The organism is Acutalibacter intestini (genome assembly GCF_034334985.1).
Classification (GTDB): domain Bacteria; phylum Bacillota; class Clostridia; order Oscillospirales; family Acutalibacteraceae; genus Acutalibacter; species Acutalibacter intestini.
Genome location: NZ_JAWXXL010000010.1, coordinates 1 through 104,668 on the forward strand (window position 1 = coordinate 1; position 104,668 = coordinate 104,668).

Annotated in this window: 87 protein-coding genes, 1 tRNA gene and 1 pseudogene; 55 read left to right on the plus strand and 34 right to left on the minus strand. The window is 55.0% G+C overall.

The features are described 5' to 3' along the window. Positions 1–129: 129 nt before the first annotated feature. The 15 genes and pseudogenes from U8U68_RS09505 to U8U68_RS09575 form a co-directional block, all read left to right on the plus strand. Positions 130–495 (plus strand): annotated as a pseudogene (locus tag U8U68_RS09505) (apiosidase-like domain-containing protein); the annotation flags it as partial. After that, on the plus strand, positions 481–792 hold the full coding sequence (locus U8U68_RS09510; RefSeq protein ID WP_322200653.1) for a putative collagen-binding domain-containing protein: 312 nt from the start codon (positions 481–483) through the stop codon (positions 790–792). The pseudogene U8U68_RS09505 and the gene U8U68_RS09510, both read left to right, overlap by 15 nt. Positions 793–1,016: 224 nt before the next feature. Continuing rightward, entirely contained in the window at positions 1,017–2,447 is a 1,431-nt protein-coding gene (locus tag U8U68_RS09515; RefSeq protein WP_322200578.1) for an L-fucose/L-arabinose isomerase family protein, read from the plus strand. 12 nt (positions 2,448–2,459) lie between these two features. After that, positions 2,460–3,908, plus strand: coding sequence for an FGGY-family carbohydrate kinase (locus tag U8U68_RS09520; protein ID WP_322200579.1), 1,449 nt, complete (start codon positions 2,460–2,462; stop codon positions 3,906–3,908). A gap of 11 nt (positions 3,909–3,919) precedes the next feature. Next, the gene (locus tag U8U68_RS09525; RefSeq protein ID WP_322200580.1) at positions 3,920–4,534 is read left to right on the plus strand and encodes a KpsF/GutQ family sugar-phosphate isomerase; all 615 of its coding nucleotides are present in this window, start codon (positions 3,920–3,922) and stop codon (positions 4,532–4,534) included. A gap of 1 nt (position 4,535) precedes the next feature. Next, positions 4,536–5,576 carry an alcohol dehydrogenase catalytic domain-containing protein gene (locus U8U68_RS09530; protein WP_322200581.1) on the plus strand — a complete coding sequence of 347 codons (1,041 nt, stop codon included), beginning with the start codon at positions 4,536–4,538 and terminating at the stop codon, positions 5,574–5,576. A gap of 138 nt (positions 5,577–5,714) precedes the next feature. Continuing rightward, the gene (locus U8U68_RS09535) at positions 5,715–6,596 is read left to right on the plus strand and encodes a MurR/RpiR family transcriptional regulator (RefSeq protein ID WP_322200654.1); all 882 of its coding nucleotides are present in this window, start codon (positions 5,715–5,717) and stop codon (positions 6,594–6,596) included. Positions 6,597–7,012: 416 nt separating this feature from the next. Continuing rightward, positions 7,013–7,399, plus strand: coding sequence for a GntR family transcriptional regulator (locus U8U68_RS09540; RefSeq protein ID WP_322200582.1), 387 nt, complete (start codon positions 7,013–7,015; stop codon positions 7,397–7,399). 4 nt (positions 7,400–7,403) lie between these two features. Then, entirely contained in the window at positions 7,404–8,255 is an 852-nt protein-coding gene (locus tag U8U68_RS09545) for an ATP-binding cassette domain-containing protein (RefSeq protein ID WP_322200583.1), read from the plus strand. Between the two features lie 24 nt (positions 8,256–8,279). Then, entirely contained in the window at positions 8,280–9,014 is a 735-nt protein-coding gene (locus U8U68_RS09550; protein ID WP_322200584.1) for a hypothetical protein, read from the plus strand. A gap of 431 nt (positions 9,015–9,445) precedes the next feature. After that, the gene (locus U8U68_RS09555) at positions 9,446–10,447 is read left to right on the plus strand and encodes an ATP-binding protein (protein ID WP_322200585.1); all 1,002 of its coding nucleotides are present in this window, start codon (positions 9,446–9,448) and stop codon (positions 10,445–10,447) included. Further along, entirely contained in the window at positions 10,444–12,567 is a 2,124-nt protein-coding gene (locus U8U68_RS09560) for a DegV family protein (protein WP_322200655.1), read from the plus strand. Before U8U68_RS09555 ends, U8U68_RS09560 begins: the two co-directional genes overlap by 4 nt. 391 nt (positions 12,568–12,958) lie before the next feature. Next, positions 12,959–13,324, plus strand: a complete 366-nt coding sequence (locus U8U68_RS09565; protein WP_322200656.1) for a BlaI/MecI/CopY family transcriptional regulator — start codon at positions 12,959–12,961, stop codon at positions 13,322–13,324. Then, the gene (locus U8U68_RS09570) at positions 13,321–15,618 is read left to right on the plus strand and encodes a M56 family metallopeptidase (protein ID WP_322200586.1); all 2,298 of its coding nucleotides are present in this window, start codon (positions 13,321–13,323) and stop codon (positions 15,616–15,618) included. The genes U8U68_RS09565 and U8U68_RS09570 overlap by 4 nt, the downstream gene beginning before the upstream one ends. Before the next feature lie 159 nt (positions 15,619–15,777). Further along, positions 15,778–16,209 carry a transcriptional regulator gene (locus tag U8U68_RS09575; protein ID WP_322200587.1) on the plus strand — a complete coding sequence of 144 codons (432 nt, stop codon included), beginning with the start codon at positions 15,778–15,780 and terminating at the stop codon, positions 16,207–16,209. 405 nt (positions 16,210–16,614) lie between these two features. Here U8U68_RS09575 and U8U68_RS09580 read toward each other — a convergent pair whose 3' ends face one another. From U8U68_RS09580 to U8U68_RS09645, 15 genes are all read right to left on the minus strand, one after another. After that, positions 16,615–17,628 carry a restriction endonuclease gene (locus U8U68_RS09580; protein ID WP_322200588.1) on the minus strand — a complete coding sequence of 338 codons (1,014 nt, stop codon included), beginning with the start codon at positions 17,626–17,628 and terminating at the stop codon, positions 16,615–16,617. A 19-nt stretch (positions 17,629–17,647) separates the two neighbouring features. Then, positions 17,648–18,373, minus strand: a complete 726-nt coding sequence (locus U8U68_RS09585; RefSeq protein WP_322200589.1) for a M48 family metallopeptidase — start codon at positions 18,371–18,373, stop codon at positions 17,648–17,650. A 5-nt stretch (positions 18,374–18,378) separates the two neighbouring features. Then, entirely contained in the window at positions 18,379–21,468 is a 3,090-nt protein-coding gene (locus U8U68_RS09590) for a type I restriction endonuclease subunit R (RefSeq protein ID WP_322200590.1), read from the minus strand. A gap of 79 nt (positions 21,469–21,547) precedes the next feature. Beyond that, on the minus strand, positions 21,548–21,721 hold the full coding sequence (locus U8U68_RS09595) for a hypothetical protein (protein ID WP_322200591.1): 174 nt from the start codon (positions 21,719–21,721) through the stop codon (positions 21,548–21,550). After that, positions 21,721–22,239, minus strand: a complete 519-nt coding sequence (locus U8U68_RS09600; protein ID WP_322200592.1) for a protein-tyrosine phosphatase family protein — start codon at positions 22,237–22,239, stop codon at positions 21,721–21,723. Before U8U68_RS09600 ends, U8U68_RS09595 begins: the two co-directional genes overlap by 1 nt. Next, a complete protein-coding gene (locus U8U68_RS09605) occupies positions 22,236–23,510 on the minus strand; it encodes a restriction endonuclease subunit S (protein WP_322200593.1) in 1,275 nt (424 codons plus the stop codon). Before U8U68_RS09605 ends, U8U68_RS09600 begins: the two co-directional genes overlap by 4 nt. After that, a complete protein-coding gene (locus U8U68_RS22780; RefSeq protein WP_496196377.1) occupies positions 23,494–24,078 on the minus strand; it encodes a KwaA family protein in 585 nt (194 codons plus the stop codon). The genes U8U68_RS09605 and U8U68_RS22780 overlap by 17 nt, the downstream gene beginning before the upstream one ends. Positions 24,079–24,080: 2 nt before the next feature. Further along, positions 24,081–24,995 (minus strand): Kiwa anti-phage protein KwaB-like domain-containing protein, encoded by a 915-nt coding sequence (locus tag U8U68_RS09610; protein ID WP_322200594.1) that lies wholly within the window; start codon positions 24,993–24,995, stop codon positions 24,081–24,083. 10 nt (positions 24,996–25,005) lie between these two features. Next, the gene (locus U8U68_RS09615) at positions 25,006–26,535 is read right to left on the minus strand and encodes a type I restriction-modification system subunit M (protein WP_322200595.1); all 1,530 of its coding nucleotides are present in this window, start codon (positions 26,533–26,535) and stop codon (positions 25,006–25,008) included. 2 nt (positions 26,536–26,537) lie between these two features. Beyond that, the gene (locus U8U68_RS09620; protein WP_322200596.1) at positions 26,538–27,122 is read right to left on the minus strand and encodes a restriction endonuclease subunit S; all 585 of its coding nucleotides are present in this window, start codon (positions 27,120–27,122) and stop codon (positions 26,538–26,540) included. Between the two features lie 147 nt (positions 27,123–27,269). Further along, a complete protein-coding gene (locus U8U68_RS09625) occupies positions 27,270–27,515 on the minus strand; it encodes a DUF6061 family protein (RefSeq protein ID WP_322200597.1) in 246 nt (81 codons plus the stop codon). Between the two features lie 456 nt (positions 27,516–27,971). Continuing rightward, a complete protein-coding gene (locus U8U68_RS09630; RefSeq protein WP_367575806.1) occupies positions 27,972–29,099 on the minus strand; it encodes an AAA family ATPase in 1,128 nt (375 codons plus the stop codon). A 41-nt stretch (positions 29,100–29,140) separates the two neighbouring features. After that, a complete protein-coding gene (locus tag U8U68_RS09635; RefSeq protein WP_322200598.1) occupies positions 29,141–29,476 on the minus strand; it encodes a plasmid mobilization protein in 336 nt (111 codons plus the stop codon). Positions 29,477–29,478: 2 nt separating this feature from the next. Beyond that, complete coding sequence (locus tag U8U68_RS09640; RefSeq protein WP_322200599.1) at positions 29,479–30,552, minus strand: site-specific integrase; 1,074 nt, start codon at positions 30,550–30,552, stop codon at positions 29,479–29,481. 2 nt (positions 30,553–30,554) lie between these two features. Further along, entirely contained in the window at positions 30,555–30,749 is a 195-nt protein-coding gene (locus tag U8U68_RS09645; protein WP_322200600.1) for a helix-turn-helix transcriptional regulator, read from the minus strand. Between the two features lie 301 nt (positions 30,750–31,050). Between U8U68_RS09645 and U8U68_RS09650 the strand changes: the two genes are divergently transcribed. Then, the gene (locus U8U68_RS09650) at positions 31,051–31,539 is read left to right on the plus strand and encodes a helix-turn-helix domain-containing protein (RefSeq protein ID WP_322200601.1); all 489 of its coding nucleotides are present in this window, start codon (positions 31,051–31,053) and stop codon (positions 31,537–31,539) included. A 197-nt stretch (positions 31,540–31,736) separates the two neighbouring features. On the opposite strand, the gene guaA is transcribed toward U8U68_RS09650, so the two are convergent. Beyond that, the gene (guaA, locus tag U8U68_RS09655; RefSeq protein ID WP_322200602.1) at positions 31,737–33,275 is read right to left on the minus strand and encodes a glutamine-hydrolyzing GMP synthase; all 1,539 of its coding nucleotides are present in this window, start codon (positions 33,273–33,275) and stop codon (positions 31,737–31,739) included. Between the two features lie 783 nt (positions 33,276–34,058). Between guaA and U8U68_RS09660 the strand changes: the two genes are divergently transcribed. The 9 genes from U8U68_RS09660 (at position 34,059) to ileS (ending at position 51,998) form a co-directional block, all read left to right on the plus strand. Then, the gene (locus U8U68_RS09660; protein ID WP_322200603.1) at positions 34,059–34,469 is read left to right on the plus strand and encodes a hypothetical protein; all 411 of its coding nucleotides are present in this window, start codon (positions 34,059–34,061) and stop codon (positions 34,467–34,469) included. Positions 34,470–34,791: 322 nt separating this feature from the next. Further along, on the plus strand, positions 34,792–38,520 hold the full coding sequence (gene rpoB / locus U8U68_RS09665; RefSeq protein WP_322200604.1) for a DNA-directed RNA polymerase subunit beta: 3,729 nt from the start codon (positions 34,792–34,794) through the stop codon (positions 38,518–38,520). Between the two features lie 59 nt (positions 38,521–38,579). Continuing rightward, positions 38,580–42,242 carry a DNA-directed RNA polymerase subunit beta' gene (rpoC, locus tag U8U68_RS09670; RefSeq protein WP_322200605.1) on the plus strand — a complete coding sequence of 1,221 codons (3,663 nt, stop codon included), beginning with the start codon at positions 38,580–38,582 and terminating at the stop codon, positions 42,240–42,242. A gap of 515 nt (positions 42,243–42,757) precedes the next feature. Beyond that, positions 42,758–43,180, plus strand: a complete 423-nt coding sequence (gene rpsL / locus U8U68_RS09675; protein ID WP_322200606.1) for a 30S ribosomal protein S12 — start codon at positions 42,758–42,760, stop codon at positions 43,178–43,180. 183 nt (positions 43,181–43,363) lie between these two features. Beyond that, entirely contained in the window at positions 43,364–43,834 is a 471-nt protein-coding gene (gene rpsG, locus U8U68_RS09680; RefSeq protein ID WP_322200607.1) for a 30S ribosomal protein S7, read from the plus strand. A 158-nt stretch (positions 43,835–43,992) separates the two neighbouring features. Then, positions 43,993–46,089, plus strand: a complete 2,097-nt coding sequence (fusA, locus tag U8U68_RS09685; protein WP_322200608.1) for an elongation factor G — start codon at positions 43,993–43,995, stop codon at positions 46,087–46,089. Positions 46,090–46,184: 95 nt separating this feature from the next. Then, entirely contained in the window at positions 46,185–47,387 is a 1,203-nt protein-coding gene (gene tuf / locus U8U68_RS09690; RefSeq protein ID WP_322200609.1) for an elongation factor Tu, read from the plus strand. 299 nt (positions 47,388–47,686) lie between these two features. Continuing rightward, on the plus strand, positions 47,687–48,247 hold the full coding sequence (locus U8U68_RS09695; protein WP_322200610.1) for a hypothetical protein: 561 nt from the start codon (positions 47,687–47,689) through the stop codon (positions 48,245–48,247). Positions 48,248–48,863: 616 nt separating this feature from the next. After that, positions 48,864–51,998, plus strand: a complete 3,135-nt coding sequence (ileS, locus tag U8U68_RS09700; RefSeq protein WP_322200611.1) for an isoleucine--tRNA ligase — start codon at positions 48,864–48,866, stop codon at positions 51,996–51,998. 402 nt (positions 51,999–52,400) lie between these two features. Here ileS and U8U68_RS09705 read toward each other — a convergent pair whose 3' ends face one another. The 5 genes from U8U68_RS09705 to U8U68_RS09725 all read right to left on the minus strand — a co-directional run bounded on the left by U8U68_RS09705 (position 52,401) and on the right by U8U68_RS09725 (position 56,298). Next, the gene (locus U8U68_RS09705) at positions 52,401–52,877 is read right to left on the minus strand and encodes a diacylglycerol kinase family protein (protein WP_322200612.1); all 477 of its coding nucleotides are present in this window, start codon (positions 52,875–52,877) and stop codon (positions 52,401–52,403) included. Then, complete coding sequence (gene ybeY, locus U8U68_RS09710) at positions 52,861–53,361, minus strand: rRNA maturation RNase YbeY (RefSeq protein WP_322200613.1); 501 nt, start codon at positions 53,359–53,361, stop codon at positions 52,861–52,863. The genes U8U68_RS09705 and ybeY overlap by 17 nt, the downstream gene beginning before the upstream one ends. Positions 53,362–53,603: 242 nt before the next feature. Further along, entirely contained in the window at positions 53,604–54,554 is a 951-nt protein-coding gene (locus U8U68_RS09715; protein WP_331679122.1) for a PhoH family protein, read from the minus strand. A 306-nt stretch (positions 54,555–54,860) separates the two neighbouring features. Further along, positions 54,861–56,063 (minus strand): sporulation protein YqfD, encoded by a 1,203-nt coding sequence (locus U8U68_RS09720; protein ID WP_322200615.1) that lies wholly within the window; start codon positions 56,061–56,063, stop codon positions 54,861–54,863. Positions 56,064–56,073: 10 nt separating this feature from the next. Further along, positions 56,074–56,298, minus strand: coding sequence for a YabP/YqfC family sporulation protein (locus U8U68_RS09725; RefSeq protein WP_322200616.1), 225 nt, complete (start codon positions 56,296–56,298; stop codon positions 56,074–56,076). A 338-nt stretch (positions 56,299–56,636) separates the two neighbouring features. Here U8U68_RS09725 and U8U68_RS09730 point away from each other — a divergent pair, with 338 nt between their 5' ends. The 4 genes from U8U68_RS09730 (at position 56,637) to U8U68_RS09745 (ending at position 59,064) form a co-directional block, all read left to right on the plus strand. Then, complete coding sequence (locus tag U8U68_RS09730) at positions 56,637–57,758, plus strand: sporulation protein (RefSeq protein ID WP_322200617.1); 1,122 nt, start codon at positions 56,637–56,639, stop codon at positions 57,756–57,758. Between the two features lie 143 nt (positions 57,759–57,901). Beyond that, complete coding sequence (locus U8U68_RS09735) at positions 57,902–58,138, plus strand: helix-turn-helix transcriptional regulator (RefSeq protein ID WP_322200657.1); 237 nt, start codon at positions 57,902–57,904, stop codon at positions 58,136–58,138. Positions 58,139–58,175: 37 nt separating this feature from the next. After that, on the plus strand, positions 58,176–58,631 hold the full coding sequence (locus U8U68_RS09740) for a hypothetical protein (protein WP_322200618.1): 456 nt from the start codon (positions 58,176–58,178) through the stop codon (positions 58,629–58,631). 208 nt (positions 58,632–58,839) lie between these two features. Continuing rightward, entirely contained in the window at positions 58,840–59,064 is a 225-nt protein-coding gene (locus U8U68_RS09745) for a hypothetical protein (RefSeq protein ID WP_322200619.1), read from the plus strand. 242 nt (positions 59,065–59,306) lie between these two features. Here U8U68_RS09745 and U8U68_RS09750 read toward each other — a convergent pair whose 3' ends face one another. Together U8U68_RS09750 and U8U68_RS09755 are read right to left on the minus strand one after the other, a co-directional pair. Further along, positions 59,307–59,837 (minus strand): DUF1836 domain-containing protein, encoded by a 531-nt coding sequence (locus U8U68_RS09750; protein WP_322200620.1) that lies wholly within the window; start codon positions 59,835–59,837, stop codon positions 59,307–59,309. A gap of 14 nt (positions 59,838–59,851) precedes the next feature. Beyond that, on the minus strand, positions 59,852–60,550 hold the full coding sequence (locus U8U68_RS09755; protein WP_322200621.1) for an HAD family hydrolase: 699 nt from the start codon (positions 60,548–60,550) through the stop codon (positions 59,852–59,854). 287 nt (positions 60,551–60,837) lie between these two features. Between U8U68_RS09755 and U8U68_RS09760 the strand changes: the two genes are divergently transcribed. The 9 genes from U8U68_RS09760 (at position 60,838) to U8U68_RS09800 (ending at position 71,418) form a co-directional block, all read left to right on the plus strand. Beyond that, complete coding sequence (locus U8U68_RS09760) at positions 60,838–63,243, plus strand: ATP-dependent helicase (protein ID WP_322200622.1); 2,406 nt, start codon at positions 60,838–60,840, stop codon at positions 63,241–63,243. Positions 63,244–63,247: 4 nt separating this feature from the next. Next, a complete protein-coding gene (locus U8U68_RS09765) occupies positions 63,248–63,943 on the plus strand; it encodes a carbon-nitrogen hydrolase family protein (protein ID WP_322200623.1) in 696 nt (231 codons plus the stop codon). Positions 63,944–64,068: 125 nt separating this feature from the next. Further along, positions 64,069–64,404: a GNAT family N-acetyltransferase gene (locus U8U68_RS09770; RefSeq protein WP_322200658.1), complete on the plus strand. Its 336-nt coding sequence runs from the start codon at positions 64,069–64,071 to the stop codon at positions 64,402–64,404. Position 64,405: 1 nt separating this feature from the next. Then, positions 64,406–66,130 (plus strand): ABC transporter ATP-binding protein, encoded by a 1,725-nt coding sequence (locus U8U68_RS09775; protein ID WP_322200624.1) that lies wholly within the window; start codon positions 64,406–64,408, stop codon positions 66,128–66,130. Further along, complete coding sequence (locus U8U68_RS09780; RefSeq protein ID WP_322200625.1) at positions 66,127–67,875, plus strand: ABC transporter ATP-binding protein; 1,749 nt, start codon at positions 66,127–66,129, stop codon at positions 67,873–67,875. The genes U8U68_RS09775 and U8U68_RS09780 overlap by 4 nt, the downstream gene beginning before the upstream one ends. Before the next feature lie 489 nt (positions 67,876–68,364). Continuing rightward, positions 68,365–69,216 (plus strand): dipicolinate synthase subunit DpsA, encoded by an 852-nt coding sequence (locus U8U68_RS09785; RefSeq protein ID WP_322200626.1) that lies wholly within the window; start codon positions 68,365–68,367, stop codon positions 69,214–69,216. A gap of 27 nt (positions 69,217–69,243) precedes the next feature. After that, on the plus strand, positions 69,244–69,807 hold the full coding sequence (locus U8U68_RS09790) for a dipicolinate synthase subunit B (RefSeq protein ID WP_322200627.1): 564 nt from the start codon (positions 69,244–69,246) through the stop codon (positions 69,805–69,807). A 254-nt stretch (positions 69,808–70,061) separates the two neighbouring features. Continuing rightward, entirely contained in the window at positions 70,062–70,790 is a 729-nt protein-coding gene (locus U8U68_RS09795) for an MBL fold metallo-hydrolase (RefSeq protein ID WP_322200628.1), read from the plus strand. A 28-nt stretch (positions 70,791–70,818) separates the two neighbouring features. Continuing rightward, complete coding sequence (locus U8U68_RS09800; protein WP_322200629.1) at positions 70,819–71,418, plus strand: GNAT family N-acetyltransferase; 600 nt, start codon at positions 70,819–70,821, stop codon at positions 71,416–71,418. Positions 71,419–71,745: 327 nt separating this feature from the next. On the opposite strand, the gene U8U68_RS09805 is transcribed toward U8U68_RS09800, so the two are convergent. Beyond that, positions 71,746–73,095, minus strand: a complete 1,350-nt coding sequence (locus tag U8U68_RS09805; RefSeq protein ID WP_322200630.1) for an MATE family efflux transporter — start codon at positions 73,093–73,095, stop codon at positions 71,746–71,748. Between the two features lie 192 nt (positions 73,096–73,287). Between U8U68_RS09805 and U8U68_RS09810 the strand changes: the two genes are divergently transcribed. The 7 genes from U8U68_RS09810 to U8U68_RS09840 all read left to right on the plus strand — a co-directional run bounded on the left by U8U68_RS09810 (position 73,288) and on the right by U8U68_RS09840 (position 82,342). Next, entirely contained in the window at positions 73,288–74,937 is a 1,650-nt protein-coding gene (locus U8U68_RS09810; RefSeq protein ID WP_322200631.1) for a methyl-accepting chemotaxis protein, read from the plus strand. Positions 74,938–75,042: 105 nt separating this feature from the next. Continuing rightward, complete coding sequence (tdh, locus tag U8U68_RS09815) at positions 75,043–76,080, plus strand: L-threonine 3-dehydrogenase (protein ID WP_322200632.1); 1,038 nt, start codon at positions 75,043–75,045, stop codon at positions 76,078–76,080. Between the two features lie 294 nt (positions 76,081–76,374). Beyond that, on the plus strand, positions 76,375–77,562 hold the full coding sequence (locus tag U8U68_RS09820; RefSeq protein ID WP_322200633.1) for a glycine C-acetyltransferase: 1,188 nt from the start codon (positions 76,375–76,377) through the stop codon (positions 77,560–77,562). A gap of 510 nt (positions 77,563–78,072) precedes the next feature. After that, the gene (locus tag U8U68_RS09825) at positions 78,073–78,879 is read left to right on the plus strand and encodes a hypothetical protein (RefSeq protein ID WP_322200634.1); all 807 of its coding nucleotides are present in this window, start codon (positions 78,073–78,075) and stop codon (positions 78,877–78,879) included. 46 nt (positions 78,880–78,925) lie between these two features. Then, a complete protein-coding gene (locus U8U68_RS09830; RefSeq protein WP_322200635.1) occupies positions 78,926–81,238 on the plus strand; it encodes an AMP-binding protein in 2,313 nt (770 codons plus the stop codon). After that, entirely contained in the window at positions 81,238–81,795 is a 558-nt protein-coding gene (locus U8U68_RS09835) for a GNAT family N-acetyltransferase (protein WP_322200636.1), read from the plus strand. Before U8U68_RS09830 ends, U8U68_RS09835 begins: the two co-directional genes overlap by 1 nt. A gap of 13 nt (positions 81,796–81,808) precedes the next feature. Then, complete coding sequence (locus U8U68_RS09840) at positions 81,809–82,342, plus strand: HdeD family acid-resistance protein (RefSeq protein ID WP_322200637.1); 534 nt, start codon at positions 81,809–81,811, stop codon at positions 82,340–82,342. Between the two features lie 35 nt (positions 82,343–82,377). On the opposite strand, the gene U8U68_RS09845 is transcribed toward U8U68_RS09840, so the two are convergent. After that, on the minus strand, positions 82,378–82,737 hold the full coding sequence (locus tag U8U68_RS09845) for a TSUP family transporter (RefSeq protein ID WP_322200638.1): 360 nt from the start codon (positions 82,735–82,737) through the stop codon (positions 82,378–82,380). Continuing rightward, complete coding sequence (locus tag U8U68_RS09850) at positions 82,734–83,099, minus strand: TSUP family transporter (protein ID WP_322200639.1); 366 nt, start codon at positions 83,097–83,099, stop codon at positions 82,734–82,736. Before U8U68_RS09850 ends, U8U68_RS09845 begins: the two co-directional genes overlap by 4 nt. A gap of 157 nt (positions 83,100–83,256) precedes the next feature. Here U8U68_RS09850 and U8U68_RS09855 point away from each other — a divergent pair, with 157 nt between their 5' ends. Then, positions 83,257–84,951: a peptidoglycan D,D-transpeptidase FtsI family protein gene (locus tag U8U68_RS09855; protein ID WP_322200640.1), complete on the plus strand. Its 1,695-nt coding sequence runs from the start codon at positions 83,257–83,259 to the stop codon at positions 84,949–84,951. 38 nt (positions 84,952–84,989) lie between these two features. On the opposite strand, the gene U8U68_RS09860 is transcribed toward U8U68_RS09855, so the two are convergent. From U8U68_RS09860 to U8U68_RS09895, 8 genes are all read right to left on the minus strand, one after another. Next, positions 84,990–86,954, minus strand: coding sequence for a hypothetical protein (locus U8U68_RS09860; protein WP_322200641.1), 1,965 nt, complete (start codon positions 86,952–86,954; stop codon positions 84,990–84,992). Next, positions 86,951–87,607, minus strand: coding sequence for an RNA polymerase sigma factor (locus U8U68_RS09865; protein WP_322200659.1), 657 nt, complete (start codon positions 87,605–87,607; stop codon positions 86,951–86,953). Before U8U68_RS09865 ends, U8U68_RS09860 begins: the two co-directional genes overlap by 4 nt. 238 nt (positions 87,608–87,845) lie before the next feature. Beyond that, on the minus strand, positions 87,846–89,045 hold the full coding sequence (locus tag U8U68_RS09870; protein WP_322200642.1) for an L-serine ammonia-lyase: 1,200 nt from the start codon (positions 89,043–89,045) through the stop codon (positions 87,846–87,848). Between the two features lie 394 nt (positions 89,046–89,439). Beyond that, the gene (gene trpS, locus U8U68_RS09875) at positions 89,440–90,444 is read right to left on the minus strand and encodes a tryptophan--tRNA ligase (RefSeq protein ID WP_322200643.1); all 1,005 of its coding nucleotides are present in this window, start codon (positions 90,442–90,444) and stop codon (positions 89,440–89,442) included. An 83-nt stretch (positions 90,445–90,527) separates the two neighbouring features. Next, a complete protein-coding gene (locus U8U68_RS09880) occupies positions 90,528–91,718 on the minus strand; it encodes an aminotransferase-like domain-containing protein (RefSeq protein ID WP_322200644.1) in 1,191 nt (396 codons plus the stop codon). A 77-nt stretch (positions 91,719–91,795) separates the two neighbouring features. Continuing rightward, a complete protein-coding gene (ychF, locus tag U8U68_RS09885) occupies positions 91,796–92,890 on the minus strand; it encodes a redox-regulated ATPase YchF (RefSeq protein ID WP_322200645.1) in 1,095 nt (364 codons plus the stop codon). 153 nt (positions 92,891–93,043) lie between these two features. After that, the gene (locus U8U68_RS09890; protein WP_322200646.1) at positions 93,044–93,250 is read right to left on the minus strand and encodes a hypothetical protein; all 207 of its coding nucleotides are present in this window, start codon (positions 93,248–93,250) and stop codon (positions 93,044–93,046) included. A 326-nt stretch (positions 93,251–93,576) separates the two neighbouring features. After that, on the minus strand, positions 93,577–94,548 hold the full coding sequence (locus U8U68_RS09895; protein ID WP_322200647.1) for a sugar phosphate isomerase/epimerase family protein: 972 nt from the start codon (positions 94,546–94,548) through the stop codon (positions 93,577–93,579). Positions 94,549–94,785: 237 nt separating this feature from the next. On the opposite strand from U8U68_RS09895, the gene U8U68_RS09900 reads away from it, so the two are divergent. The 9 genes from U8U68_RS09900 to U8U68_RS09940 all read left to right on the plus strand — a co-directional run bounded on the left by U8U68_RS09900 (position 94,786) and on the right by U8U68_RS09940 (position 104,555). After that, entirely contained in the window at positions 94,786–95,985 is a 1,200-nt protein-coding gene (locus U8U68_RS09900; RefSeq protein ID WP_322200648.1) for an MFS transporter, read from the plus strand. Between the two features lie 728 nt (positions 95,986–96,713). Further along, positions 96,714–96,807: transfer RNA gene (locus U8U68_RS09905), tRNA-Ser, on the plus strand. Between the two features lie 250 nt (positions 96,808–97,057). Continuing rightward, positions 97,058–97,405, plus strand: a complete 348-nt coding sequence (locus tag U8U68_RS09910) for a recombinase family protein (protein ID WP_322200649.1) — start codon at positions 97,058–97,060, stop codon at positions 97,403–97,405. A 68-nt stretch (positions 97,406–97,473) separates the two neighbouring features. Continuing rightward, positions 97,474–97,785 carry a hypothetical protein gene (locus U8U68_RS09915; protein ID WP_322200650.1) on the plus strand — a complete coding sequence of 104 codons (312 nt, stop codon included), beginning with the start codon at positions 97,474–97,476 and terminating at the stop codon, positions 97,783–97,785. Between the two features lie 53 nt (positions 97,786–97,838). Next, a complete protein-coding gene (locus U8U68_RS09920; protein WP_322200651.1) occupies positions 97,839–99,149 on the plus strand; it encodes an NACHT domain-containing protein in 1,311 nt (436 codons plus the stop codon). Positions 99,150–99,290: 141 nt separating this feature from the next. Further along, positions 99,291–99,470 carry a hypothetical protein gene (locus U8U68_RS09925; protein ID WP_247230802.1) on the plus strand — a complete coding sequence of 60 codons (180 nt, stop codon included), beginning with the start codon at positions 99,291–99,293 and terminating at the stop codon, positions 99,468–99,470. Positions 99,471–99,605: 135 nt separating this feature from the next. Further along, positions 99,606–100,433 (plus strand): ParA family protein, encoded by an 828-nt coding sequence (locus U8U68_RS09930; protein WP_247230800.1) that lies wholly within the window; start codon positions 99,606–99,608, stop codon positions 100,431–100,433. Beyond that, complete coding sequence (locus U8U68_RS09935) at positions 100,387–101,331, plus strand: ParB/RepB/Spo0J family partition protein (protein WP_322200652.1); 945 nt, start codon at positions 100,387–100,389, stop codon at positions 101,329–101,331. The genes U8U68_RS09930 and U8U68_RS09935 overlap by 47 nt, the downstream gene beginning before the upstream one ends. 200 nt (positions 101,332–101,531) lie before the next feature. Beyond that, a complete protein-coding gene (locus U8U68_RS09940; RefSeq protein ID WP_367575805.1) occupies positions 101,532–104,555 on the plus strand; it encodes a SpaA isopeptide-forming pilin-related protein in 3,024 nt (1,007 codons plus the stop codon). Positions 104,556–104,668 lie beyond the last annotated feature (113 nt).

Here is a 104,668-nt window from a genome sequence, read left to right on the forward strand (position 1 = left end):
TCTTCAAATTGTTTCCGACTGATGTCACTTGGATAGCTTTTCCTCACCTGTCTTCCCCCCTCATCCCCTCTATTTTATCACTGGACCGGATGGTTGGCTAGATACTAAACAGGTTCTTACTATTTCCCCCATGAGGACTGGCTGGACTTCCATATGATTCAGTCTGGCCACAACTTCCGCAACCTGAAAAATTACGAGTTCATCGCCCACGACTACGCCCTGGCTTCTGTAAAGCCCACCCTGGACGCCGAGCACCGCTATGAGGACCACCCGGTGGACTTTAACCCGGAAAACGGCTACTTCGACGCCCCGGACGTGCGCCAGGCCGCTTACTGGAGCGTGTTCGCCGGGGGCTTTGGGGTCACCTACGGCCACCACAGCGTGTGGAGGATGAACCGGGAGTTTTCCGCCTACTATCCCCTGACCTGGGAGGAGGATCTAGAGCGCCCCGGCGCCTGCCAGGTACGCCACCTAAAGGACCTGGTCCTCTCTTACCCCTTCTTTGAGCGGGTACCCTGCCAGGAGCTGCTGGCGGGCAATTACCCAGGGGCCAACTACATTGCCGCCACCCGGGGAGAGCGCTACGCCCTGTTCTACGCCCCCAACGGAGTCAACCTGCCGGTACGGCTGGGGGCTTTGCCCGGAGCCCAGGTAAAGGCCGGCTGGTTCTGCCCAGTCACCGGAAAAAAGACCGAGATCGGCCTATTCCCCAATCAAGGGGAGAAAGTGTTTGCTCCAGCCCATCGGGGCAGGGACCAGGATATTGTGCTGATTCTGGAATCAGCGGACTAGGGCCTGTTTAGAAATAGAGAAAATGGCAGATTTTTGGCCAGAAGCGGTCCGTTTCCAGGAGAAGGGCCGCTGTAGTTAGCCGCGCTGACTACGTCAATCTTGCGGATTGGCAAGGGCGTTCCACGCGGAAAGGGGCCGCTTGTGGACCAAAAGACAGTGCTTTCGATTATTTAAGAGGAGCCTGAAAGACCCAAAGTCATTATTCATTAAGAGAGGGAATCGCTATGGACCATAAAATCATTCTGGGCGTGGCCCCCACCCGACGGGGCAGCGCCTTTGTAAACCCGGACGCCCGAGAGCAGAAGGAGCTCCTCTACCAGCGGCTAGGGGCCCTGGACCTGGGCCCGGTAGAGCTGGTGGACCTGGAGGACATCAACGAAGAGGGCCTGCTGCGGGGCAAAGAGGACGTGGATAAAACCATTGCCAAGTTCCAGGCCCGGGGGGTAAACGCCCTGTTCTTCCCCCACTGCAACTTTGGATCTGAGCACAGCGTGGCCAAGGTGGCCGCGGCTTTTCGGCTGCCCACCCTGCTGTGGGGGCCCCGGGACGGCGCCCCCGAAGCGGACGGATCCCGCTCGCGGGACACCCAGTGCGGGCTGTTCGCCACCGGCAAGGTGCTAAGGCGGATGAACGCGCCCTTTACCTACCTGCCCAACTGCCGGACCGAGGACCCGCTGTTTGCCAAGGGGATGAAGATCTTTCTGGACGCGGCCAATGTGGTAAAGGAATTCCACCGGGCAAAGATTTTACAGCTCAGCGTGCGGCCCGACGACTTTTGGACCATGATGTACAACGAGGGCGAGTTGCTGGAAAAGTTCGGTATTCAGGTGTTCCCGGTGTCTGTCAGCGACCTGGTGCGGCGGGTGGACCAGCTGATGGAGGAAAACCCGCCGGAGGTGCAGGCTACGGTGGAGGAGGTGTACGCCCGAGCTCGGGTGGAAATCGGCCGGGACGCGGTACGCAAGCTGGCCTGCCTGAAAACCGCCATGAAGACCTACGCCCAAGAGAACGGCTGCGGGGCCGTAGCCATCCAGTGCTGGTATTCCCTGCAAAAGACGCTGGGGGTTATGCCCTGCCTGGCTAACGCCCTGCTGACAGAGGAGGGCATTCCCGTGGCCTGCGAGACGGACGTGCACGGAGCTATTTCCTCCATTCTGCTGCAAGCGGCGGGCCGGGGGGCCTCTCCCAGCTTCTTTGTGGACTGGAGCGTACGCCACCCGGAGGTGGAAAACGGCGAGCTGCTTCAGCACTGCGGGCCGTGGCCCCTCTCCCTGGCCAAGGAGACTCCGGTGGTCACCCAGCCCTTTGCTTTCCAGGATAACTGTCCTGGGTCGGTAACGGCGGAGTGCCGGGGCGGAGAGATCACCCTGCTGCGCTTTGACGGGGACCACGGAGAGTATGGCTTGCTGCTGGGCACGGCCCAGGGCATTGAAGGGCCTAAAAATCATGGCACCTACCTGTGGGTAGAAGTGCCCAATTGGCCCAAGGTGGAAACCATGATCGTGAAGGGGCCCTACGTACACCACGCCACGGGCCTGCATGGCAATGTGCTGCCGGTTCTTTATACAGCGGCGGAGTACCTGCCCGGCCTGCGCTTGGACTTCTTCGACCAGGACCAGCAGCGGCAGACCGAGAACGTGTTTTTTACAGAATAAGGAGAGCCTGCCATGAAGCTTTTGGGGATTGATGTGGGCACCACAGGCGTAAAGGCCGGGGTGTTTTCTCAAGACGGACAGATGCTTGGCTGCGGCATGGAGACCTATGGGGTAGACCTGCCCGCCCCAGGCCGGGCAGAGCAGGATGGCGCGTTGGTATGGCAGAAAACCAAGCTGGCGGTGCGGGCCGCCGTGGCCCAGGGGGGCGGCGATGTAGCGGCCGCCAGCGTCTCGGCCCAGGGGGACGCCCTGCTTTTACTGGACCGGGAGCAGCGGCTGCTGGCCCCTGTACAGCTGGGCATGGACTACCGGGGAAGCGCCCAGGCGGAAGAGATGGAAAAACGCTGGGGCAAAGAGGCGCTGTACAAAAGGACCGGTATGCCGCCCCACCCGCTGAATTTCTTTCTCAAACTGATGTGGGTGGCGAAAAATCATCCGGCGCTTTTACAAAAGACCCACCGGGCCATGACCTATGCTGATTTTATGGTGCTGCGTCTGTGCGGAGAGGCAAAGCTGGACAGCGGCAGCGCGGGAAGAACCATGGCGGTTCGCCTTTCGGACGGCCGGTGGGACCAGGAGCTGCTGGACGCGGCGGGCGTTGCCCAAGAGAAGCTCTCCGAAATCTGCCCTTCGGGCACGCCGGTGGGGTGGGTCCGGAAGGAGCTGGCCCAAGAGCTGGGCCTTTCTGAAAAAACCATCGTGGCGGCAGGGGCTCACGACCAAGTGTGCGCGGCTCTGGGAGCCGGGGTGTGCAAAGTGGGGATGGCCCTGGACTCTCATGGCACGGCAGAGGTGGTCTCTACCCTGCTGCCGGCCCCGGCCTTAACCGGCGGACTGTTGGCCGGGGGCTGCCCCTGCTACCCCTATGCGCTTCCGGGAAAATTCTTTACGTTTGGCCTAAACCACACCGGGGGCGTCTGCCTGCAACGCTATAAGGATTTTTTCGCGGTGGAGGGATACGGCCCCCTGCTGGAGGCCCTGCCAGAAGAGCCCACCCGGCTGCTGACTGTGCCCATTCTACAGGCGGTGGAATCTGGGATGAGCATGGGAACCGTAACCGGGCTAAGCCTTTCCACCACTCGAGAAGAGGTGGTCAAATCGCTGCTGGAGGGGCTGTGCTTTGAAATGCGCCGGTATTTGGAGCTGTTCCAGCAAGAGGGCGGGGCGGTGGAAGAGCTGCGCTGCGTGGGCGGCGGAGCCCGGTTTCCGGCGGGCCTACAGCTGAAAGCGGATGTGTATGGCCGACCGGTTGCCACCCTTCGGGTTCGAGAGGCGGCTTGCCTGGGCGCGGCCCTATTGGCGGGAAAGGCGGCTGGGATTTATGCCAGCCTAGAAGAAAGCGCGGCCGCCGCCGCCCGGGTAGAGGCTGTTTACCAGCCCAACAGCAAGAAGCGGAACCTCTATCAGCAAAAATATGAAGAATATCTCCGGCTGCGCCGGAATTTGCAGGAAACAGAATAGGAGGCGGTTATGTGACAGACCAAGAACTGCTGGAACAAGTACAACACAGCATAGAGACCGAGGCCCAGTCCATCCGGGGGCTGGCGGAAAAAATCCAGGGGCCGGAGTGGCTGGCGCTGATTCATCTTTTGGCAGAGACTAAGGGGAGGATTGTCCTTAGTGGCTGCGGTACTTCGGCTATGGCGGCCCAAAAAATCTCCCACTCCCTAAACTGCGTTGCGCGTCCCTCCTTTTTCCTGGTCCCTTCGGACGCCGTACACGGGGGGCTGGGCGCTGTGAGGCCGGGGGACGTGTGCGTCCTTGTCAGTAAGGGCGGAAATACCGCCGAGCTGGTTCGGCTGCTGCCCGCTTTAAAGGCCAAGGGCGCAAGGGTAGTGGCCGTTACCGAAAACCGGGGCTCCGCCCTGGCCCAGGCCGCGGACCTGGTGCTGAACGTGGCGGTGGACCGGGAACCCGACCCCTTTAATATGCTGGCCACAGCCAGTACCGTGTCGGTAATCGCCGCCTTTGACGCGGTGTGCGTGGCCCTGATGTGGGAAACCGGATACACCCGAGAACAATTTGCTGTTATTCATCCCGGCGGAGCGGTGGGTGAGCGCCTGACCGGGGGGAAGGAGGGCGGTTGAGATGGAGTGGATGCAGGCGGCAGTTTTTAAAGGGCCGGGGCAAATGGAGATTGAAACCCTCCCAGTGTCCCAGTGCCCGGACCCAGGGGTACTGATACGGGTGCGCTTTTGCGGTATTTGCGGCAGCGATGTGCGCAATTTCTCCAACGGACTAAAGGACGGCGTCACCAACCAAATCATGGGACATGAGGCCGTGGGGGAGATTGTGCAGGTAAAAGGGGGCCTGCCCTGGAAGGCGGGGGCCCGGGTGGCCTTGGCCCCGGACATCCATTGCAAAACCTGCTGGTACTGCCAAAAGGGCCTGGTAAACCTCTGCGAAAACCACAAAATGCTGGGCACCCATTACCCTGGGGGCTTTGCCCAATATATAGCCCTGTCTGGGGAGATGATAGACCACGGATTTTTGGAGGAGATTCCCCCCAGCCTTTCTTATCAAGAGGCGGCTCTTTCTGAAACTGCCGCCGCTGTGGTGGCCTGTCAGAACCGGCTGGGGCTGGGGCCGGGGGATACCCTGGTGATTTTAGGAGACGGGCCGGTGGGCTGCCTGCATTTGCAGCTGGCCAAGGCCAGGGGAGTCTCCCGAGTGATTATGGCGGGCATGGACCGCCTTAATCTGGCGGAGGACTTTGGCCCCACCCTGCTGCTGGACAACCACCATCCGCAGGCAGTGGTTAGCCGGGTGCTGGAGGCCACCGGCGGCCGGGGGGCCGACGCGGTTATTTCGGCGGTGCCCACTGCCGCTGTACAACAGCAAGGCTTGGAAATGCTGCGTAAAAGAGGGACCCTGGTGATTTACGGCGGGGTGCCCAAAAACGCGGCGCTATCTCCTCTGGACTCCAACCTGATCCACTATAATGAGCTGACTGTGACCGGGGCCTTTTCCTACCCGGCCAGCGGACTGCGGGACGCTTTGGATGTTTTAGAGCGGGGGGAGATACGGGCAAAGCCATTTCTCTCGGCCGTGGTGCCCCTAAAGGAGATTCTCCAGGGCTTTGAAATGGCCCGCGGGGGGGATTCCCTGAAGGTTTTGGTTCAACTTTGACGCTGGAATTTTGTTAGAATTATCAATAGCAATCCAGTGGGAGAAGGTAGTATAATATATATGATATGTAGGGCTTGAACCCAGAACCTCGATATCCTAAGAGTTTTGGTAAACTTAATAGAAAGGCCGTGAGTGATTATGACCGTTGACCTGTTAGACCCGCAGATACAAAAGATTTCTTATAACTGTCTTTTGCGGATCCAGTCGGTATACGATTCCCTAAAATCTGCCGAGCGCAAGGCGGCGGACTATCTTCTGGCAGATCCCGAGGGCTTTGCCCACGGCTCTATTGTGGAGGTGGCCGCCAAGGCGGGGTGCAGCGAGGCAACCCTGGTGCGCCTGGGGTACCGTTTGGCCTTTGATGGATACTCTGAGCTGAAAGCTGCCCTATTGAAAAAAGACACAGGGGAAGATTTGACCTGTCTTTATAGGGGCATTGAGGAACAGGACGATAGCGCTACGGTGATGAAAAAGGTGATGCGCTCTTCTATTCAGGCCATTGAGGACACGGTTAGCCTGATAGACACAAAGACCTACGAGAGAGCCTTAGAAGCGATTCTAAAAGCGGAAAAGCTGCAATTTGCGGGGATCGGCGACGCCTCGGTGGTGGCTATGTCGGGATACTATAAATTCTTCCGCCTGGGCATGAACGTGCACTTTTCCCAAGACTATGACGTAGCCCTAATGATGGCCTCGCAGCTGAAGGCCGGGGACGTGCTTTTGGCGGTCAGTCATTCCGGGACGACCCGTACCACCCTTTCCACCATGCACTGTGCAAAGGAGCAGGGGGCCACCATTATTGCCATGACCAATTATCCCTTTTCTCCCATTGGCAAGCAGGCGGATATTTTGCTGACCACCGCAGTATTTGGGGAGAATATGATTGGTGAGAGCATGGCAAAACGAATTCCCTCTTTCTGCCTAATGGAGAGTCTATATATTAACGCCTTAACCCACATTGACAGCGGGCAGCGCGCCCAGCTGAAACAGAGAAATCAGGCCCTGACTGTCAATAAATGAACAGACAAAAAGAGCACCTAAAATGCTGGGGGCGGGCACAGGCGGCAAAAGGGAACGCGCAGTTGGGCCTGCCGGTGGAGCCCTTATTATGGCGGGCCGTGCAGCTCGCGCACCATTTTTGCGCGGTGCTGCCTTAAGGCCTTTTGGGGGCCTGCGGCCGCAAAAGATAGAATCAGAGCGATCACATTATGCAGAAAGCCGTCCGGTATAAAAACGGGCGGCTTTTTTGCGTGGGCAGCCAGAAGGAAGGCCATTAGCCCACCAGGGGGCAAAGCTGGCTTTTAAAAGCGGGAAAGGTGGGGAGAGTGCATAAACGATAATTTTTTCTGGACCCCTTGACAAATCACGTCCATAGTGGTATATTACAATTGTGGTTAATTACTTGAGTGATTAACTAGCTCGGAAGGGAGGCGCACATGCAAAAGCTGGATTTAAGCGGAGAAAAGCCCATTTTCCTGCAAATCGCTGAGAGCCTGGAGGACGCGGTACTGTCCGGCGCTTTAATGGAGGAAGGACAGCTGCCCTCTATCACAGAGCTTTCCGTGCGGTATACCATCAATCCGGCCACAGCCCTAAAGGGCATCAACCTATTGGTGGACCAGGGGGTGGCTTACAAAAAACGGGGCGTTGGTATGTTTGTGGCCCAGGGAGCCAGGGCCTTGCTGCAAAAAAAACGCCAAGGCGAGTTTTCCGCCCGCTTTGTGGCGGCCATGGTGGCGGAAGCAAAGCGCCTGGGCGTAGCCCGGCAGGAGCTGCTGGATATGGTCGCGCTAGAATTTGACAGTACGGAGAAAGGACGGTAAGAGAATGGCCATACAGTTACAAAATGTTGTTAAGAGGTTTGGGCAGGTACAGGCCTTAAAAGGGGTCGGCGTTGTGTTTGAGGAAAACCGGATCTACGGCCTGCTGGGCCGCAACGGTGCGGGGAAGTCTACCTTGTTAAACATCCTGACAAACCGTATTTTCCCTGATGGAGGGACGGTGCTGGTTGACGGCGAAAACGGCCTGGAAAACGACCGGGCCCAGTCTAAAATATTTTTGATGAGCGAATCTACCTTACACCCAGACGCTATGCGGGTCAATGGAGCTTTTCGCTGGGCACAGGCTTTTTACCCCAGTTTCGACAAGAACCATGCCATGAAACTGCTGGGGGACTTTGGTTTGCCGGCCAAAGCAAAGATTTCCGGACTATCCACTGGCTACCGCTCCATTTTCAAGCTGATTTTGGCCCTATCGGTCAATGTCCCCTATGTGCTGCTGGATGAGCCTGTGTTGGGCCTGGACGCCAACCACCGGGAGCTCTTCTACAAGCGGCTGCTGGAAAAATATGGGGAAGAACCCTTTACGGTGGTGCTCTCCACCCATCTGATCGAGGAGGTGGCGAACCTGGTGGAGGATGTAGTAATTATCAAGGAGGGGGAGGTTCTGCGGCAGGAATCACGGGAAACCATGCTGGCAGGAGGCTATACGGTCTCTGGTGGGGCCGCGGCTGTAGAAACCTACATTCAGGGTAAAAAGATACTGGGCGTAGACGCTTTAGGCGGCCTGCGCACAGCTTATGTGCTGGGGGTTCCGGACCAAACTGGAGAGGCCGCCAAAGACCTGGAGTTTGGGCCCATGGATCTGCAAAAGATGTTTATCCAGCTTACCAATTCTTGAATTTAGGAAAAAAGAGGTATCCTCATGAAAATTTATCAGTCTTTCCGTTATCAGCTCTGGGAGCAGCGCTATGCCTTTTTTGTGTATTACGCGGTACTGGTCAGTATGATCTTAGTGTCCCTGGCTGCCATGCCTTTTGTTCCCCATGAGGCCAGTGGTTTTGTCTCTACCAACGGCGCTACCGCGATAACCGCTGTTTTCGCTTTCATCCTTTCTCTTTGCGCCTTTAAGGAAAGTTTTCTAATAAACTTGCAGCATGGAATTTCCCGTCGCAGCCAGTTTTTAGCACGACTGGCCGTTATGGGTACGACCTGCGCGATTATGGCTGTGGCAGACGAGGCCTATACCTTATTGGTTACAGCGCTCCACACCGCGTTCCCGGACAGCTTCCGGTCAGAATCCCTTTACGAGATGGTCTACGCCAGCCATGGCGGCCCGGCCATACTTCCTTCCATTGTGTTCAGCTTCTTTTTCCTGCTGGCTGTTTGCTCTCTTGGGTATCTTGTCACGGTATTCATGTATCGCCTGCATAAAATAGGAAAAATCATCTTCTGGGCGGGCACGCCCACGCTGTTCATCCTTTTTTCCTCGTATCTTGTCAGTTCCCCCGCCCTTGAGGCAAAAGTCCTAAAGTTTATCATAGAGGCCGTCCGGTTGTGCTATGGCTCCCTGCCTAGAATGGCGCTTACCTGCACCTTACTTACAGGGTTCTTTTCCATCCTCACCTGGCTGCTGATACGCCGGGCGGCGGTGAAGTAAAAAAACAGTTTTCCGTAGGACCGTTTTGCCGCGGGATATAGGTGTCTGCCTCTAGATATTAAACGCAAAAAAAAGCCGGTTGCTCCTTTGAACTGCCCCAGGATGTGCGGACAGCACAAAAAAGCCCCCTATGTAGGAAAATAACTACATAGGGGGCTTTTTGTCTACTGTCCGTTTTTACTGGGGCGGTTCACCTTTTACCGGCTTTTTTCTGATATAATTCTGATGGGGCAGGATTTGGGGGGAGTGGTTTGAGAATGCCGGCTGGAATGCCCTACATGGCTGCCACAAACCAGAGAAAAGACGTACTGCGCCTCTTTTCTTTTCCCAACAGTTTCTATACCATTCTCCGCGTGTTCCGTCTCTGGATTTTCTTTTATATTTTCTGTGTGTGTTTTTGCGTGTTCTCAAAATACATTTTAAAGGAGTTGGTGTTTGATATTAACCCAAAGGTACCGGCTATCCTGATTGGAGATGCGGAGAAAATCGCCCATGTGCTGAAAATTCTGGTGGAAAATTCTATTAAGTTCGCAGAGGAAGGCGGCGTGAACGTCCGTATAGGGTACCGCCAGGAGGGATATGGCGTCAACTTGATCATCGATATACATGATACTGGGATTGGAATGACAAACGCCCAGCTTACCAAGATGTATGATGATTTTTACCAGGCGGACAGCGGGAGCAACCGCCTTGCGGGCGGGCTGGGGCTGGGGCTTCCTATTGCCCGGGGCCTTTTGAACGCCATGGGCGGTTTTATCCATTTTTCCAGCAAAACCCAACAGGGCCTGCATGCGCATATTGTGATTCCTCAGGGCGTTGTGGACTGGCGGCCCTGTATCATGGTGGCACATGCGGATGAGCTGTGTATCGGCTGCTTTTTCAAGCCGGATAAGTATAGCTTTGAGGAGGTCCGCGGCTATTATGATGGGCTGATCTTAAGCCTGATGCGGGGGCTTGGCATCAAAGGGTACCAGGCCCACAATTTCGAGGGCTTGCTCAAGCTACAGAACAGCCATGTGCTGACCCATGTGTTTATTGCCCAGCCGGAATATGAGGAGAACCGGGAGTATTATGAAGAACTGGCCCAGCAAAAGCGAGTAATTGTGATTGCGGAACGGGAGTTTACGCTAGATAGCAAAAGCGGGCTGCTGGTGATACATAAACCGTTTTCCGCGCTCTCTGTGGCAAACCTGTTGAACGGGGAGGTGGGTGAGCGTGGATTTGCGGAGGATCAGGCCGCGGGCCGGAAACCCTTTACCTGCATAGGCGTCAGGGCTTTGGCGGTAGATGACGAAGAGATGAACCTTGTGGTGGCAAAGGGGGTACTGGGCACCTATGGGATAGAGGTAGATACCTGCCTAAGCGGAAGGGAAGCCATAGAGCGGTGTAAAACGAGCTTTCTCAGCAGCAGAAGAAGGAGATTGAAGAGCTGAACCGAGCGGAAAACCACTTTTTTTCCAGCATGAGCCATGAGATCCGCACACCCATCAATACTATCATTGGGTTGAACGAGATCATCCTGCGGGGGGACATTCCCGAGGATGTGGCGGAGAACGCCAGGAATATCCAAGGAGCGAGTAAGCTTCTGCTTACGCTGATCAATGACACGCTGGACCTGTCCAAAATTAAATCCGGAAAGATGGAAATTGTCAATGTCTCTTATGAGACGGGCACGCTTTTTTCGGAAATCGTTAACATGATCTGGATCAAAGCCAAAGAAAAGGGGCTGGAATTTAAACTGCATGTGGACCCGTCTATCCCCAGCATGCTCTGCGGAGATGAGGTGCGCATTAAGCAGATCTTGATCAACCTGCTGAATAACGCGGTAAAATATACCAGCAAAGGCTCTGTCACCCTTTCCATACGTTGCGAACGTCAGGCGCTGAACCGGGTGCGGGTGTGGTATTCTGTGGAAGATACTGGGCAGGGGGTAAAGAAAGAAAATATCCCCTACATTTTCAATGCTTTCCGGCGGGTGGATGAAGAGAAAAACCGCTTTATAGAAGGCACCGGGCTGGGGCTAAGTATAGTCCAGCAGCTGGTGGAGCTGATGGGCGGCGAGATCAGCGTGAACAGCGTCTATACGAAAGGCTCCACATTCATCGTGCGGCTGGACCAGGACATTGTAGACGAGAAGGAGCTGGGAACGTTTACATTAGCGTCCCGCACAAAGGTGCATGAGAGTGAATCGTATAAACAAAGTTTTGAGGCCCCAGACGCGCATATCCTTGTGGTGGATGACAATGATATGAACTTGATGGTGGTCGGCAAACTGCTGGCAAACACCAAAATTCAAATCGACACGGCGAAGAGTGGCGCGGAATGCCTCCGGCTGACCCAAAACCACCATTATGACTGCATCTTGATGGATCATATGATGCCGGAAATGAATGGAATAGAATGCCTTCATGCCCTACGGGCGCAGCCGGTAGGGCTGTGCCAGGATGTCCCTGTAGTTGCCTTAACGGCCAATGCGGGCAGCGACAACCAGCTGCTCTACCGCAAAGAGGGGTTCAGCGGTTATCTGGCAAAGCCTGTAAGCGGTACACTGCTGGAGGCGGCTGTCTTAAGCATTTTGCCAAAGGAACTGGTCCATCTGAATGAAGAGGCCAGCCAGTCGGATATTGAGAAAGATATATTAATTTTCGAGCAGGTAAAGCGCCGCTCCATTTTGGTCACTACAGACAGCGTATGCGACCTTCCCAGCGCCCTAAGGAAGAAGTTTGATGTTTCTGTATGCCCATACTATGTTTGCACGGACGAGGGGCGCTTTTTGGATGATCAGGAGCTGAAAGCCGATGAACTGCTGATGCACCTTGCCGAAGGAAGGACAGGGTATTCTCAGGCTCCTGAGGTAGAGGACTATGAACGCTTTTTTGCCGAAAAACTGACAGAGGCCCAGAACGTAATCCATATCACGATGGCAAAGCATGTTAGCAAAGGGTATCAAAACGCCTGTGAGGCGGCGAAGTCTTTTGAAAACGTCACGGTATTAGACTCTGGGCACCTCTCCAGCAGCATGGGGCTGATTGTACTGTGCGCGGCTTATATGGCAGAGCACCATGCCACAAAGGAAGAGATTGTGGAGTCGGCAAAGCGGATGAAACGGTTTATTTCTTCGGACTTTATCATAAACGATACCCATATGCTATGCCAGGCGGGGCGAATATCAAAGCAGATACAGGTCCTCTGTGATTCGCTGCTGCTACATCCAGTGCTTGTGCTGAAAAAGTCTAAAATGGTAGTTGCTGGTATGAAGATGGGCAGCTTTACGCGTGTAGCAAAAAGTTATGTGCGGCAGTTGCTCTTAGAAAGCCGAAATATTGACCGGCGCATCCTGTTTATCACATATTCTGGAATGGATGAAAAGAAACTTCAGTACATCCAAAATCTTGTACAACAATATGGCCCCTTTGAACGGGTCTATCTCCAAAAGGCCTCATCCGCTATTGCCAGCAACTGCGGCCCAGGGTCATTTGGGCTGCTGTTTATGAAAAGAGATGATGCTGCCCTTTCATTTTTTGAAGTACCAGAGCAAGACCGGGTTAGGTAGAATAGGAAAGGCCCCTAGAGTTAGCTTTAAAACAGGCTCTAGGGGCCTTTTGTTTTATGTTTTAGAGCAGCCTGCTCAAAAGCGATCACGCGGCTAAAGCTGAGCTTATGGCGAACAGCGGGATTAGCGGCGGTCACTGGCAAAAGCGCTAAGAGACGGCTTCGCGGTACTCGGCCAGTCCATTGGTTGCTATAGCTAACCAAGATAACTGCTATCAGCAAGCTCAACCGGCTGTGTGATAATGGAGACCGGAAACTTCGTCTACCAGGAGAGACGCATTACGCTGTTCATAAATTCTTTACAGTTGTACTACTCAAATAGTGTTGACACGTCTGCACTACTGTGATAGTATAAATGCATAAACTATTGCAATAGTTTCAAGGAAAGGAAGATCCGCATGAAGCTGTTCGATTCAGAGTTAAAGGTAATGAACGTGCTTTGGCGCGGGGGCGACCGCAGCGCCAAAGAGATTTCTGACATCCTCAAAACAGAAACTGGGTGGAATATGAATACCACCTATACCGTCATCAAAAAGTGCATTGCAAAGGGGGCCATAGAGCGCAGCGAGCCGGGCTTCCGCTGTCACGCCCTCATACCCAAAGAGGCCGTGCAGGAGGCTGAGACCGACGAGCTTATCGGTAAGCTGTACGATGGCTCGGTAGATAAGCTGTTCGCCGCTCTGTTAGGACGCAAAAAACTCCCGGCAGAGCAGATTGCCCGGCTGAAAGAGATTATTGAGGGCGAGGTGAAGCTATGAGTCTCCTGCAAATGAGCCTGTCTGGCGGGGCTATCATCGTGGCAGTCCTGCTGGTCCGGGTGCTGTCTTTGCACCAGCTTCCCAAACGCTTATTTCCCATTCTGTGGGGGGTGGTGTTAACCCGCCTGCTGGTCCCGTTCTCCCTGCCGGCGGGGTGCAGTGTGTATTCGCTTTTTAGCAGGACAACGCCGGCCACCGTATATGAGCCTGTGCCCACAGGAATACATCGCTCCCCGCTGGCGGGCGAAGTCGCCGAAATGCCTACAATTACAGGCGGTACGGTCTCTATGGTTGATCCGTTGGGCATGATCTGGCTGACTGGTTTTTTGATTTTTGCCGGATACTTTGCGGTGGCCTATATCAGATGCCGCAGAGAGTTCAGGGAGGCCCTGCCTTTTTACAATTCCTATGTGAATGAGTGGCTTTTGGGACACCCGCTGCGCCGTTCCATGACCGTTCGTCAGTCGGACAGAATCCATGCGCCGCTGACCTACGGCATCCTGCGGCCTGTAATTCTTCTGCCCAAGTCAACCGATTGGACAGATCAAGAAACTTTAAACTATATACTGACCCACGAATGGATGCATATCCGCCAGTTTGACGGGCTGTTTAAGCTGCTTTTGCTCGCCGCCCTCTGTGTACATTGGTTCAACCCGTTGGTATGGGTCATGGTGCTTTTCGCCGACCGGGACATAGAGCTGGCCTGCGATGAGGCGGTGCTCCGTCAGTTTGGAAAGGATACCAGGGCCGGATACGCGATGGCGCTTGTCCATATGGAAGAGGCCAAAAGCGGGCCAGCGTTGATAGGCAGTCATTTCAGCAAAACTCCTATTGAAGAAAGGATACAGGCTATTATGAAGATAAAACGGAATTCGATTGTCGCGCTATTACTGGCGGTTAGCCTGGTGGGTGGCACTGCGGCCTTATTTGCCACCACCGCTAAAGCGGAGACCACCGCCAGGGGTGGGTGGGAGTCCACGTATGATCTGGTGGACAAAGACACGCTAATGTCATATACAGATGCGGAGGGTGTCACCTACTATAGCTGGGACGATGGTGAAACCTGGACGGCGATGACGGACGAAGAGTTTGCCGCAGCCTATCCCGATCCCTACGTGGAATGGTGGACCGCCGAAGAATACGCCGCCTGGCTGGAAGATGAGAAAAAAGCGCTGCATGGCATGATCGGCTCTAAAGGATGGACGCCCAGCACCGGCTGGTTTACCTGGACCCAGGAGATGGTGACGGAAACAATCGCCGAATATGAGGAAATGCTGGAGATGATCCAAAAGGGCTATTTGGTGTCTAAGACCGTGGATGGCGCGGAGGACACGATGTTGGTGGTGAATCCTCTGGATCAGGTGCTGGGCAGTGGCGATAGAGCTTACACAGTGACCGACAAGACCGCCGAAGCCGGCAGGGAATCCTCTTTTAATAATGTGGATTATGGCAGCCTCTTTGATGACTATAGGCGCTGTGGACTTACCTTCCAGAACCATGACGGCAACCTGTACTGGAAAGGCCAGCGGGTACGCATCTTTGTGGATGGCGCGGAGTGCGGCGGGGGCTTTGTCTCCACCTATGAGCACTACGACCCAGAGGGGGCCATCGACGTGCGTACGGTCCGGGAACGGATTGACAACGGGGACGGCAGTGAGGACTGGAGGGGTCCACTGGTGCGGCTGGAAGAATTCACCCCTGACCGGATGTTTTTGGACGCGCTGGAGGGTCAGAAATATGTGGGAGCTGAAATACAGTATGAGGCCGAGCACACCGCCAAGGAGCTGGAACGCTATGCTCCCTTTGGCCTAGTCGGAAAAACCAACGCGGCTACCGGCGAGTTGATCATGAATTGGAATGGCCGGCCAGTACGCAGTCTTTTCGACGAGGAGCGCCAGCTGTGGATTGCCAATAGCCTGGGCGGAAACGGCTTGAATTTGGAGGCGGTCTATGAGAACGGCAAGCTCACCGGCGTACGTGAAAGCCAGGAGAAGGGATTTGTGGAGAGCGGCGCCGTCATAAACGCGGAAGCCGCCGTCGAAGAGGGTGACGGTGCCTCTGGGGAGACCATTGCCGAACACATGGAGCGTTATGCCCCCTATGGTGTGAGCTACCAGGAGAGAGATGGCAGGAAAACCATTCGCTATAAGGGTCGGGCTGTGAAAAGCTTTTCTGACTTGCGCCCGGACGGCGGTGTGTTCTCAGTAGGTTCCACTGATGGAGGGGAGAGTGATCTGGCTACGGTCTATGACCGTAATGGAAAGCTGTGTGGAGTAAGAGTCGTGGAAACCTAAAAAATCAAAAACAGAGTACGAGCGTGGAGAAACCTTTCCTTCACGCTTGTACTCTGCAATGGGGGAGATTTATCCGGCGAATCAAGTGCAGCTACTTAATCCATGTTGCGCGCATCTGGCTAGGTAAGCAATTGGCAACACCGCACAATTCATTCTGCCATGGGGGATTTCCTTTGCGCCAATCTTGCTAAGCCAAAGAAAGACTTGACGGCTGTACTGGCACAAGCTCTCGACGTTGGGCCGCAGGCTCTGGGCATATCAGACATTGACAGCTACATCAGGCTTATGCACACCGTATTTACCCTTGAGGACATTTACGGACTTGCCGTCAGAGAATCAGACGGTGAAATCTGCTTAAAGATCAGCAAAGAGAAAAATAAGGATGCCGCCGGACTGCTGAAAATGCTCTGCGCTTGGAAAGAACAAGCGGACAAGCTCTCTGCTGAGGAAATCAGCAGGGAAGATTGCGACCAGTGGCGGTACAATTACCCGAAGTTTGACACCACGCAGCATTGGGCGAAAGTGCCATCACAGGAGCTTAGTGATACTCTCGTTAACGCATTCAAAGGCCGCCTTCAATCTGACAAATAAAGACGACAAAACGCCCTTAGCCGTGTTACCCACAGTTAAGGGCATTCTAATATGGATTGTTATATCAAAAGGCCTTTCCCTTTATTCTCTCACCCGTAAACCAGTGAACAGCAAGAATAATGGCTCCTGTACAACTGTTATCAAAAGAGCTCTTGAAGTGCCGCAAACCCGCATAAACACTGGGCTTTTGCGACCTCTCGATTTATTCCCACTCGCTCCTGCCAGAAGTTTTCTAAACATATTTGCTTATGGGATTTAGCTTAGAGTATTGGTATTCTTTTCATTATTCAGATAGTAGAGGCTATCTGATTTTTTGTTGCCATGGTGTTGCCAGTAAATTGAGGATGATTTACATCTTACAAACCAATTATATAATACAATTGATTCTTCATCAAAGCATTTTAATTACTGATCATCGTTGCTCACGACCCAAATTTTTTTGAGCGGAATCAGTTCTTTGATTTCATCGTCCATCTGATCGTAATATCGCAGGAATTCCTCAATAATTTCTTTGTGAGTCCAAAGCCGGATTTCAAAGAACTGTTTGGCCGTCTCGTTGATAACTGAAGATTTGAACCCACTCCATGACACTAACAAGCCATATTCGGCACTAAAGTTTTTCATCACCCCGCCCAACTGATCCAAAACAACCCGATCTACTGGCGCGTCCGTGGACTTAACCTGAACACAGATTTTGGGACTTCCAAAACCAAGTGTGCCCGCAGAAGCCAGAATGTCCACACCTTTATCCGGTCCGGCCGGACTAACATATGTAGTGAATCCCTTTGCCCGAAGAATTGCATCTACAATTTTTGCTAAACCATGCCCCTTGGTCTTTTGGATAATCAGGTTTGTGATAACCCCCAAAGCTTCATTTTCAATATCCCGTGTTTCTTCATCATCCTGCGACTCTTGCGGAATAATTTGGGGTGCTTTCTTTCCCTGCTTATGTGCATTGATGACGGCTTTTATGCGATCTTCCTGCTTAATACGGCAAATGGTCATAAAGGCCCCCAAAGAATATAAGATGTCCTGGTCGAAAGCTGTACGGGGGATATCACAGGCAAACCAATCAACTTGATGTGCATGATAATAAGGATTATTGTTGTTAGATAAGAATTCATAATCCCCCATGATTTTGCCAAAATGAATTACAGGCTTGATCTTGCTGGGGAGGACAACGATCTCTCCCTTTTTCATCTCATGGGCAAACGGCCATACCTGGCTTGCCCAGTTCATCGCTGTTTTTACCTTTACAACTGGGTTATTGTCCGCAAAGTATTGCTGTAAGTCCTGCTTGGTGTGGAACTGCATGATTGATTCGGTGAGATTGTCCCAGGTGCAATATACCCTATTATCTTCAAGAAATTTATTTTCAAACTCGCCATATCGTCCGGTGCGACATAACCACATCGGCATTATTTTTCCTCCCTATCGTTTATAGCCAAAATGTTGCACTACGATCTAAAACTGTCTTGCGTTCTTTCCAATCAGGCATTAGCATGGCCAAAAAACTATAAAAATGCTTTGAATGATTTGGGTGGATAAAATGACAGAGCTCATGCATTACGACATATTCGATACAGTTTCGGGGGGCTTCCAGTAAACGCTTGTTCAGTGTAATAACCCCCTTTTTTGCCAAGCAAGAGCCCCACCGTGTCTCCATATCACGAATCCGTAATGTCGGCATAGGCACTCCATATTTTTTGAATACTGGGTAGATTTCTGAAATAATCTCTCCAAAAATAGTTCGACATTGCTCATCCAGGTAACGAGTCACCATCCTTTGCTTTTTCGCAAAGTCTTCGGTGTCTTTCACATAAAGTTGCAAAAATATCCCATCGGAGGAAATTGTGTCCCGCAGATTTTTCTCCACTTTCAGTCGAACTCCTCTTCCTAGCAGATAGAAAGTCTCTCCACTGACATATTGCTTGGGCTGAGGTGCATACTGTGCCATCTCACGAAACTTTCTTTGTGCTGAACGGATATAGGCTCCTTTGCTCACTACAAAATCGTCAACTTTTTCAGCTGGGACATCTGGATTAGCTGAAACATAAACCATACAATCCTTATGAATCCGCAGATTGAGATTTTTCACCGGCTTCTGTTCCAGCAGATAGTGGATCTCATTATTTTCATATAAGACGGTTCTTGCCTGTGCCATTGTTGTCAAAACCTCCGAAGTGCTACTGTTTTAACATTTTCGATGATCTTATCAATGGTGTCAAAAGACAGTTTTAATCCCCATTCTTTCTCATAGTCATAAAAAAGGTCATCAATATCCTGCGAGATTCGATCGTGGATTGTTTTGTTGTTGCTCCAATCCACTTGACTGTGATTGGCCACAATTTTTGTAATCTCTTCCGCAATCTCTGCAGCAAAATCAGGAGAAACTTCTGCTTCCTTTGCTTCATCAAACACCGCTGACAGAACACCATAAAACGCCTGGGCGTGAACATTATTTTTGATGGATTCCGGATAGGTCACGGTGCTTTTCCCAGTGTGATAGTCTTCCATGATGGTACGCATCTTTGCCAGATATTCGGCCTCAGAGATTACCTTTTCCTTGTACTGCTCCAATGCGTCCTTGATCCGCTTGGAGAAACTGTCGTAATAGGCGGGATTCTCCTGATACTTTTCGCTGATACTGCGGGTCAATTTGCTGGTAATAGCATCTGCCTTTGCTCGAAGAGATCCCAATTCCTCCAATTCCCGCTCAAAGTCATCCTTGTTTAGAATATCAATGGGGCTGGTAATTTGCTTCAGGCCAGCTACCGAGAGGTGTGTATCAAGAAGATTTTGCATCAGCGGCTCATATTCCCGGTTATCAATGGCATCGCAGTAACGAATTTTCACGCTGCGGCGTACCTTAGAGAAAAAGATAAAGGTGTTTTGATACTGCTTCAATTCATCTTTCGGAACGGCTGTATAAGCCTGTTCCGCATTCAGCACCATATTTAACGCTTTACCAAAAGCACAGAGAAGATTATAAAAGTTCTCTCGCTTCTTATCGTCAGCAAGAAACACTTCCACTTCTTCGGTGTCGCACGGATTTTTCAAGTCTGCAAACAGTTCCGTCAGCCGGGTATAGGCTTCCCGCAGGCCAGCCACAGAGGACATAACATCCACCACGACACCCTTCAGGTCTCCGCCGTCAAAGTTCTCCAGCCCGGCGCCGCTGTACAGATCCATAGCGGTATCCAGCTTTTCAATCAGTCCACGGTAGTCCACAATGAGACCGTAGTCCTTGCCTTCATATAGACGATTGGTGCGGGCGATAGCCTGGAGCAGACCGTGTTCTTTCAACTCTTTGTCGATGTAGAGTACCTGGCAGATGGGGGCATCAAAGCCGGTAAGCAACTTACTGCACACGATGAGAATATCGATGTCCCCTGCGCAGAACTGGTTCTTCATTGCCTCTTCGTAGGCATCTGCGTCACCGTAGCGGTTCATCATTTTATTCCAGTAGGCAATGACCTTATCGTCGGCACCCTCGTCTATATCGTCTACACTTTCCCGCAGATCAGGCGGTGAGATCACCACAGCACAGTTCAAATCCCCAAATTGCTCAAAACATTCCAGATACCGAATCGCATCCCGCTTGTAGTTAGTGGCCAGCATAGCTTTAAAGCCAGTGTCTTTGTATCCTTCGATGAAGTGCTCATTGATGTCCAGAGCAATCCGCTTGATACGAGCATCGGTAGAGGTCAGGCGGCGAATGCTGCTCCATTTCCGGGAAAGATCATCCCGCTGCGCTTCCGTAAGCCGCTTGGTGGTCTGTTTGAACCAGAGGTCGATATTTGCCTCGTCCACATTCTGTTCCACAAAGCGGCCTTCGTAAATGAGCGGCACAATGGCTCCATCTTCCACGCCATCCTTGATGGTATATTTATGGATCAGCTTTCCGAACTTCGCCATGGTATTCTTCTCTTTTTTCATCAAAGGCGTTCCGGTAAAGCCGATGTAGCAGGCATTGGGGAATACCGCTCTCATTTTCGTAGCCAGCAGGCCATAGTTGGATCGGTGGCTCTCATCCACCAGCAGGAACACATCCCGTGAAAAGTTTTTATGCTCCATTTTCTCAGCGGTGTTGAACTTATTGATGATGGTAGTAACCACATCCGCCTTGCCGTTATTCAGCAGCTCCACCAGATTCCGTCCACTGGTGGCCCGGGCCGGATTGAGGCGGGTGTGCGCAAAGGTGGCAGCAATTTGCCGATCCAGTTCCTTGCGGTCCGTGACAACGACTACTTTCGGGTTACAGTCGGACAGTTCCATTAAGATATACTTTGCCAGCATAACTATGGTCAGGCTCTTGCCGCTGCCCTGAGTGTGCCAGATGACGCCACTTTGACGGTCGCCCTTTTCATCCGGCTGCTGAATGGTTTTGATTATTTCTTTGATAGCGAAATACTGCTGATACCGGCAAATCTTCTTTACATTGGCGTCAAAGAGCACAAAGTACCGGATCAGTTCCATGACCCGTTCTTTGCTGAACAGAGAAATCAGATTCAGATCCTGCTCAGTGGGGGTGCGGTCAGTTATATGCTGGGCCAGTGCCTCTTCCAGAAAAGCAGTATCTTGCTCCTTCCAAATATTCCAGAACTTCTTAGGCGTGCCGGTGGTGGCATACTTCACCGCGTTTTTATTGGTAGCCATCACAATCTGAACAAATTTGTAGAGCTGTGGGATATACTCTTTTTGCTGGTTGCGGATATTCTGCTCCACAGCCTGCTCCACGCTGATCTGGGACGTTTTACACTCAATGACAGCGAAGGGGATACCGTTGATAAACAGCACAATATCCGGACGAGCGTTGTGAAGCTTGTCCCGACTGTCTACTGCAAACTCCTCGGTAACATGGAACAGGTTGTTCTCCGGATGTTCCCAGTCAATGTATTTCAGATTGAAACTGAGGGTTTTGCCCTCACCTACAGTCTCTGGATAGCTTTTGCCCAGCAACAGGGCATCATAGATTTTTTCACTGGAGCGGATCAGGCCGTCAGTTAAAGGCTCATCCAGATCTTCCATAGCCCGCTCGATGTTGGCGGCGGAAAACTCGTTTTCCGCACCGGCGAAGGCATAGCGATTGAGCCGCCGCAGCTGGCCTCGGAGAATGTCTTTCAGCAGCACATGGTATCGGCTGCCTCTCTGCGCCTCGCAGTCCTCCGGTGATATATAGGTATAGCCTATGGACCGCAGCAGATCAATGGCCGGCTGCTGGCTGATATTCTTTTCTAAGTACAGGGATTTGTCCATGGTTGCCTCCTTTCGGAAATATCAGTAAAAGCAGGAATAGCGGGGCGGGAAATCCCGCCTCGCTCTCCTGTCTCTGGATTTACTTTTCTTTGCGGACTCCCTTAAAAGGAGTTCCATCCTTTTTGACATCCATAAAACGACCGATGTCACTGTCTCGTTTTACCCATTGTTTTGTAACAGGGTTGAAAGTCTGAGAACGGTCTTTTACCGCACCGTTTCTATGTCCGTCACCGCTGGGGGGATTGGTTGCCATTATGTATTCACCTCCTCTACTGGATTCTGTACAAAGTCTCTCCAAAGGGACTTAACAGTCAAAAATATATTTCTTTTCGGCATATATACAGGGTATATTTCCTTTAATTTTTGAACAGAGGTATCGAAATCGGCATATTTGAATGCCCCCAAGCGTGCAATATATAGTAAGCCAATTGTTGGAGCCCGCGATTCCCCCTGGTTGCAATGAATAAGGATTTTGTACCTCTGAAGTCTATACTCATCCAAAAATGAAAAAGCGGTATCAAACATATCTCGATTAAAGTCCAAATAATTTTCACTAAACCGATCCATGTCAACAAGATTAAGTGCCATTTCATTTTCAATGCGCTTTAACGCATAATTGGGATGGGTAGGAGGTAAAGTGCCACGATACCCTACAAATTGGCAGTGAAATGGATGCTTACAGCAATGTAGGATTGTCCAATTTCTCTCCCGCTGTATTGCATAGTAATCTTGCTCATTGCCGATAAAAATGTCATGATATATCTCTTTCACACTTTCACCCTCACAATGCCCGTCAACAGTAGTTGCATCAGGGCTTTTTTCTTTTGTTTTTCCTGCTCGATGTCCTGCTGGAGCAGGTCGATTTCTCGGTCAGCGGCAATAAAAGTATCCGCTATCGCTTTTTGTTCTTCTGCATCAATAGGCAAATACAATTTGTTCGAGATAAATGTATCATTTGTAATGTTAATTGTGTTTTTTGCCCCTTTCTGTACAATTGGCAACAGATAATTTCGCGCACAAATAGCAGATTGAAAATATGTGTGTAAAAAGTATCCAAGACCAAATGTCATGGGTATAAATACTCCATATAGCGGCGAAACTGCAACAGTTTCCTGCAATAAGTTCTGCTTAACAATTCCATATAGAAAATCTCCGGTAGGACTTTTGGTGTATATGATATCTCCATAATGAGCCACAGAATAGTTTGAAGTATCATTTGCTGCATAGCTTCTTCCTAAATGTTCAACTTGGTCTACTACACCTTTTTGAACTGCTACCGAACAAATTCTCAAATTTTGCTCGACATTCTTCTCTTTTCGCTCAGAAAGAACCTCGCATAGTTTTATATTTTTCCACTCACCACTAAACCCCGGAAGACGCTTTCTACCGGTCAAAAGCTGCTGCATAAGATACTTTCTCTGCCGCTGCTTATCCGCAAGGCGTTTTTCTTTCAGCTCAATTACTTTGTCCTGGGTGGTGAGGATGGCAGCAATTTTTCGTTGTTCTTCAATGGGTGGCAGTATGATTTTGCTTTTTAAAAAGCGATCTTGCCCCAGAGTTTTGTTTCGCCCTGCTCCTCCAGGAGAGGCTGCCTCCAGAATATCGGTTCCTCGTTTTGTCAAAAAATAAGAAATCAGGTAATCGACATCAACTCTATCGTTTACTGGACGGTACATTGGAAAACGGTGGGAGCCAATCATTCCTACTTCAGATTGTGTGGTCTTCCCGATTGCCTGTTCCCATGCGAAAACAATATTCACGATAAAGCAGTCCGGCTCAATCCAAAAGACCGCCTTGTTTCCCAGCGCTGCACCTGTAATGGGTTCTTTATAGAAGAGGCCTTTTCCATGGGAACGGATACCGATTTGAGTGTACAATTCGTTAGGCTTAACCTCCACCGGTTTCTCCACACGGCTAAGGCAATCTCCAAGCATATGCACATCCCAATCGACAGGGAGAATACCTGCTTTTGTTTTTTTATATCCCTCTGGAACATTTCCGTGCCGGATTTGATCTATTCGCTGCTTAGTTTCTGTCTTCATGTTTCCTCCTAAAAAAGGTAAACTCAAACTCTGAAACATCAATATCTATGATGTTCCCTTCCGAAAGTTTTATCGGAGAGATAATAAGTTTTGATATAGTAGTTTGATGTGTCTCGTACTCGACTTCATAGATATAGCTCTGAAAAATGTTAACTGTAGGATTCATAAAGAAGAGATCATTTTTGATATAAACAATACCCAATACAAAAAGTAAAAGTAATAAAACCGTCAAATCGATTGGATCTGTTAGCGAAAATTCAATTAGGGCCAAAATAAACAGCGAATAGTATGCAAGATAGTATTCCACAGACCGATTTTTTACTGTTTTAAGCGTTATAGTATACACGCTGGTCCTTTGATTACGTTTCAGCAAACAATGTAATACTAGTCCGATAAGAAGAATTACTATAATTTCCCCAATCAAATATGGATTTAGATAAATACTTTTCCAGGAATACTTCCATGGTTTGTCCAGTACATTTCTGATTCCCAATAGTATCTCTTTGATCCACATAATCAAAAACATCGGTAAAAATGCAGAGAGATACATCACCAACTTCCGGAGCATAACTATACCCCCTTGGTATGAACCAAACTATCAGAAAACAAATCTCGTGCATATGTTAGCCGAAGAATATCTATAATCAAATCTCTTACAGACGGAGTAAACTTAATGCAATCATTCTTATCATAAGCAAGATCTTTAAACTCATCATACTGAGAAAGAGTGTGCTTTACTGTTGCAGGCTCTAAAGCAGAAAAATCTCCAACTGCTTTCTCCAATGCACGTGCGAGTTTCGTGGTCGCACCTTTTTTGCCGACAACATCCTCATAAAATGACTTTGGATTATCTAAGAATTTCCAATTTTCAATTTCAGCTTTCTTAGCGGCAACGGTACGCTTTGATTTTTCATAATAACTAAATACTTTTTCAAAAGCTGTCTCCTGAAGGACAAAGACATCTTCAGCAACAATTGCAGTATCGATACAACCATTAAGTACAAAAATCTCTTCATCCTTCTGTTTAATGGTATTTGCTACAAAACCGAATTTTACACTACGTTTATACCATGATTCAACTTTGCGATACTGCGCGATTAAATAAGCTCTCTCAACATGATCGTCTTTTACTCTCTCATAGGCTAATACAATGGCAGCATAATTGTCAGTAAAATTCTCTTTATTTAAAATAATTCCATTCTGATCAGCGGTAGATAAAGCAACTATCATGTTGTTCCAATACGGCAGGTCAGCCAGTGGTATTTTTTTAATTGTTCCTTTTTCACTATGCACACTATCGTATTCTGCAATCTTTCTTTCCCCACAAAAGTGCTCATAATTCGTAGCATAGGTCTCCTTGATTTTTTGATCCAGTGCATTAGGAAACACAACGGCTTCATATTGGCCTTTATACCCCTTCTTTTTAAGCAAATATACACGTACATTAGAGTTATCATCAACGATAATATCTTTAATACGCTCCATGTTATCCTCCTTATAACCCCAACTCTTTCAGATACTTCTTCATCTGTGCTTGAACCTGGGCCAGTTCCGCCTCGATATCAGCAATGCTTCGCTGCACCTCGTCGATATCTACCAGCTCTTCTTCCTCGAAGGTATCCACATACCGAGGAATATTCAGGTTGAAGTCGTTCTCTTTAATCTCGTCGAAGGAGGCCACATAGCTGTATTTATCTTCGTTCTGCCGTGCTTGATAGGCATTGACAATACGTTTAATATTGCTGTCTCGCAGGATATTCTGGTTCTTACCCTTTTCGAAGTTCCCGTCCCCAGAGGCGTCGATGAACAGCACATCCCGGCATGTCCGGTTCTTCTTGAATACCAGAATACAGGCAGGGATACCGGTGCCGTAAAACAGGTTAGCAGGGAGGCCAATGACTGCATCCAGCAGATTCATCTCAACCAGCTGACGGCGAATTTTTCCTTCGCTGGCTCCACGAAACAGAACACCATGAGGCAACACCACCGCCATGCGGCCGTTTTCCGCATCCAGGCTGGAAAGCATGTGCAGCACAAAGGCGTAGTCGCCTTTGGAAGTGGGAGGAACACCCCAATTAAAACGGTGATAAGGGTCCAGTTCAGCGGACATTTTCTTCTTGCCTTTGCTGTCCGCTTCGGCCTCCGAGAGGAATCCGCTGTCCCACTTGTCCAGACTGAACGGCGGATTTGCCACCACCACCTGGAAGCTCATCAAATCATCATCCTCAACATTCTGAGGATTGGAGAGGGTATCGCCCTGCCAGATTCTGGCGTCATCCACACCGTGCAGGAACATATTCATAGTGCAGAGAGCCCAGGTCTGAGCGTTGAGCTCCTGGCCATAGATAGCCACCTTGCCACTGGGTACTTTTTTATAGGCTTTCAGCAACAAACCGCCACTGCCGCAGGTGGGGTCGTAGATTCGGTCATTCTCCTTGGGCTGAACCAGAGAAGCCACCAGCTCAGAGACCTGGCTTGGCGTGAAGAACTCGCCTCCCTTCTTTCCAGCGTCAGAGGCGAACATAGCAATCATGTACTCGTAGGCATCTCCGATGATATCAGCGGAACCCAGCTGACTGGGACGCAGATCCAGACCGTTGAAATCCTCCAGCAGGTTGCGCAGGGTAGCGTTCTTCTCTTTGGGTTCGCCGAAGTCTACCTGGGAGTTGAAGTCGATAGCCCGAAATACATTGCGTAGCTTTCCACTGTTGTGTTCCTCGATGTGGTTCAGTGCCACATTGATTTTCTGGCCAATTTCAGCATCGTTCCGGTTGGCATAGAGATAGTCGAAGGTAGACTGCTCGTCCATTGCAAAGCGTTCCCGGCTCATGGCCCGTTCCACCCGGCGCATATCCCCGTCATACTGTTTGATATACCCTTCGCGCCTCTCTTTGGAAACATCGCTGAGGTACTTTACGAACAGCATGGAGAGGATATAGTCTTTATATCGGGAACTGTCAATCTTGCCACGGAAACTATCGCAAGCGTTCCACAGGATCTGCTCAATATCTTTTTTGGTTGTCATCTTCATTTTCCTTTCTTTGCTCTTTTGTACGCCTGATCTAGTAGGTAAGAATATAATTTTTCTTTTTCTGTTGCCAACTCTTTTAGAAGCTGATTCTCCTTCTTTGCCAGCAAATTTAGTTGTGCGATTTTGTACTGATCCTCAAGAGGAAGAAGCGTCAGTTCAAAGTCCGTCAAAAATTTTGCTGTTACTGCGCCAAGCATATTGCTAGTCGTGTTTTCGTAAACTTTCCGCTTCACTTTTTGGGTGTTCAGCAGCCAGAAAAGGTACTCGGGCAACAGGCTCTCATCTTCAACTCGAATCACTACAAAGTTTGAGGAAACCACCATTCCAGATGTAGTTTCATCAATCAGAACTGCTGTATAGGGAGCTGTAAGGCGGACAATGATATCTCCGCTTTGCGAGAGGTATTCTTCTTTCAGCGGTTCTTTTGCTTCATAGATATCGGCCTCATTCAATTGAATTGTCCCTTCCTGCTGGATACACCGCAGATTTATCAAGGGATATCGATACTCACTTGGCTCTTTGGCTTGTTTTCTCGACAAGACCAGGCCACTGCGAACACTCGCAAGGTCCTGCAATTTCATCCTTTCACCCCATTTGTCATGTTCTATAAATAACAGGCTCGTTTTAAAAAAAGTTTCTCTTTCGCGTTACTCTCATTATATACTAGACAATCGAATTTGTCAATAACGAAATTGTCATGTTTTAAAAATAACATTCATCTAGTACGCTTAACTTTTATCGTTCATATAACTGGCGCTTTTTAGATAGTTGGCAATGTCGCCGTTCAAAATCAGTTCCGCATAGGCCAGCGGATCATTATAGATCAGCCAGTCCAGTTCTGACCGCTGGTACATACTGTTCGCTACCTCATTCTCCACGGCGGTGCAGTCGATGGACAACAGGGTTCCATCTTCCATGCACAGCTCCACGCAGGCAGTGTCCGGGTTGAACTCACAGGACAAAATCTTTCTCATACTCGTTACCTCCCAATACTTGAATTTCAGTTGATTTTCCGCAGCGGCACAAGGGCCGTTTTGGTTGTTTTAGATACAGGCAAGCAATGCGTGTGGATAGCCACACACACGACTGGCAAGCAATGCGAGTGTTAATACACACTCCACATTTCCTGCCGTCTGCTTGTCGAGGGCAACGCCCCCAAGCCCCTTTTGAACACAGAATTTCATTCTGTGGCTGCGCGTTCTCCGAACACTTTTTGACCCTGTACCAGGTATCCTGTTTCGGGGCATAGGTTGTCGTGAAACGCGACATCCTCTGGTACTTTTAGGGTGCCCCATTTTAGAGCACCCTCCCGGAAGATGAGGTGGTAAAATACCCACCCCAGTTTTTTCGTTCCGCGACGGTTGCGACGGTCGCAACAGTGCTGGGAGTACCCCTCAAAACACCGTCGCGACCGTTGCGAGCGTCGCGCTTTATTCGATTACTTCAAACGCGGGTGCTTCCACCACCATGTAAGTCAGCCGGATACGCCGTCCAGCATGCTTGGTTTTGTTCTCATACTTTACCTGATGTTCTTCCAGTAAGCGGCTGGCATTCACATTCAAATGCTTGGTAAGACGGTTCACCGCCATATCCGTTTGAATCGCTTGGGCCAGCTCGGTGGGACTGCCTTCCCATTCCCGGTTGTCAGCAGACACAATTTTTGCCACAGCTTCCAGCACTGGGTCCGGAGGCTGCTTCCAAAGCTCATTCTCTGCATGGTCGAGACCCCAAACCAGGCTCTCTTGGTCTTTGCTCAGATATAACCGCTGATCCGGCTGGTCTCTGCCTACCACCTCCAGGGTAGCCTTGCTATCCGTTCGCTTCACCTTCTGCATCAGGAACGCCCCATCCGCACAGCCCAGCAAGCCGGTTGTACCAGAAATCATCTCAAAGCTGTCTCCCGCAGGCTGCTTTCTGGTGTGGTGGACGATCAGGACGCAGACCCCATACCGATCGGCAAATTGCTTCAGCTTGCCGATCACCTCATAGTCGCTGGAATAGCTGTAGCTGTCGCTCACCGCTTCTCGGACTTTTTGCAGGGTATCCACGATAATGAGTTTGGTATCGCTGTGTTCCCGGACAAACTTTTCCAGCTGTTCATCCAGGCCACCGCCGATCATCTTGGCGCTTGTGGCGAAGTGGAGGGAGCTTGTCCCCTCCACGCCAAACATACGGAACATCCGGCGCTGCAAACGGCTCTCGTCATCTTCCAGAGCAAGATAGAGCACGGTTCCCTGGTGGACTTTGTAGCCCCACAGATCTTGCCCAGTGCTGACATGGTGGGCGATCTGCGCCACCAAGAAGGACTTACCGATTTTGGGCGCTCCAGCAAGGATGTACGCTCCTGTATAGAGCAGGTTCTCAATCACCGCAGACTTGCCCTCGAACACATTGTCCATCAGCTCGTCTAGAGTCACAGTGTGCAGGTAAGCCGGGTCGCTCATGCGGCGCATTTTCTGGTAAAGTTCCTCCAAATCTCTTTCCGGGGAATTGCTTTTTTCGTCCGGGTCTGGTATAGTGGTCTTGTAATTTTGAGAGATTGACCGCCCAGGGCTCATCTGCGCCAACAGATGAGCCCTGGGCGGTCATTTTCTTTTTCTCATCGGTCATAGGCAAAGTCCTCCTGCATCCCATTCATAATGGCAGCGATCATCTGGATGGTGTCCAGCAGCTCATCGTTCACGCCCTGTCCAGCTTCAATCTTGCGCAGCTCGTCCAGTACAGCGGCCAGCTGGTCCCGCAGCGCCTTGTAGACCCTGGGGTTTCCCTGGACCACCACATCCCGGCAAAGCAGCCGCCGGATGATGTAATCCTGCTTGGTCAGGCCGGTGAGCTTCACCGCCGTCTCGATCTGGGCGTCCTCCTCCGGGGAGACCCGGAAAGCCACGGTCTTGTTCCTCCAACGGTTGTGCTTGTCCAAATTCTTTGCTGACATTTTTAATTGCCCCTTTCCATGTTCAATTTGTCTGCCATTTCCGCCTGCTTGGACGGAAACAGGTGTGCGTAGTTGTAAGTGATGTCAATGCTCTCATGGCCCACTCGGTCCGCGATGGCCGTGGCAGAGAACCCCATGTCGATCAGAAGTGAAACCGCGCTGTGACGAATATCGTGGATTCTGATACGCGGTACTCCCGCTTCTTTGGCTCCCCGGTCCATCTCCCGGTGGAGATAACTCTTGGTGACGGTGAACATCCGGTCATCCGGCCCGATGCCGTAAAGCATTTTGATGTAATCCTGGATTTCCTCAGCCAGAAATTGCGGCATGGTGATGACCCGATTGCTCTTTTCCGTCTTGGGGGTAGTAATCAGGTCCTCGCCGTTCAGACGCTGATAGGACTTGTTGATAGACACGGTGCGCTTCTCAAAGTCAAAGTCCGCCGGGGTCAGGGCCAGCAGCTCCCCCTCCCGGATACCGCACCAGTAGAGCATCTCAAAGGCGTAGAAGGATAGCGGCTTGTCCATCATCACCTCGGCAAATTTCAGGTACTGCTCCTTGGTCCAGAACATCATCTCCCGGTTTTTCTTTTTGCCCATGCTGCCCGCCTTCTTGCAGGGATTTTCCCGGAGGTTGTAGTACCGAACCGCGTGGTTGAAGATGGCACTGAGTTGATTGTGAACTGTCTTAAGGTACACAGGTGAATAGGGCTGCCCCTTTTCATCCTTATGGTTCAGCATCTCGTTCTGCCAGGTGATAATCTGCTGGGCAGTGATGTTACACATTTTCAGCTTGCCGAAGTAGGGTAGCAGCTTGGTGCGGATGATGTGATCCTTGGTGGCCCAGGTGTTTTCCTTGAGCCGGGTCTTCATATCCGCCGTGTAGAGATCCACGAAGCTCTTAAAGGTCATGTCCAGATCAGCGCTGGTCTTGTTGAGCTGTTCGCGCTCCCAGGCTTGTGCCTCCCGTTTGGTCTTGAAGCCCCGCTTCTGGGTCTGCTTGCGCTCGCCGTTCCAGTCAGTGTAGCGGTAGACCGCCCGCCAGGTATTTGTCTTTTCTTCCTTATAGATTGCCATGATTAGCCCTCCTTTCCCGTCTTGCCATAGCAAAACTTCTCCATGAAAAAGTTCCGATTGACCCGCCCGGAGATGGTCAGATAGCCCTTCTCACGGAGTTCGGCGTTGAGCTTGTGGATCAACTTGTAGGCGTGGGACTTGGAGATGCCCAGCTCCTGGGCCACTTCCTCCACGCGCATAAAGTTTTGTGCCTGCATTGAAAACACCTTCCTTTCTTCTTTGATGGCTGCTGCGGATGGATATTGTGTTCCATAAATGCCTCCTCACTTTCGTCCGCCACTTTTTCCCGGATGTATAACCAGGGCTTGCGGCAGTTCTTTTTTATTTATCAGTTCTAAGCTATTATGCTTAGTCCATTGCCATTATACTAAGCAAAATGGCTTGTGTCAATCGGAGTACGCAAAATAAATTAAATAAAATTGTTTAAGATTCTCTTGACTTTACTAAGCATTTCTGCTACGCTTTTCCTAAGGACAACCAACGATTGGAGTTGATAATATGGCGATTGGCGAACGGATTCACTTTTTCCGTCTCCTGCGGGGGATGACACAGAAATATCTGGGCATGGCGCTGGGCTTCCCGGAGAAGTCTGCCGATGTGCGCTTGGCACAGTATGAAACAGGATCAAGAACCCCTAAGGCAGACCTTACCGCCGCCTTAGCCCAGGTACTGGATGTCTCTCCCCATGCCCTCTCCGTCCCGGACATAGACTCCTATGTAGGACTCATGCACACCCTGTTTACCCTGGAGGATAACTACGGGCTCAAGATCAGCGAGACGGATGGAGAAGTCTGCTTGAAGGTTGATGTGCGGAAGAGCAAGGACGCTGCTCGGTTGCATGAGATGCTTTGCTCCTGGCAGCAGGCCGCTGCCATGCTGGAGGCGGGCGAAATCTCCAAAGAGGATTACGACAAGTGGCGCTACCATTACCCTGAATTTGACAAGGCCCAGAACTATGTGAAGGTGCCGCCCCAGGACCTCTTTTGATCCTCTCACTTGTAGGCCACGGGAGAGGCCGTTTGTTGCACAAAATAATAATAAAAAGAAAAAGAGAGCTAACTGACTAATCAAAATCAGTTAGCTCTCTTTTTATGAATAATGAAAAAATGTTGCCAAATCGTTGCCACAAAGGGCCTTAACCCCTCAAAAACCCAGTCATATCAGGCTTTTCCGGGCCTCCGAAATCATTCCCACTCAATCGTCGCCGGCGGCTTACTGGTCACATCATAAACCACCCGCGTAATCCCTGGCACCTCGTTTACAATCCGATTGGATGCCTTACCCAAAAGCTCATAGGGCAGATGTACCCAGTCTGCTGTCATAAAGTCAGTGGTGTTCACTGCCCGCAGCGCAATGGTCTCCCCATAGCTGCGACCGTCGCCCATTACGCCCACACTCTTCGTGCCGGTGAGCACTGCAAAGTACTGGCCAATCTCCCGCTCCAGGCCGCTATTTGCCACTTCCTCCCGGAAGATGGCATCAGCCTCTTGCAGCAGCCGCACCCGTTCTGGAGTCACTTCGCCAATGATCCGCACCGCCAGCCCTGGCCCAGGGAAAGGCTGGCGCCATACCAGCGCTTCTGGGATGCCCAGCTCCAGGCCCACACGCCGCACCTCGTCCTTGAACAGGTCCCGCAGGGGCTCTACCAAGCCCTCAAAGCCAATATCTTCCGGCAGACCGCCTACATTATGATGAGACTTGATCACAGCCGCCTGTCCTGTTCCGCTCTCTACCACGTCGGGGTAAATAGTGCCCTGGCACAACAGCTCCATCTGGCCCAGTTTAGCTGCCTCGGCCTCAAACACTCGAATAAATTCCTCGCCAATGATCTTCCGCTTGCGTTCCGGCTCGGTTACCCCGGCTAGTTTGCCCAAAAAGCGCTCTCCCGCATTGACCCGGATAATGTTCATGTCGAATTCTTTTTGAAAGACCTGCTCCACCAGGTCGCCCTCGCCCTTGCGCAAAAGGCCGTGGTCCACAAAGATACAGGTTAAATTCTTGCCAATGGCCCGGTGCACCATCATGGCTGCCACAGAGGAGTCCACTCCGCCGGAAAGGCCACACAGCACCCGCCGGCCGCCAATATGCTCTTTAAGAGCCGCAATGGTCTCTTGGGCGAAGGAACCCATTTCCCAGTCGCCCTGGCATTGACATACGTTATATAGAAAGTTCTTGAGAATCTGGTTTCCCTGCTCTGTGTGGGCCACCTCTGGGTGGAACTGCACCCCATACAGCCGCTGCTCCCGGTTTTCCATGGCCGCTACCGGGCACCCAGCGCTGTGGGCGCAGGCGCTAAACCCCTGGGGCAGCCCGGCCACGGCATCGTTGTGGCTCATCCAGGTGACGCTTTTTGACACATTGGTAAAGAGGGGAGAGGAGGCGTCAAACGTTGTGTCGGTTTTACCAAACTCTGGCGCGCTGGTGGGCTCCACCTTGCCGCCCAGCACATGGGCCATCACCTGGGTCCCGTAACAGATGCCAAGCACAGGCACCCCCAGCTGGAACACCTGGGGGCTGCAAAGGGGAGCGTGGGGGGCATAGACGCTGCCTGGGCCGCCGGTAAAGATAATGCCCTTGTACCGGGCCAGCTGCTGGGGCGGGGTATTAAAGGGCTTGATCTCGCAGTAAACTTTCAGGTCACGGACCCGGCGGGCGATGAGCTGGGCGTACTGTCCGCCGAAATCCAGTACTACCAGTGCCTCGTGGCCTTGGACGGTTGGCATAAGCGACACGACCTTTCTAAACAAAATACAATTATGTTCTATCATACCATGTTTTTCGAAGTATTTCAATAGGGAGGTGGACACGGGGAGTGCCCAAAACGAGGAGATAAAAAACAAGCTCCCGGCGAGAGCCATGAAAAGTTTTGTCGTCTCCGCTGCCGCTTCGGTCGGCTCGGGACGAGAGCTGATGCAAAGCGTCCACTCTTTGCCACATGGCGACCCTCGCCCTTTTCAAAGGTTGCGGGGTTTGGAGACCTGGCTTTGCCAACTCTCCACCGCCGGAGGGGGAAGCCCCCCAGGGGGGAGCGCCCTGACCCCACCGAACCCAGCCGATTTCATCGGCAGGTGAGACTCCACTCTTTCGTCATAAACGCTTCTTTTCGGACACTCCCGTGGACACGCCTGTGGATTTGGGCGCTCTTGTGGGTTTGGCCGGTTTTCACCCGCAAAGTCCCTTGACAATTTTTGCTGGAATGCTATAATGTTTTTAAAGGGTCTTAGGGCCTGTTTGAACATAGAGAGAATGATGAATGTTTGACTAAGGGGGAGGTCCATTGCAAGGAGAATCCCGCAAGTCAACCGAGCCGGTTGACGAGGACTTTCCATGCGAAAAGGGGCCGCTTTCTGGGCCAAAAGACGGCGTTTTCGATGTTTCTAACAAGCCCTAGTAGAGAGTATCCTTTGATCTGGAGGTAGCCGCTGTTTATTGCGCAGGCGTACCAGGAGGCACCAAAGGTCGTTTGCTATAATAATTTTCATGAATTTTTTCTGGAGGGTTCACGTATGAAAAAACTATTTTCTGTTTTGCTAAGTTTGGCGTTGGGCGCGGGGCTGACTGTGCAGGCTTTTGCGGCGGGCCCACTCTCTGGAAGTACGCTGGCCGCGCTGCTGGCCCATATTAACTGGGGACTGACCTGCAACCATGCCTGTGCCAGCAGTGTTGTCTGCCACTCTGAGGCCGGCCCGGCGGCGTGCCCCCAGCATGGCGGCAGCTGTACGGGGTATCATGAGGCCCAGGTGAACGACGCGGCTCCGGTTGTGGATGACTCGTACGCGGTGAATGATAACTTGAGCCAGGTCTGCCCCCAGCACGGCAGGGATTGCACAGGATACCATACCGGCAGCTGTGGCGCGGGGTACGGCAGCCAGAGCGGCGGACATCATGGGGGCGGGCACCATGGAAGGCACCATTGAAAAATATTAGATCAATCAGGAAGAGCTGCCTCGCTGGAGGCAGCTCTTTTTCTTTACATCCCGCATGTTCAGGGGGTTTATATATAAAAAATACCGGAGTTTTGGCAAAAAAAGCAAAAAAAATCACAGGCAGCCCTTGACAACACAGCCTGATTCGTTTACAATAATACAATGTATCGATATAGGTAACCCGGGGCCCCATAACTGAACTGATTATACCATAGAGCAGAAAAAGAGTCAAGTGGTTGCCGTAAAAAAAGTGTTTTTTTGTGTAATTTCATGGAAGCCAAAATTTGGAAACAAAAAGGAGTGGCTGCGCGAAATGGTGAATGTAAAACCGGTCCAGCTGGGAAAAACCACACGCATGAGCTTTGGCAAAATCCAGGAAGTATTGGATATGCCCAACCTGATCGAAATCCAGAAGAACTCATACGAATGGTTTCTGAAAGAGGGCCTTAAAGAGGTCTTTGAGGATGTATCGGGTATTACGGACTTTAACAATAACCTGGTGCTGGATTTCGTGGACTACAAGCTGGACGACAAGCCCAACTATAGTGTGACCGAGTGCAAAGAGCGTGACGCCACTTACGCCGCGGCCCTGCGGGTAACCGCGCGGCTGCTGAACAAGGAGAGCGGAGAGATTAAAGAGAGCGAGGTCTTTATGGGGGATTTCCCCCTGATGACCCAAAGCGGCACGTTTGTTATCAACGGCGCGGAGCGGGTCATCGTCTCCCAGCTGGTGCGTTCCCCTGGCGTATATTTTAAAATGGACTACGACCGCTCTGGCAAAGAGCTTTTTAGCTCCACCATTATCCCCAATCGAGGAGCTTGGCTGGAGTATGAGAACGATGTGAACGACGTGTTTTACGTACGCATTGACAAAAACCGGAAGATCCCGATTACGGTGCTCATCCGCTGCCTGGGCCTGGGCACGGACCAGCAGATTTTGGACGTGTTCGGCGATGACGACCGGATGCGGGCCACCATGGAGAAGGACACCTGCCACTCGGTGGAAGAGGGACTGTTTGAGATTTACCGCAAGCTCCGCCCCAGCGAGCCCCCCACCCTGGAAAGTGCCCAGTCCCACCTGCACAGCCTGTTTTTTGATCCCCGCCGGTATGATCTTTCCCGGGTGGGCCGCTATAAATACAATAAGAAGCTGCGGCTGGAGGGCCGCCTGACCGGCCAGACCCTGGCGGAGCCTGTGCCGGACCCCCTGACCGGGGAAATCTTGGCGGATGTGGGCGTTACCGTGACCCGGGAGCTGGCGGAAAAGCTGGATGACGCGGGGGTGACCTCCGTAACCGTGGATTTGGAGGGGAAGCCGGTGAAAATCCTCTCCAACGGCATGGTGGACATCCAGAAGTATGTGGACTTCGACGCCAACGGGGAGTGTGGTATTAACGAGCGGGTTAGCTTCTCTGTGCTCACCTCCATTTTGGAGGAGTGCGGAGAGGACCAGAAAAAGCTGAAGTCCGCCCTGCGGGCCCGGCGGGGCGACCTGATCCCCAACCGCATCATGATCGAGGATATTTTCGCCAGTATTAACTATATGAACTGCCTGGCCGTGGGCCTGGGTGTTATTGACGATATTGACCACCTGGGCAACCGGCGCATCCGTTCAGTGGGTGAGCTGCTGCAAAATCAGGTGCGTATCGGTTTTGCCCGGCTGGAGCGGGTCATTCGGGAGCGTATGACCCTACAGGCCCAGGATTTGGAGCAGCTGACGCCCCATTCTCTGATCAATATCCGCCCAGTGGTGGCGGCTATTCGGGAGTTTTTCGGCTCCTCGCCCCTTAGCCAGTTTATGGACCAGACCAATCCCCTGGCCGAGCTGACCCACAAGCGCCGGCTTTCGGCCCTGGGTCCGGGCGGCCTCTCCCGTGACCGCGCCAGCTTTGAGGTGCGGGACGTGCACTACACCCACTATGGCCGCATGTGCCCCATTGAGACCCCAGAAGGCCCCAACATCGGCCTGATTTCGTACCTGGCGACCTTTGCCCGGGTCAACGAATACGGATTTTTAGAGGCCCCCTTCCGCAAAGTGGACAAGGCCACGGGCCGGGTTACCGACCAGGTGGAGTATATGACCGCCGACGTGGAGGACGCCTATATCGTGGCCCAGGCCAACACCCCTCTGGACGAGGAAGGCCATTTTGTACACGACCGGGTGGTGGGCCGCTACCGGGACGAGTTTGTGGAGGTAGAGGCCTCTAAGGCGGACTATATGGACATTACCCCCCGGATGATGGTCTCTGTGGCCACGGCCTGCATTCCCTTCCTGGAAAATGACGACGCGAACCGGGCCCTGATGGGCTCTAACATGCAGCGTCAGGCTGTGCCTCTGATTAAGACCGAGAGCCCCATTGTGGGCACCGGCATGGAGTATAAGGCCGGGGTGGACTCCGGCGTATGTGTGCTGGCCCGGCGGGGCGGCGTGGTGAAGTCTGTCAGCGCCAACCGGGTGCGGGTTACCGCGGACAACGGGGACACCGACGACTATGAGATTATCAAGTTCATGCGCTCCAACCAGAGCACCTGCATCAACCAGGTGCCTGTGGTGGATGTGGGCGACCGGGTGGAAAAGGGCAGCGTGATTGCCGACGGCCCGGCGATTAAGAACGGTGAGATCGCCCTGGGCAAAAACGCCCTCATCGGCTTTATGACCTGGGAGGGCTACAACTATGAGGACGCGGTGCTGCTCAACGAGAAGATTGTGCGCAACGACGTGTATACCTCCATTCATATTGAAGAGTACGAGATGGAGGCCCGGGACACCAAGCTGGGCCCCGAGGAGATTACCCGGGATATTCCCAATGTCAACGAGGAGCTGCTGCGGGACCTGGACGACCGGGGCATTATCCGGGTGGGCGCGGACGTGCGCGCCGGGGATATTCTGGTGGGCAAGGTGACCCCTAAGGGCGAGACGGAGCTTACTGCCGAGGAGCGGCTGCTGCGGGCCATCTTTGGTGAAAAAGCCCGGGAAGTGCGGGATACCTCCCTGCGGGTGCCCCACGGCGAGTACGGCGTGGTGGTGGACGTAAAGGTCTTTAACCGAGAGAACAGCCACGACGAGCTCTCTCCTGGGGTCAACAAGGTGGTGCGCTGCTATATTGCCCAGAAGCGGAAAATTAGCGTGGGAGACAAGATGGCCGGCCGCCACGGCAACAAGGGCGTGGTCTCCCGCATTCTGCCAGAGGAAGAGATGCCCTTCCTGCCTGACGGCACGCCTCTGGACATTGTGCTGAACCCCCTGGGCGTGCCCAGCCGCATGAACATCGGCCAGGTGCTGGAGGTGCACCTGGGCATGGCGGCCAACGCACTGGGATGGAAGATCATGACCCCCGTGTTTGACGGCGCCCACGAGGCGGACATCCGCGAGTGCTTCCGTATGGGCAATATGCACGAGGATGGAAAGTTCTTCCTGCGGGACGGCCGTACCGGCGAGTATTTTGACAACCCTGTAACAGTGGGCTTTATGTATTATCTGAAGCTGCACCATCTGGTGGACGATAAAATACACGCCCGCAGCACCGGCCCCTACTCTCTGGTTACCCAGCAGCCTTTGGGCGGCAAGGCCCAGTTTGGCGGCCAGCGTTTTGGCGAGATGGAGGTGTGGGCCCTGGAGGCCTATGGCGCGGCGTATACCCTGCAAGAAATCCTGACGGTGAAATCTGACGACGTGGTGGGCCGCGTCAAGACCTACGAGGCCATTGTCAAGGGCCAGAACATCCCCACCCCGGGCATTCCCGAGAGCTTTAAGGTGCTAATTAAGGAATTGCAGTCTTTGGGCCTGGACGTGAAGGTGCTGGATCAGAACAACGAGGAGATTGACCTAAAGCAGACCTATGAGGAGGATGACGTGGGCCTGGGCGGCGGCGAGGCGTTTGATGAGGACAACGTGGCCGACGACCTGGCGGGCTACTCGATGGAGGACGAGGACGGCGAACCGATCTTCGACGAAGAGGAAGAAGAGGACGAATATGGGGACGGACTGGATGACGAGGACTTCGACATGGACACGGACCCTGGGGAAGAGGATGATTTTTAAGGCCGATGGTTTTTCCCAGCGCGTTTTCCTCAAAATTGACATAAGAAAGCGGGTATCATATGGAATTCAACACGTTTGAGTCAATAAAGATCGGCTTGGCTTCGCCGGATAAGGTGCGGGAATGGTCCCACGGCGAGGTGAAAAAGCCCGAGACCATCAACTATCGAACCCTAAAGCCCGAACGGGACGGTTTGTTCTGTGAACGCATCTTTGGGCCCACCAAGGACTGGGAGTGCCACTGCGGCAAGTATAAGCGCATCCGCTATAAAGGCAAGGTTTGCGACCGCTGCGGCGTGGAGGTTACCCGCAGCAAGGTCCGCCGGGAGCGCATGGGCCACATTGAGCTGGCGGCGCCGGTCTCCCACATTTGGTACTTTAAGGGCATCCCTAGCCGCATGGGCTTGATTTTGGATCTTTCCCCCCGTATCTTGGAGAAAGTATTGTACTTTGCCCTGTATATTGTTACCGATCCGGGCGAGGTGAAGGAGCTCTCTAAAATGCAGACCCTCACCGAAAAAGAGTACCGGGACCTGCGGGAAAAGTACGAAGATGGCTTTAAAGCGGGTATGGGCGCCGAGGCCATTAAAGAGTTGCTGTGCGAGCTGGAGCCAGAGTCCCTGGCCGTGAGCCTGCGGGAAGAGCTGGAGGCCGCCAGCGGTCAGAAACGTATGCGTATCCTCAAGCGCCTGGAGGTGGTGGAGTCCTTCCGGGCTTCCGGCAACCGGCCGGAATGGATGATTTTGGACGTGGTGCCGGTAATTCCCCCAGATATCCGGCCCATGGTCCAGCTGGATGGCGGCCGCTTTGCCACCAGTGACCTAAATGACCTGTACCGCCGGGTCATCAACCGGAATAACCGCCTGAAGCGCCTTTTGGAGCTGGGTGCGCCGGATATTATTGTACGCAATGAAAAGAGAATGCTGCAAGAGGCCGTGGACGCCCTCATTGACAACGGCCGCCGGGGCAGGCCTGTTACAGGCCCCAACAACCGGCCCCTGAAGTCCCTTTCTGACATGCTGAAGGGCAAACAGGGCAGATTCCGCCAAAACCTGTTGGGCAAGCGGGTGGACTACTCGGGGCGTTCTGTTATCGTGGTTGGCCCAGAGCTGAAGATGTACCAGTGCGGCCTGCCCAAAGAGATGGCCCTGGAACTCTTCAAGCCCTTTGTGATGAAGCGCCTGGTAGAGACCGGCGCGGTGGGTAATATTAAGGCCGCCCGTAAAGCGGTGGAGCGGGCTAAGCCCGAGGTGTGGGATTCTTTGGAGGTGGTCATTAAGAACCACCCAGTGCTGCTGAACCGTGCGCCCACCCTACACCGCCTAGGCATTCAAGCTTTCGAGCCGGTGCTGGTAGAGGGCCGGGCTCTTAAGCTGCACCCCCTGGTGTGTACCGCGTACAACGCGGACTTTGACGGAGACCAGATGGCCGTGCACGTGCCCCTTTCCGCCGAGGCCCAGGCTGAGGCCCGGTTCCTGATGCTGGCCGCCAACAACCTGCTGAAGCCCTCGGACGGTCGCCCCGTCACCGTGCCTACCCAGGACATGGTGCTGGGATCCTACTACCTGACCCTGGACAAGGACGGGGAGATAGGAGAGGGCAAAGCGTTCCGCAACATGGAAGAGGCCATGATGGCCTACGACGCCCGTATTATCAGCCTGCACGCAAAAATAAAGGTGCGCCGTACCGTGGAGGTACATGGCGAGAAGTTCAGCGGCATGGTGGAGACCACCATGGGCCGGATGATTTTTAACCGGCCTATCCCGCAAGACTTGGGCTTTGTGGACCGGTCCGTGCCGGAAAACGCCCTGAAGTTTGAGGTGGACTTCTTGGTGGGCAAAAAGCAGCTGGGGCAGATTATCGAGCGCTGCATCAAGGTGCACGGAACCGAGCGCTCCGCCGAGGTGCTGGACGAGATTAAGGCCCAGGGCTACAAATACTCCACCATCAGCGGCATTACGGTGGCCGTGTGCGACGCCACCATTCCCGCCGACAAAAAGGAGCTGGTCAGCGCCGCCGAACAGGAAATCAACGAGATTGCCGGGGAGTACAGCGAGGGCTTCCTCTCGGAGCGGGAGCGCTACGAGGCGGTGCTGAAGGTCTGGGACAAGTGTACAAAGGACGTGGCCAACGCCTTGCAGCGGGGCCTGGACCGGTATAACCCCATCTACATGATGGCAGACTCCGGCGCCCGGGGCACCATCTCCAACCTAAACCAGCTGGCGGGTATGCGGGGCAACATCTCCAATACCTCTGGCAAAACCATTGAAATTCCCATTAAGTCCAACTACCGCGAAGGCCTGAACGTGCTGGAATACTTCATCTCCTCCCGGGGCGCCCGGAAGGGCACCACCGACACCGCCCTGCGCACCGCGGACTCGGGCTATCTGACCCGCCGCCTGGTGGACGTTTCCCAAGAGGTGGTTATCCGCGAGGAGGACTGCGGCACCCACGAGGGCATTGAGGTATTTGAGATCACCTCTGGTCCAGAGTCTATCGAGCCCCTGAAGGAGCGTCTGGTGGGCCGGTACCTGGTAGAGGACTATTGTGGCGAGGACGGCAATGTATTAGTCTCTCGGGATAAGCTGATGACGGACGAGGACGCGGACCTGATCATTAGCCGGGGCACGGAGCGCATTGAGATTCGCTCGGTGCTTACCTGCCGGTCTAAGAGCGGTGTGTGCAAGCGCTGCTACGGCGCGTCCCTGGCCACCGGCAAGCCGGTGCAGGTGGGCGAGGCTGTGGGAATTATCGCGGCTCAGTCCATTGGCGAACCTGGTACCCAGCTGACCATGCGTACGTTCCATACCGGCGGCGTGGCCAGCGCGGAGGACATCACCCAGGGTCTGCCCCGCATCGACGAGCTGTTTGAGGGCCGCAAGCCCAAGCACGTGGCCATTATCAACGAGATCGACGGTAAGGTCACCTTTGAGGAAATTAAGAAGAACCGCCACGTGGTGGTTACCGATGACGAGACCGGCGACAGCCGTTCGTACCTGATTCCCTTCGGGTCCCGGGTCACGGTAAGCGAGGGCGAGTATATTAAGCGGGGCAAGCGCATTACCGAGGGATCGGTGAGCCCCCACGACGTGCTGGCTATCAGCGGCACCCAGGAGGTGCAGAACTACCTGATTCAAGAGGTGCAGCGCACCTATCGGATGCAGGGCGTGGACATCAACGACAAGCATATTGAGATCATCGTGCGGCAAATGCTGCGCAAAGTGCGGGTGGATGACGCGGGAGACACGGGCCTGATGGTAGGCGCTTTGGCGGACAAGAACGAGGTGCTATTTGCCAATGAGGATATCCGCAGTCGCAAAGAGGCAGGAGAGACCCAGCTGCGGGAAGCTGCCTATACCCCCATCCTGCTGGGTATTACCAAGGCCTCGTTGGCCACAGACAGCTTTATGTCCGCCGCCTCCTTCCAGGAGACCACCCGGGTGCTCACCGACGCGGCCATTAAGGGCAAGGTGGACTCGCTGGTGGGCCTGAAGGAGAACGTGATTATTGGCAAGCTGGTGCCCGCGGGCACAGGCCTGAAGTGCTACGGCGAGGTAGAGATTGAGAGTAAAGACCAGCCGCTGGAGCCTATGCCAGAGCTGCCTAAGGTCTATAAGGAAGAAGCGCCGGAAGAGCTGGATTTCAGCTTTGACGACGAGGACGAGGATGAAGATTTTGTCCTAGAACCTGAGGACGAGGTGGCTTCTGACGTGAGTCCCGCCTAAAAATTTAGCGCAGGTATGAATGGGCATTTTTTAGGAAATGCCCATTTTTCATTTTGGGTTTTGCCCCATATCCTAAGGAAAGCGGGGGGATCGCTAACGCGGCCCCAAAGAGATGATCTTCCTCTTTTGGACCAGACGGCATCGCCGCCTGGCTTGAAAAAAACCGGTATCGACCGGCTTTCAAGCGTGTTTACTATAAGGCTTGAAAAAAAGCGAGATGTGGTAGAAACGGCTTTCATCTGCACTCTAAATGAAGAGGACGCCGGGAGAAAGCGGTAAAAAGTTGTGCTTTTTTCTCATAAGTTGCCGGGCTTGTCCCATAGGAAATTGGCGATTAGGGAAAACCTTTGAAACCCGCAAAGTATGCGGGGAAAAAACTTGACAGAACCTGTATTTGGGTGCTATAATCTCTAAATGGGCTTGGCTATATTTGCGCCCAGCCGGAAATCTTTGGCTGGGAAGCGTTTATTTCGCCTTTCCCAATCAATACTATTATTTAGCAAGGAGGTGCAGCTATGCCAACCTTTAACCAATTGGTTAAAACAGGCAGGTCCGACGTTACAAAAAAGAGTAAGGCCCCCGCGCTTTTGAAGGGGTGGAACTCTAAGAAGCGTTCGGCCATCGACCAGGATTCTCCCCAGAAGCGGGGGGTGTGCACAAGTGTGTTTACCCGTACTCCTAAAAAGCCGAACTCTGCCCTGCGCAAAGTGGCCAGGGTCCGTCTTTCCAACGGCATTGAGGTGAACGCCTACATTCCGGGCGTGGGCCACAACCTGCAAGAGCACAGCGTAGTGATGATTCGCGGCGGCCGTGTACGCGACCTGCCCGGTGTGCGTTATCACATTATTCGCGGCACGCTGGATACCCAGGGCGTTGCCAAGCGCATGCAGGCCCGCAGCAAGTACGGCGCTAAGCGGCCCAAGGCTGGAAAGAAATAAAAAGCCTGGCCCCATTAACAAAAATAATTCTCTAAGCTATTCGGCTTAATTTATATAGATTCTGCGCCCATTGTTTTGGAAAGCGCGGGGTCGGTAAATTGCCTATTAGCTGACGGGACCGTCCGGGGAGACGCGGACGGATTTCGAGTACCGGTGAATTCATTTTATGAAGGAGGGAAGATTATGCCAAGAAGAGGCAATGTGGCAAAGCGCGATGTTTTGCCCGACCCCATGTATAATTCCAAGCTTGTGACGAGGCTGATCAACAGCATTATGTTGGACGGCAAGAAGGGCGTAGCCCAGAAGATTGTATACGGCGCCTTTGAAATCGTTCAGGAAAAGACCGGCAAGGAGCCCCTGGAGGTTTTTGAGCAGGCCATGGAGAATGTTATGCCCAGCCTGGAGGTAAAGGCCCGCCGGGTGGGTGGCTCTACCTATCAGGTGCCCATGGAGGTACGGCCCGAACGCCGGCAGACCCTGGGTCTGCGGTGGCTGACCAGCTACGCCCGCAGCCGTAATGAGCGCACCATGCGCGAGCGGCTGGCCGGGGAGATTCTGGACGCCATCAACGGTGCGGGCGGCGCAGCCAAGAAGCGCGACGATACCCACCGGATGGCCGAAGCCAACCGGGCTTTCGCCCACTATCGCTGGTAACCAGCGCAAGGGCCGGGCATTTGCCGCAGCGGTTTTGCCTGCCAGCTTGGTAGAATTAGAACAGCGGCCGTTGGCAGCGCTCCCCGCGTAAAGCGGCAGACGCTTTGCACCACTCCGTGAAAAGGCATCTTTTGGAATAAGGAGGAAATAACGTATTTATGGCCAGACAGGTACCACTGGAATTAACCAGAAACATCGGCATTATGGCTCATATTGATGCCGGTAAAACCACTACTACAGAGCGTATTCTGTTTTACACAGGCGTGAACTACAAGATTGGCGAGACCCACGAGGGCGCCGCCACCATGGACTGGATGGCTCAGGAACAGGAGCGCGGCATTACCATCACATCGGCTGCCACCACCTGCTTCTGGCCGGACCGCAACGGCAATCAGAACCGGATTAACATTATTGATACTCCCGGCCACGTGGACTTCACAGTAGAGGTGCAGCGCTCCCTGCGTGTGCTGGACGGCTCTGTTACCGTGTTCTGTGCAAAGGGCGGCGTGGAGCCCCAGTCTGAGACCGTGTGGCGCCAGGCGGACGAGTACAAGGTGCCCCGCATGGCGTACGTGAATAAAATGGACATTATGGGCGCGGACTTCTACCGCGTCGTGCAGATGATGAAGGACCGCCTGAAGTGCAACGCGGTGCCCATTCAGCTGCCCATCGGGGCCGAGGATTCCTTTAAGGGCATCATCGACCTGGTAAAGATGAAAGCCTATGTCTATTACGACGACCTGGGCAAGGATATCCGCGAGGAGGTAATTCCCGAGGATATGCTGGAAAAGGCCCAGCAGTACCATGCCGAAATGGTAGAGCATGTGGCAGAGCTGGACGACGCCCTGATGGAGAAATATCTGGAGGGCGAAGAGCTCACCATTGACGAGATTAAGAACTGTATCCGCAAGGCCACCATTGCCAACCACATGGTCCCCGTTACCTGCGGCACCTCTTACCGCAACAAGGGCGTGCAGAAGCTGCTGGACGCTATTGTGGACTATATGCCCGCTCCCACCGACGTGCCCGCCATTAAGGGCACCAACCCGGACACCGAGGAGGAAGAGGTGCGCCATTCTTCCAACGAAGAGCCCTTCGCCGCTCTGGCGTTCAAGATTGCCACAGACCCCTATGTGGGCAAGCTATGCTTCTTCCGGGTCTATTCCGGCTCTGTGGAGGCCGGCGCTACGGTGTACAACTCCGTAAAGGACAACAACGAGCGCATGGGCCGTATCGTGCAGATGCACGCCAACGACCGCAAGGACATTGACCGGGTTTATGCCGGCGACATTGCGGCCGCCGTGGGCCTGAAGAACACCACCACAGGCGACACCCTGTGCGACGAGAAGCATCCGGTTATCTTGGAGTCCATGGAGTTCCCGGACCCGGTTATCCGAGTGGCCATTGAGCCCAAGACCAAGGCCGGCCAGGAGAAAATGGGAATTGCCCTCTCGAAGCTGGCGGAGGAGGACCCCACCTTTAAGGCATACACCGACGAGGAAACCGGCCAGACCATCATTGCCGGCATGGGTGAGCTGCATCTGGAGATTATTGTGGACCGTCTCTTGCGCGAGTTCAAGGTGGAGGCCAACGTGGGCAAGCCCCAGGTGGCCTATAAGGAGACCATCCGTAAGGAAGCTGCTTCTGACACCAAGTATGCCCGTCAGTCTGGCGGTAAGGGCCAGTATGGCCATGTTAAGATCCGTATTGAGCCCAACCCGGGCCAGGGCTATGAGTTCGTCAACTCGGTGGTAGGCGGCGCCATTCCCAAGGAGTATATTCCCGCGGTGGACCAGGGCATCCAGGGTGCTATGCTAAGCGGCGTTTTGGCTGGCTATAACGTGGTGGACGTAAAGGTTACCTTGTATGACGGCTCCTACCACGAGGTGGACTCTTCTGAAATGGCCTTTAAGATTGCTGGCTCTATGGCCTTTAAAGAGGCTATGCGCAAGGCGGACCCGGTGCTGATGGAGCCCATTATGAAGGTCACTGTCATCACCCCCGAAGAGTATATGGGCGACGTGATTGGCGACCTGAACTCCCGGCGCGGCATGATCCAGGGCATGGACGCCCTGCCCGGCGCCCAGCAGGTAAACAGCGAGGTCCCGCTCTCGGAGATGTTCGGCTACGCCACGGACATGCGGTCCAAGACCCAGGGCCGCGGCCAGTATACCATGGAGCCCTCCACCTATGCGGAGGTGCCCAAGAATATTTCTGAAAAGATCATCAGCGACCGTGGCAAAAAGTCGGAGTAAAAGGTAAATATCTCTTGATTTTTCGGCGCTTTGCTGATAGAATGTATGCAAGGCACAAATATCGAATATTTTGATTGCGAGGAGGCAATTTCCCAATGGCAAAGGCAAAATTTGAACGGAACAAACCCCATGTAAACATCGGCACCATCGGCCACGTGGACCATGGCAAGACCACCCTGACCGCCGCTATCACCAAGGTGCTGGCGATGAAGGGCGACGCCGACTTTATGGACTATGCCAATATCGACAAGGCTCCTGAGGAGCGCGAGCGCGGCATTACCATTAACACCGCCCACGTAGAGTACCAGACCGACGCCCGCCACTATGCCCACGTTGACTGCCCCGGCCACGCCGACTATGTGAAGAACATGATCACCGGCGCTGCCCAGATGGACGGCGCTATCCTGGTGGTTTCCGCCGCTGACGGCCCCATGCCCCAGACCCGTGAGCACATTCTGCTGGCCCGCCAGGTGGGCGTGCCCAGCATTGTGGTGTTCATGAACAAAGTGGACCAGGTGGATGACGAGGAGCTGCTGGAGCTGGTGGAGATGGAGATTCGCGACCTGCTGAACGAGTACGAGTTCCCCGGCGACGACACCCCCATTATCAAGGGTTCCGCCCTGCAGGCCCTGGAGTGCGCCAGCCAGGATCCTTCCGACGCCACCTATGCCCCCATCCTGGAGCTCATGAAGGCGGTGGACGAGTATATCCCCACCCCCGAGCGTAAGGCTGACCTGCCCTTCCTGATGCCTGTTGAGGACGTTATGACCATCACCGGCCGCGGCACCGTGGCCACTGGCCGTGTAGAGCGCGGCCAGGTAAAGATGGGCGAGGAAGTGGAGATCGTCGGTTTGACCGAAGAGACCCGCAAGTCCGTTATCACCGGCATTGAGATGTTCCGCAAGACCCTGGATTACGCCGAGGCCGGCGACAACATCGGCGCTCTGCTGCGCGGCGTACAGCGCACTGAGATCGAGCGCGGCCAGGTTCTGGCCAAGCCCGGCTCCATTCATCCCCATACCAAGTTCAAGGGCCAGGTTTACGTGCTGACTAAGGAAGAGGGCGGCCGCCACACTCCTTTCTTCAACAACTACCGTCCCCAGTTCTATTTCCGTACCACTGACGTGACCGGCGTTATCTCTCTGCCCGAGGGCACCGAGATGTGCATGCCTGGCGATAACGTTGTAATGGACGTTGAGCTGATCACCCCCATCGCCATCGAAGAGGGCCTGCGCTTCGCTATCCGCGAGGGCGGCCGTACCGTTGGCTCCGGCGTGGTTACCGCTATCAATTCCTAAATTTTGCTAAGAGAAGAGGCTCCCAGCAGGGGGCCTCTTTTTGCGTGGGGGAGGAGAGAGCTGCGGAAGCGGCAGAGGCGAAAGGGTGAGCAGATAGGTCCCAATGGGCAAACAGTAAAAGTTTCGCCGGCCTTTTTAAAGGCCGTGGGGAGCCAGGGGGCAAAGCCCCATGGCTGCCGGAGGCCGAAACATCGTCAAAAAGTATTCCCTTTGGACACTCCCGAAAGGCCGCAGGACTTGACTTTTCCACCAAAAACAAGTATAATACAAAAAAATACCTAAAAAGGGGGAGAAAAGTGATGAAAAAATGGAAGAATTGGCTGGTTTTCGGCGCGGTAGTCCTCTTGCTAGGCGGCGTTGCGGCCTGGCGGCTGTGGCCCCGGTCCTTGGAGAGCGTCATGAGCCTGGAGAAGCCGGTAGACCGGGTCTCCGGCTTTCTCCAGGACTGGACCTGGGAGGCCGGGCTGGCAGACTCGCCCCTGTATACCCTGGAAAGCGAAAACCCGGAGGACTTTGCCGGGCTGATGGAGATTTTGCGGGAGAGCGGCTACCAGGAGGATTTCAGGAACCTGCTGCCCTGGGACAGCGGCCTGAGCAGCCACAGTGCCCAGTGGCTTAGCGTGACAGCTTTTGTGGACGGGGAGGAGCCGGACTGTTGCAGCATCACTCTCTTAGGCCAAGAGGCCTGCCGGATCAACGACCGGCGGGCGCACCCCACCGACGGGCAGCTGTTCCAGCGTCTGGCGGACTATTTGCGGGCCCACGGGACCCTGATGCCCAAGACGGGCGCCGAGCTGGCCCATTTTGTGACGGAGGGGATGTGCAACCTGGGGGAGATTGGGTCTATGTTCGCGGGGTGATTTTGTTTTTGTGATTTGGCCTGGCTGCCTTGGGCTGGGCTTGTGGTGGGGGCCGCTCTTGTAAAAATCTTGCTTCGCTGATTTTTACAACTCGCTGCTTTTGGGCGGCGCGAGCCGGGTCCTCCTTTTTTATGCTGCTGGGCCGGCTGGTTTGGTGGAACCACATTCCTTTTCTTCGCGCCGCCTTAAGGTTAAGGTCGCCTCCGGCGGCAAGGGGCGCCGCCCCCTTGACCCCTGCCAGGGGCCTAACGCCCCTGGACCGCGCAATGTGTCCGCTTTTGGGGCCTTTTGCGGGTTTTTTCTTGACTTTCCCCTTTTGCCGTGCTATAATCTGAAAAAATACACCGTAAAGACTATGATGGAGACACGCGGGCCAGGCCTATGGTCCCAGAGAGCCGGCGGCTGGTGCAAGCCGGCACCTGCGCCTTTTCCGCATCCCTCCGAAGTCGCCAGCTGAACAAGGCCCCGTTGTCCGCAAGCCTTTATTAAGCCAGGCCGGCCCCCGCCGTTATCGGGAAGCTGTTGGTACACCGACAGTCAAAATGGGTGGTAAAGCGAAGTATGCCTTCGCCCTGTTTTGGGGCGGAGGCTTTATTTATGGAAAGGATGGTCAAGCATGAGCAAGTACAGGGAGGTCTCCGCCAATATGAACTTTGTGGAGCGGGAGAAGGCCACCGAAAAGTTTTGGACGGACAATAAAATCTTTGAAAAAAGCATCCAAAGCCGTGAGGGAGCGCCCGCCTACACCTTCTATGACGGCCCCCCCACCGCCAATGGCAAGCCCCACATCGGCCACCTGGAGACCCGGGCCTTTAAGGACCTGTTCCCCCGGTATCAGACCATGAAGGGGCAGATCGTCCCCCGCAAGGCCGGCTGGGACACCCACGGCCTGCCGGTGGAGCTGGAGGTGGAAAAGCTGCTGAAAATCAGCGGCAAGGAGCAGATTGAAGAGTACGGCGTCTCTCCCTTCAACCAGAAGTGCAAGGAGAGCGTGTGGAAGTACAAGGGCATGTGGGAGGAATTCTCAAAGGCCGTGGGTTTTTGGGCCGACATGGAGGACCCCTACGTGACCTATCATAATGAATATATCGAGTCCGAGTGGTGGGCTCTCAAGCGGATTTGGGAAAAGGGCCTGCTCTATAAGGGATTTAAAATTGTGCCCTACTGCCCCCGCTGCGGCACGCCGCTTAGTTCCCACGAGGTGGCCCAAGGCTATAAGGACGTGAAAGAGCGCTCCGCCATTGCCAAGTTCCGCTGCAAGGGGGAGGACGCCTTCATCCTGGCCTGGACCACCACCCCCTGGACCCTGCCCAGCAACGTGGCCCTGTGCGTCAACGCCAAAGAGGACTACGTGAAGGCCGCCTTTACCAAGGAGGACAGGACCGAGACCTATTACCTGGCCGCCGCCCTGTGCGATACGGTGCTGGGGGAGGGGACCTATACCGTGCTGGAACACTACAAAGGCGCGGACCTGGAGCATAAAGAGTATGAGCCCCTGTTTGACTTTGTCCGCCCCCAGGAGAAGTGCTGGTATGTGGTCTGCGACGACTACGTGACCCTCACCGACGGCACGGGCATTGTGCACATTGCCCCGGCTTTCGGCGAGGACGACGCAAAGGTGGGCCGCAGGTACGGCCTGCCCCTGGTGCAGCTGGTGGACCAGAAAGGCGAGATGACCGCCGAGACCAAGTGGCCGGGGGTGTTCTGCAAGGATGCGGACAAGGAAATTCTGGTAGATTTGGAGGCCCGGGGCCTTCTGTTCTCCGCGCCCAGGTTCGAGCACAGCTATCCCTTCTGCTGGCGCTGCGACACCCCGCTGATTTACTACGCCCGAGAGAGCTGGTATATCGAGGTCACCAAGGTTAAGGACCAGCTCATTGCCAACAATAATACAGTCAATTGGCTGCCCGAGAGCATCGGCAAGGGCCGTTTTGGCGACTGGCTGGAGAATTTGCAGGACTGGGCTGTCAGCCGCAACCGGTACTGGGGCACACCCCTGAACATCTGGGAGTGCGAGTGCGGCCACCGCCACGCCATTGGCAGCATAGCCGAGCTACGGGAGATGTCCCCTAACTGCCCAGAGGACATTGAACTGCACAGGCCCTATGTGGATGAGGTGACCATCACTTGCCCCCACTGCGGCAAGCAGATGCGCCGGGTGCCCGAGGTCATCGACTGCTGGTTCGACAGCGGGGCCATGCCCTTTGCCCAGCACCACTACCCCTTTGAGAACCAGGAGCGGTTCGAAAGCCAGTTCCCCGCCGACTTTATCAGCGAGGCGGTGGACCAGACCCGGGGGTGGTTCTACAGCCTGCTGGCCATTTCCACCCTGCTCTTTGACAAGGCCCCCTACAAGAACGTGCTGGTCATGGGCCTGGTCCAGGACGCGGACGGAAAGAAGATGAGCAAGAGCAAGGGCAACGCCGTGGACCCCATGGAGGCCCTTGAGAGGTTCGGCTCCGACTCGTTGCGGTGGTTCTTCTATACCACCTGCGCCCCCTGGCTGCCCAAGCGCTTTTCGGAGAAGGGCGTGGTAGAGGTGCAGAAGAAGTTCTTCTCTACCCTGTGGAATACCTACGCCTTTTTTGTGCTGTACGCCAACATCGACAATTTTGACGCTGCCCAGTATAAACTAGAGGACTGCGCTCTGACCGTAATGGACCGCTGGCTGCTCTCCCGGCTGAACAGCACCATAAAGGCGGTGGACCAGCAGCTAACCCAATATCATGTGCCAGAAACCGCCCGTGTTCTGCAAGATTTTGTGGATGAGCTTTCCAACTGGTACGTGCGCCGCAGCCGGGAGCGCTTTTGGGTGCAGGGGGAGGCCGCGGACAAGACCGCCGCCTATATGACCCTGTATACCGTGCTGGTGAACACCGCCAAGCTGCTGGCCCCGATGGCCCCCTTTATGAGCGAGGAGATCTACCGCAACCTGGTGTGCTCTCTGGACCCCGCCGCCCCGGAAAGCGTGCACCTGTGCGGCTTCCCGGTGTGTGACCCGGCCCGCATTGACCCCAAACTGGAAGCGGATATGGACGAGGTGCTGCGGGTAGTGGCCCTGGGCCGGGCGGCTCGGAACCAGGCCAACATTAAAAACCGCCAGCCGCTGTGCCGGCTGTGCACAGACGCGGATCCGGGCCTGGGCGGGCTGTATCAGGATATCATCAAGCAGGAGCTGAACGTGAAGGAAATCGTGTTCCTTCGCGATATGTCGGAGTTCACCGCCTACAGCTTTAAGCCCCAGCTGAAGATCCTGGGCCAAAAGTACGGCAAGCGCATCGGGGCCATCCGCCAGGCTTTGCAGGAGCTGGACGGCGCTGCTGCCAAAAAACAGCTGGACCAGGAGGGTGCCCTGAAGCTGGCCCTGCCTGACGGGGAAATTAGCCTGACGGAGGAAGAGCTGCTGATTGAAACCACCCAGAAAGAGGGCTACACCTCGGTCTCAGATCGGGGCCTCACCGTGGTGCTGGACACAGCCCTGACGGAGGAGCTCATTGAAGAGGGCTTTGTACGGGAGATTGTCAGCAAGGTGCAGTCCATGCGTAAGGACGCGGGCTTTAAGGTGACGGACCATATCCGATTGTACCACCAGGGCAGCGCCAAGGTAGAGGCGGTGCTGCAAAAGAACCAAGAGGAGATTTTGGCCGACGTGCTGGGCGAGAGCTGCCAGTATGGCCAGCTGGCCGGGTATACGGCGGAGTGGGATGTTAACGGCGAAAAGACCCGCTTTGGCGTGGAACGAATTTCGTAAACGCCTTTATGGGAAAGTTAGAAGCAAGTGGGGCGTAGGGGGCAGGGTAGGCAGTGTGAACCGACCAGGTGGGCAAGCGAGACTCACCCATGCCCCTACTTAGGGAGACCAGCCTAGATTTAAGGCAACACCGCACCATTCGCGGGTGGCGCCTTAAGCACCGTCTTGCTTGCACATTTTCCGTCGTAGAGCACAGCTTTCGCTGGTCAATGGTGAGATGGACGGCGCTCAATCTGGTACCCTCTGACGAAAAATCTGACTGCCCAATACGGTACTTAGAATTGTGCGGTATTGCCTTAAAAAAAGCGGTATGGCGAAAAACCATACCGCTTTTCTTTATTGTTTTGCAGGGATCCATGCCCTGGGAGCTTCCGCGTCTTTTTTGGGTAAACTGTTCCGGGCTTATTCCCGCTTTAGGGGCACAGCAAATACCAGCGCCATGCTGGCCGCCAGGCTAAGGATAAAAACCGCCAGCTTTTTGGGCTGCATTAGAATCTCTTCCCACACAGCCCAAAAGGCTGGGCGCAACAAAACTACCCCGCCCGCCAATGCCGCAAAAACGGCGCTAAGCAACACGGCCCCTGCCGCTAAGTCTTTTATGTTGCCAATGATCCGGCTATGGCGCTTTTGGGCAAAGTCGCAGAGCTTTTCAATAGAGGTGTTCATAGTCTCAGCGCAGGTCACTACGCCCATGGCCACCAGCAAACAGGCCAGCTCACCCCGGCTGACGCCGGTTTTTAAAGAGAAAAACAGGACATATCCGCAGGCAACCATGTGTATGCGCATGTTCCGTTCTGATTGCAGGCAATGCCATATCCCCCGGAAAGCGTCCCGAAAGCTGTGCAGCAGAGTGCGCCGCTTACTATTCCTCGGGGGCATAGCTGCTGCTGGCGGGTAAACCTAGCTCCCGCATAACCCGTTCTTCCTTTTCCCGCATTCGCACCCGGGCCAGGCCGCCGTCCTCGTGGTCGTACCCCAAAAGATGCAAAACCGAATGAGCGGTAAGGAAGCCAATCTCCCGCTCTAAAGAGTGGCCATAGGTTCTGGCCTGCTCCACTGCCTTGGGCACAGAAATGACAATGTCGCCCAAAATTTTGGCCCCGGTCTCGTGGTTCACGTCATAGCGCCCGTTTTCCCCCATGGGGAAGCTTAGCACATCGGTGACGGAATCCTTGTCCCGATACTGGCGGTTCATCTCTCGAATCTGGTCGTTGTCCACAAAGCTTACACTGATCTCCGCAGAATCGGGAAAGTCCTCCAGCTGGAGCACCGCGTGGCAGCAGCGGCGAATCAACATTCGCACACCGGTGGGAATCCTCACTTGTTTCTGCCGGTTTGAAATGATGACTCTGATTTTCTCCATAATTCAAGACCGTTCCTTTCTGGAATGCCCACCGCAGCCGGAACCGCGCTGTGCAAGTCCTGCGTTGCTTTGACTGAAAACTTGTATTTATTAGCGTCAAAGGCCGTCTCTGGCCAGGCCTTTTTCCGTCGGTCCACATGGGATTTTCTGAAAACACATGAAATATTTCTTAAAAAGCCGCTCTGTCCCACAAAAAACGCAACCAGTTAAGCCCTTTGGGCTATGCTTACAAGTTTCTTATCTTATACGGAAGCGGAGCGCCGGTCGCCTGCCCGGCTGGCCCGCTCGTAAGCCCGGATGATGTCCTGCACCAGTTTGTGGCGTACTACGTCTTTCTCCGTAAAACGGAAAATGGCAATATCATCCACGCCCCGCAGCACTCGCACTGCCTCTTTCAGGCCGCTGCGCTTGCCGTCAGGCAGGTCTATCTGGGTCACATCACCAGTAATAACCATTTTAGAGTTAAAGCCCAGCCGGGTAAGGAACATTTTCATCTGTTCACCCGTGGTGTTCTGGGCCTCATCCAAAATGATAAAGCTGTCGTCTAACGTGCGGCCACGCATATAGGCCAGGGGAGCCACCTCAATATTTCCCCGCTCTACATAGCGCTGGTAGGTTTCGGCCCCCAGCATGTCGAATAGGGCATCGTACAGGGGCCGCAGGTAGGGATCCACCTTTTGCTGCAAATCACCAGGAAGAAACCCCAGCTTTTCTCCTGCCTCCACGGCCGGACGGGTTAGGATAATGCGGTTCACCTGCTGGGCCCGAAAGGCTGTAACAGCCATAGCTACCGCCAGGTAGGTTTTGCCGGTACCGGCAGGCCCCACCCCGATGGTGACAGTGTTCTCTTTAATATTGTCACAATAGGTACGTTGGCCCACGGTTTTTGGCTTAATAGGCTTGCCTTTGCTGGTAACGCAAATGCAGTCCCCGGCCAGCTTGGCCACCTTTTGTTCACTGTCCTCCGCCACCATGCGGATGCAGTAACGCACATTTTGTTCGCTAAGGGCCTCTCCTCCGCCAATGAGAGTGATAAGGCTGCGCACTGCCCGGGCGGCCCGGTCCACCCCTTCGGGGTCCTCGCCGGAAATCTTTAGCTGAGAGTCCCGAAAGACCATACTAACGCCGTATTCTTGCTCAATTAGGCGGATGTTGCTGTCAAAATTGCCGAAAAGCTCGGCGGCCTGTTCCATTCTGTCAACACTGATTTTTACTTCCAAAGTATCTCCTAAAAATTCATATTACCACAGGATGGTTTGTTTTTCTAAGTTTTACAAAGGGGATTTGCGTGGGCAACAGGGGGCGTTCCGCTGCTATTGTACCCAGTCAATCTTTATTATAGCCCCGGCGCTTTGCAAGATTCCGAATTGTAATACCCAAAAGGGGAACGGCATCTTGAAATACCGGACTGATACCAGTCAAATTATACCATATATTACCCGTTAGATTCAAGCCCAAAACATATGAAATATTGCCAAATTTTTTTGGGATTCGTTGGGCTATTTAACCGAAATTACCCGAAGCTCCCCAATCTCCTCCCGACAGCGGCACCGGGCGCTTAGCAGGCACATGTCCCCAGTCCAACGATATTCCAACGTTTCCTCCACCACGCTGCTGCCTTTTGGCAAAGCGGCCTTTTGGGCCGCCCGCAGCTTTTGCAGTGCCGCGGCCTGCTGCTCCTTTTTTGTCAAGGCCCGCTGTTCTTCTGTTAATGAGATAACCACCTGCCGCTCAAAGGCCAGGGGCAGTTCCACGTCCAAAGCCTGGGCGCGGGTCACTTCTGTATAAGACCGGATTTTACCCGCTGGAGTACTCCAGATCCCCAGAGGAATCCGCAGGCCAAATAGCTCCAGCCAGTACCGCTGCTGGCGCGGCCCCTCTATCTCCTGGGTGGCGGTGGCCCCGACCTGTACGGTAAATTCCCGGTAGGTCTCTGCCACCACTCGGCCCCGGGCGGGACCCGCCCGCTGGTAAAGTTTTTCCGGCTGGGGACCATAGGGGTCTGGGACCTCCTGATATAATCCCGCAATCAGCAGCTGCCCCTTGGTCACAATATCCCCGGGCTTTACCTCAGGACGTCCTTCCTGGGCCTCTACTGCCACAATCTGTCCTTCCCGGGAGGCTACAATGTTGGAAAATTCCCCGGCGTCCTCCACCTGGGGCTTTGCGGTACCCTCCTTTACGGCAATTTCCACAAAACAGCCATCGGTGTTCACAGCAGCCCAGCTGAGCTTGGGCACCTGGGCAATGATTCCGCTGCCCGCGTTTTTGGGGGAAAAGGACTCCCGGCTGGCGCCCACAAAGACTCCTTGGGCTTGGGCCGCGTCCAGAATCTCTCGCGGCGTGACAAATTCTTGGCCGCTAACGCTTACTCCCCAGATGAACCCGGACAAAAACCAGTATAAAGCTGCGCCGGCTAAGGCTCCTGCCAGCAGCCCTTTCCGACGCCCCAGCCGCCGCAGATGAAAGGGGAGCCCCCGCCGGCGAAGAACGCGGGTGCTTACCTGGCAGCGCCGGCAGACCGGCCGTATTTTTTTGTACGCGCTGGGCTTTACCCGAGCCACGGCTTTGCCATCCGCCCGGCGGAACCCCCAAAAGCCGAAGCCCCTTTTGGCCGCGATGGAGAAAAAGCGCGCCCCGTCCCCCCGTACCTGAAACTCGACATAACCCGAAAGCAGGTGAAAGATTCTCTCTAACACCATGACCGCCTCCCTAATAGCTGTATTCCACTCGGTCGATCATGCCTGTAATCATGGCCGAGTTTTCGGTCAGCCGCCGCAGCCGCAGCTGGCGGCCGGTAATGTGTATCGTGAGCCGTCCGGTGCGCAGGATGACCTTTTCTTCGTCATAGTCCATCACCCCATCGCAGCCATCCACCACGGCGCTGTGGTTGCCTGTGATAGAGAGTACGGCCCCGCATTTTGACTTCAGCTCCATAGTGCGCCTCCTTAAAAACTGATAGCCTAGAGTCTGTTTGAAAACCGGAAAAATGCTGGATTTTTGGCCAGGAACCAGAGGATTTAAGGAAAAAACCAAGAAGGGCTTGCCGCCTTTCGGGAGCTTTTGACACCGAAAGCTCCCTTTCTGGTCAAAACAGACGCTGGCCAAGAACAGAGGAAATAAAGCGCAAGGCGCTGTGGAGAAGCGTCTGCCAAGTCTGCCTGCCACGGCGTCAAAGCCTAGCCGCCCTGTGAAAGTAATATGCGCGGTCCCCAGAATGTATCACCTCCAGGGCTCATATACTGGCATTATTATGGCGAAAGGTCGTGGTTCTTTTGGAACGCCGGAAATATCTGCCAGCCCTGCCCAGCTTTCGGGCGGGGCTGTGCGCCCTGGGTTTTTTAACGGTCCTTCTGGCTCTGCTGCGCTATCCCCAGCAAGTACGCCAAAGCGTGGCGGCCAGTATCAGTCAATGCTTAACGGTATTGACCCCCTCGTTGTTCCCCTTTATGGTGCTCTCCAGCTTTGCGGTGGTTTCCCCGGCCGCCGCTGCCCTGGGTGGTCCTCTGGGGGGGCTTACCCGAAAGTTGTTCCGCTTACCCGGCCACTGTGCCGCACCAGTGCTTATGAGCTTTCTGGGGGGATACCCTGCCGGGGCCCGGGGGATCTCTCTTTTGCTGGAGCAGGGCCGCATCACCCAGGAGCAGGCCGGACGTATGCTGTTATTCTGTGTAAACCCCGGGGTGGCCTTTGTTATCACCTTTTTGGGTTGGGGGATGCTGGGCAGTGGGCGGCTGGGGCTGCTGCTGTTTGTCTCGGTTACGCTGACGGGGATTCTGCTGGGGGTTCTGGCGGCGTGGAAAGCCCCCCGGCCGGAGGAGGAGATTCTCCGGGAGGAGGCCCCGGGGGGAGGCGCACTGATACGCTCGGTCAATGAAGGGGCCCGCAGTGTGCTTTTGATGTGTGCATGTGTGGTGCTGTTTTCCGGTTTTACCGCGCTGCTCCACGGCAGCGGAGTTTATGGCTTTTTGGTGCGGCAGCTCAGCCGTATGGGAGGGTTAAGCCCCTTTCAGTGGGGGGCCGTGCTGTCTTTTGGGCTGGAAGTCACCGGCGGCGTGGGCGACGCGCTCCAGGCGGGGGCGGGGCCGGCGGTCTATGCCTTTGGGCTGGGGTTTGGGGGGCTTTGCGTGCACATGCAGGTGTTCGCGTTTTTCCCCCAACTGCCGGTAAAACGTTGGAAGTACTTTTTGTTCCGGTTGATGCACGGCCTGCTTTCAGCAGGGTGCTGCCTGCTGCTTCAGACCTTTTTGCCCCACGGGGCTTTGGCTGCCTGGGCTCCTGCCGGAACCCAGGGGGTGCGGGCATTCTCGGGAACAGCGGCAGGGGGCGCTTCGGTGCTGTTGATGTGCGGGGCCTTTTTACTGATGCTGGGGCAAAAGGAGACGCAAAATAAATGAGTAATACGGTATAGGTCCCGGCGGCACAGGGGCCTTCTCTTCTCAAAAAGGCGTTGGAAAAAACGCTTGACAAACCCCAGAAAATATGATAACATGAAGTAAACTTCACAGGAAGCGGGCTTCATATGAAAGGGGTGGTGAAGATCAAAAACCGTGTAAAAGAGCTGCGCACCGCTGGGGGGTTAACCCAGCAGCAACTGGCCCAGCGGGTGCATGTGTCTGCTCGAACCATTATTTCTATTGAGAAGGGCCAGTACAGCCCCTCGCTGATGCTTGCCTACCGGCTGGCCCAGGTTTTTGGCGCCACCATAGAGGAAGTCTGCTGCTTAAAGGAGAACTTGCTGCTGGAAAATGACCGCCTGGAACGGGAAAAGAAATAGAGCCGCGAAAGCGGGCTCTGGAAAGGGGAACGCACCGATGAAAGAGAGGAAAAGCACGACCTATACGGAAAAAATCCGGTGGCGGAACCGGGCCCTTTGGCTGCTTCTGGCGCTGATGCTGGCCTTTATGGTGGTAGTGGGCGAAACCGGCGGGGGCGACAGCCGGATGATGACAGACCTGGCAAACCTGACGTACCGGGTCATTTATTTTGGCGGGATGATCTGGGTGGGCGTTCGCATTCATCATAATAAGGCCCTGCTGAAAAACCGGCTTCTGCTGGAAGAGAAAATGCTGGAGGAACAGGACGAGCGCAGGCAGTACCTCCACGACAAAAGCGGCGGGCTGGTGGTGGATGTACTTTTGCTGTTCCTTTTGTTCACCACCACGGCTACAGCGCTGTATAATATGCCGGCGTTTTATATGTCCCTGGCAGCTCTGGCGGCGACCGTTTTGCTAAAGGCCGGAGCATACCTGGCGTACAGCCGCCTGTAAAAAGGCAGGGAGCTTTTGCGCGGCTTGCATCATCGCAGCTCCATGGGACCAGGTTCAATGGAGCCGGTCTTTGGCGCAAAAAGCGGCTCGTTTGCCAGCTTGGCCACTTGCCGCCGGTACGCAGTCATCCTGCGAAAGAACCACCACATGCTGCGCCGGATTTTCGCTTTTTTAAGTGAGTAAAAGAAGTTATCATGAGGTGAAAAGGATGTTCAAAAAGAAAAAAGCCCCCCTGTTTGGCGGGGAGATTCCTCCGGACTGCCAGTACTGCACGTACAATGGCGGGCCAGCGGGTAGCCCGGCGTGTACGCTGCATAAAAAGACAGAGGCAGCCCGCTGCAAGGCGTACCGATACGACCCTCTAAAGCGGGAGCCCCTCCCAGCGCCGCCTCTGCGCACGAGGGACTTTGACCCAGAGGACTTTAAGCTATAAGGCAACCCCGCACCATTCGCGGGTGGCGCCTTAAGCACCGTCTTGCTTGCAGATTTTCCGTGATAGGGCACAGCTTTCGCTGGTCAATGGTGAGATGGACGGCGCTCAATCTGTACACTCTGAAGAAAAATCTGACTGCCCAATACGGTACTTAGAATTCTGCGGGATTGCCATAAGACAAGAAAACAAAACGCCGGGCCCCGCATCATCCATTGGTCGGGGGCTCCGGCATTTTTTTCGGGCTATTTCTTTTCCGGCTGCTTCTCCTTGGCCAGCTCACACAGAATACGCTCTGCCGCAGCCCGTTTTGCGTTGGCCTCCGCCGCCAGGCGCAGGGCCTGCCGCCGGGGGCTTTCTCCAGCCTGGCAGCGCTGGGCCAGCTCTTGGCAGGTTTCCCGCACCGCGCCGGTATGGGCAGAAAGGAAAAGCTCGTACAGCTCGGGTCCCAGATCTTCGCCGTCCAGCAGGGTGACAATATCCTGTAGGGCCAGCACTTGTTTCAGCATACAGATGGTTATAAGTGCCGCTAGGTGCTGGCGGCTGTATTTTTTCTTTTCTGGGTGAGCCAGCACGCCGGTCTTTACATAGTTGTTGATCATGGAGTTGGTCAAAAGAAGATCATCCTCGTCCCGTTCAAAAAAGTGCAGACTATCCCGCAGGTATAAGAGCACTTGGTCCACATACAGGGGGATGGTGGGCAGCTGGTCCCAATCTGGGGGAGACAGGCGGGCCCCTTCTTCCGCCCAGTGGATAATCTTTTCGTTGGCGTCCAATGTGTTTCCCCCTTTCAGTCCAGCAGGTCCAGCAGGCCGGAGATTGTTTCGATCACAGGAACGCCCTCCGGGGCCACTGGGGCGCCCGGCAGAGCCCGTATCAGCACAGGATGAATGCCCGCGGCCCGGGCGCCTTCCAGATTCTTGGGCAGATCGTCCACAAAGAGGGTTTCTTCAGCGGGCAGGCCCATTTTTTCTAGGGCGTCCTCATACATCCTGGGGTCCGGCTTCAGGGTTCCCAGGGCAAAGCTGTAGGTGGCGCAGTCAAAGTACCGCAAAATATCCATATATTCCAGCTGGGGCACAATGGAGGGCCAGGTGTCTGAAATAATGCCCAGCCGGTACCGGCCCCGCAGGGCCTTCAGGGTGGCTTTGGTATCGTCAAAAAGCCGGTAATTTCCCCTCTTGTCCAGCTTGTCCCGGGTCACCAGACCAAGCTCTTCTTGGGTCAGGGATAGGCCCAGCCCCTTTGCCACGGTGGTGTAATACTGTAGAAAGCGCTGGTATTCCTCATCCAGACCGGTCAGCAGGTGGTCGCTGTGCAGCACCCGGCCGGCCTCCTCCATCATAGGGGCGGCCTGGGGGCTGCCCAGGGCTTCCCGGGGGAAATAGCGGTAGGCCAGATCTGAGAACATCCAGCTGCCCGAGGGCGGATACAACAGGGTGCCGCCCAGGTCGAAAAAAATGCCTTTGATATGTTTGAGTTTTTCCATGGGGAAGGTCCTTTCTTGTTTTTAGACAATAGCAAAGGGGGATGGGATACATTACAAAGTTCCCTGGCCCTCTTTGCTTGGCAAAGCCAGGTAAAGGGATCGTTAAGCCCTGGCCCAACCGCCAGGCGGCACGGCGAAACGGTTTTGGCTTGCCGGTTTCCGGTTCTCTTCTATTCTAAAGCTTAGCGGGGGATTTGTCAAATTTTTTCACCGGCCGTTGCCTTTCGCCGCCCATTATGGTAAAATTATCCGGAGACTATTATATAAGAGAGGACAGGGCAAACCTTATGGCATATGAGAAAGAGGAAATCATAGAGCTGCGCCGCCGGGTGCTGGAAAAGGACTTTTCCCGTATGAACCAGCGCCAGCAGGAGGCGGTGTTTTGGACGGACGGTCCCCTGCTGATTTTGGCCGGAGCCGGCAGCGGTAAAACCACGGTGCTGGTAAACCGCATTGCCAACCTGGTGCGCTATGGCAAGGCCTACAATAACGCCTTTGTTCAGCCGGAATTTTCCGAAGAGGACGCCGCCGCCTGCCAGAACTACCTACGGGGGGGGCAGCTCTCCGAGATTACCCGGGCGCGGCTTTCGGTTTCAGCCTGCCGGCCCTGGAAGATTATGGCCATCACCTTTACCAATAAAGCGGCGGGGGAGCTGAAAGACCGCCTGTGCGCCATGCTGGGCAGCGAAGGAGAGGATATTTTCGCCTCCACCTTCCACTCTGGCTGCGCTCGAATGCTCCGCCGGGACGGGGACCGGCTGGGCTACACCAGCCACTTTACCATTTATGATACCGACGACAGCCGCCGGCTGATGAAGGATGTGATGCGGGACCTGGAGATTAACGAGAAGTCCCTCTCCCATAAGGCGATTCTGGGGGAGATCTCCCGGGCAAAGGACAGCCTGATCTCTCCGGAGGAGTTCGAGGACCAGGCGGGCAATGACTTCCGGCTAAAGGTGGTGGCCAGGGCCTACAAGGCCTACCAGCACAGGCTGGAGAACAACGACGCCATGGACTTTGACGACCTGCTGGCAAACACGGTGCGCCTCTTTAAAAAATGCCCCGACGTGCTGGAATATTACCAGGACCGCTTCCGCTATATCATGGTGGACGAGTACCAGGACACCAACCACGCCCAGTACGAGTTTGTCAGTCTTTTGGCCAAAAAGCACAATAACCTGTGTGTGGTGGGCGACGACGACCAGAGTATTTACGGGTTCCGGGGGGCGACCATTGAGAATATCCTAAACTTCGAGCAGGATTTTCCTGGGGCCAAGGTGGTGCGCTTAGAGCAGAACTACCGCTCTACCCAGAATATCTTGGACGCGGCTAACGCGGTGATCGCCAACAACCGGGAGCGCAAGGGCAAGACCCTGTGGACCGCCGCTGGGGCCGGGGAGAAGATCCGCCTGCACACCGCGGAAAACGAGCAGGACGAGGCCCAGCGGGTGGCGAAAACCATTCTGGACGGGGTGGCAGGGGGCCGGAAATTTTCGGACTACGCCATTCTCTACCGGATGAACAGCCAGTCCCTAAGCTTTGAGAGAATGTTTGCCAAGCAGGGCGTGCCCCACCGCATCCTGGGCGGCACCCGGTTCTTTGACCGCAAAGAGGTGCGGGATATGATTGCCTATCTAAGCGTGATCAACAACCCCGGGGACGAGGTACGGCTGCGGCGCATTATCAACACCCCCAAGCGGGGGGTGGGGGAAAAGACGGTGGACACCGCCGCCCAGATTGGCCAGCAGGTGGGGAAAAGCCTGTTCCAGGTGATCTCCCACCCGGGAGACTACCCGGCCATCTCCCGGGCCGGGAACAAGCTGCTGCCCTTTGTGGCCATGATGAACAGCCTGATGGAAAAGAACGAGGGGGGCATGGCGCCCAGCGAGCTGTATGCCCAGCTGCTGGAGGACACCGGCTACCTGATGTTCTTAAAAACCGATGAGCCGGCTTCGGCAGAGGACCGGGCGGAGAACGTGCAGGAGCTCTCTACCATGCTCCAGCGCTACGAGCAGGAAAATGGGGAAGAGGCCAGCCTCTCCGGGTTTTTGGAGGAAGTCTCCCTGTTCACGGACATTGACAATTACGACGCGGCGGCGGACTCGGTGGTGCTTATGACCGTCCACTCTGCCAAGGGACTGGAGTTCCCGGTGGTGTTCCTGCCTGGCTGGGAGGAGGGGGTATTTCCTGGCAACGCGGTGCTGTACGACCCCTCTCAGGTCGAGGAGGAGCGCCGCCTGGCCTATGTGGCCATCACCCGGGCCCGGGAGGAGCTGTACATCTACAACGCCGAGAGCCGGATGATCTTCGGCTCCACCAATCGCAACCGGCTCTCCCGCTTCGCCCAGGAGGTACCCGAAGAGCTTACCGAGCGCAGCCGTTCCCGGGAGTATGCCTACCGGCCGGAGTCTTTGGGCCAGACGCCTCTTGGGGGGGCGCAGGGTCTACAGAGTCCAGGCCTACAGGGGAGCCAGCGGCCCGCGGGGGGCCTGCCCAGCTACCGGCCCAAGCCCCACGCGCCCTCTCCGGCGGGCACATATAGGCCTGGGGATATGGTACAGCATAAGACCTTTGGCACGGGCATGATTCTAACGGCCAAGCCCATGGCCAATGATACCCTGCTGGAAATTGCCTTTGACAAAGTGGGCACCAAAAAGCTGATGGCAAACTTCGCCCGGCTGGAAAAGCTGTAGTCCCATGGCAAAGCTGGTGCTGGCCGTGCCCAGGCGGTTTGCGGCAAAGGAGGAGCTTATCAGGCTCTTGGGGGAGGGGGATGCGGACCTGTACCTGTTCCCCGAGGGCTTCCTGCGGAACGAGGACGAGCTGTCCCTGGCCCTTGAGCTTAGCGGGCAGATAGAGGGCACCATCATTACCGGATGCCAACGGGGCGGCAGGGAATTGGCTCTGATCTTAGAAGGGGGTCGGGTGGCGGACCAGTACGCCAAGTGCGTCCTCACTGCCGGAGAGAGGGAGAAGGGCAAGCGGCCGGGGGAGCGTATTCGCTGCCTGAACACCCAGTGGGGCAGACTGGCCGTGCCCATCTGCTATGAGCTCCACTTTCCCGAAGTCTGCCGGATCATGGCTTTAGAGGCCCCCGTGCTGATGGTGAACATCATCGGCACAGGGATGTACCACCGTCTACAGTATGAGCAGTGGCGGGCCCTGGCCCGAGCCCGGGCCATTGAGAACGAGACCCCTGTGGCGGGCTGCTGCCATTTCTGCGGGGAGATCCCCCTGGCCTTTGCCTTTGGCGGAGACGGGGAGCCCCTGCTGGAAAAGGCAGGGGTGCGGGGGGCTTTTTCGGTGGAGGTAGACCTGGGTCCCCAGCGGCCTATTGGCTACTTCGCGGACCGCAGGCCGGAACTGTTCGTTCCCCTGTGTAAGGAGGAATAAATATCATCACAAAGATAGAGAATAAAGACCAAAAGGAGGCCCTCTGCCGGGAGATTTTAAAGGGCCTGCCCCAGTGGTTCGGCATTTCGGAAGCTATAGAGGAGTACGCTGCCGCCTGCCGCCAGCTGCCCCTGTGGGCAGACCTGGAACAGGGGCGGGCTCGGGGGTTCATCGCCTACCGGCCCACCAGTCTCTGGGCGGGGGAGGTCTACGTTATGGCGGTAGAAGGGGCGCTCCACCGGCGGGGGCTGGGTCGAGGGTTGTTCCGGGCCCTGTACGCCTATGCCCAGGAGCGGGGCTGCCGGTTCCTCACGGTGAAAACAGTGGAGCCGGGGCGCTATGAAAGTTACGACGGGACCAACCGCTTTTACCAGAGCCTGGGGTTTTTGCCTTTGGAGTGCTTTCCCACCCTTTGGGATGAGGCCAACCCCTGCCAGATTTATATTATGGAAGTGAAATAGAATGAAAAAGCTCCTATTCTATTTAAAGGAGTACCGAAAAGAATGCGTCCTGGGGCCCTTGTTCAAGCTGCTGGAGGCCTCTTTCGAGCTCATGGTGCCCCTGGTGATGCGGGCTGTCATTGATACTGGCATTGCCCACCAGGACCAAAACTACATTATCCGCATGTGCCTGGTGCTGGTGGCCCTGGGCGTGGTGGGGCTGGTCTGTTCCATTACCGCCCAGTTCTTCGCGGCTAAGGCCTCGGTGGGCTTCGCGGCCAAGGTTCGGGCAGCCCTGTTTGGGCACATCCAAAGCCTGGGCTTTGCCGAGATGGACCGCGAGGGGCCCGCCACCCTGATCACCCGTATGACCAGCGACATTAACCAGGTGCAGAACGGCATGAACCTTACCCTACGCCTGCTTCTGCGCTCGCCCTTTGTGGTGTTCGGGGCAATGGTCATGGCCTTTGCCATTGACTGGAAGGCGGCCCTTATTTTTGTGGCGGTGATTCCCCTGCTGTCCATTGTGGTGTTTGGGGTAATGCTGTGGACCATGCCCCGCTATAAGCAGGTGCAGCAGGGGCTGGACAAGGTGCTGGGCATCACCCGGGAAAACCTTACCGGTGTGCGGGTGGTCCGGGCCTTTGGCCGGGAGGAGGATGAAGCCGCGGCTTTCCAGGCAGAGAACAACGCCCTGACCCATTTACAGGAGTTTGTGGGCAAGGTTTCCGCTCTTATGAATCCGGTGACCTATGTGCTCATCAACCTGGGGGCCGTGGTCCTGGTCTGGGTGGGGGCCCTGCGGGTGGACACAGGCATGATTACCCAGGGGGCGGTGGTGGCCCTGCTAAACTACATGTCTCAAATCCTGGTGGAGCTGGTAAAGCTGGCTAACCTGATTATTAATATTACCAAGGCCCTGGCTTGCGCCAACCGGGTCGCTGCCGTGCTGGAGATCCAGCCAGGCCTTTGCTCTCCGGAAAAGGGCGTTTCTGGCAGTGGCGCGGGGGTAGAGTTCCGGGAAGTGTCCCTCACCTACCAGGGGGCGGGCGCCCCCACCCTAACGGGTCTCAGCTTTACCGTGAAGCCTGGCCAGACGGTGGGGATTATCGGGAGTACCGGCAGCGGAAAGACCTCTTTGGTCAACCTGATTCCCCGGTTTTATGAAGCAACAGAAGGCCAGGTGCTGGTGGGCGGCGTGGACGTCCGCCAGCAGCCCCTGGAGGAGCTGCGGCAGAAAATCGGCGTGGTGCCCCAAAAGGCCGTGCTCTTTGGGGGCACGGTGCGGCAGAACCTGCTGTGGGGCCGGGGGGACGCCTCGGACCAGGAGCTGTGGCAGGCCCTGGAGACCGCCCAGGCCAGGGAGTTTATGGAGCAAAAGCCCAAGGGCCTGGAAGAGCCGGTGGAGCAAGGGGGCCGGAACTTTTCCGGGGGCCAGCGCCAGCGGCTGACCATTGCCAGAGCCCTGGTAAGAGGGCCGGAGATCCTGATTTTGGACGATAGTGCCAGTGCCCTGGACTTTGCCACAGACGCCAGGCTTCGGCAGGCCCTTGCTGGCCTGCCAGGCCGGCCCACGGTGTTTATTGTCAGCCAGCGGGCCTCTTCCATCCGCCACGCTGATCTGATTATCGTGCTGGACGAGGGCCGGGCCGTTGGGCTGGGCACCCATGACCAACTTTTAGAAAACTGCGGAGTTTACCGGGAGATTTACGAGTCCCAGTTTGAGAAGGGAGGGAAGCGGACATGAGGCAGAGGGCCAAAAAGGGCACGTTAAAAAAAGTGCTGCAATATATCCGGCGCTACTGGCTGCTGGTGGGGTTGTCTGTTTTACTGGCGGCGGTTTCGGTGGCCGCTTCCCTATATATTCCCATCCTCACCGGCCATGCGGTGGACCAGATTGTGGGCCCGGGCCAGGTGGACTTTGGGGCGGTTTTCTCCATTCTGGTCCAAATCGGCGTGGTCATTGCCGCGGCGGCCCTGGCTCAGTGGGTGATGAGCGTAATCAATAACCGGGTCACCTACCGGGTGGTTCGAGACATCCGTAACGAGGCGTTTCAAAGGCTTCAGCGCCTGCCCCTGAAATATATTGACGCCCACCCCGCTGGGGAGGTGGTCAGCCGGGTGATCGCGGACGTGGACCAGTTTGCCGATGGCCTTTTGATGGGCTTTACCCAGCTGTTTACCGGTGTCATTACCATTTTGGGCACCCTGGGCTTCATGCTTTCGGTGAACGTGACCATCACCCTGGTGGTAGTGCTCATTACCCCGGTCTCTCTGGTGGTAGCGGCCTTTATTGCCAAAAGTACCTACAATATGTTCCGCCAGCAGTCTCAGGTGCGGGGGGAGCAGACCGGCTTTGTAGAGGAGATGGTGGGCAGCCAAAAGGTGGTGCGGGCCTTTGGCCAAGAGAAAAATGCCATGGAACGCTTTGGCGAGATCAACGAGCGCCTGCGCCGCTGCTCCCTAAAGGCCATCTTCTTTTCCTCCATCACAAACCCCTCCACCCGTTTTGTCAATTCCCTGGTGTATACCGGGGTGGGCATTGTGGGGGCCCTGTCTGTGGTGGGCGGGGGGCTCACCGTGGGACAGCTCTCCTGCTTTTTAAGCTATGCCAACCAGTACACCAAGCCCTTCAACGAGATCTCCGGGGTGGTCACCGAGCTGCAAAACGCCCTGGCCTGTGCCGCCCGGGTGTTCGAGCTCATAGAGGAGGAGCCCCAGGCCCCCGACGCCCCCGACGCCCTGGTTCTAGGCACGGCTCAGGGCCGGGTGGCGGTGGACCAGGTAGACTTTGCCTACCGGCCCGGCCAGCGGCTCATCGAGGATTTTAACCTACAGGTGGCCCCGGGCAGCCGGGTGGCCCTGGTGGGCCCCACTGGCTGCGGCAAGACCACGGTGATCAACCTTCTGATGCGCTTTTACGATGTGAACAGCGGAGCTATTTTGGTAGACGGCACAGACGTCCGGCAGATCACCCGCCACAGCCTGCGCCGCAATTTCGGTATGGTGCTGCAAGACACCTGGCTGAAGCAGGGCACAGTGCGGGAGAACATTGCCTACAGCCGGCCGGAGGCCAGCCCCGAAGAGGTGGTGGCCGCCGCCAAGAGCGCCCACGCCCACAGCTTTATCCAGCGGCTGCCAAAGGGCTACGACACGGTCATCGGGGAGGACCTGGGGGGCCTAAGCCAGGGACAGAAGCAGCTGCTGTGCATTGCCCGGGTCATGCTAAGCCTGCCGCCCATGCTGATTCTGGATGAAGCGACCTCCTCTATTGACACCCGCACGGAGATCCGCATTCAGCGGGCCTTTGCCAAAATGATGAAGGGCCGCACCAGCTTTGTGGTTGCCCACCGGCTTTCCACCATCCGAGACGCGGACACCATTTTGGTGATGAAGGATGGACATATCATCGAGCAGGGTAACCACCAGGAGCTGCTGGAAAAGGGAGGCTTCTACGCCCAGCTGTATAATAGTCAGTTCAGCGTCACATAAGGAGAAGACCATGGAGAAGAGAAATGGGCCCCTGATTCGGGACGCGTTCTAGGCTGATTGGAAGAGCGGCCGGTATGGAACCCTGGGCCCTGGAGGTTTTGGAGACCCGTGCCGACGGGCTGTGCATATACCCCCACCAGCTGCCGGATACAATCGCATGGTATTTTGAGAGAGGGCCGCTTTGCGGCTCTCTTTGTTTTGTTAGCAGGATTCAAAAGAAGGAGAGCGAATCTTTTGAACTTGGGCGGCAAAGCCGATTTTCAAGGGGGCTTACTATATTTCACCAAAACCCCGCCTCTGCCATACTATGGAATATCCCCCAGGGGCGGGGCAAGCCCTATGGTATAGTTAACGCGGTTCAAAATAAGGTATTCCACTTGTTTTGAACCGGGCAGCTTCGCTACTCCGCTTAAAAAAACGGTAAATACCGGTTTTTTATTAAGTGCGTTTCCTATAACTATCTTCATCAACCGAAAGGATGGGTCTGATATGATCAGTGCCTTTGGCATAGCAGGCGGGGACCTGCGGCAGATCTACTTGGCTAGGGCCCTAGCTAACGATGGCTGCCGGGTCTACCTTAGCTGCCTGGAAAATGCCCCTGGCCGGGAGGGGTTTCCCCAGGTGGGGCTTTCTCTGCTGGCGGAAAAATGCGAAGCCGTTCTGCTGCCTCTGCCTGCCACCCGGGACGGGCTTTACCTGAATACGCCCCTTTCCAACATGGAGATCCGGCTGGATGACAGCTTTGCCCGGATGTTCGGGGGCAGACGGGTCTTTGGGGGCATGATGGCGAAGCTGGTGGCCTCGTCGTCCTTATGGCAGCAGGTGCGCTACGGTGATTATTACGCCCGGGAGGAGCTGGTAGCCGGCAACGCCTATCTGACCGCCGAGGGCGCGGTGGCTCTGGCGGTACAGGAGCACCCGGGCACCCTGGGCGGCGCCCGGTGCCTGGTAACAGGCTATGGGCGCATTGGAAAGGCCCTGTGCGGCATGCTGCGGGGCATGGGGGCCCAGGTGTTTTGCGGCGCCCGAAAGGACAGCGACCTTACCTGTATCCGGGCCGCGGGATACCAGGCCCTTCGTTATGGGGAGATTGCCCGGCCCTTTGATCTGATTTTCAATACTGTGCCCGCCCGGGTCATTGGCGAAGAGGCCCTGGCCTGCCAGAGCCAGGACGCATTGGCCGTTGAACTGGCCTCGGCTCCCGGCGGCATTGATCTGGAGGCCGCCGAAGCCGCCGGGGTGCGGGTGCTGTTAGCCCCGTCTCTGCCGGGACGGATGTCGCCCAAGGCCTCGGGAGAGCTGATTCAGGAAGCGGTCTATCATATGCTGCGGGAGGAGTAGAGCATTTACGAAAGGAGATGGTATACTATGCAAACGCTGGGGTTTGCCATGTGCGGTTCTTTCTGCACCCTGGACAGAGCCATGGAGCAAATGGCAGAGCTAAGCGGGGACTATGCCCTGCTGCCCATTATGTCGGAAAACGTCTATACCACAGATACCCGGTTTGGCAAAGCCGCGGACTTTATTCGCCAAGGGGAGAAAACCACAGGCCGAAAGGTGCTGCACACCATTGTGGAGGTGGAGCCCCTGGGCCCTAAGGGACTGGTAGACGCTATGGTGGTGTGCCCATGCACAGGGAACACCTTGTCAAAGCTGGCGCTGGGGATTACCGACACGCCGGTGACCATGGCGGTAAAGTCCTCCCTGCGGGTGGGGCTGCCGGTGGTTATTTGCCTGGCCAGCAACGACGCCCTGGCGGCATCGGGGCAGAACGCCGCCCGGCTGATGAATACCAAAAACGTGTACTTTGTGCCCTTGCGTCAGGATGACCCAGTGAAAAAACCCTTTTCTCTGGTGGCGGACTTTTCCCTGCTAAAAGAGACTGTGGCCGCTGCCCTGGCGGGCCGGCAGCTACAGCCTATATTCGTATAATATAATAAGAAACATTACTATATATACGAATAAAAATTTAGTTGCGTATAATTCCTGCCGGCTCTTGACAAATGAAAGGGTACGTGGTATGTTGAAGGCAGTGCCATAGGGTGCTGCCTTTCGGCTTATTCCAACAGACTTCTGCGCAAAAGGGGTTTTGTAAAAATGGCGGGAGAGTTCCGGAGGCAAATCCCCAGGGGCGTCGAATGTGTTTTATTCCACAAGAGCTCTAAATAAAAAGGGGGCGGCGGCATATGGATGAGCTGCGCCAGACCGGTGCGGATGGTTTTTATTTGGAGAGCCCCGCCAGGGTGGGGCTTGTGCGGCTGGAGGAGTCCCGGGGGTGCCAGAGCTTTGCGCCGGGCATTGAGTGCGCTTTTACCTGCCACCCGGTGCTGGAGCCGGCTTTTTTGTACGGCGGCTTCCCTATGAAGGAGCTGCGGCACAAATTTCTTATGGCCCAGGAGAGCCGCGCCCGCCCCCTGGACCCAGAGCGGCTGCCCGGGGGGCCTGCGGGCTGTGTCCCTGCCCGGATATTTTTTCATATGGTGAGCTTTACCACCCGGGACCATGTGATGTATTTGGCCGACTGCCTTTCCACCCGGGAGACGCGGGAAAAGTGCAAGGTCAACTTTATTTATGATGTGGCTGCTTACCTGGATACCTTGGAACAGGTGAAAGCCATGAAAGCGTCCCTGTTTGTACCATCCCACGCTCCGGTAACAGAGAATATTCGGGAGCCGGCCCAGTACAACATGGACAAAACCACGGAATTGGGGGAGACCATCGCGGGTCTTTGTAAAGAGCCCGGCAGCTTTGAGGAAGTTTTGTCAAAGCTATGTGGGCTGCTTAGCATAGAGCTGAACGTTCAGCGGTACGCCCTGGTGGGCAGCACGGTGCGCTTGTTTTTGTTCTGGTTAAAGGACCAGGGAAGGCTAACAGTGTGGTTTGCCGGGGGCCGTATGCTGTGGAGGATGGTATAGGCGGCATAGGGCCGTGAATGGAGGACTTATGAATACCAAAAATACGCCCCGCTTGGAGACGGAGCGGCTGATACTAAGAAGGTTTACGGAGGATGACCTGGAGGCGATTTTCAGCATTTTTAGCGACAAGGAAGCGAACACCTATCTGCCCTGGTATCCAGTGGAGACCATGGAGCAGGCCCAGGAGCTGTACGTTCGGCGCTACGCCCAGCTGTATAGCCAGCCAAAGGGCTATGGCTATGCGGTGTGCATGAAAGCCGACGACCGGCCGGTGGGCTATGTGGAGGTGAGCGCTGGTGAAGGCCACGACATGGGCTATGGGCTGCGGCGGGAGTTCTGGCGGCAGGGCATTGCCACCGAGGCCTGCCGGGCGGTGATGGACCAGCTGCGGGCAGATGGCGTGCAGTATGTAACGGCGACCCACGACACCGACAATCCCCGCAGCGGCCGGGTGATGCGCCGCCTGGGCATGACCTATAAGTACTCCTACATGGAGCAATGGCAGCCCAAAGATATCTGGGTGCTGTTCCGCATGTACCAGATGAACCTGGATGGCAACGACAGCCGGGTATACAGGGGGTACTGGAACCAACACCCGCAGCACTACATAGAGGACTTTAGCGAATAAGAAAAGACCGGCGTTCTTCCCCAAAAGGGAAACGCCGGCCTTTTTTGTAGTGAATGTGCGTGAGAATCGGCGTGGCCGCTCTACCGATGGTTTAAAAGGGGATCTTACGCACCCTTTTTTTGAGCAGCGTTTCACTCCAATTAAAATAGGCGTCTGCCAGACTTTGCATGATTTTGTAGTACAAGAAAAAGCCCCCGGAAAAACGGTCGCCTTTTTTAGGGGGGACACAAAAAGGACGGCTTCTGGTCAGAATAAACGGCGTTTCGGAGTAAAAAAGACGCTGGGCGGCTTTGAGAGGCAGAGGCCGGCCAAGGGGCCCGTTTTCGGCTATTCCTGGAAAAAGCCGGGCAGCAGTTTCTTCCGCCGGATAAAGTAATACCCAAAGCCCGCCAGGTCTGCCAGCACCCAGCCAATGGGCACAGACCACCAGATGCCGGTTACGCCAATGGACGTCACGGCCGAGAGGCTGTGGGCCAGGGCCACCCGCAGGCCCAGGGAGACTACGGTTAGCACCACAGACATGCCTGGGCGGCCCAGGGCCCGGTAGAGGCCGTACAGCAAAAAGAGGAACCCAATGCCCCAGTAGAAGGCTCCCTCAATGCGAAGGTACCGCACTCCCTGGGCGATGATCTCTGTCTCCGCCGGGTCCACAAAGAGCCCCATCAGCTGTGGGGCAAACAGACAAACCAGCCCCGAGACCCCCAGGCAAAAGACCAGGGCGGCCAGCGCCGCCCCCCGAAACCCGGCCTGAATACGCCGGCGCTGGCCGGCTCCGTAGTTTTGGGCAGTATAGGTGGAAAAGGCGTTGCCAAAGTCCTGCACAGGCATGTAGGCAAAGGCGTCGATCTTCACAGCCGCGGCAAAAGCCGCCATCACCGCTGGACCAAAGCTGTTGACAATGCCCTGTACCAGCAGAATGCCCAGGTTCATCACCGACTGCTGTAGGCAGGTGAGCACTGAAAAGCTGGCGATTTGCCGCACGCAGTTCCAGCCGACCCGGCGCTGGGCCCGGGTCATTTTCAGGCAGGGCAGCCGCAGCAGAGAATAAATGGCAATGCCCACCCCAGACACATATTGGGCAATCACTGTGGCCCAGGCCGCTCCGGCCGGTCCCCACCGCAGCCCAAGAACAAACCAGAGGTCCAGGCCAATGTTCAATAAGGCGGAGGCCCCTAAAAACACTAGGGGCGTTACCGAGTTTCCCAGGGCACGCAGCAAAGAGGCAAAGTAATTATATAAAAAGGTGGCGAAAATGCCGCAGAAAATTACCCAGAGATAGGCCCGCATGTGGCCCCAAACCGGGTCTGGCACCCGCATAAACCACTTTATGCCGTCTAGACACAGAAACACCGCCAGATTCAAGACCAGCGTGAGGGCTAAAATAAGCAGAAAAGAGGCGCATACGGCCTCTTGCAGTCCTCGCTGGTCCCGCTGGCCAAAACGGATAGAAAAAAGAGTCCCGCTGCCCATGCAAAGGCCCAGAAGAATGGAGGTGAGAAAGGTCATCAGCGTAAAAGAGGAGCCCACCGCCGCCAGGGTATCGGGCCCCAAGAATTTGCCGACAATTAGGGTGTCCGCGATGTTATAGCACTGCTGCAAAAGGTTGCCCAACACCATGGGCACGGCAAAACGCAGCATAGAGCGTACCGCCGGCCCCCGGGTCATGTCCATAGCCATAAAAAAGCCTCCTGGGGAATATGCTTTAGAATTATAGTACCAGAGAACGGGTGGAAAGTCAATGCGGGGCGCGCCGCCTCTTTTGTGCAAAATTTTGGACTTGCAAAACCACGCCGCGTAGTGTATTATTAGCATAAGTAATCGTCGGCTTTTTAGCTTTGCCGCGGATAACGAGGAAGGATGTGTGTTCCAATGCAAAAAAGTATTAAGAGAACCGTTGCCATTCGGGTGGTGGCAGTACTGGTTTCTACACTGCTGTTCAGTTTCATGACCACCTTTAATATTTTCAGGATACAGGCCACCCAGGCAATGGCATCTCAGGCCAACGCCCTGCTGGACCGGGCGGAAAAGGCGGAAACTGCCCACTACAAGTGGGTAACAAACCTAAGTAACGCCCTGTATGCCGGCACAGAGTTTACCGGCAGTATCGACCCCTCTACTTGTGTTTTGGGCCAGTGGCTGTACGGCGAAGCGGGAACCGACGACCAGGATATTCTGGCTCTGCGTTCTCAGCTGGAGCCCCTGCACAAGGAACTGCATGAGTCCGCCACCTACGTACTGGATTTGCTGAAGACAGACCCCCAGGCAGCCACCAGCTATTTTCAAGAGACCATTCATGGCAATTTGGGCACCTTAGTGGGTCTTTTAGATCAAGTGATCGAGCGCAGCAGCGCCCTTAGCCAAGAAAGCGCCGCCGAGATGGAGAATACAGCCGTAACCATGCACATCACTTCGGGGGTGTGTCTGGCGCTGGCGCTGTTCTGCCTGATTGGCCTGATCCTCTATGTGATCAAGCGGGTGGTGGAGCCCATCCTTAGCATTACCGAGAGCAGCAAGGTGCTGCAAGAGGGTAAGCTGGAGCTAAAGTTTAACTACAGCTCCAAGGATGAGCTGGGCCAGCTGGCCAGCACCCTGGAGCATTCTATGGGACTGATTGAGAGCTATGTAACAGACATCAACAGCATTCTGGACCGGGTCTCTCAGGGAGATTTTGATGTGAGTACCAGCGCGGACTACATAGGAGATTTTCGCTCGATTCAGGCTTCTATCGACAGCTTTACCAGCACCCTTTCCGGGGCTTTAGGCGCCATTGCCCAGGCGGAGCAGCGCATTTCTGCCAACGCCGACCAGCTGGCCAGCAGCTCTCAGTCTCTGGCTCAGGGGGCTACGGAACAGGCCAGCTCGGTACAGGAGCTGTATGCCACCTTGGATGACCTTTCCAAGAGCGCCAAGCAGAACGTGCAGACCGCCGGGGAAGCCCAGGCCCGCGCCACGATGACCGGCCAGCAGGTGGCTGCCAGCAGCGAGCAGATGAAACAAATGGTGGCTGCCATGGAGGACATCAGCGGTACTTCCCAGCAGATTGGGCAAATCATTGCCACCATCGAAAATATTTCCTTCCAGACAAACATTCTGGCCTTGAATGCGGCGGTAGAGGCGGCGCGGGCTGGCGAGGCCGGAAAGGGCTTTGCTGTGGTAGCCGGCGAGGTACGTAACCTGGCGGCCCAGTCCGACCAGGCGGCCAAGGCCACCAAGGAACTGATTGACAACTGCGTGGAGGCCGCTGGGCGCGGCAGCCAGATTGTGGGCGGGGTCTCTGCCGAGCTGCAAAAGACCCTGGAGCTGGTGACCCGTTCCAACGAGGACATCGGCGTGATTGCCGACGCTGTGCGGGGCGAAGCTGAGTCCATTATGCAGGTCACCGAGGGCATTGGCCAGATCTCCGCGGTGGTGCAGACCAACTCGGCCAGCAGCGAGGAGTCCGCGGCCGTTAGCACAGAGCTGTTCAGCCAGGCCAATTTGCTAAAGGGCGAGGTCAGCAAGTTCCGGATGAAGAAATAAAAAAGCGGGAAGAGCGCGCTTTATACCCGCCAATACCGGCTTTCGCGGACCAAAAAACAGACGCTTAAGGGCAAAGGATGCTTAAAGATAGGAGGAGATCGATCGATGTCTCAAATGATGGACGCCCTGGTAAAGCCCGCTGCGGGCCCAGGACTGGAGCTTCGCCAGGTACCGGTGCCCCTGCCAGGGCCAGGGCAGGTCCTGATTAAAGTGCACAAAACCGCTATCTGCGGCACGGATGTCCACATTTACAACTGGGACCCCTGGGCCCGGGAGCACATCCGGCCCCCCATGGTCATCGGCCACGAGTATGTGGGCGAGGTGGCCCAGCTGGGCGCAGGGGTAGAGGGGCTGCACGTGGGCCAGCGGGTCAGTGGCGAGGGTCATATTACCTGCGGCCGCTGCCGGAACTGCCATACCGGCAACATCCAGTGGTGCAAAGACACCCAGGGTGTGGGCGTGGACCGGGACGGGGCCTTTGCCCAGTATGTATGCATTCCCCAGAGCAATGTAATTATCATTGACGAGAGCCTGCCCGAAGAGGTGGTAGCTTTCTTCGACGCTTTTGGCAATGCCACCCATACAGCCCTGATGTGGGACTTGGTGGGAGAGGACGTACTGATTACCGGCGCGGGGCCCATTGGAATCATTGCCGCTGGGGTGTGCAAGTACGCCGGGGCCCGCCGGGTGGTGATTACAGATATAAACGACTACCGGCTGGACCTGGCCCGAAAGATGGGCGCGGACGCGGCGGTGAACGTAAAGACCGAGGACCTGCCCAGTGTGATGAGCAAGCAGGGCCTGGTAGAGGGCTTTGACATTGGTCTGGAGATGAGCGGAAACGGCGCGGCCTTGACCCAGATGATTTCTGTGATGCGAAACGGCGGCAAGATTAGCCTTTTGGGAATTTCCAACGAACCCGTGCCTATGAACATGAACGGTATTATTGGCAAAGGGCTTACTTTACAGGGGATTTACGGTCGGAAGATGGATAACTGGCACCAGATGAGCTACATGGTGCAGGGCGGCCTGGATCTGACGCCGGTAATCACCCACCGGTTCCACTACACCCAGTTTGAGCAGGGATTTGCCGCCATGAATAGCGGAAAGTCTGGGAAGGTGATTTTGGACTGGACTGAGTGAGCGTTTCATTTTGCGTTTGTGTCTTTAAGCCGGGACGGCAGGAAAGAGGAACGGGAGGGGTGCTTTTTTCTTGTAAGCACCCCTTTTCCGCAGGCGGGACCCGCTCTTTACAAGCGGTTTCTTCTTTACGGGAAAGATTTGTGAAGGGCTGGGGCTTGTCTGCCGCTTGCGGCCCCCGCTTTCACGTCTTGCGGTCTTGAAAGACGGTCGAAACGGTTTATTGAACTTTGCGCTGCGGCGTATAGTCTGGTATGTATTTGGCAAGGCTTGTGTTTTTATTTGGGAGGTCATTTTATGAAAAAAGCTTTAGAGAAGTATAAAAATGAGCTAGAAGCGATCCGTGAGGCAGGCACCTGGAAGGGGGAACGGGTCATCACCACCCCCCAGCGGTCCCGGATTGACACCACAGAGGCCAGCCGCGTGGTGAATATGTGCGCCAACAACTACCTGGGCCTTGCCAATAATCCGGAGTTGATTGCCGCGGCCAAAGAGAGCTACGATCAATGGGGCTTTGGTCTCTCGTCGGTGCGGTTTATCTGCGGCACCCAAAGCGTTCACAAACAGCTGGAGCAAAAGCTCTCGGAGTTCTTGGGCACAGATGACGTGATTCTGTACTCCTCCTGCTTTGACGCCAACGGAGGCCTATTTGAGACCCTGCTGGGGCCCGAGGACGCCATTATCTCTGACGAGCTGAACCATGCCTCTATTATTGATGGGGTGCGTCTGTGCAAAGCCAAGCGCTTTCGCTATAAAAACAACAATATGGAGGACCTGCGGGCCCAGCTGGAGGCTGCCGAAGAGGCGGGCTGCCAGGTGAAGCTCATTGCCACAGACGGCGTGTTCTCTATGGATGGCTACATTGCCAATCTAAAAGGTATCTGCGACCTGGCAGACGAGTTTGACGCTCTAGTGATGGTAGACGACAGCCACGCCGTGGGCTTTATGGGGGACACAGGCCGGGGCACGCCGGAGTTCTGCGGGGTACAGGGCCGGGTGGATATTATTACAGGCACCTTTGGCAAGGCCCTGGGCGGGGCCAGCGGCGGCTATACCGCGGCCCGCCAGGAAATTGTAGAGCTTCTGCGCCAGCGCAGCCGTCCGTATCTGTTCTCTAATACCTTGGCTCCTGCTGTATGCGCCGCCAGTCTAAAGACCCTGGAGCTGCTGACAGCCTCTACGGAGCTGCGGGACCGGGTGCACGAGAATACTGCCTACTTCCGGGAGAAGCTAAGCCGTTTGGGCTTTGACGTGCTGGAGGGCAGCCACCCCATTGTGGCAGTAATGCTGTACGACGCCAAAGTGGCGGCAGAGTTTGCGGTTCGAATGCTGGAAAAAGGTGTGTATGTGGTGGGCTTCAGCTATCCCGTGGTGCCAAAGGGCCGGGCGCGTATTCGCACCCAGGTTTCTGCGGGGCACAGCCGGGAGGACCTGGATTTCGCGGTGGAATGCTTTAAGGCAGTGAAAGAAGAAATGGGCATTTAACCTGGCGCTTGCTTAAAAACAGATATTGCGCTCTGCCAGCAGGACATTCTTATAGAGGAAACAGAACGCTGTATAAGGAAAAATTTTTTGGAAACTATTGACTTTTTGGGACTTGGGTGTATAATACTCTTTAAGTAAGATGTAATTGTATAAGTAAAGGCAATGACGAAGAAGACATGGTTGCGACCCTTTCAGAGAGTTGGCGGTTGCTGCAAGCCAATGGGGTACGGCCGAAAATGTCCATCCCTTCTGAGCCGGGGACCCGAAACCCGAGACGCGCCAGCAACCGGGAGCTTAACAAGAGCTGTGTGGAGTTTTTGGGGAAGTAGATGTCCTCCGTAAAGCCGCGTTAGGGCAAAGGGCTTGTTAGAGTCCGCAGAGGAGGCAGAGGCTAGCGCCATAGGGGCGTTTTGCTTTTGCAAGATGAGTGGTACCGCGGAGCAATTCCGTCTCATGGGGAGAAATCCCTGTGAGACGGTTTTTTTTATGGGTCGCGAAGGAGGAAAGTCCATGAAAGCGTACGAACTGACGTTAAAAACCAACCACTTCCTATTGCGGGATGGAACGCTGACCGAAAAACAGAAAGACCAGATCCTTGGCCAGCTGCTGGCCGCGCGAAGTACCCCAGAGGAGGCGGAACGGTTTTACCGTGGGGTCCGCTGCCCGGGGAACCGAGACCGGGAAGGCCGCAGGATGTACCCAGAATGCTTTATTCCAGCCTACAACCAGGGTGAAAAGTACAAGACCCTGATGAACCAGACCCCAAAGACCCAGCTGTTTGCCAGCAACCTATATGAGCTGGAGATCCTGCGGCTGCTGTGCCTGCTGGGGCCAGAGCTGCCGGAGGTGGAGGCTATGCGGCAGCAGACCCTGGCGCGGCTGCGCACCACCTGCTTTGGCTATCAGGACGACGGGGTGGGGGAGTGCTTCGACGCTTCGCTGGTGGTCCTGCGGTTCCTGGCGGCGGCCGCCCCGGAAGAGGAGGCCTGGATACAGAGCAGGCTGGACAACTTCAACCAGCACTATGGAGAGAAAAAGCGCCCCTGGTTTTGCCTCTGGTACTACTGGCTCTGCCTTAGCGAGTTGCCCTTTTCTCTGGCAAAGCCTTATACGGACCCGCACCTGCCGGAAATGCTGAAGTGGCTGGAGCACAAGGGGATGGTGATGCACAGCAACCATGACGTGGCGGTACACCCCACGCTGATGTATCTGCTGCGGAACAGTGCCGCCCGCTACCCCCAGTACGCCTATATCAAAGAGCGCAAGCCCTATATCCGAGAAAAAGACGGCAGAATTTGTTTTGACATAACGTGTTAACTGGTAAAATTTCGATATACTACTCTTATCAAAGGGGGACGACCCAATGGAAAAAACAGACCTAAAAACCCAGCTGGCCGAGGTGGCCCAGCGCATCCGCACTATGCGGGAGATTACCGGCCTTTCGGAAGAGGAGATGGCCAAGTGCACGGGCGTTACAAAAGAGGAATACCAGCATTGCGAACTGGGCGAGCAGGACTTTAGCTTTACCTTTATCTACAAGTGCGCCAAGCGCTTTGGCGTGGACCCCACGGACCTGATCCGCGGCGTCAGCCCCACGTTGTCCAGCTACACCATTGTCCGCCACGGGGACGGCCTGCCCATTGCCCGCCGCCACGGTTTCAAATATTTGAACCTGGCCCCCCTGTTTAAAGATAAGACCGCGGAGCCGTTTTTTGTTACCATGCCCTATTCCGAGGCCGAGCAGCACGTGGCCATTAAGCTGGCCGCCCACACGGGCCAGGAGTTCGATATTGTGGTAAAGGGCTCCATGAAGATGCAGATCGGCAGCCACATCGAAACCCTCAACGAGGGCGACTCCATCTACTACAACTCCGGCACCCCCCACGGGATGATCGCCACCGGCGGAGCCGACTGCCAGCTGTACGCCATGGTGATGAAAGGTACGGAGGACCTGCCCCACCAGCCAGACCGGTTTCAGACCCTCATCCAGCGCAAGCTGGCCCGGCAGAACCGGGAGAGCGTGGCCGATCCCTTTATCGAGACCACTCTGGACGAGAACGGCATCTTAAAAGAGATTCAGTTTAAAAACGAAGAGAACTTTAACTTTGGCTTCGACATTGTGGACGAAATCGCCCGCCGGGAGCCAGAACGCCTGGCGATGCTCCATGTGGATAAGCACAAGGTAGAGCGCCGCTTTACCTTTGGCGACATCCGCCGCATGTCCAACAAAACCGCCAACTACCTGGAGAGCCTGGGCATTCAGCGGGGAGACAAGGTGCTGGTGGTGCTCAAGCGCCACTATCAGTTCTGGTTTGTGATCACGGCCCTGCATAAAATGGGCGCGGTGATTATCCCGGCCACCCATCTTTTGATGGAGCACGACTTTGACTACCGCTTTAAAGCGGCGGGGGTAAAGGCTATTTTGTGTACCAGCGACGACCAAACCGCCGACGAGGCCCACCGGGCTGCCCAAAACTGCCCTGGGGTGCAGGTGAAGATTCTGGTTGGAGAGAACCGGCCCGAGCGGGGGCTGACCGGCTGGCATGACTTTGACAAGGAGATGGCTCTTTTCCCGGATGTGTATGACCGAAAGCCAGACTCTCCCTGTGGCAGCGACCTGATGCTAATGTACTTCACCTCCGGTACCACAGGTTATCCGAAAATTGCGATGCACAGCTATAAGTATGCCCTTGGCCACTATATCACCGCCCGGTACTGGCACAATGTGAACCCAGACGGCCTGCACTTTACCATTTCTGACACGGGCTGGGGCAAGGCTATGTGGGGTAAGTACTACGGCCAGTGGATGTGCGAGGCGGCGCTGTTTACCTATGATTTTGACAAGTTCGACGCCCACGACATTCTGCCTATGTTCGCTAAGTACCATATCACCACCTTCTGTGCGCCGCCCACCATGTACCGGTTCTTTATCAAGGAGGACCTCTCGAAATATGACCTTTCTGGAATCGAGTACTCCACCACGGCCGGCGAGGCCCTGAACCCAGAGGTCTACCAGCAGTGGAAGCGGGCCACGGGCCTTATGCTGATGGAGGGCTTTGGTCAAACAGAGACCACCTGTGTGATTTATAACCCGGTGGGCGCCATCCCCAAAACGGGCTCTATGGGTGTGCCCAGCCCCCTGTATGATGTGGATATTGTGCTGCCCGACGGCAGCAGCGCCCCGGTGGGCGAGACAGGAGAGATTGTGATACGTACCGATAAGGGCGCGCCCTGCGGCCTGTTTATGGGCTACTACCAGGATGAGAAGCAAACCAGGGAGTCCTGGTATGACGGCATGTACCACACTGGCGATACGGCCTGGCGGGACGAGGACGGCTTCTTCTGGTACGTGGGCCGCACGGACGATGTGATCAAGTCCTCTGGTTACCGCATTGGGCCCTTCGAGATCGAAAGCGTGATCATGGAGCTGCCCTATGTGCTGGAATGCGCCGTTACCGCCGTGCCGGACCCGGTGCGGGGCCAGGTGGTCAAGGCCACCATTGTGCTGACCCGGGGCACAGAGGGCACCGACCAACTGAAGAAAGAGATACAGACCTATGTAAAGAAGCACACAGCTCCCTATAAGTACCCCCGCATCGTGGAGTTCCGGGAGGAACTGCCCAAGACCATCAGCGGCAAGATCAGGCGGGTGCAGCTGCGGGAGGAGGAAAAATAATGCTTACAAACGAGACGCCGTTTCTGCTGAAGGACGGCCGGAAAGCCTTACTGCGCAGCCCCCGGCAGGAGGATGTGCCCGGCCTGCTGGACTATCTGGTAAAGTCCGCCGAAGAGTCGGAATTCATCTTGCGCGGTCCGGAGGACTGCAAAAAATACACCCCGGAGAATGAGGCCAAGTGGATAGAGAACATGAACGCCGCAGAGAACGCGGCCACGCTGGTCTGCCAGGTGGAGGGCAAAATCGCGGGAAACTGCGAGGTGAGCAGAAGCAATATGGCCAAGATACGCCACCGGGCCAATGTGGGCATTGCCCTCTTAAAGGAATTCTGGGGCCAGGGTATTGGTACAGCGATGTTCCAGGAGCTCATCCGCATTGCGGAAAGCTGGCAAGGCCTCACCCAGCTGGAGCTGGAATTTTTAGAGGGAAACTTTCGGGCCCGGGCCCTGTATGAAAAAATGGGCTTTCGCATTGTGGGCGTGCGGCCCGACGCCTTCCGTCTAAAAGACGGAAGCATGCGCAACGAATATATTATGATTCGAAAGATTGGATGTTAGGAGAGTGACCGCGATGTTGAAAAGTATTCGAAACAGTTTGGTGCTTACATCTGTTTTGTACACGGCCCTGGGGGTGGTGCTCATCCTTTTTCCCGGCTCGGCCCTTCAGTGGGCCAGCATTGTAATTGGCGGGGTGACCCTGTGCTATGGGGCGGTGCGGCTGTACTCCTACTGGAAGGCGGGAGGCGGCTACCAGAGCCGGTTTGACCTGTTTTTAGGGATGATCCTGGCCCTGTTGGGGGTGTTCCTGATGGTGAGTCCGCAGTTTTTGGCCTCGGTCATTCCGGTGACGCTGGGGGTCTATATTCTGGTGGACGGGGTTTCCTCCATCAAAAAAGCCCTGGACATGAAGGCCCTGGGCTTTGAGAAATGGTGGATTTCGCTGACGGCGGCACTGGTTCTTTCCCTGCTGGGGCTGGTAATGGTTCTGCGGCCCTTCTCGCTGATGAGCCACCTGGTGGTATTTATTGGCGTGAGTTTTGTATTCGACGGCGTGTACACCCTGGCCAATACAGTGGCAGCGGACCGAATCTATAAAGCAAAATAAAAAACGCCGTTTTCGATGCTTCAAACAAGCCCTAGTCAGCGGTCAGAATAGAACAGCTCCTTCACCCCCACAACCAAAAGCAAGACCCCAAAGCCCCGCCGCAGCAGCCCCACATCCATCCCTGCCGCAGCTAGGGAACCTGCCAAGCAGGCGGGTATGCCCAAAAGCACACACCATAGAACGGCCTGGCCCTCTACCAGGCCGTTTTTTATGTGTCCCAAAAGGGCCGGAAGTCCACAGGCGGCAAAATACACCAGGTTCACGCCCCCGGCCCGCAGCTGGTCCATGTGTTCCACCAGGGTTAGCCAGAGGACCAGCAGGGTGCCGCCCCCCACCCCAAAACCGGAGATCACCCCAGTGGAAAAGCCCACGAGCATGCCAAAAAACCAGCTCATAGGTTCAACACCGCCCTTACGCCTCCGTAGAGGATTAGCAGCCCAAAGGCCCTATGCAGCCATTTTACCGGCACCCGCCGGAACACCCGCCCGGAGACCAGGCCCCCTAAGAATCCCCCGGCCAAAAAGGGCCAGGCGGCGTTAAGGTCCAAGCTGCCTTTAAAAAAATAAATGGCTGCCGAGACCAGGGACAGGGGCAGAATAACGGCCACCGAGGTGGCAAAAGCCTTGCGCTGGGGCAGCCGGGCCCACCCGGCCAGCAGCGGCACCAGAAAAAGCCCCCCGCCCGCGCCAAAAAGGCCGTTGGCCAGACCGGCTAATCCCCCGGTGAGGGCGTATTTTACCTTGACGGAATGTTTCATGAAGCGCCTCCCTCTCGGGCCTTTTCCGGCCCCTTCTTATCAAAGCTTCTCCGATTTTGGCGGGAAAATGCGAATTTTCCCGGGAAAATTCCGCATACTGAAAGGGAAATGTCGTGGCGGCCGGTCCTGGGGCCAGCCGCCGGTAGTGGGGGAGCTTATGAAACGAAAAACCGTAAAAATAAAAGCCTATGCCCTTTTGCTTGGACTCTTTTGCCTGATGGGGGCTGCCGGGCGATCTTTGGCAAATATATCCGGGGACGCGGAGTACGTGGCTGCCGCTGGCCAGCAGAGCGTCTACCGGCTGGATGTGGCCAAAAGCCGGGGTACCATCTATGACTGCAACCTGACGCCTCTTACGGGCCAGACCACCCGGCTGGTGGCGGCGGTAGCCCCCACAATCGAGGCTGTGGGGGCGCTGGAGTCTGTTACCAAGGGGCGCTACCGGCAGCGGCTGGCCACAGCCCTGGAGGATGGTAAACCCTTTGTAATGGAGCTGGACCGCTATCTTGAGCACGACTGTGTGGACCTGTTCAGTGTGCCCAGGCGCTATCAGGAAGATCAGCTGGCCCCTCATGTGGTAGGATACCTGGACAGCACCGGCAGCGGTGCGGCCGGGGTGGAGCTGGCCATGAACGACGCGCTGGAGAACCATGGAGGGGAGATCACGGTTTACTACCAGGTGGATGGCCTGGGCCGGGCCATTGCCGGGGCCAGCCGGATGGTGGTGGACACGCTGGAGCCGGCTGGGGGCGGCGTGGCGGTGACCATAGACGCGGAGATACAGCGCCTGGCAGAGGAAAACGCCGGGGAGCTGGGCCGTGGGGCCGTGGTAGTTACAGAGGTGCCAAACTGCGAGATACGCGCCCTGGTAAGCCTGCCGGACTTTGACCCAGGCGATATTGGAACAGCGGCCCAGGGCCAGGACTCGCCCCTTATTAACAGGGCCTTCTGCGCCTACCCGCCGGGCTCGGTGTTTAAGCTGGCTACCGCCGCCGCCCAGCTGGAAAGCCAGCAGAAAACCCAAGAGCCGGCAAACAGCGGAACCACCCCTGCGGAAAGCCCCGTGGGCCCCCTTTTTACCTGCAACGGCGCGCTAAACGCTGGGGGAATGCTGTTTCATTGCTTTGACGGCACGGCCCATGGAGTGGTGGACCTGAAAGCCGCTCTGGAAAAGTCCTGTAACGGTTACTTTATCAGCGCGGCCCGGGCCCTGGGAGGGCAGACCGTGCTGGCCATGGCCTATAACCTGGGGCTGGGCCAGCGCCAAGAGTTTGGCCGTGGGCTGTTTTCCTCGCCGGGAATTCTGCCCGAGGCGTCTGACCTGGAAAACGCCCGGGCTCTGGCCAACTTCTCCTTTGGGCAGGGGGATTTGGCGGTTACGCCTGTACAGCTGTGCGGCATGATGAACGCCATTGCGGCCGGGGGGCAGTATAGCTCGCCCAAGTTGATAGCCGGGCAGGTCAACGCCCAGCAGGAGCTAAGCCCTTATCAGCCCGTAACAGACCAGACCGTGCAGGCCATGTCTCCCGCCACAGCCAAGACTCTGCGGGACTACCTGATTAGCGCCGCCAAACGGGGAACTGGCTCGGCAGGCGCGCCGGGAAACTGCGCCAGCGGCATAAAGACCGGCACATCCCAGACCGGGGCCTATGAAGGAGGCAAGGAGCTCTCCCACTTTATCTACTGCGGCTTTATCTGCGACAAAACCGGCGCTCCCCGGTACTGCGTCACCGTGCTGCGGGAATCTGTGGCAGAGGATCAGGGCGCCACCGCCCGGGTGTTTCGGAAAATCACGGAAGGGCTGGCAGAGCTGGCGAATCAAGAGGATGAAAAGAAAGCGGCCCGGGGATAAGCGCCCCTGGGCCGCATGCATTCTTTTCCTTCCAGACTCTAGGGCTGTGTGTCGCTCCTGCCCCCGTACAGGTCGCTCTCTGCCCCAAAAGAAGACGGGGCCGGGGCTTGGGGCCAGTTCTCGGGGGTCTTCTGCTGTGCGTAGTAGGCTACAAAATCTCCCAGAGTCTCCACCCGGCTGCGCATCATTTCCTCGTTTAAATCGGAAATAAGGGTTTTTCCCGTCTCCAGGTCCACTAGCTCCAGGCGGGTGTAGCGCTGTAGGCCTCCAGTGGAGTCCTGACGGTCGTAGAGATAGTATATCCAAAAAGACATGACCCTATAGGTCTCTCCTGTGCTGGGCAGAGAATAGCTGCTCTCCATATACGAGCCGTTTTCGCCCGTAAAACGTTCCCCTTCCGGCAAGCCGGTGGTTACAGGTAATTGCTGCACCAGCACGTCATCGTAATAGGCCTGAATGGCCAGGCTCCGGCCCACCATGGGATAGGGCGTGAACAGGGAAACGTACTCGCCCATACCTGTGGGGGAGGCTTCCATGGGCTGGAGGCTTATATCAATACAGAGGAAGTCATTCAGAAAAGATCCCAGGGGCGGGGCCTTTCGGTCCGGGTCCAGCTTTTCGTTGCCGGTTTTCTTGTAGTTTTCGCTGGCAAACACCTGGTTTTTCTCCAGGTCAATGCTAAACTCTGCCAGCACCCGGCGGCAGGCGAACTCTCCGGCCTCCTCCGGGGTCTCGTAAAAGGTAAGCACCAGCGGCGCGTCCAGACGTACGGGCTGACCTTGAGAGCAAAATGTGAACCGGAAGGTGTTCTTATCTCCAAACTGTTCTGGGCCTAACTCCAAATCAATTTCTGTGCCATCCGCCAGCTGGACCTCGCTCATTGTGTAGCCGTTCCGCCACGGGTCCTCTGGGGTTTTGGGGGCGGCGGGGGCGGCTTCCTCTTGCCAGAGTTGGGCGTAGATCCCCAGGGGCATGGATTCTTCCATAAGCAGCAGGTCGCCACAGAAGCCAATATTGGGCAGGGTGGCCTCCACCTGTACATAACTGGGGGTATATTCCACCCGCTCCAGGGTGGCCTGGTTATCCGTGGCAGGGGAGAGGATGGTGTGGTTTTGGGTGTTGTCTATCTCCACCTTACACGAAAGCTCAAAGCTAGGGGTCCAACTTGCTATATGCTCCATCCCCTGCTCACCATAAAAGGTTAGGGTCAGTTCCGGAATAAAGATCTGTACTTCCACAGCGCCGTCTATCGGTTCTTTCAGCTGGGTCAGATCCAGGGACAAGGAGCTTTCCGCCCGGCCGGCGCCATTGCTTTCAAAGCTAAGGGTTTCATTCTCATTAACAAGGGCTCCTTCTACCACCACATGGGCGCTGGGGAGCACATAGTCATATTCGTTAGCGTATTCCGGTATCCCTGTCAGCAGCTGGTAGCCGGTTTTTTCCTCAAGGTCTCCTTCCCGCTGCTTAAAGGTTTCGGCCAGGTTCATATCCATGCCAAAGCCAATGCTTAAATCCAGGTATAGGGTCTTGCCGTCGGTCCAGGCCGCGTCAACGGTCAGATCCCCAGGGAACTCCCCAAGGGGCTGCGCGGTGACCGGCAGAAAAACAGGCGCCGCCTCTGGCGTGGGGGTAGGAGAGGGCGTGGCCTCCGCCACCGGAGGGGGGGGGGCCTCCTGTCCGCCGTTTATAGACCGGAACACAAAGCCCAGGCCAGGCAGGGCCTCGGTAATTTGGGGGTAGGTGGAGTTTACCCCCAGCAGCCCCAAAAACACCAGAGCCAAAACAGCGGCCGCCATGGTGGTGCGCCGCAGCAGCTCCCGCACCGGGCGGTAGCGGACGGGCAGCTCTTCGGGCAGCTCCAGCAGGGTCTTTTGCATCGCGGCGTGAAATGCCTGGGGGGGCTTTTCCACCCCCAGCTGCCGGGCCAGCTGGGCCCGAAAGGCCCGGTCCCGCCGCAGCGGCGGACGCGGGGGCCGGCCAGGTCCGTGTTTGCCAGTTTTCATAGCCCTGCCTCCTTTCCGTTAGCTCCAAAGGTTTCCTTAAACTTCTTTCGCCCATGATAAAGGCGCATTTTTGCCGCACCCTCTGTAATGCCCAAAAGCTTTGCGATCTCCTTTACCGGGATGTCGTTCAAATAGTATAGGGTAAGGATCAGCCGGTCGTTTTCTCCCAGGGCGGCCAGCGCGCGGCGCACGTCCAAAGAGAGGTCCCGGTCCTCCTCTTGGCCTTCTTCAGGGAGAAGGTCCAGGGGCACCAGGCCCCGCTGCTGGCGGAGCAGGTCGTAACAGCAGTTAATGACCACCCGGGTAAGCCAGGTCTTAAAAAATTTGGGCTGGCGCAGGGTATGTAGTTTATAAAAAGCCCGGCACAGGGCCTCTTGCACAGCGTCCTGCACGTCGGCCTCGTTGTGCAGAATGGCCTTGGCGGTGCCGTACATGGCGGTTTCGTACTCGCCCATCAGGCGGACAAAGGCCTCCTTGTCGCCGTTCTGGGCTTTTCTGACCCAACGTTCTATAATGGTTCTCACCGCTTTCAAGTGGTGTAATGAAAAGAAGAAAGGAAAAAGGCCGGAAAACCCGGGAAAGACGGCATTCTTCCAAATAATACTTGCAATACCTGTTTTTATGGATAAGAGCCCCCGGTGGTCTCCTTCCATTGCAATATTGTAAACGCGCTTGAAATCAGTAGATAACCGCGGTTCAAGGAACAAAAGGGTGAAAGCCTCTAAAGGAATGGACCGCTTTAGCGCCGCATGAACGCATAGTAAACGCCCTTGAAAATCGGTACATACCTCTTTTGAACCGCGTTAACTATACTCCTGTGAATTAGACGGTTTCCCGCTCCGCCAGGTAAGCTCATTCTGAAAAAAAGAGCGCCGCCCGCGCTCTTTTCCTCTATTCCCGGTAATTTTTCGCCAGCCCGCCCTCGCTGGTCTCCCGGTATTTACTAAACAGGTCCCGCCCGGTCTCATACATGGTCTTTATTACCATGTCAAAGCTGATCTTCCGGGTATAGGTCAAAAAATTTGCCAAACTTAAGGCATTGATGGCCCGCATACCCGCCACGGCGTTGCGCTCGATGCAGGGGATCTGCACCAGCCCCCCAATGGGGTCGCAGGTCAGGCCCAGGTGGTGCTCCATAGCCACCTCGGCCGCGTATTCAATCTGGTCCAGGTCCATGTGATACACCTCGGCCAAGCCCGCCGCCGCCATGGAGCAGGCGCTGCCAATCTCTGCCTGGCACCCGCACTCCGCCCCGGAAATAGAGGCGTTGGTCTTGATCACATTGCCCACAAGCCCGGCCACAGCCAGGCCCTTTAACATGTCCCGGTCAGAAAAGCCCTGCTGCTCCTGTTTATACAGCATCACGGCGGGCAGCACCCCGCAGGCCCCGCAGGTGGGGGCTGTAACAATGGTGCCGCCCCCAGCGTTCTCTTCGCTGACGGCAAAGGCGTAGGCGCACACCTTGCGGTTTTCCCGGGTCTCTTTGCTCTCGTCCATGTGGCGCTGGCGGTTCAGGTACATGGCCTTGCGCTGCACCCCCAGGCCCCCGGCCAGCTCGCCGTCCTTGCGGATGCCCCTGTATACAGCCTCTTTCATCACCTCCCACACTTCGGAGAGGTACTCCCAAATCTTCGGCCCCTCGCACTGCTCTACATACTGCCACAGGTAAAGGTCCTTCTCCCGGCAGTAGTCCTTAATTTCGCTAAAGGTGCGCAGGGGGTACACCTGGGGCGGGTCGGCCTGGGCCTGGCCCTCAATCTGTATCTTGCCGCCCCCCACGCTGAACACCCGCCAAAAGCCCAGGCGCTCCCCACGTAGGAAAGCCTCCAGCTCCATGGTGTTGGGGTGGGGCAGGTTCTCGGTCTCTGTGTCAAAGAGAATACGGGCTGGCAGGGGCTCCAGGGCCTCTTTTACCGCCACGTCCGTGAGGTGGCCCCGGCCTGTCTTGGCCAAAGAGCCGTATAAAGTTACCTGAAAACTGTCGGCCTGGGGGTACGCGGCCTGAAAGCGCTGGGCCGCCCGGCCCGGCCCCATGGTGTGGGAGCTGGAAGGCCCCCGGCCAATGCGGTAAAGTTCGGTTAAAGATTCCATGGGAAGCCTCCTGAAAATAAAGTATGGGTCTTGAGAGCAGCGAAACGGCTTCGAGGCAGGGCCAGGCGGAACCGCTGGCGTGAAAGCGGCGGGAAAAGTTTCGCCAGCCTTTTCAAAAGCTGCGAGGTTTGGAGCAGAGCTCCAAGGTCTTGCCGCGGTGCGTGGCACGAAGGCCGTTTAATACTCCCGGGCCCTTCCGGGCCCATCATGCGCGCAGGGCGCGCTTTGTCTGCCAGGGGAAGGCCTCCGGGCGCACAGGCCGCGCCCTTCGGCAAGACCGTGGAGCGCCGCTCCACCACCTCGCCGGGGGAAATCCTTTCCCCCGGACCTCCTGCCGCATTCTGCGGCTAAATTTGCCGAAAAGTCTGGTGCAATATCCTATCGGTACAAGTTCTTAGTCCACCAGCCCTACCTTGCGGTACACCTTCCGCAGGGTGCGCTGGGCCAGGGCCTGGGCCCGGGGGGCGTTGTCGTGGTAGGTCTTTTCCAAAAAGGCCTTGTCCGCCACAATCTCCTTGTACCGGTCCTGAATGGGCTTTAGCTCGCTGATGACCGCCTCGGCCACAGCGGGCTTGAAGTCTCCGTAGCCCTTGCCCTCAAATTCGCCCTCAATTTCCTCCATAGTCTTGCCCGTAATGGCCGCGTAAATGCCCATCAGGTTGTTGACCCCGTCCTTGCCCGGGGCAAAGCGCACTTGGCTCTCGCTGTCGGTAACGGCGCGCTTGAACTTGCGCATAATGGTGTCCGGGTCGTCCAGAACAGAGATGTTGCCGTTCTGGTTCTCGTCAGACTTGGACATTTTATTGGTGGGGCTTTGCAGGGACATGACCCGGGCCCCGTGCTGGGGAATCAGCGGCTGGGGCACGGTAAAGGTGGGGCCGTACACGCCGTTAAAGCGCTCGGCAATGTCCCGGGCAATCTCCACATGCTGTTTCTGGTCCGCGCCCACGGGGACAAAGTCCGCCTGGTACAGCAGAATATCCGCCGCCATCAGGCAGGGGTAGGTGAAGAGCCCGGCGTTGATGTTGTCTGCGTGCTTTTGGGACTTGTCTTTAAACTGGGTCATGCGGGAGAGCTCGCCAAACTGGGTGTTGCAGCTAAGAACCCAGGCCAGCTGGGTGTGCTCCGGCACGTGGCTTTGGATAAAGAACAGGGTGCGGCTTACGTCAAAGCCCATGGCCAGCAAAAAGGCGTAGGCCTCTTTGGTGTAGCGGCGCAGCTCGGCGGGGTTTTGGCGCACGGTAAGGGCGTGGAGGTCCGCCAGGGCGTAGACGCAGTCATAGCCCTCCTCTTGAAAGCGCAGGTGGTTGCGCAGGGCCCCCAGGTAGTTGCCCAGGGTAAAGGTGCCTGTGCACTGGTACATGCTAAGGATGCGCTTTTTTTGTTCCGTATTTTCCATTTGGGATTCGCTCCTTGTTTGATTGATGAGGACGGGCCGGGGGCTCCGAAAAGCCCCTGGCCCCAATGTTTTTTCCGCTGGTTTTAGCCCGCCATCTCTTTGGCCAGCTGGCCTAGAATTTTAACGCCTTCCCGCAGCTGTTCATCCGTGGGGGTGGAAAAGTTTACCCGGAACGCCTGGCAGGGCTGGCTCTCGTCCGTCAAAAAGGCCGTGCCCGGCACCACGCACACCTTTCTCTCGGCCCCGCGCTTTACAAAGTCCAGCATGTCGATGCCATCCGGCAGCACGCACCAGGCAAACAGCCCGCCCTCAAAGGAGTTCCAGGTAATTAGCGGCGCAAAATGCTCTTCCATGGCCTTTAGCAGCACCCCGCTTTTCCGGCGGTAGATGTCCCGCAGCCGCTGAATGTGGGCCTCGTAATCGCAGCCGGTCATAAACTGGTGGCAGACTATTTGGGCCCAAATATTGCTGTGTACGTCCTCGCCCTGCTTGCACACCACCATTTTCTGGATCAGCTCTTTGGGGCCAATGGCGTAGCCCACCCGCATACCGGGGGAGACCACCTTGGAAAAGGACCCGGCGTACATCACCACGCCCTCTTGGTCAAAGCTTTTAATGGCGGGCAGGTCCTCCCCGGCAAAGCGCAGGTCGCCATAGGGGTTGTCCTCCAGCACCACCACGCCGTGGTCCCGGCAGAGCTCGTACACCCGCTTCCGCTTTTCCAGGCTCATGGTAATGCCAGAGGGGTTCTGGAAATTGGGAATGGTATAAAAGTACTTGACGTTTTTCTCTGTGCGAAGGGCCCGCTCCAGGCCCTCTATACTAACGCCGTCCGCCTCCATGGGAATGCCGCACAGCTTGGCCCGGTAAGAGCGAAAGGTGTTCAGGGAGCCGATAAAGCTGGGGGCCTCGCATAAAACGCCGTCGCCTTCATTAAGCAGGGTTTTGGTAAGCAGGTCCATCACCTGCTGGGCCCCGCTGGTAATCAGCACATCGTCCCCGGGGCCGCCCACCCGGTGCTTGTTCTCCATGTATTCGGCCAGGTGCTGCCGCAGGGGGGCGTAGCCCTCGGTCACGCTGTATTGCAGGGCCTCCATGGGGGTATGGGCCAGCAGCTTTTGGGAGATGGCCTCAATGTCCTTATAGGGGAAAGCGTCGGGCGCGGGATTTCCCGCCGAGAGGGGGATAATCCCCGGGGCGGAGGAGTTCTTGAGAATTTCCCGAATGGCCGAGGGCTTTAAGCTTTTAACGCGTTCTGAAAAGGCGTAGTTCATGTGGATTCTCTCTTTTCTAAGGGGTATTTTCGTGTTGCCGGGGTCTCTATTGGGAAAAAACACAGGGGCGCGCCGCCTTAAACGTTAAACCGGAACAGCACAATGTCCCCGTCCCGCATCACGTACTCTTTGCCCTCTGACCGCACCAGGCCCTTTTCCTTGGCAGCGGCCATGGTGCCGCACGCCATCAGCTCGTCAAAGCCAATGACCTCGGCCCGGATAAAGCCCCGCTCAAAGTCCGAGTGGATTTTTCCCGCCGCCTGGGGGGCCTTGGTCCCTTTGAGAATGGTCCAGGCCCGTACCTCCGGCTTTCCGGCGGTAAGGTAGGAGATAAGCCCTAAAAGGGAGTAGCAGGCGGTAATCAGCCGGTCCAGGCCAGACTCGCTAAGGCCGAGGTCGGCCAAAAACAGCTGCTTTTCCCCTGGCTCCAGTCCGGCTATTTCCGCCTCAATTTGGGCGCAGATGGGCAGCACGGCGGCGTGTTCCTTTTGGGCGGCGTCCTTTACCGCCTGGTAAAAGGGGTTATCCTCCATGCCGTTTTTAAAGTCCGCCTCGCTGAAGTTGGCGGCAAAAATAATGGGCTTGTTGGTAAGCAGGGAAACCGAGGCCAGCCACCGCGCCTCTTCCTCGTTGCATTCCACGCTGCGGGCGCTTTGGCCCGCCTCCAAAGCGGCGTGGACCCTTTGGAAAAAGTCCAGCTCCGCCTGGTACTTTTTGTCAGACTTTAGGAGCTTCCTGGTTTTGTCAATGCGCCGGTCCAGCACCTCAATATCTGAAAGAAGCAGCTCCACGTCAATGGTCTCAATATCCCGGGCAGGGTCAATGCTGCCCTCTACGTGGATAATGTCCCCGTCCTCAAAGCAGCGCACCACGTGAACCACGGCGTCTACCTCCCGGATATTGGAGAGGAACTTGTTGCCCAGGCCCTCGCCTTTGGAAGCGCCCCGCACCAGCCCGGCAATGTCCACAAACTCAATGGTGGCAGGGGTAAACTTTTCCGGCTGGTACATTTCGGCCAGCGTATCCAGGCGGCGGTCCGGCACGGCCACCACGCCCACGTTGGGCTCAATGGTGCAAAAGGGGTAATTGGCGGACTGGGCCCCGGCGTTGGTAATGGCGTTAAATAGAGTGCTCTTGCCCACGTTGGGCAGGCCGACGATACCTAATTTCATGAGTTTTCACGTCTCCTTGCTATGAGGTTCAATACCGCCCAACGCAAGCGCTGGACCTTTAGTCGCGGAGTCGGGCAAAGCTGCGCCCTCCCTGGGTGGTATGGGTCAGCCGAGCCAGCGCGTTCCTCTGGGCGCAGCGCAAGCGCTGCACCTTTAGTCGCGGAGTCGGGCAAAGCTGCGCCCTCCCTGGGTGGTATGGGTCAGCCGAGCCAGCGCGTTCCTCTGGGCGCAGCGCAAGCGCTGCACCTTTAGTCGCGGAGTCGGGCAAAGCCCCGCCCTCCCTGGGTGGTATGGGTCAGCCGAGCCAGCGCGTTCCTCTGGGCACTCCCGGCGCGGCCCCTCTTTTTTTGCTTTAGCCAATACGGGCCCCACTCCTTCGGCCCCTGTCCGCGCTGGCTGGGCCAGAAGCTAACACCGGCAAGTGAGCTCAAGCGAACGCCCCCGCGGCTAATGGTCCAGCGCTTGCGCTGGCGAACGCCCCTGCGGCTAATGATGCAACGGTTGCGCTGCCGGAAGCCCCCAGAGGAACGTGTTGGCTCCGCTAGAAGATACCACCGGCGAGTGAGCCCAAGCGAACGCCCCCGCGGCTAATGGTCCAGCGCTTGCGCTGGCGAACGCCTCCGCGACTAACGATGCAACGCTTGCGTTGCCCGCGACGAATGCTCCAGCGCTTGCGCTGGATTGGTTTAGAACCAGCGGGCTTCGGTCATTTTGTTCTCAAAGGTGATGGAGCGTTTTAGAATGTCACAGGCTTTTACCAGTCCCTCATTCTGGCTCATCAGGCTGTCCTCGTGCTCAATGGACAGCACGTAGTCATAACCTACCATGCGCAGCTGGCTGACAAACTGCTTCCAAAACAGCTCGTCGTGGCCATAGCCAATGCTGCGGAAAATCCAGGAGCGGTTCAGCTCGTCCCCATAGGACAGGGTGTCCAGGGTGCCGTTTACTGGGGCGTTGATGGGGTCGATGATGGCGTCCTTGGCGTGTACATGGAAGATGGCCTCCCCGCCCAGGGCGCGGATCACCTTGATGGGGTCCATGGCCTGCCAGAACAGATGGCTGGGGTCCAGGTTTGCGCCAATTTCTGGACCTACGGCCTCCCGCAGGCGCAGCATGGTGCGGGTGTTGTGTACACAGAAGCCCTGGTGCATCTCCATGGCAATCTTGTTTACACCGTGGCTTTTGGCAAAGGCCACAAAGTCCTTCCAGTATGGGATGAGCACTTGGTTCCATTGCCACTCCAGCACCTGGGGGAACTCGTTGGGCCAGGCGCAGACAATCCAGTTGGGGTTTTTGCTCTCGGGGCAGTCGCCCGGGCAGCCGGAGAAGGTGTTGATTTGGTGGATGCCCAGCTTTTCGGCCATCAGCACCGCGTTATGCAGGTCGTCGTCAAACTGCTTCGCGATCTCCTTGTCCGGGTGAATGGGGTTGGCGTGGCAGGAAAGGGCGCTGATCTCCAGTCCGGACTCCTTGACGGTGTCCACAAACTCCTGAAACTTCCCTTCGTCATGAAGCAGTACGCCGGGGTCGCAGTGGTCTTTGCCGGGATAGCCGCCGCAGCCGATTTCTACCATCTGCGCGCCTAAGCCTTTAAAGTAGGCCAGGGCCTCTTTGAGTGGGGTACTACCGATTACATTGGACAGTATGCCTAATTTCATAGGGAAACACTCCTTGGTTTTAAACTGCCGGGGGAAAGAACGGGCGGGTTCCTCCAGCGTAGAATCTATTTATATTATACAGAAGGCCAAGGGGAAATGCAAGCGGCCCCGGAAATTTTGTGGCGGGGGCGGGGGGATGGGCATAGAATAGGGAAAAAGGGGAATATCCCCCCTTGCAAATCCACTGGGTTTTTGCTAAAATATCTCCATTCGCGCCAGTTAGGAGGAGCTTCTTCTATGGATCAAACCCTTTCTTACCGCCCCACCCGCATGGCCTGTTACCGCGGGTACATAGTGCAGGGCATTGTTAATAACCTAAGCCCCCTGTTTTTTGTGATTTTCCAGCGGGATTTCGGCATTTCCTACGCCATGATCTCGTCCCTGATTCTTTTCAATTTTGTCACGCAGATTGTGGTGGACCTGGTGTGCATGAAGCTAATTGACCGCACTGGCTACCGGGCCGCCACGGTGACCGCCCATGTTTGCTGCACGGCGGGCCTGGTGATGCTGGGCCTTTTGCCCCGGCTGCTGCCCTGGCCCTTTTTGGGGCTGATGATTGCCACCATGGTTACAGCCGTGGGCGGAGGGATTATCGAGGTGGCGGTCAGCCCTATCGTTGACTCCCTGCCCAGCGAGGCCAAGGACGCCAAAATGAGCCTGCTCCACTCCTTCTACTGCTGGGGCCAGGTGGGGGTGGTATTGCTTACCACTGTGGCGGTGCGGGCTATTGGCCAAGGGCTGTGGTGGGTTTTGCCCTTAGTGTGGGCTTTGCTGCCCCTGTACAACACCTTTTCCTTTCTGCGGGTCCCCCTGTGTTCCACCGTGCCGGAAGAGGAAAAAACACCCCTGGCTAAGCTGTGGCGGTCAAAGTTATTCGCGCTTTCTATGGTGCTTATGCTGTGCGCCGGGGCCAGCGAGCTGGCTATGAGCCAGTGGAGCTCTCTTTTTGCCGAGCAAGCCCTTGGGGTGCCGAAAATTTTGGGCGATCTGCTGGGGCCCTGCCTGTTTGCGGTGTTCATGGGCATTGGCCGTACTATATATGGGGTATGGGGCACAAAACTGAACCTGTATAAGGCGCTGATGGCCACAGCGGTTCTCTGTGTGCTGTGCTATCTGGGGGCTGCGTTGTTTCCCGTGCCCTTGCTGGCCCTGCTTAGCTGCGCACTGTGCGGGTTCTCCATCAGCCTGATGTGGCCAGGGGTGCTTAGCTCTACGGCCCAGACCTATCCCAAAGGGGGCGCGGCCATGTTTGGGCTCTTGGCAGTGTGCGGAGACATCGGCTGCTCTACAGGGCCGGCCCTAACGGGAATGGTCAGCGAATGGGCGGGCCTGCGCCTGGGAATGCTTAGCGCCGCGGTGTTTCCCATTGTCCTGATCTTCTGCCTGGTGGGGCTTTCCCGCACCAGGGTCGGCGGCGCGCCCCAGCCGCCCCAGTGAACGGCATTGCAAACCCTTTGGGCAGATATAAGGATGTGGCCGGTGATGGACCCGTAAAGTTTTGCGGCGGAGGCTTGACATTTTTGCCAGGGGGAGATATAATAAATTTCAACCGGCACGGGTAGGAATGAGGGCATGGTTTGAAAACATAAGAAACCGCCGCCCCTTTGTGTTGGAAGCGGTTTCTTTCTGTGTGGAAAAACCAGGTCAAGGATATAAGGATTGACCGGGCTGGACCAGCCAAGCGACAGCAATTTTTCTTCATGAAAAATGGACAGAGCCGCGGTTCCCCCGGATTTCTTAAACAAGGTGAGAGTCTGGCGTTTCTTCTGTTTGGAAACAAGCGCTGGGCGGATAAAGAATATAGTGGTTTTGTGCCCAAAACTACACTTAGAGAAGGGGTCATAACGGGTCCGCACGGGAAATTTTGTGGGGTGAGAGGAACCCGGAAGGCCGGGAGGCCTTGAAAACACTGGGAGTTTTGGAGTTGGGTGGGCAGAGATTTGGCTGGGTTCTAAGAGGAATTCTAAGATAGCAAATAACACAATTTCATACACGGAGATGTACCCAAGTGGTTGAAGGGTCCGCACTCGAAATTCTGTGGCGTGAGTGGAACGGGAGAGGCCGGAAAGCCTTGAAAGCACTGGGAGTTTTGGAGTTGGGTGGGCAGAGATTTGGCTGAGTTCTAACGGGAATTCTAAGATAGCAAATAACACAATTTCATACACGGAGATGTACCCAAGTGGTTGAAGGGTCCGCACTCGAAATGCGGTAGGTCGGGAGTTCCCCGGCGCAAGAGTTCAAATCTCTTCATCTCCGCCAAAAGGAGACAAAAGCATTTTAGAGGCTTTTGCCTCCTTTTTTATGTTCCAAAATTCTATAGATGAAACAAAAATCGTGAGATAATATCATAATCTGCGCTTTTTGAGTTCTTTAATCTATTGGAAGCGCCTGATAAGTCACTAATAATCATGTTCAGTAAAGATAGAAAGAGAAATTAACACCACTAATTTGTAGGTTCTACTTGAAAACGCTCGAGCAACCCACTATAATGTAAGAAAGGAAGATACCCGTGAAGCTGTCCACATTGGAATCAAAGATTTTTGGCAAGGTATGCTATGGCTTTCGGCGTGACAAGAACAAGCGGATAGAAATAGTTGAGCATGAGGCCGAAATCGTGCGGGAGATATTTGCCCTTTACCTGTCAGGAAACAGTTTGGAAAAAATTCAGGAGCATTTACACAAGCAAGGTATTCCTTCTCCATCTGGGAGAAAGGTGTGGAGCCGTGACGTGCTGAACAAGCTGTTAAACAATTATAAGTACACGTTTGGCGTTATCGACCACGCTATTTACTTTGCTGTAGAGGAAATAAAATCGAGTCGGTGCAGAAACCCAAATCAAGATTCTGGGAGTAATTAAGTATTAAAAAACTATAATTGAACTACAAAATGATGCACCCGCATAATTGGTAGAATTAAGGAGAAAATATGGATATTAACAATACTGAAATTGTGACTAAAGTTGCTACAGGTTTAATAGAAGACGCAATCAAATGTTCATGGGGAAAGGTTAAGAAATGGTTTAAGGATATAGATGCTAAGGATTCCGTGCGATATGGCGATGCCTATGAGCAGTATTTGGATAATACATATCGAAAATATAGCAAAATCAAGACAATAATCTATCGTCGTTCTCCTAGAAATTTATATGACTTTTACGAATGCATAGGCGTACGGTATGAGGGGAAAACTATTGATACTAGCACCATTAATAACCTCTTAGAAATCGGGAAAAAATAATTATTACCGGAACCGGAGGAACTGGGAAATCAATTCTTTTCAAGCATCTATATTTGGATACAATTATGTCAACAGGATATATTCCTGTTATGATTGAACTCAGAAGTTTTAATTCCTTTGAAATCAAATCTGGGGCTATAGAAGAAACCATTTATAATACACTAGTAGAGAATGGATTTCCTCTAGAACGTGAATACTATGAATACAGCATGAGAGAAGGTGGATATGTCATTTTATTAGATGGGTTTGACGAACTTAATAGAGATAAATCCACAAGACTTTCTTCTGAAATAAAAAGCTTATCAGATAAATATCGTGAAAATTGTTATCTGATCTCTTCTAGACCATCTGAACAGTTTATTGGGTGGAATGACTTTCTGGAAACTGAAACTAAACCGCTAAGCAAACAACAAGCAATTAGTTTAGTTGATAAAATTGATTTTGACGAATCCGTAAAAGCAATTTTTTGCAAAGAGTTGGAAAATGTTTTGTTTGACAAATATAAATCATTCTCAGAAAATCCTCTGTTGCTTAATATTATGTTGCTTACTTTTAATAACAATGCTGCTATTCCAGATAAATTGAATGATTTTTACGATCAGGCCTTTGCGACCCTTTTCAATATGCATGACGCAACTAAAGATGCATATGTTAGAGACATAAGAACTCAGCTTGGATGTGATGATTTTAAATTAGTTTTTTCTTATATCTGCTTTAAATCATATTTCTATTCGGAATACGAATTTACTGAGATGCGAATGAGAGAATATATTTCTATGGCAAAGGAAAAATATAGCCAATTTAGATTTACTGTGGATGAATTCCTTGATGATCTCGTCTCGTCAGTATGCATGATTATCAAAGATGGACTGCACTATCATTTTGCGCATCGCTCTTTCCAAGAATATTTTGCTGCATGGTACACCTGTAAATTGACAGACAATATACAGTCCAAACTTTTATCAAACTGGCTCAAAGAATCTGACACCGTTATCACAGATTTATATTTTAATATGCTATTTAATATGCAATCCGAAAAAGTGAATAAAATAGTCTTCGCTCCAATTTTGGGACAAATAAAAAAGAAGTATACTGATTTGGGATTTACCATAGGTTTTTTGAAATCACTTTTCCACGGAGTGATTCTTAAAACATATCGGCACGATGGTGCGATGCGAAAATCTCTGTCTCTTGCAATAAATGATAAACAGAAATGTTATACTTTAAAGTTGACTTGTATTCTCAATGGATATGACTTTCCACCAGCAAACGCTGAAGCCGAAGAAAAGGTTTTTGATTGTCATAAAAATCAAGTAAATGAGCAACTATCCCCGCAAAATAAAGCATTTCCCCGCATTTCTTGAGGATTGCAACCCCCATTTACTACTTATTTACTACTGGGGAATGAGCCTTGATACGGTAAAATACCAAGAAATGCAAAGTTACAGTTTTGACCGAACTTCCCCATAACGGTATAATGAAGCCAAGAAAGGACGGTGGACGGTATGAGGGAAAAGACCACTCACTTATATGTAGACAGCAGGGAGCGGACATTACTCTTACATAGCCTTGTGGAGCTGAAAAACCAGCTCATACAGCAGGGCAAATACGGGGACTGCGTTGGCGAGATTATCTTCAAGGTAGCCAACGCCCCGATAAAGAAAGTGAAAATCGAATATGTCTAAGGCACACCACCATGAAGCCGCTTATTCTTATGGATTTTAAGAGTAAGCGGCTTTTTTGCGTCCTGCGTCCTCTGGTACAGTTACATAGCCGCCTTGACAAAGCGGCTAAATCTATGCGAAAGGAGGACGCATCCTATGTCAAATTGCAAAGTAATCGCTTTAACCAATCAGAAAGGCGGTGTCGGCAAGACCACTACGGCGGTCAATCTGGGCGTAACTCTGGCACAGCAGGGCAAGAAAGTCCTGCTCATTGATGCCGATGCACAGGCAAATCTAACTATGTCGCTCGGCTATCACAGACCAGACGATTTACAGGTCACTCTCTCCACCATCATGCAGGACATCATAGACGATAAATCCGTTGATGTCGCCCAAGGCATCCTGCACCACAGCGAGGGCGTTGACCTGCTCCCGTCCAACATTGAGCTGTCGGGACTGGAAGTAAGGCTGATTAACGCCATAAGCCGTGAAAGCGTGCTGAAAACCTGCATAAGCGAGGTCAAGAAGAATTATGACTATGTACTCGTGGACTGTATGCCGAGCCTTGGTATGCTCACTATCAACGCACTGGCGGCGGCTGACAGCGTGGTTATCCCCACACAGCCCCACTATCTTTCTGCCAAAGGCTTAGAGCTGTTGCTTCGCTCCGTGTCGAAAGTCAGACGGCAAATCAATCCCCCTCTGCGGATTGACGGCATCCTTATGACGATGGTAATGCCCCGCACGAACATCTCCAAGGAAATCACCGCCACGGTAAGGAGTGCCTATGGGCAGAAAATCAAGGTGTTCGATACCCAGATACCACACTCCATCCGTGCCGTGGAAGCCACCGCAGAGGGGAAAAGCATCTTTGCCTACGACAAAGGCGGCAAGGTAGCCGCAGCTTATGAGCAGTTCGGAAAGGAGGTGGCAGAGCTTGGCGAGAAGCAGAGAAAGCAAAATCGAGCTGACCGCATACGATGACCTATTTGAGACAGACCAGAGCCGTGAAGAAGCCAACCTAAGCAAGATACGGGACATTCCCCTTGCGGAGATTGACGAGTTCCCAGACCACCCATTTAAGGTCTTAATGGACGAGGACATGGAGCAGCTTGTTGACAGCATCAAGCGGAGCGGCGTGATGACGCCTGCCACCGTCCGCATGAAAGAGGACGGGCGTTATGAGCTTATCAGCGGTCACAGACGGAAAAAGGCTTGCGAGCTTGCAGGGCTTGAAACGCTGAAATGCGAGGTCAAGGAGCTTACCCGTGACGAGGCGATTATCGTCATGGTGGAGAGCAATCTCCAGAGAACCACCATTCTGCCGAGTGAGAAAGCCTTTGCGTACAAGATGCGGCTTGAAGCTATGAACAGGCAGGGAGAAAGAAGCGATTTAACTTCTTCTCCACTGGATAATAAGTTGAAAGGGACAACATCTGCACAACAAATAAGCCAGAAAAGTGGTGACAGCCAACCACAAATTTACCGCTATATCCGCCTAACCGAGCTTGTCCCCGAAATCCTGCAAATGGTAGATGAACGCCAGATTGCGTTCCGTCCTGCGGTGGAATTATCCTATCTCACCGAGGGACAGCAGTACACCCTGCTTGAAGCGATGGAGTACAGCGATGCCACGCCCTCGCTTGCACAGGCTATCAAGATGAAGAAATTCATGCAGGAGGGCAAGCTCACCAATGAGGTTATCCAGAGCATCATGCAGGAGGAAAAGCCCAACCAGAAAGAAAAGCCCGCCTTCAAGGACGAGAGGATAACCAAGCTCATCCCCAAGTCCATCCCCAGAGGGCAGGAAACGGACTTCGTTGTCAAGGCGTTGGAGTTCTACAACCGCCACTTGCAGCGGAGCAAGGACAGGGAAAGGTAGGATAATCCGCACACCGAGGGCGAAGTCTGCCCTTTTGCGGCATGGGTGGATAGCCACGGAATCGGCTTTCCCCCTCTCCACACCTCTCCCCCTTGATACTGCCAAGACTATCCGAGAAAAAGAATTTATCCAAGCTGTCCAGTCGGGCAGCTTTTTTCGTTCAGTCTGGCAAACAACAATCCAGATTACAGGAGGTAACTATGAGAATCCCTAAATTTTTCAGAAAGGCTACGGCTTTCGTCATGGCTGCGGTCACGGTGCTTTCGATGCTGCCCGCAACCACGGCGTTTGCGGCAGGCGACATCGGCACGATTTCCTTTTCCATGACCTATGACAGCGGCGGGAACGCCATGCGGTACAATTCCAGTGCCAATATTGGCGGCTACACCGCAGGCGGCACGGGCAAATACAAGTACCGCATGTCCGTGGACGGCGAGACGGCGTTCTGCATCCAGCCCGGTGTACCGCTAAAGACGGGCAACACCCTAAGACGGGCTTCCTCGGACGCATGGAACGCCCTCTCGGACAGCCAGAGGAAAGCCGTTGGGCTTGCCCTGCTCTACGGATACCAGGGCAACCGCCACAACCTCACGGGGAGCGATGACGAGAAATGGCTCGCCACCCAGACCCTCGTGTGGGAGTTCGTCACGGGATGCCGTGAATCCACTGGCTCCTACCGCCAGACGAGCAGCACCATCTACAGCCTGCACTTCGGCTCCAATTACGCCAATGACGGGGCGAGGGCTGCCTACGACCAGATTGTGTCCCTCATGGCGAACCACAACACCATACCGAGCTTTATGTCGGGCGGTGAGAATGACATCACGAGGGAGCTTGCCTACAAGGACGGGAAATATTCCCTCACCCTCAACGACAGCAACGGCGTACTCTCCGATTTCAGCTTTGCAAGCTCCGATGCCAACGTGAGCGTCACAAGGTCTGGGAACACGCTGACCATCAGCTCCACGAAAGCCATCGGCGGCACGGTACGCATCACCGCCACCAAGGACGGCGTACCCACGGTAGACAGCGGGGCGAAGATGATTGCCTACGGCGACCCGAACCTGCAAGACTTGGTGACGGGCGTGGAGAATGTCGGCGGCGTAAGGGCGTATCTCAACATCGAGACCCCCACCGGCACGATAGCCCTCAAAAAGACTTCCGAGGACGGCGTTGTGGCAGGCATTTCTTTCCACATCAAGGGTGACGGCTTCGACAAGACCGTAAAGACGGACGCAGAGGGCAACCTCACCGTGGAGGGCTTGTTCCCCGCCACCTACACCATCACCGAGCAGAGCATTGACCGCTATGAGCCGCAGCAGACCCAGACCGTGACCCTCATCGGCGGCAGGACGACCACCGTGAACTTCAACAACGTCTTGAAGCGTGGCAGTCTGGAGGTGGTAAAGACTTCCGAGGACGGCATCGTGGAGGGCATGAAGTTCCACCTTTTCGGCACGTCCCTAAGCGGTCTCCCCGTGGACGAGTATGCCGTCACCAATGCAGACGGCGTGGCAAGGTTTGAGAACGTGCTTATCAGCGGCGACACCCCCTATGTACTGGAGGAAGTGGATACCGCCATCCGATACGTTGTGCCTGCGACCCAGACCGCCCCGATTGAATGGAAAAAGGTCACGAGCCGCAGCTTCGTGAACGTGCTGAAGAAGTTCAACGTCACCGTGGCAAAGACGGACGTGGAGACGGGAACGCCGCAGGGGGACGCTTCCCTTGCAGGTGCGGTCTACGGCATCTATAAGGGCGAGGAACTGATTGACACTTACACCACCGATGAAAACGGGCAGTTCACCACCAAGTATTATGTCTGCGGCAATGACTGGAGCATCCGTGAGATTTCCCCGTCCGAGGGCTATCTTCTGGACGGAATCATCCACCATGTAGGCGCAGAAGCCGAGCTTTATACCGTGGAATACAATTCTGCCAAGAATGATGTGAACGAGCAGGTCATCAAGGGGAACATCGCCATCATCAAGCACACCGACAACGGCGAGACCCAGATTGAAACACCCGAAACGGGAGCAGTTTTTGAAGTCTACCTCAAATCCGCAGGCAGCTATGAAGCCGCAAGGGAAACCGAGCGTGACATCCTCACCTGCGATGAGAACGGCTTCGCCCAGACCAAGGACATGCCCTACGGCATCTACACCGTGGAGCAGACCTCTGGGTGGGAGGGGCGTGAGCTGATGAAACCCTTTGACGTATTTATCAGCAAAAACAGCAACACCTACCGCTACCTTATCAACAACGCCAACTTTGAGAGCTATATCAAGGTGGTGAAGAAAGATGCGGAGACGGGCAACACCATCCCCTATGCAGGCGTGGGTTTCCAGATTTACGACCCCAACGGTGAGCTTGTCACCATGACATTCACCTACCCCGAAGTGACCACCATCGACACCTTTTACACCACGGCGGACGGAGACCTCATCACGCCCCAGACTTTGGAATACGGCACGGGCTATTCCCTTGTGGAAGTGCAGGCTCCGTATGGCTATGTCCTAAACTCCGAGCCAGTCTATTTTGACGTGGTGCAGGAGAACTCCGAGGAAGAAAGCGGCATCACCGTCATCGAGGTGGTACGCTCCAACACCGCACAGAAAGGCACAATCACCGTAGGGAAGTCTGGCGAGGTATTCAGCACCGTATCTGGCACAAAGGGGCTGTACCAGCCGATTTTCTCCGTGGCAGGTCTGGAGGGTGCGGTCTATGAGATTACCGCCGCCGAGGACATTTACACTTTGGACGGCACTCTCCGAGCGTCCAAGGGCGAAGTGGTTGACACCGTTACCACAGGTGCGGACGGCACGGCGAAGTCCAAGGAGATTTACCTTGGGAAATACGAAGTAAAGGAAGTCACCGCCCCGTTTGGCATGGTATTGAATAGCGAGGTACACTCCGTTGAGCTTGTCTACGCAGGGCAGGAAATCGCCGTCACCGAAACTGCCACGGACTTCTACAACGAGCGTCAGCGTGTGGAGATTGACCTTGCAAAGAGCCTTGAGACAGACGAAGCCTATGGCGTGGGGACAAACGGCGAAATCCGAGATGTGAGCTTCGGTCTCTACACGGCAGAGGGGCTGACCGCCGCAGACGGTACGGAAATCCCTGCCGACAGCCTGCTTGAGGTGCTTTCCCTTGACGGGAACGGTCACGGGAAGTCAGTCATCGACCTGCCCCTTGGCAACTACTATGTGCAGGAAATGTAAGTTGTAATATTAAATGCGAAAGGACACGAACCCGCCCGAAGGGGCGCGGAACGATCCGGACGCATTTATTTTTTTACCATAAACAGGCCGGAAAATCAAGGGAGGGCGCAAAA

Coding starts and splice junctions, on each gene's coding strand:
- U8U68_RS09705 (WP_322200612.1), bottom strand. CDS start 52,877: ATGCCCCCGAGGAATAGTAAGCGGCGCACTCTGCTGCACAGCTTTCGG.
- U8U68_RS09595 (WP_322200591.1), bottom strand. CDS start 21,721: ATGGCAACCAATCCCCCCAGCGGTGACGGACATAGAAACGGTGCGGTA.
- U8U68_RS09590 (WP_322200590.1), bottom strand. CDS start 21,468: ATGGACAAATCCCTGTACTTAGAAAAGAATATCAGCCAGCAGCCGGCC.
- U8U68_RS09650 (WP_322200601.1), top strand. CDS start 31,051: ATGGCGATTGGCGAACGGATTCACTTTTTCCGTCTCCTGCGGGGGATG.
- U8U68_RS22780 (WP_496196377.1), bottom strand. CDS start 24,078: ATGCTCCGGAAGTTGGTGATGTATCTCTCTGCATTTTTACCGATGTTT.
- U8U68_RS09520 (WP_322200579.1), top strand. CDS start 2,460: ATGAAGCTTTTGGGGATTGATGTGGGCACCACAGGCGTAAAGGCCGGG.
- U8U68_RS09530 (WP_322200581.1), top strand. CDS start 4,536: ATGGAGTGGATGCAGGCGGCAGTTTTTAAAGGGCCGGGGCAAATGGAG.
- rpsL (WP_322200606.1), top strand. CDS start 42,758: ATGCCAACCTTTAACCAATTGGTTAAAACAGGCAGGTCCGACGTTACA.
- U8U68_RS09515 (WP_322200578.1), top strand. CDS start 1,017: ATGGACCATAAAATCATTCTGGGCGTGGCCCCCACCCGACGGGGCAGC.
- ybeY (WP_322200613.1), bottom strand. CDS start 53,361: ATGGAGAAAATCAGAGTCATCATTTCAAACCGGCAGAAACAAGTGAGG.
- U8U68_RS09625 (WP_322200597.1), bottom strand. CDS start 27,515: ATGAGAAAGATTTTGTCCTGTGAGTTCAACCCGGACACTGCCTGCGTG.
- U8U68_RS09725 (WP_322200616.1), bottom strand. CDS start 56,298: ATGGAGCTGAAGTCAAAATGCGGGGCCGTACTCTCTATCACAGGCAAC.
- U8U68_RS09805 (WP_322200630.1), bottom strand. CDS start 73,095: ATGGCTATGGACATGACCCGGGGGCCGGCGGTACGCTCTATGCTGCGT.
- U8U68_RS09760 (WP_322200622.1), top strand. CDS start 60,838: ATGGCATATGAGAAAGAGGAAATCATAGAGCTGCGCCGCCGGGTGCTG.
- tuf (WP_322200609.1), top strand. CDS start 46,185: ATGGCAAAGGCAAAATTTGAACGGAACAAACCCCATGTAAACATCGGC.
- U8U68_RS09640 (WP_322200599.1), bottom strand. CDS start 30,552: ATGGCAATCTATAAGGAAGAAAAGACAAATACCTGGCGGGCGGTCTAC.
- U8U68_RS09720 (WP_322200615.1), bottom strand. CDS start 56,063: ATGGTGTTAGAGAGAATCTTTCACCTGCTTTCGGGTTATGTCGAGTTT.
- U8U68_RS09830 (WP_322200635.1), top strand. CDS start 78,926: ATGGAAAAAACAGACCTAAAAACCCAGCTGGCCGAGGTGGCCCAGCGC.
- U8U68_RS09575 (WP_322200587.1), top strand. CDS start 15,778: ATGGGGGATTTCCTTTGCGCCAATCTTGCTAAGCCAAAGAAAGACTTG.
- U8U68_RS09695 (WP_322200610.1), top strand. CDS start 47,687: ATGAAAAAATGGAAGAATTGGCTGGTTTTCGGCGCGGTAGTCCTCTTG.
- U8U68_RS09755 (WP_322200621.1), bottom strand. CDS start 60,550: ATGGAAAAACTCAAACATATCAAAGGCATTTTTTTCGACCTGGGCGGC.
- U8U68_RS09930 (WP_247230800.1), top strand. CDS start 99,606: ATGTCAAATTGCAAAGTAATCGCTTTAACCAATCAGAAAGGCGGTGTC.
- U8U68_RS09790 (WP_322200627.1), top strand. CDS start 69,244: ATGCAAACGCTGGGGTTTGCCATGTGCGGTTCTTTCTGCACCCTGGAC.
- U8U68_RS09775 (WP_322200624.1), top strand. CDS start 64,406: ATGAAAAAGCTCCTATTCTATTTAAAGGAGTACCGAAAAGAATGCGTC.
- tdh (WP_322200632.1), top strand. CDS start 75,043: ATGTCTCAAATGATGGACGCCCTGGTAAAGCCCGCTGCGGGCCCAGGA.
- U8U68_RS09580 (WP_322200588.1), bottom strand. CDS start 17,628: ATGCCGATGTGGTTATGTCGCACCGGACGATATGGCGAGTTTGAAAAT.
- U8U68_RS09620 (WP_322200596.1), bottom strand. CDS start 27,122: ATGAAATTGCAGGACCTTGCGAGTGTTCGCAGTGGCCTGGTCTTGTCG.
- U8U68_RS09745 (WP_322200619.1), top strand. CDS start 58,840: ATGTTCAAAAAGAAAAAAGCCCCCCTGTTTGGCGGGGAGATTCCTCCG.
- U8U68_RS09715 (WP_331679122.1), bottom strand. CDS start 54,554: ATGGAACAGGCCGCCGAGCTTTTCGGCAATTTTGACAGCAACATCCGC.
- ileS (WP_322200611.1), top strand. CDS start 48,864: ATGAGCAAGTACAGGGAGGTCTCCGCCAATATGAACTTTGTGGAGCGG.
- U8U68_RS09835 (WP_322200636.1), top strand. CDS start 81,238: ATGCTTACAAACGAGACGCCGTTTCTGCTGAAGGACGGCCGGAAAGCC.
- U8U68_RS09880 (WP_322200644.1), bottom strand. CDS start 91,718: ATGAACTACGCCTTTTCAGAACGCGTTAAAAGCTTAAAGCCCTCGGCC.
- U8U68_RS09895 (WP_322200647.1), bottom strand. CDS start 94,548: ATGAAATTAGGCATACTGTCCAATGTAATCGGTAGTACCCCACTCAAA.
- U8U68_RS09850 (WP_322200639.1), bottom strand. CDS start 83,099: ATGAAACATTCCGTCAAGGTAAAATACGCCCTCACCGGGGGATTAGCC.
- U8U68_RS09900 (WP_322200648.1), top strand. CDS start 94,786: ATGGATCAAACCCTTTCTTACCGCCCCACCCGCATGGCCTGTTACCGC.
- trpS (WP_322200643.1), bottom strand. CDS start 90,444: ATGGAAAATACGGAACAAAAAAAGCGCATCCTTAGCATGTACCAGTGC.
- U8U68_RS09845 (WP_322200638.1), bottom strand. CDS start 82,737: ATGAGCTGGTTTTTTGGCATGCTCGTGGGCTTTTCCACTGGGGTGATC.
- rpoB (WP_322200604.1), top strand. CDS start 34,792: ATGGTGAATGTAAAACCGGTCCAGCTGGGAAAAACCACACGCATGAGC.
- U8U68_RS09870 (WP_322200642.1), bottom strand. CDS start 89,045: ATGGAATCTTTAACCGAACTTTACCGCATTGGCCGGGGGCCTTCCAGC.
- U8U68_RS09820 (WP_322200633.1), top strand. CDS start 76,375: ATGAAAAAAGCTTTAGAGAAGTATAAAAATGAGCTAGAAGCGATCCGT.
- U8U68_RS09860 (WP_322200641.1), bottom strand. CDS start 86,954: ATGAAAACTGGCAAACACGGACCTGGCCGGCCCCCGCGTCCGCCGCTG.
- fusA (WP_322200608.1), top strand. CDS start 43,993: ATGGCCAGACAGGTACCACTGGAATTAACCAGAAACATCGGCATTATG.
- U8U68_RS09855 (WP_322200640.1), top strand. CDS start 83,257: ATGAAACGAAAAACCGTAAAAATAAAAGCCTATGCCCTTTTGCTTGGA.
- U8U68_RS09635 (WP_322200598.1), bottom strand. CDS start 29,476: ATGTCAGCAAAGAATTTGGACAAGCACAACCGTTGGAGGAACAAGACC.
- U8U68_RS09765 (WP_322200623.1), top strand. CDS start 63,248: ATGGCAAAGCTGGTGCTGGCCGTGCCCAGGCGGTTTGCGGCAAAGGAG.
- guaA (WP_322200602.1), bottom strand. CDS start 33,275: ATGCCAACCGTCCAAGGCCACGAGGCACTGGTAGTACTGGATTTCGGC.
- U8U68_RS09630 (WP_367575806.1), bottom strand. CDS start 29,099: ATGAGCCCTGGGCGGTCAATCTCTCAAAATTACAAGACCACTATACCA.
- ychF (WP_322200645.1), bottom strand. CDS start 92,890: ATGAAATTAGGTATCGTCGGCCTGCCCAACGTGGGCAAGAGCACTCTA.
- U8U68_RS09645 (WP_322200600.1), bottom strand. CDS start 30,749: ATGCAGGCACAAAACTTTATGCGCGTGGAGGAAGTGGCCCAGGAGCTG.
- U8U68_RS09540 (WP_322200582.1), top strand. CDS start 7,013: ATGCAAAAGCTGGATTTAAGCGGAGAAAAGCCCATTTTCCTGCAAATC.
- U8U68_RS09610 (WP_322200594.1), bottom strand. CDS start 24,995: ATGGAGCGTATTAAAGATATTATCGTTGATGATAACTCTAATGTACGT.
- U8U68_RS09535 (WP_322200654.1), top strand. CDS start 5,715: ATGACCGTTGACCTGTTAGACCCGCAGATACAAAAGATTTCTTATAAC.
- U8U68_RS09940 (WP_367575805.1), top strand. CDS start 101,532: ATGAGAATCCCTAAATTTTTCAGAAAGGCTACGGCTTTCGTCATGGCT.
- U8U68_RS09550 (WP_322200584.1), top strand. CDS start 8,280: ATGAAAATTTATCAGTCTTTCCGTTATCAGCTCTGGGAGCAGCGCTAT.
- U8U68_RS09605 (WP_322200593.1), bottom strand. CDS start 23,510: ATGAAGACAGAAACTAAGCAGCGAATAGATCAAATCCGGCACGGAAAT.
- U8U68_RS09795 (WP_322200628.1), top strand. CDS start 70,062: ATGGATGAGCTGCGCCAGACCGGTGCGGATGGTTTTTATTTGGAGAGC.
- rpoC (WP_322200605.1), top strand. CDS start 38,580: ATGGAATTCAACACGTTTGAGTCAATAAAGATCGGCTTGGCTTCGCCG.
- U8U68_RS09740 (WP_322200618.1), top strand. CDS start 58,176: ATGAAAGAGAGGAAAAGCACGACCTATACGGAAAAAATCCGGTGGCGG.
- U8U68_RS09915 (WP_322200650.1), top strand. CDS start 97,474: ATGGATATTAACAATACTGAAATTGTGACTAAAGTTGCTACAGGTTTA.
- U8U68_RS09785 (WP_322200626.1), top strand. CDS start 68,365: ATGATCAGTGCCTTTGGCATAGCAGGCGGGGACCTGCGGCAGATCTAC.
- U8U68_RS09570 (WP_322200586.1), top strand. CDS start 13,321: ATGAGTCTCCTGCAAATGAGCCTGTCTGGCGGGGCTATCATCGTGGCA.
- U8U68_RS09615 (WP_322200595.1), bottom strand. CDS start 26,535: ATGACAACCAAAAAAGATATTGAGCAGATCCTGTGGAACGCTTGCGAT.
- U8U68_RS09825 (WP_322200634.1), top strand. CDS start 78,073: ATGAAAGCGTACGAACTGACGTTAAAAACCAACCACTTCCTATTGCGG.
- U8U68_RS09780 (WP_322200625.1), top strand. CDS start 66,127: ATGAGGCAGAGGGCCAAAAAGGGCACGTTAAAAAAAGTGCTGCAATAT.
- U8U68_RS09925 (WP_247230802.1), top strand. CDS start 99,291: ATGAGGGAAAAGACCACTCACTTATATGTAGACAGCAGGGAGCGGACA.
- U8U68_RS09800 (WP_322200629.1), top strand. CDS start 70,819: ATGAATACCAAAAATACGCCCCGCTTGGAGACGGAGCGGCTGATACTA.
- U8U68_RS09585 (WP_322200589.1), bottom strand. CDS start 18,373: ATGGCACAGGCAAGAACCGTCTTATATGAAAATAATGAGATCCACTAT.
- U8U68_RS09840 (WP_322200637.1), top strand. CDS start 81,809: ATGTTGAAAAGTATTCGAAACAGTTTGGTGCTTACATCTGTTTTGTAC.
- U8U68_RS09660 (WP_322200603.1), top strand. CDS start 34,059: ATGAAAAAACTATTTTCTGTTTTGCTAAGTTTGGCGTTGGGCGCGGGG.
- U8U68_RS09865 (WP_322200659.1), bottom strand. CDS start 87,607: ATGGAAGGAGACCACCGGGGGCTCTTATCCATAAAAACAGGTATTGCA.
- U8U68_RS09810 (WP_322200631.1), top strand. CDS start 73,288: ATGCAAAAAAGTATTAAGAGAACCGTTGCCATTCGGGTGGTGGCAGTA.
- U8U68_RS09545 (WP_322200583.1), top strand. CDS start 7,404: ATGGCCATACAGTTACAAAATGTTGTTAAGAGGTTTGGGCAGGTACAG.
- rpsG (WP_322200607.1), top strand. CDS start 43,364: ATGCCAAGAAGAGGCAATGTGGCAAAGCGCGATGTTTTGCCCGACCCC.